This window comes from Dyella jiangningensis (genome assembly GCF_003264855.1).
Lineage (GTDB): Bacteria > Pseudomonadota > Gammaproteobacteria > Xanthomonadales > Rhodanobacteraceae > Dyella > Dyella jiangningensis_C.
This window is the reverse complement of the sequence record NZ_NFZS01000001.1, coordinates 1661945-1777287: the sequence shown is the minus strand read 5'-3', so window position 1 is coordinate 1777287 and position 115343 is coordinate 1661945. Positions and strand designations below refer to the sequence as shown.

The window sequence follows — 115343 nt, the reverse complement described above, 5'->3', positions numbered from 1 at the left end:
GTGGTGATGGTCGGTGCCATCCTGGTGTCCAGCGTGGCCACCGTGTGGGACGGCCTGGTGATTCCGCCCTATGCCTCCTCGATCCGTCGCAAGTCGTTCTCGGGACAGAACATCACGCTGGAGCGCTTCGCCGAGATGGCCCGCTTCAATATGGGCTCCACGGTGATCCTGCTGTTCCCCGAAGGGGCGGCCGAACTCGATGCGCTGCCTTCCCAGCAGGCAGTGAAGGTGGGGCAGCGCATGGGCATGCAACCCAGGAGCTGAAGCACGCAGCGTCAAATTATTGACGACACGAGTGACGCGTTTTGTCGTTTTGTGACGATTTTGGCGCAACGCCTCCTGAGGGACGGCTAAGCTCGCTGCCGGCACCGCAGCGAGCGGATGTCCGGCCAGCCCGAGGAGCCTCCATGCGCATCGTCACCCGCCTCATCGCCATGAACCGCGCTCGCCAGCTGGCGCGCCAGTTCCGCGAGATCGATCGCAGCGTCCATGCCCTGCCCAAGCGCACCCGCGCCCGGCTCGGCACCATGGCCCTGCGTGAAATCGGGCAGGCCTCGCGCTCGGAATTTCCCCACCTTTATGGCACCGCCCCGGAAGAGCGTTACCTGCCCTGGGGTCAGGGCACCGACATCGGCTTTGCCCGCGCGCGCTCGGACAACCCCGAAATCGCCATGCGCGGCATCGCCTTGTGGCTGGCCGTGGCCTACCACGAAACCAAGGACACCCCGCACGCCAACCTGCGCCCGCAGCATCGCGACCTGATGCGCCTGCTGCGCGAGCTGAAGGAAGCGCACCGTACCGATTCGCCGCAAAGCTGGATGCAGGCCACCGCTGCCGCCTGATCAAACCGCCCGTGGAAGGAGGAACGCCACCCTTCGGGGTGGCGTTTCTTTTTCCGGAACCGGCCGGGCTACCCTCAGCGGCAGGCCGGTACTTTCAACGACTGCCCCGGCTTGATGTGCTGGTGGTTGAGGCCATTCATCTCGGCCACTTCCTGCACCGAAGTGCAGCCCAACTTGTTGACGATGCTGGTGAGGGTATCGCCGCGGCGCACCACGTAGCTGCGGGTCTTGCCGCTGTTGGACGAGCGCGACGGCGAGGATGCCGGCGGCGGGGGCGAAGGGGGAACGACCGGCAGCACCGCGGTATGCAGGTCGTTGGCGAGGATCGGCCACGGCCCGTCGGTGCAGCGTGCCTCGTAGGGCTTCTCCAGCACCTTCGGCACCATCACGCGCACGCCGGCGGGCTGGCTGACCTGGGGATCGAGTCGCGGGTTGAGATTGCGCAAGGTACGGAACCAGCCGTCGCTCATGCCGGCGGCCGAGCCCAGGCACACGGTCAGCTCGGTCAGCGATGCGGGACGCTTGAGCGCGATGCTGCCCGGCGCGCCATCCACCCGCGGGAAGCGCAGGTTGTAACTCTCCGGGTGCAGGAACAACCATGCCGCCGCCAGCACGGAGGGTACGTAGTCGCGGGTTTCCTGCGAGAGCTGGTTGTAGATGGTCGGGTCGTACAGGCTCACCGAGGTGTTGTCGCCCACCATGCGGCGCATGCGCCCTTCACCGCCGTTGTAGGCCGCCAGGGTCAGCTCGAGGTTGTTGTTGAAGGCGCGCAGCTGTTCGTCCATGTACTCCGCATTCGCGCGCGCGGATGCCGCGGGATCGAAGCGCGAATCGAAGCCGTCTTCGGTGGTGAGGCCGAAGCGCAGGCCGGTGGCGTACATGAACTGCAGCGGGCCCGCCGCGCCCGAGCGCGACACGGCATGCACCTTGCCGCCCGACTCCTTGGCCAGGATGCCGAACAGCAGCGCCTCCGGCAGATCGGCCTTCTGGTATTCGGGCCACATCTGGTAACGCAGGAACTGGTAGTTGATGTAGGCATCCATGAGGTTGCCGCGCCATTGCGTCAGCCACATCTCCAGCGCCGCCTTCACCGGGCCATTCATCGCGATCAGCTGCGAGAGCTGCTGGCCGCGCAGCAGGGTCACGCTGCGCTGCGCTTCGGGCAGGCTGGCTGCGCCGGTCTTGCCGCTCTCGCTGCCTTCCGGCACCTCATCGCCCATCGCGCCCAGGTCATCGCCCAGCGAGAAATTGCCATCCTTCAGCCGCAGCAGGCGATCGAACGCGGAGAAGAAGCGCTGCGAATCGCAGCCCGGCGTGCTCGGGCAATGCGCGGCAGCGCTCTTCAACTGGTCCAGCGATGCATTGAGTGTCTGTTGCGCGGCCTGCGTGTTGCCGGCGCGCGCCTGGCTCACGGCATTCTCGTAGCCGCGACTGGCCTGGTCGAGTTGCGCATAGAGCTGGTTGGCCTCGGCCGACGGCTTGGTGCCGCCGCCACTGCTCGCACATGCGGCAAGCAGCAAGGTTGCGCCGGCGAGGGGAGCCAGGCGCAGGGAGCGACGAAATGCGGGGAAAACCATGGACGACTTCGCTGTCGGATCGATGGACGGACCTTACTGCGCATCACCCCGGCGACTCAACCGATCCGACCCACTTCACCATGAAGGCGCATGCCTCGGCGCGCGCGTGTCCAGGTGTTGTTCGCATGGATACAATCGAGCAGACACCTGAGGACGGAACCCATGACTGACATCCTGATCGGCCGCAACGACAGCACCAGCGTGTGCCTGGATCCGCACTACGGCAATCGTCACGGCATGATCGCGGGCGCCACCGGCACCGGCAAATCGGTGTCGCTGATGGTGCTGGCCGAAGGCTTTTCCAGGCTCGGCGTGCCCTGCTTCCTGGCCGATGCCAAGGGCGACCTCGCCGGCCTGTCGATGCCTGCGGGCGAACCGGGCGACAAGCTGAAGACGCGACTGGCCCAGCTGCAGCTCACCGACTGGAAGCCACAGGCCAATCCGGTGATCTTCTGGGACATCTACGGCAAGCTCGGTCATCCCGTGCGCGCCACCATCAGCGAGATGGGTCCCACGCTGCTGGGTCGCGTGCTCGAACTCAACGACACGCAGGAAGGCGTGCTCGAAGTGATCTTCAAGGTGGCCGACGACCAGGGCTGGCTGTTGCTGGATCTGGCCGACCTGCGCGCCCTGCTCGGCTTCGCCAGTGAGAACGCGAAGGACATCTCCAGCCATTACGGCCTGATCAGCACGCAGAGCATCGCGGCGATCCAGCGCGCCGTGCTCAAGCTGGAGCAGGACGGCGCCGACCAGTTTTTCGGCGAGCCGGCGCTGGAGCTTGCCGACCTGATGCGCCAGGACATGAGCGGGCGCGGCGTGATCAACATCCTCGCGGCCGACCAGCTGATCCTCAAGCCGCGGCTGTACTCCACCTTCCTGCTGTGGCTGTTGTCGGAATTGTTCGAACAGTTGCCCGAGGTGGGCGATCTCGACCAGCCGAAACTCGTGTTCTTCTTTGACGAAGCGCACCTGTTGTTCGACGACGCGCCGCCTGCGCTGCTGCAGCGCGTGGAACAGGTGGTGCGCCTGATCCGCTCCAAGGGCGTCGGCGTGTATTTCTGCTCGCAGAATCCCGACGACGTGCCGGGCAACATCCTCGGCCAGCTCGGCAATCGCGTGCAGCATGCACTGCGTGCGTTCACGCCGCGCGACCAGAAGGCCGTGAAGGCCGCCGCCGAAACCTTCGTGGCCAATCCAAAGATCGATGTCGCGGAGGCGATCACGCAGCTGGCGGTCGGCGAAGCGCTGGCATCCACGTTGCGCGACGGGGGCGTGCCTTCCCCTGTCGAACGCGTACTGGTGACTTCACCCACCGCGCGCATCGGCGCGATCACCGATGCCGAGCGCGGCACCGTGCGTCAGCGCTCACCCGTAGGCGGCAAATACGACACGGCGGTCAATCGCGAATCCGCTGCGGAGATGCTCGCCAGGCGAGCCAGCGACAAGGCCGCCGATCCGCAGGTCACCGCCAGGCAAGGCGCGACCGATGCGCCCGCCACGAAGCAGGGTCCGGACTGGACCGACGCCGTGAAGGACGCACTGCTTGGCACGAGCCGTCGCCAGGGCATGATCGAGGCGATGGCGAAATCCGCGAGCCGCGCGGTCGGCTCGAAGCTCGGGCAGCAGATCGTGCGCGGCGTGCTGGGTGGCATCTTTGGTGGCAAGCGTTGAAGCATCGCAACGCTTCGCGCTGATTCGACGACACGCGGACACTGGGGATCCACGATGCCTCGCATCGCCACCGTTTCGGCCGATACGCCCTTCAGCGAGCGCTTCACTACGGGCTTGAGCTATCCGCTGCGCGGAGGCGGCCTTGCCACCTGCGTCGTGCTCGCCTTCGCCCATTACCTGGCGATCCTCCCGAGCTATATCGGCGTCTTTGCCGCGTTCGCGCTGTGGGGCGCCACCTGGCGCTACGCAGCCACCTGCCTGCTGCACACCGCCAACGGATTTGCCGATCCGCCGGACATCGGCATCGACGAGAACCCAGCCGCCGGCAATGGCCTGACCGCCATCCATCTGTTCGCCGTGGCGCTCTGCTTCGTGAGCAGCGTGTTCTATCCGCCGGCGATGTGGCCGCTCGTGCTGCTGTTTGCGCTCACCCTGCCCGCCATCGACATGTCCCTCGCCTTCGACGGCAGCATGGAGCTGGCCATGAGTCCGGTGAACTGGTGGGAGGTCATGCGCCGTTTCGGCTGGGCCTACCTGATTCCGGTGGGGCTCAATCTCGCCACCGGTGTACTGATCGTGCTCGCCTCGGTGGCGACCGCGTTCCTGCCCAGGCTGATCTCCCTGCCGCTGTTTGCCTTCGCCTATACCTACCTGATCATCCTCAACCTGCATCTGATGGGCGCGATGATCCACCAGCGCCACGAGAGCTTCGACATCGAGCCCGAGGCAGAAAAGCTGGTGCGCGAAGCCGGCTATGACGATGACGCGCATCTGCTGGAACAGGTGAAAGCCGTCGCCACCACCGACCGCCGCGCCGCCATCGGCATGCTGGTGACACGCATGCAGGGTCGCAGCGCGCCCGCGCCGCTGCATCAGGCCTATCGCGATCTGCTGAGGCAGGAAGGCCTGCGCGAGGGGTTGCTCGAGCACGGGCAGATCTGGATCGCGATGCTGCTGGCGAACAACGAATCGCGACGCACGCTGGGCCTGGTGCAGGAATGCATGGAGATCGAACCGGCCTTCATGCCCGATGCGCCCGAGCACGCGAGCACGCTCGCCGAACTCGCCGCGCGCTCGGGCATGACGCGACTGGCCCTCAAGCTTGGTCGTGGCTACCTCTCGCATTGGCCACGCTCGCCGGACGCGCCGCGCATGGGCCTGCTGGCCGCACGCCTGCTCGGCGAGGAGCTGGACCAACGCGCGGAAGCGGTCGTGCTGCTGGGCAAGCTCGCCGCCGCGTGGCCGGACCATCCACTGCGCAAGGACATCGACACGCTCGCGCAGCGCCTGCAGGAATCGCAACCCCGGCCAGCCTGACGCTGCCCTCATGACGGACGGCGGTGCCACGACCCGCCGTCCATGCGGCTTGCGCCGGGCTCGCCAGCGCGCGGTACGCCTTGCACCCGGCTGCCGATAGAATCGACTTCGAACACGCACGACGGATGCAACACGATGAGCCGCTGGCGACCGCCTGCCCCCCATTCCACCGCCATCATCACCCGCGAGGGTTTCGAGAAGCTCAAGGCCGAACTCGACCATCTCTGGCACACCTTGCGACCGGAAGTGGTGAAGGCACTGGCCGCCGCGGCGGCCGAGGGCGACCGCTCGGAAAACGCGGAATACACCTATCGCAAGAAGCAGCTCGGCGAGATCGACCGGCGCGTCCGTTACCTGAGCAAGCGCATTCCTTCGCTGAAAGTGGCCGAGGGAGCGCCCGCGGATCGCGAGGTGGTGTTCTTCGGCGCCACCATCGAGCTGGAGAACGTCGAGTCCGGCGAGAGCGTCGTCTACCGCATCGTCGGGCCCGACGAAACAGACGCACGCCTGGGATGGATCAGCGTCGACTCACCGCTCGCGCGGGCCGTGCTGAAGAAGCGCCTCGACGACGAATTCGAGGCGGAACTGCCCGGCGGACAGGTGCGCTTCGCGATCGTGGCCGTGAACTACTGAGGCAGCACGACGCTCACTGGCCCTGCAGCAGCGCGGAGATCTGCGCGCGATGCGAATCGACGAAGCGCAGGTTGTCCGGGTTGACCCATACCTGGTTGAGGTTGTTCGCCAAGGCAGGATCGTTGCGTGCCTGCACCGCCATCACGGCATTCATCAACGCGATGTTGGCCACCATGAACTCGCGTGGCGTGAAGCCGTGCTTCTTCACCAGCGCGGGGATGCGCTGGTCGCTGGCCATCGCCTGCGCCGCCAGGTCGTCGAGACTGTGCACCCTGGTGGCATCGGGCGCCGCCTGCGGCGGGATCCCGGCGGCGTGCGCCTCGCGCGTGGCCGCGGCCAGGCGATTGAATACGTCGTCGTTGAGCGTGTAGTTCTTGATCTGCTGCTTGTCGGCGTCCGGCAAGCCCGAAGGCACGAGCTGCGCATGCGCCAGCGGCGCGATGGCAAACAGCAAGGTCAGCACGCCCACGCGGCACAGCTGCAGGACACGGTTAAAGGCAGGCATGGAGATCTCCGTCGAAGCCACCGGCGACGCCGGCGAAAACACTACCCTAGCATCCGGCGCTTGAACGATCGCTCAGTGCCGAAGCAGCTGGCGCATCGCCACCTGGTAGTCCGCATCGATCTGCTTCAGGCGCGCGTTGCGGGCCTGCTCGCTGACCCAGCGGCCATGTCGCGCCTGCTCCCTGATCAGCTGGAACTCCATGTCGACGAAGGGCCGCAGCACGCTTTCGTCGGCCGCGTCGAAACCGGCGAGGTCCGGGATGCGCGCGAGGTTGGCCCGCTCGCGCTCCCCGGCCGCGCCAGGAGCGTGGCCGTAGTCGCGCATGAAGGCGATCAGCTGCGTGCGCAACGGTTCGGCCATACCCTCGCGCACTACCAGCACGCCCGAAGGGATCAGGCTCGATCGCCAGATCACGCGGATCTGCGATGCCTCGTTGGGAAAATTCTGGCGGAACAGGTCGAGATCGGGATTGTTGCAGGTGGCGACGTCGACTTCGCCATTGGCCACGGCCAACGCATTGTTCTGGTGGTTGGCGACGCGCACGCTGGCGAAGAACGTATCCGAATTGAGCCCGCGCGACGCGAACACCTGGGCCTCCGGCGCGACATAGCCGGTCACCGACAGCGGTTCGCCGCGTCCGTAACGCCAATGACCGGGCTTGGAGAACAAGTCCTTCAGGTCATGGATGGGGCTGTCGGCACGCACGATCAGCATGGCCACGTTGCCCTTGGCGCCATCGCTGCGCACGAACTGCGCGACCACCCGCATGTGCTGGCGCTGCACGGCTTCGGTGGCGAGACGTCCCGACAGGAAGGCGATGTCCACGCGTTTGTCGGCAATGGCGCCCGACAGGCCGGCGTAGCTGCTGACGGACACGATATCCACCGAATGCCCCAGCTTCTTTTCCAGGTCGTCCAGCAACGGCTGCCATTGCTCTCGCGATTCCGAGGCGCTGCCGATCGGCAGGATGCCGAAATGGATCGCGGCTGCGGGCTGCTTCATCCCGACCGCATCGTCGGCCCGGGAAGGATGGGCGCAAACCGCCAGACAGAGCAGCATGACGGCGGCAAACAGCTGCCGCAGTCTCTCCCCAAAGCGCGTCTGACCGGCCTTTTCCATGCTCGTTTCCCAGCGCCCTGCTACCTAGCCTTTTAGCGCGATTGCGGGACTACCGCAATTTGAAAATAGGAAAGGCGTACGCGTGGATCAGATCGCCAGGGGCATGGGATAGCGCCGCCCTTCGCGGCGCGGCTGATAGCAGGGCGCATTTCGATGGAAGTTCTCCTGGCCGTTTTCCGGGCGCCAGCCAGGGATACCCGATAGCGGCAGCGGCCTCAGGTCGAGTGGATCGCGCAATAACCGGCCGTGCCTAACGCCTTCCGCACATGCGCTGACAGCGCTGTCCTGCATGTCGTCCGCGAAGAACACGAGTGCCTTGCCCACCAACAGCTTGCCGGGCGTCAGCGCGTGCTCCAGCAAGGCATGGCCGAAGAGATCGATGGTGATGCGGCCATCCTGCCAGGCCGAACGCTCACGCCAGAACAATTCGTGCCAGTCGTGCGCGTCCCATGCATCCAGCAGGCGATGGTCGCGCAACGCGACGATGACGCCCGCCTCGTCGAAATGCGTCATCGCATATTGCGCGCGCGAACGCTGCTTGCTGCCCATGCGCCCGATGTCGATCACCTGCTGCAGGTTGAGCGCACGCTTGATGTCCGGGTAGCGCAACCAGACCATCGCATTGAACAGGTCGTGCCAGTTGGCATCACGCGTGGCGATGTCGCCGTGTTCGGCGATGCGCTGTTCGTAGTGCAGGCCGTCATGGAGCAAGGCCGGCGTCTGCGCGACGAAACGCTCGCGCATCGTCGCTGGTCGCGCCGCATTCAAGGCATCGATGCCCGGCCACGCGTCTCCGCGCAACCACGATGCATGCGCCTGCCATTCGCTCAACGGCGGGCGAAGGAATACCTCGGGAACGATCGTGCCGCGGGCGGGCGCCAGATAACGCATGGCGCCACCCCGCCGCGATCAGCCCGCGAGACGAGCGTGCAGATCGTGTTCGTCGGCGTCCTCCACCACGACATCGACGAACTGGCCCGGCTTCAGCAGCTGCCCGTTGGCGATATGCACGACGCCATCGATTTCCGGCGCATCGGACGCGGAACGCGCAACGGCACCGTTCGCGCCCGCCTCATCGACCAGCACCTTCAGCGTGCGGCCGATCTTGCGCTGCAGCTTGGCGGCGGAGATTTCCGCCTGCACGGCCATGAACTGTTCGAGGCGATCTTCCTTCAGCTCTTCGGACACCGCACCCGGCAGCTCGTTGGCCTTGGCGCCGTCCACCGGCGAGTAGGCGAACGCACCGACGCGATCGAGCTCCGCCTCGCGCAGGAAATCGAGCAGCTCTTCGAACTCCGCATCCGTCTCGCCGGGGAAGCCGACGATGAAGGTGCTGCGGATGGTGAGGTCGGGCACCACCTTGCGCCAGTTGCGGATGCGCTCCAGCGTCTTGTCGATGTTGCCGGGGCGCTTCATCAGCTTGAGGATGCGCGGGCTGGCGTGCTGGAACGGGATGTCGAGGTACGGAAGGATCTTGCCCTCCGCCATCAATGGCATCACTTCGTCCACGTGCGGATACGGGTAGACGTAATGCAGGCGCGTCCACACGCCGAGTTCGGAGAGGCCTTCGCACAGCTCGGTCATGCGCGTGCGGTAGCTCTTCTCGCGCCACTGGCGCTCGGCGTACTTCACATCCACGCCGTAGGCGCTGGTGTCCTGCGAGATCACCAGCAGTTCCTTTACGCCGCCCTTCACCAGGCGCTCGGCTTCCACCAGCACTTCATCGACCGGACGCGAGACGAGGTCGCCGCGCATCGACGGGATGATGCAGAAGCTGCAGCGGTGGTTGCAGCCTTCGGAAATCTTGAGATACGCGTAATGCTTCGGCGTCAGCTTGATGCCGGTGTCCGGGATGATGTCCAGCAGCGGATTGCGCTGCGGTGGCAGCGCCGAATGCACGGCGGTCATCACGCTGGCGTAGTCCTGCGGACCGGTGATCGCGAGCACATCGGGATACGCCTCGCGGATCAGCTCCGAGCGCTTGCCCAGGCAGCCGGTGACGATCACCTTGCCGTTCTCGTGCAGCGCTTCGCCGATCGCATCCAGCGATTCCTGCACGGCCGCATCGATGAAGCCGCAGGTGTTGACGACCACGGCGTCGGCCGCGCCGTAGCTGGGCACGATCTCGTAACCCTCGACCTTCAGCTGGGTGAGGATACGTTCGGAATCGACCAGCGCCTTGGGGCAACCGAGGCTGACGAAACCGACTTTGGGCGAGGCCTGCGACATGGAAGAGCAACCGTAACTATGCGGAAAACGGACCATTATAGCCCAGGTCGGTGCGTTTCCATGAACGACTACAATGCCTGCCTTGCCATCGAGGGAGCGTCGCCATGGGCCAGAACATCAACCTCAACACCACCCGCATGCAGTGCATCGGCGCCTACCTCGCCAAACCGCCGGGCAAGTCCAAGGGCGGCATCGTGGTGATCCAGGAGATCTTCGGCGTCAACGAACACATCCGCCACGTGGCCGATAGGTTCGCCCAGGAAGGCTATACGGCCATCGCGCCCTGCTTCTTCGATCACCTGGAGAGCGGCGTGGAACTGGGCTACAGCGAGGAAGGCTATGCGCGCGGCAAGGCGCTGGTGACCGAACTCGGCCTGGACCGCGCCGTGGAAGACGTTGCAAGCGCCGCCGAAGCCATCTCATCCGCAGGACGCATCGGCACGGTCGGCTACTGCTGGGGCGGCACGGTGGCGATGCTCGCGGCCATGCGCCTGGGTCTGCCATCGGTGAGCTACTACGGCGCGCGCAATGTGCCGTTCCTCGGCGAAAAGCCCAGGGCGCCGGTGATGTTCCACTTCGGCGAGAAGGACAAGAGCATTCCGGCGGAGATGGTGCAGAAGCACCGCGACATGCTTCCGCAGATGGAAGTATTCACCTACCCCGCCGACCACGCCTTCAATCGCAACGTGGGACCGCAATACGACGAAGCCAGCGCAAAGCTGGCCTATGCGCGCACGCTCGGCTTCTTCGACAAGCATCTGGCGCAAGGCGCATGAGCGAATTCGCGCTGGATCCGCGCCTGGCCAACGACACGCGGCCCGTCGCATCGCTCGCCCTGTGCGACGTGCTGCTGATGAACGACGCACGCTTTCCCTGGCTGGTGCTCGTGCCTCGCCAGAGCGGCCTTGTCGAAATCTGCGATCTTCCTCCCGCGGCACAGGTCGCGTTGTGGCAGGAAGTGAATCTCGCCGCGCAGGCGCTGCGCACGCTGTCGCCCTTCGACAAGCTCAACCTCGGTGCGCTCGGCAACGTCGTGCGGCAGCTGCATGTGCATGTCGTCGGCCGCCGCGAAGGCGATGCCGCATGGCCGGGACCGGTATGGGGCAGCGGACGAGCGGAGCCGTACGAGCAAAATGCGCTGGCAGCGGTGACGGAAAAGCTGCGCGCGGCGTTGGCGCGCTGAGCGTTAGTCGCGCAAAAGGGCAGGCAATCCCGCGCTTCTGTAGGAGCTCACCCAGTGCGCGACCGCCCTTCGCGACACCCCACAAAAAAGCCCGCGAAACGTCGCGGGCTCTTTTTTCTTCAACCGACCACTGGATCAATGCTGCTGCGGCGGCGGTTCCGCGGCCTTCACCGGTGCCTTGTAGTCTTCGAGGTCGCGTGCCTTGGTGTCGACCACGCTGATCTTCTTCAGCGTGCCACCATCGTCGTAGTACACGGTGAAACCATAGTCGAGCTGCAGGCGCGCCATGTACTGCAGGTGCTGCTTGCGGACCTTGGAGTCGTCGCTGGGTTCGACCAGCACCGTCTTGGGCAGCTTGCCCTGGTCCTTGAGGTAGGCGAAATGGCTGCCGGTATCCAGCGCCGACAGCACGGCGCCGTCCACGATGAACTGGCCGTTCTTATAGGCCTGGATCGTTGCGTCGAACTGGCTCTTCATGTCCGCCGTACGCACTTCGTCCTTGGTGCCGCCACGATGGCAGCCGGCCAGCACCAGCATGCTGCCCAGCAGGATGGCTGCGGCCGCGCGGGTCAGCAGCGTGGGAAAACGGGTCATGCGGAATCTCCTGCAATGCATCGGTGTGAACGTCGAAAGTGTAGCGCCGCACCGGGCCGCCGCACCGGACTGGCCCGGCAGCCGTTCAGGTGCGCCTCGGGCCCGTCTCAGGTGCGCGGCAGGGTCACGCCCTGCTGGCCCTGGTACTTGCCGCCGCGGTCCTTGTAGCTGGTCTCGCATTCCTCATCGGATTCGAGGAACAGCATCTGTGCGACACCCTCGTTGGCGTAGATCTTGGCGGGCAGCGGCGTGGTGTTGGAGAACTCCAGCGTCACGTGGCCTTCCCACTCGGGCTCGAGCGGGGTCACGTTGACGATGATGCCGCAGCGCGCGTAGGTGCTCTTGCCCAGGCAGATGGTCAGCACGTTGCGCGGAATGCGGAAGTACTCGACCGTGCGCGCCAGCGCAAAGGAATTGGGCGGGATGATGCACACGTCCGCTTCGACATCGACGAAGCTGGTCGGATCGAACGCCTTCGGATCGACAATGGTCGAGTTGATGTTGGTGAAGATCTTGAACTCGCGTGCGCAGCGCACGTCGTAGCCGTAGCTCGACGTGCCGTACGACACCAGCCTGGCGTTGTCGCGCGTCTTGATCTGGCCCGGCTCGAACGGCTCGATCATGCCGTGCTGTTCGGCCATGCGGCGGATCCACTTGTCGGATTTGATGCTCACTCGGACTCCCGAAGGGGTTGTCGGTCGCGCCATCGGGCGCAAAGACCGGGAAAATAGCGGAAACCCGGGTTCACCCGCCAGTCGCCCGCGCCAGTTCGCAGGCCAGCGCGTCGAGGGAACCGCGTACCAGCGCGACCTGCGACGGGTCGGCGAGCACGTCGCCCTCCTCGCAGCCCGCGCCCGGCAAGGGAATCGTCACCGATGGCGACGCCAGCAGGCGGGCGGACATGGTGCGCAGGATTTCACGCAGGGCGTCCTGCGCATGGTGCGAACCGCGCGCCGAGGCGTTCCAGAGCACCACCGGCTTGCCTGGAAACTCCAGGCTGCCTACCAGCCAGTCCAGCAGGTTCTTGAAGGGACCGGGGACGCCGTGAGCGTATTCCGGGCAGGCGATCAGCAGGGCATCGCTGTCGCCGACGAGCTGTCGCAGGGCGGCGGCGCCGGCTGGCAGCGCCTCCATTTCATCGTCGGGGTTGAACAGCGGCAGGCTCGCCAGTCCGTCGTAGACGCTCAGGTGAAGTCCCGCAGGCGCGAGTCGCGCTGCGGCATGCAGCAACGCCGTGTTGCCGGAGCGGCGACGCAGGCTGCCGGACAGGCACAGCACACGCAACGGGGTCTCCCGTCCGGCATCCGGGCTCACGGCGTGCCTTGCACCATGATCTTGCCCAGGCCCAGCGACTTGTTGCGCGGCTGGCGCGAAAGCCGGCCGGCGGCGTTGCGGGCGATCTCGCGGTAGCGAGCGGCGAGATCCGAATCCGGCATCGCCACCACGGTCGGCGTACCGCCGTCAGCCTGTTCGCGGATGCGGATATCCAGCGGTAGCGAGCCGAGATAGGCCACGCCGTACTGGTCGGCCATGCGCTGGCCGCCACCTTCGCCGAAGATGTGTTCCTCGTGGCCGCAGTTCGAGCACACGTGCGTGGCCATGTTCTCGATCACGCCCAGCACCGGCACCTCGACCTTCTCGAACATCTTCAGCGCCTTGCGTGCGTCCAGCAGCGCGATGTCCTGCGGCGTGGTGACGATCACCGCGCCGGAAACGGGCACCTTCTGCGCCAGCGTGAGCTGGATGTCGCCGGTACCCGGCGGCAGGTCGATGATGAGGTAATCGAGCTGCTCCCAGCGGCTGTCGTTGAGCAGTTGCATCATGGCCTGGGTGACCATCGGGCCGCGCCAGATCATCGGCGTCTCTTCATCGATCAGGAAACCGATCGACATCGCCTGCAGGCCATGGGCCTCCATCGGGATGATGGTCTTGCCGTCCGGCGATTGCGGTTTGCCGCTGATGCCCAGCATGCGCGGCTGGCTGGGGCCGTAGATGTCGGCGTCGAGCACGCCCACCTTGGCGCCTTCCGCCTGCAACGCGAGCGCCAGGTTGGCCGACACCGTGGACTTGCCCACGCCGCCCTTGCCCGAGGCCACCACGATGACGTTCTTCACGCCCGGCTGCGGGGCCAGCGTGCCCTGCACCTTGTGCGAATGGATGCGCGTGCCGATCGAGACGGCGGCCGAGGCGATTGCCGGATCGGCCTCCAGGGCCTCTTTGACGCGAGCCGTCAGCGCGGCGATGGCCCCGTTGGCGGGATAACCCAGTTGGATATCCACGGAAACACGATCGCCGTCCACGCCGACCGCGCGTACGGCGTCCGCCAGCGGCGCACCGGTGTGGGGGTCGACCAGCTCGCCGAGAAGTTGGCGTACCAGGGCTTCGCTTGCCTGCGTCATATCAATCGTGGACTGTCATGGGGATTGCCCATTATGCCAGCCGCGGCCCCTGCCCGGCCGGCCGCGACGCTTTCGCAATGCAACTTGACGCTCCCGCCTGACCTCGGTCAGGCTCCAAACATACGCTTTCGTACGGGAGGATCACCCATGAAGTCATTGCTTCGCGCTGCCGTCGTTGCCGCCTTGCTGTTAGGCGCCGGGTCGGTGTTTGCGGCCGAGTCGACCCCGGTCGGTACCTGGAAGACCATCGACGATGAGACCGGCAAGCCCAAGTCCATCGTGAAAATCACGGACGACGCCGGCGAGCTCAAGGCGACCGTGGTGGAAGTGCTGCAGTCCGACGACGGCCCGCACCCCATCTGCAAGAACTGCGATGGCGAGCGCAAGGACAAGCCGATCGAAGGCATGAACATCATGTGGGGCGTCCATAAGGACGGCGACGTGTGGGACGGCGGCAAGATCCTCGACCCCAAGACCGGCAAGGTCTACAAGGTGAAGCTGCAGCCCAGCGCCGACGGCAGCAAGCTCACCGTGCGCGGCTATATCGGCTTCTCGCTGCTGGGCCGCAGCCAGGAGTGGCAGCGGCAGGAGTAACCCGCTTTGACTCCCTCTCCCCTCCGGGGAGAGGGCTGGGGTGAGGGGCCGATCTTGCGATCCCCTTTTGTAGGAGCGCACCCAGTGCGCGAAAAGCCTACGGAGCGGAAACGCCAAACGCCGCGGTCGCGCACTGGGTGCGCTCCTACAACAGGCTTCGCTCAGGCCGAATCCGCCCGGTGCACCGCCACGCCACGCGCCGTAAACGCCGTGCGCGCCGCCCGATCCGCCGAATGCTCCACCACCAGATGCTGCACGCGTGACAGCTCCGCCACCTGATGCGTAGCGACGGCGCCGAGCTTGTCATCGGTGGCGACCACCACGGTCTCGTCGCTGGCTTCGATCATCGCGCGCTTGAACAGCGCTTCTTCGCTGTCGAAACCCCACAGGCCATGCGCCGCATCGATCGCGCACGCGCCCGGAAAACACAGGTCCGCACGCACGCGACGCACCTGCTCCACTGCCTGCGCGCCGATGGTGCCGCCGATGCTGGCATCGACGCGACCACCGATCAGCAGCACGTCGAAGCCTTCCCGGTCCAGCAGCAACTGCGCGATATGCGGCGCATTGGTGATGACGGTGAGCCGCGCCCCGGTGGGCAACACCGAGGCAATCGCGACGTTGGTGGTGCCGGTATCGATCAGCAGGGTCTGGCCGGGTCGCACCAGCTCCGCCGCCTTGCGCGCCAATGCCTGCTTGCGCGCCGAATGCTCGCTTCGACGCTGCTTGAGCGGCGACGGCGTGGCCGTGGGCAGCAGCGCGCCGCCATAGACACGCTTGCATAAACCCATCGCCGCCAGTTCGCGCAGGTCGCGTCGAATGGAATCTTCCGACACGTCGAAGATGGCAGCGAGTTCCGCCGCCACCACGCGCCCGTCGTTACGCAGTTTCGCCAGGATGCGCTGCTGCCGCTCCTGGGGCAGCGCGCCGCTGTCCGGTGCGGGCTTAGCCATGGCGCACTTCTTCGCCGACGAGCAGGCCAAGTTCGATGAGTCGCGTACGCAAGCCATCGGGCTCACTGAACCACCAGCCCTGCATGCCCAGCGCCTCGGCGGCGTCCACGTTGCGCCGGGAGTCGTCGATGTAGAGCGCGCGTGCCGGATCCACCGCGTAGCGATCGAGCAGACACTGGTAGATGCGCGGATCGGGCTTGATCAGTCGCTCTTCACCCGACACCACGATGCCTTCGAACCACTGCAGGAACGGATAGCGCTGCCGGGCGATGGGAAACGTCTCCTGTGACCAGTTGGTGAGCGCCAGGAGACGCACACCGCGTGCCTTGAGTTCGGCCAGCAATGCCACGGTTCCGTCGATGGGTCCGACCAGGGTTTCTTCCCAGCGCCGGTGATAAGCGTCGATCAGCTCCGCATGCTCGGGATAGCGACCGCGCAGCAAGGCCGTCGCCTCGGACCATGGGCGACCCGCGTCCTGCTGCTCGTTCCATGCGCTGTTGCAGACTTCGCGCAGGAACCATTCCATGCGTTCCTCATCATCGATCAATTGTCGATAGAGGCGGCGCGGGTCCCAGGCAATCAACACGTTGCCGAGATCGAAAATAACAGTGTCGACAGGCTTGCTCATCGCTGCACGATCCTTGCCGAAAGTCCTACCAGCACCAACAACCCGGCCACCGCAGCAAACGCCGCCGGCAGGCTGCTCGCATGCGCTACAAAACCGATCAAGGCCGGACCGCTCAGCAACCCCGCGTAACCCAGCGTGGTGGCCGTGGCGATCGCGATCGCGGGTGGCGTGCCCGGCAGGCGGCCAGCCGCGCTGAACATCACCGGCACGATGTTGGAAGCGCCCAGGCCGATCAGCACGAAGCCCCCGAGCGCAGCGAATGCGCCGGGCGCCAACGCCACCATCAGGAATCCTGCAACCGCCAGCGCGGCGCCGGTGCGCACGGCCCAGACGGGCCCGAAGCGCGCGATCAGGCGATCACCGGTGAGGCGGCCCAGCGCCATCGCCACCGAGAAACACGCATAGCCGAAGCCGGCGGAAGCCGCCGCGAACCCACGGAAATCGCGCAGGAATACCGCGCTCCAGTCGAGCATCGCGCCTTCGGCGAGAAAACTGGCGAAGCACATCAGGCCAAGCAGCCACGCCAGCGCGTGCGGCATGCCGAACGTGCTCTTTTCCGTTTCCGTCGCCACCGGCGCATCGTCGAGCAGGTCACGGCGCAGCCATAGCACCAGCGACAGCAACACCACGGCAACGGCCGTCGCCGCGATCGGCAGCGACAACCCCATGGCCAGCAGGCCACTCACCACGGCAGCGCCCGTGAGGCCACCGACGCTGAAAAGACCATGGAAACCCGACATCAGACGACCGCCGTCCAGCCGTTCCACATCGACGGCATGCGCGTTCATCGCCACGTCGACCGCGCCGAGCATCACGCCGAAATAGAACAGCGCCGCGACCAGCATCGCGATGCTCGACGCCATGGCCAGCGCAGGCAGCGCGAGGCACATCAACAGGCCCGAAACGACGATGAGCGCGCGGTTGCCCAGCTTGTGCGCGAGCCAGCCCACGAACGGCATCGACAACATCGAGCCGCCGCCGAATACCAGCAACGCCAGACCCAATTGCGCATCATCCAGGCCGAGCCGAGCCTTGGCGTAGGGAACCATGGGCGCCCACGCCGACATGCCGATCCCGGACACAAGGAAGATCACGCGCGTGGCTCGCCGCGCGGCGCCCAGCGAACGGGCCTCGGGAAGGCCTTGGACAGGATCGGGAATCGCTTTCACTGCGGACTCTTGGAGGGAGAGAACGCGAGCAACAGTACACAATCGTGCAAAAACGTGCAATACCGTGACAATCATGCACCGACTGCTGCCCGTTTCATGCCTTGCCGCTGCCCGATCTGGCAACCATGCTCGCGGTCAGGCCAAGCAAGGAGCGCGGAATGCCCACCATCTTCACCCATGCCGTTGTCCCGTTGATGATCGGCGGCGCAGCAGGTCGTCGCGTCATCAGTCGCCGATTGATGGCCGCCGGCGCCATCGCGGCGATGCTGCCTGATGCCGATGTCCTCGCGTTCAAGCTGCATGTCGCCTACGCCGACAGCTTCGGCCATCGTGGCGCGACACATTCGATCGCCTTTGCAGGCCTGCTTGGGCTCGCTGCCTTCATCGGGCACCGGCGATGGGAGAGCACGCCATGGCGTAGCGCCGCTTTCGTAGGACTGGCCGCACTCTCGCATCCGTTGCTCGATGCCTGCACCGATGGCGGCCTCGGCGTGGCGCTCTGGTGGCCCTTCAGCGATACGCGCTGGTTTGCGCCGTTTCACCCTATCGCGGTGTCGCCGATCGGTGCTCGCTTCTTCAGCGAGCGGGGCTGGCATGTGATGGCGTCGGAGTTCGGTTGGGTGTGGCTGCCGACGGCCATCGTCGCGGCGTGCATCGTGGCGTGGCGGCGGACGTCCAAACGGGCGTGATCGGCTCCGCAGCGCCGATCGCGCGGTTTCCCGGGGACGCCATGCCATAATGCACAACCCCTTCTTAGCCGCTTCCATCCATGAGCCGTCGCCTACTCGTCACCAACGCCCTGCCCTATGCCAATGGTCCGCTGCATCTGGGCCATCTGCTGGGCTACATTCAGGCCGATATCTGGGTGCGGGCGCAACGGATGCAGGGCAACGAGGCGGTCTACGTCTGTGCCGATGACGCGCACGGCACGCCGATCATGCTGGCCGCCGAGAAGGCGGGCCTGTCGCCAGAGACATACATCGAAGGCATCCGCGTCGGCCACGAGGCGGATTTCGCCGCCTTCAACGTGGCGTTCGACCACTATCACACGACCCATTCGGAAGAGAACCGCGCGCTGGCCTCGCTGATCTACACGCGGCTGCGCGAAGGCGGCTACATCGCACGCCGCGACATCCAGCAGTTGTTCGACCCCGAAAAGCAGATGTTCCTGCCGGACCGTTACATCAAGGGCACCTGCCCCAATTGCGGCACGGCCGACCAGTACGGCGACAACTGCGAGAACTGCGGCGCGACCTACGCGCCCACCGACCTGCTCAACCCGTATTCGGTGATGTCGGGCGCCACGCCGGTGCTGCGCGATTCGGAGCATTACTTCTTCGAACTGGGCAAGTTCGAGCCGCTGCTGCGCGACTGGTTCGGGGGCAAGCTCACCGATGGACAACCCGTCGCCAACAGCGGCGTGGTGGCGAAGCTGCGCGAATGGCTCGATAGTGGCCTCAAGGATTGGGACATCTCGCGCGATGCGCCTTATTTCGGCTTCCCGATCCCCGATGCGCCCGGCAAGTTCTTCTACGTGTGGCTGGACGCGCCGGTGGGTTACCTCGCCAGCTTCAAGGCGCTGTGTGACCGCACCGACCTGAAGTTCGAAGACTTCCTCGCGTCCGACAGCCATGCCGAACTGCACCACTTCATCGGCAAGGACATCATCAATTTCCACGGCCTGTTCTGGCCGGCGATGCTGCACGGCGCGAACTTCCGCACGCCGACCGCATTGCACGTCAACGGCTACCTGACGGTGAACGGCGCAAAGATGTCCAAGTCGCGCGGCACCTTCATCCAGGCGCGTACCTATCTCGATGCGGGGCTGCATCCGGAATTCCTGCGCTACTACTTCGCCAGCATGCTGAGCGATACGCCGGTGGACGTGGACCTGGACCTCAAGGCCTTCGAGGAGCGCGTCAATTCGCATCTCGTCGGCAAGTGGGTGAACATCGCCAGCCGCACCGCAGGCTTCGTACAGAAGTATTTCGAGGGTCGCCTCGCGCCGGCCTTCAGCCATGAAGAACAGGAGCTGTGGCGAGAGCTGCTGTCGCTCTACGGCGACGTGCCCACGCTGTACAACGGCGGCGAGTTCGCCGAAGTGACGCGCCGCTTCGTCACCATGGCCGACATGGTCAACGGCTACATCGCCGCCAAGGCGCCATGGGCGATCGCCAAGGACGAATCGCGCCGCGACGAACTGCACCAGGTGTGCTCGTTCGCGCTGGCCGCGTTCCGCCTGCTGGCCGGCCTGCTCAAGCCCGTGTTGCCGGGCACCGTCGAGGCGGCCGAGCGTTTCCTCGCCGCGCCGATCAACGATTTCGACGATGCGCGCGCCGAGCTGCACAACCACACCGTGAACGTGTTCGAGCCGCTGCTCGGACGTATCGACCCCAAGCACGTCGTGGCGATGGTGGAGATGTCCAAGGACTCCCTCGCGCCCGCCGACAAGCCGAAGCCCACGCCGAAGAAAGCCAAGGACACCAGCAAGCCCATGAGCGAAGCCAGCACCACTCCGACCGCCACCACCGACGGCCCCGCCGTGATCGGTATCGACGACTTCGCCAAGCTCGACCTGCGCGTGGGCAAGGTCACCGCGTGCGAATTCGTGGACGGCTCGGACAAGCTGCTGCGTTTCGAACTCGATGCCGGCCCGCTGGGTACGCGCCAGATCTTCTCCGGCATCCGCGCCGCCTATGGCGAGCCGGAAAAGCTGGTCGGCCGCAACGTGGTGTTCATCGCCAACCTGGCACCCCGCAAGATGCGTTTCGGCCTCTCCGAAGGCATGATCCTCTCCGCCGGTGATGGCGGCAGCGATCTGTTCCTGCTGGACGCCGACCAGGGAGCGAAGCCGGGCGCGACCGTCCGCTGACCCCATGATGCTCGCCGATCGCATCGACGCCCTGCTGCCACAGACGCAGTGCGAACAATGCGGCTTCCATGGCTGCCGCCCCTACGCGGAGGCGATGGCGCGGGGCGAAGCGCCCATCAATCGATGTCCGCCGGGTGGCGCCGCGGGTATCGCGCGTCTCGCCGAGCTGCTGGGCACGCCCGTATTGCCGCTCGATCCGGAACACGGCGTCGAGAAGCCGCGCGCGCTGGCGCGCATCGTGGAGGCGGACTGCATCGGCTGCACGAAGTGCATCCAGGCCTGCCCGGTCGATGCGATCGTCGGCGCGGCGAAGTTGATGCATACGGTGATCGCCGACGACTGCACCGGCTGCGAGTTGTGCGTTCCCGCCTGTCCGGTGGATTGCATCGTGCTCGAGCCGATGCCGCTCACGCAGGTGGAGGATCCCATCCACGCCGATAACGCGCGCGCCCACTTCCAGCGCCGCGAGGCACGGCTTGCGCGCGAGCAGTCTCGGCGCGAGGCCGAACTGGCGGCGCGCAAGGCCGAGGTGGGTACCGCCACGCAAACCAACCCGGTACTCGCCGCGCTTGCGCGTGCCCGCGCGAAACAAGGAAAGCCCTCGTGAAGAAAGCCGACGTCGTCGAGCTGTTTACCCGCCTGCGCGAACTCGATCCGCATCCCACCACGGAACTCAACTACACCACGCCGTTCGAGCTGCTGGTGGCGGTGGTGCTGTCGGCGCAGGCCACCGACGTGGGCGTGAACAAGGCGACAAAAAAACTTTACCCGGTTGCTAACACCGCGCAGGCCATCCTCGATCTCGGCGAGGAGAAGCTCAAGCCGTACATCAGCACCATCGGCCTGTTCAACGCCAAGGCCAAGAACGTGATCGCGCTGTGTCGCATCCTGGTCGAGCAATATGGCGGCGAAGTGCCCGACACGCGCGAGGCGCTGGAGGCTCTGCCGGGCGTGGGACGCAAGACCGCCAACGTCGTGCTCAACACCGCGTTTGGCCACCCGACCATCGCGGTGGACACGCATATCTTCCGTGTCGCCAACCGCACTGGTCTCGCGCCGGGCAAAGACGTGCGAGCGGTGGAAGACAAGCTCGAGAAGGTCGTGCCTCCGCAGTTCAAGCAAGACGCTCACCACTGGCTGATCCTGCACGGCCGTTACGTATGCAAGGCGCGCAAGCCCGACTGTCCGCGCTGTGTCATTCGCGACCTGTGTCGTTACAAGCACAAGACCGTCGACGCCGAAAAAGCATGACGAGTGGCATATAGCACGCGTTTTGCGCGCCCAAGCCTCATGTTTTCATCAGCGTTTCGCGCAACTCCATCAAGCTTGCCGAGCGGCGCGAGCCTATGTTGAAGCCTCCCCCGGAACCTCGAATCCCGTCAGGAGGCCATCATGAAGCGCTTGATTCTCCCCGCCGTCATCGCGCTAGGACTTGTCTTCACTGGTACCGCCAGCGCCGCCGTTGAAACCTACACCGTCGACCTCAATGGCTATGCCGTCATTGGTTTCGTCGGACACAGTCCCGAAGATTTCGCTCGGGCCCAGCAGCAAGCCCAGGGTTGGGAGCGCGAACGCCACCTGATGCTCAAGCCCCAGACCATCAAGGCCGTGGCCATCGACCAGTCCGAAGGCGCCGCCCTGAGCGAGGCGCAACTCAAGCAGGCCATCGTCGCCGCAGCGCTGGCGAAGAGGCCCTGAACCGCGGTTCTCCGGCGCCCCTTGGACGCCATCGCAGGGAACCTGACGGCGGGCGAAGGCCCGCCGTCAGGCACTATGAACACCCGAATCGATTGACGGCGCGCATCCCAGCGGCCAACGTGTCGACTGCCGGCGGCAAAAGATCCACAAAAGGAAGTCTGGGGATCATGACGGCGGACGGTGGCATGGGCCACGTTTTCCCGATGCCGATACGGGTGCCTGCGCATGCATATTCTGTTGGTCGAGGACGATGCCGAGCTGGGCGGCGCCATCAAGCATGCGCTGGAGCACCAGTCGTACGCCATCACCTGGCTGCGTGACGGCCGCGAAGCCAGCGAGGCACTGCGCGGCACGCCGGTCGACCTGGTGCTGCTGGACCTTGGGCTGCCCGGCAAGGATGGCCTGGAGGTGCTCGCGCAGGCGCGACGCGCGGGCGTGAAGACGCCGGTGCTGGTGATGACCGCGCGCGATGCGCTGGAAACGCGCATCCGCGGCCTGGACCTGGGCGCCGACGACTACCTGGTCAAGCCCTTCCACCTGGGCGAACTGTCCGCGCGCATCCGCTCGCTGACCCGTCGCACGCAGGGTCTGGCCGACAACCTGGTCGAGGTCGGCGGACTGCGCCTCAACCTCGCCACCGCCGAGGTGGAATTTCGCGGCGAGCTGGTAAGCCTCACCCGCCGCGAGTTCGCCCTGCTCCGCGTGTTGATGGAACGCGCCGGCCGCATCGTGCGCCGCGAGACGCTGGAAAACTCCGTCTACGGCCTGGACACCGTGGTCGAGCGCAACGCCATCGAAGTGCAGGTGCACTGGCTGCGCCGCAAGCTCAGCACCGAGGTGATCCATACGGTGCGCGGCATCGGCTACATGATTCCGCGCGAGCCAAAATGAGGACGGACGCCCATCCCGCCAGTCTTCGCACGCGCCTCACGTGGCTGATCATCGCGGTGATGGTCGCCGTGCTGATCCCACTCGGCTGGATCAGCTACCGCCGCGAGCTGCGCGAGATGAACGAGTTGCTGGACGGCCGCCTCGCGCAAGCCGGTCGCACGCTGGGCACGCTCATCGCCCATGGCGAACTGCCGCAACGCGATGCCGAGCTGCCGGGTATCAAGCAGGATGGCGAAACGCGGCATCACGGCGTGGTGGTGTCGGTGCATCCGCGCAACTACGAACCGGAAGTAGGCTTCCAGGCCTACGATCCGAGCGGCGAGTTGATCGCCGCGACGTCGAACCTTTCCGACCTGCCCCCGCCCTCGGCCGACGAACGCGGCTTCCGCGACATCCGCCACGAAGGACGCCTGTGGCGCACCTTCACCCTGCAGAACCGCGCCAACCTCGTGATCCGCATCGGCGAGCGTTCGGACAATCGCCAGGACATCGCGCGCGGCCTGGTGATCGAACACACCCTGCCGCTGCTGATCGGCCTGCCCTTGCTGGCACTGCTGGTGAGCCTGGCGGTGAAGCGCGGCCTGCGTCCTGTCGCGGTGCTTACCGAGATGCTGGACCGGCGCACGCCGGGCAGCCGCAAGCCGATGCCCGCCAACGTCGCGCCGCAGGAGATCAAGCCGCTGATCGTCGCGCTCAACCAGCAGCTGGAACGATTGGAAGACGCGCTGGAACGCGAGCACCGCTTCGCCACCGACGTGGCGCACGAGCTGCGCACACCGCTGGCCGCGACCATGATCCATCTGGAAAGCGCGATGATCTCGGACGACCCCACCGAGGTCGAGTTCACAGTGCGCAACGCGCAGCAGAGCATGGCGCGACTCGGCCGCCGCGTGGAACAGATCCTGGCGATGGCGCGCCTCGAAGCCGGCGCCGCCTCCCAGCAACGCACGGCGCTGGACCTGGCGCGCATCGCCACCGAGGTCATCGAGGAACTGGCGCCGATGATCGTCGAGAAGGACATCACCGCCAGCCTCAGCAATGACGACGAACCGGTCGTCGTGCGCGGCCACGAGGTGGCACTCACCGCCATGTTCCGCAACCTGATCGAGAACGCCCTGCGCTACACCGAAGCCGGCGGGCAGGTCGAGGTGGCCATCCATCGCGACGGCACCATGGCCATCATCGACATCTACGACAACGGCCCCGGCATTCCGGAGGGACGTCGCCAGGCGGTGTTCCAGCGCTTCCATCGCGAGGAGGAAAGCGCCACGCGTGGCTACGGGCTGGGGTTGAACATCGTGCAGCGAGCGATCGAGCTGCATGAGGCCTCGGTCGAGTTGCTGGAGTCGCCGCTGGGGAGGGGATTGCTGGTGAGGATTCGGATGGTGTCGGAGGCAGCGTAGGCGGCGTTCCGGCGACACCTCCATCCGCTGCGACGGAAAAGAGTCCCTGTGCGAGCGGCAGCTTTTCCTCGGAGCGAGAAGGATTCTTCGCAGCAAGCTTGCGCTATAGCCCTCTCCCATTGGGAGAGGGGTTGGGGTGAGGGTGCGGGACTTGCCGAACCTTCAGCCTTTCGCTCCGCCCGCACCCTCATCCGCCTGCGACCGAAGAGAGTCCCTGTGGGACCGGCACCTTCTCTCCCACGGGGACGACCTTCGGGTCGCCGAGGGGAGAAAGATTACTCCGTCGCGGGCTTACGATAGAGCCCCTCTCCCCTCGGGAGAGGGGTTGGGGTGAGGGTACGGACTAGCCTCAAGTCACTGCTTCGACCGAACCCTCATCCGCCTGCCGGCACCTTCTCCCGGAGGGAGAAGGGCTCCTGCGTTCGAGCTCTGAGGCACGGCAACCCAGTCTCATCATCGCCAGGCACCGCCAAGCCCTCTTCAGCCACCCAAAAGGTTTCCACAAGATTGCGTTGCGATCATGGACTCATCGGGCCCTGCGCCTGCACCGAGCCATGACATGCCCTTGCTTTCGCGCTCCCCCGCATCCGGACCACCCTGCCTCCAGCCGCCCTCGCCGTGACCCCACCGTAACGGCACCGCCTTCCCGGCGCCGTCTGCGCGCCACGTTCCGCTGGAATCTCCATGGTTGGTCTAGTCCGCATCGCCCTGTCGCGACCGCTCACCTTCATCGTGCTGGCGATCGTCATTCTCATCGCCGGCCCGCTGGCGGCCTTTCGCACGCCCACCGACATCTTCCCGAACATCGGCATCCCGGTGATCAGCGTCGTGTGGTCCTACAACGGCCTGCCGCCCGACCAGATGTCCGGCCGCGTCATCTACTACTACGAGCGCCAGATCACCACCTCGGTGAACGACATCGAGCACATGGAGTCGCAGTCGCTGCCGGGCGTGGGCATCGTGAAGATCTTCTTCCAGCCTGGCGTGGACATCCGCACCGCCACCGCGCAGGTCACCTCGATCTCGCAGACGGTGGTGAAACAGATGCCGCCGGGCATCACGCCGCCGCTGATCCTCAACTACAACGCCTCGACCGTGCCGGTGCTGCAGATGGCGTTGTCGAGCAACGAACTTTCCGAATCCAAGATCCGCGACATCGGCCAGAACTTCATGCGTCCGACGCTGATCTCCGTGCCTGGCGTCGCGATCCCCACGCCATATGGCGGCAAGCAGCGCCAGATCACGCTGGATCTCGATCCGCAGGCGCTCGCCGCGAAGGGACTGTCCGCGCAGGACGTGGGCAATGCGCTTTCCGCGCAGAACCAGATCATCCCCGTCGGCACGGCGAAGATCGGCACCTACGAATACCACGTGCAGCTCAACAACAGCCCGACGGCGATCGACGAGATCAATGCACTCCCGGTGAAGACCGTCAATGGCGCCACCATCACCATCGGCGACGTGGCGCACGTGCGCGACGGCGCGCCGCCGCAGAACAACGTGGTGCGCGTGGACGGCAAGCGCGCCGTGCTGATGCCCGCGCTGAAGACCGGCAGCGCGTCGACGCTGGACGTGGTCGCCGGCATCAAGAAGCTGCTCCCGCTGATCAAGGAGACCCAGCCGTCCTCGTTGAAGATCTCGCTGCTGGCCGATCAATCGGTGTTCGTGAAGTCCGCCATCAGCTCGGTGGCGCGCGAAGGCATCATCGCCGCCCTGCTCACCTCGGTGATGATCCTGGTATTTCTGGGCAGCTGGCGCTCCACGGTGATCATCGCCGTGTCGATTCCACTGTCGATTCTTTCCGCCATTGCCCTGCTGTCCGCGTCCGGGCAAACACTCAACGTGATGACCCTGGGCGGCCTCGCGCTCGCGGTCGGCATCCTGGTGGACGACGCCACGGTGACCATCGAGAACATCAACTGGCACCTTGAGCAAGGCAAGGACGTGCATACCGCCATCATGGATGGCGCGAAACAGATCGTGACGCCGGCGTTCGTCTCGCTGCTGTGCATCTGCATCGTGTTCGTGCCGATGTTCATGCTCAACGGCATCGCGGGCTTCCTGTTCCGCCCGATGGCGCTGGCGGTGATCTTCGCCATGGCGTCCTCGTTCCTGCTCTCGCGCACGCTGGTGCCGACGCTGGCGATGTACCTGCTCAAGCCACACCACACCGAGCATGGCAAGGGCGACCATCCGGAAGACCCCTACATCAACCATCACGAAGGCGACCAGCCGGCGCAGCGCCGTCGCTCCTACCTGATGGTGCGGCTGGTGTCGATGCAGCAACGCTTCGAGCATCACTTCACGCGCGTGCGCGACCTGTACTACGCGACGCTGGCTATCGCCCTGGCCCACCGGCGCAAGTTCGTCATCGGCTTCCTCGGCTTCGTGCTGGTCTCGTTCGCGCTGGTGCCGTTCCTCGGTCGCGACTTCTTCCCCGAAGTCGATGCGGGCTCCATCGCCATCCATGTGCGGGCCCCGATGGGCACGCGCGTGGAAGAGACGGCGGCGGAGTTCGACCACATCGAGGCGGCCATTCGCAAGGTGATTCCGCCCGACCAGCTTGAAACGGTGATCGACAATATCGGCCTGCCGCTCAGCGGCACCAACCTGGTCTACAACGCCAGCGGCACCATCGGCCCGCAGGACGGCGACATCCAGATCGTGCTGAAGGATGGCCACGGCCCCAGCGCCGACTTCGTGCGCGATCTGCGCGCCAAGCTGCCACGCGAATTCCCCGGCACGCAGTTCGCGTTCCTGCCGTCGGACATGAGCACGCAGATCCTCAACTTCGGTGCGCCCGCGCCGCTGGACATCAACATCACCGGCCGCGATCGCGAAGCGAACGAGGCCTACGCGATGGCGATGATGAAGGAGCTGCGCAAGGTGCCGGGCATCGCCGACGTGCGCCTGCAGCAGAGTTCCAGCTATCCGCAGCTCAACGTGAAGGTGAACCGCACGCGCGCCGATCAGCTCGGCGTGACCGAGCGCGACGTCACCAACAGCATGGTGGCCTCGCTCGCCGGCAGTTCGCAGGTGGCGCCGGCGTTCTGGCTGAATCCCAAGAGCGGCGTGTCCTACGCGATCGTGGCATCGACGCCGCAATACCGCATGGACAGCATGGCCGACCTCGCGAGCCTTCCCGTGACGGCCGGCGGCAAGAGCGCGAGCCAGATCCTCGGTGGCCTCGCCACCTTCACGCGCGAACCCAGTGCCGCGGTGGTCTCGCACTACAACATCATGCCGGCCTACGACATCTACGCCACCGTGCAGGATCGCGATCTCGGTGCGGTGGCTGCCGGCGTGCAGAAGGTGCTCGACCATTTCGCCGCATCGCGTCCCAAGGGCACCGTCGTGGCGTTGCATGGGCAGGTCGGCACGATGAACGAAGCGTTCGGCGGCCTGGTCTTCGGCCTGGTCGGCGCGATCGTGCTGATCTACCTGCTGATCGTGGTGAACTTCCAGTCGTGGCTCGATCCGTTCGTGATCATCACCGCCCTGCCCGCGGCGCTCGCCGGCATCGTGTGGATGCTGTTCATCACGCACACCACGCTGTCGGTGCCTGCGCTAACCGGCGCCATCATGTGCATGGGCGTCGCGACCGCCAACTCGATCCTCGTGGTGAGCTTCTGCCGCGAACGCCTGGCCGAACATGGCGATGCCATGAAGGCCGCGCTCGAAGCCGGCTTCACCCGCTTCCGTCCGGTCTGCATGACCGCGCTGGCGATGATCATCGGCATGTTGCCAATGGCATTGAGCGCGGAACAGAACTCGCCGCTGGGCCGCGCCGTCATCGGCGGCCTGCTGTTCGCCACTTTCGCCACCCTGCTGTTCGTGCCGGTGATCTTCAGCATCGTGCATGGCAGCGAGCAGGCGCAGCCGTCACCCGATTCCCTGATTGGAGATACCGTTCATGCCGCATGATGCCCATGCCGCCACGACGCCGCGGCAACCGCCCAATGTGTCCAAGGCATTGCGCGCAGGCATTGCCCTGGCCGTGCTGGCCACCATCGCGGGCATTTCCGTGCGCGCGTACGACTACCACCGCGTGGTGAAGTGGACCGACGCGCAGGTGCTGCCAAGCGTGCAGGTGATCGCGCCCGACGTCGGCGGCGCTGCCGAAGGCATGACGCTGCCTGGCCATCTGGACGCCTGGATCAGCGCGCCGATCCATGCGCGCGTGGGCGGCTACCTCAAGAGCTGGGATCACGACATCGGCAGCCAGGTCACCGCCAACCAGACGCTGGCTACCATCGACACGCCGGAACTGGACCAGCAGTTCGAGCAGGCCAAGGCTAATCTCGCACGTGCGAAAGCCAATGCCCGTCTCGCTGCATTGACCGACAAGCGCTGGAAGAACCTGCTCGCCTCCAACTCGGTGTCGCGCCAGGAAGCCGACGAGAAAGCCGGCGAAGCCGAAGCGGCGCAAGCCAACGTGCAGGCCGCGCAGGCCGACATGGACCGCATCGCGGCGCTGGAAGCGTTCAAGCATGTCACCGCGCCGTTCGCCGGCACGGTCACCGCGCGCCATACCGACATCGGCGACCTGATCAGCGCGAACGACAGCGGCCCGGCCCTGTTCACCGTTTCCGACACCAGCCGCATGCGCCTCTATGTGGATGTGCCGCAGGGCTATGCGGGCGCGATCAAGCCGGGCATGAGCGTGCAGCTCGATGTGCCGGATCATCCGGGTGAGCAGTTCACCGGCCATCTCATCGGCAATGCCGGCGCGGTGAACCAGGCATCCGGTACCGTGCTCGCGCAGTTCGAAGTGGACAACACGAAGAACGCGTTGATGCCGGGCGCGTATGCCGAAGTGCATCTACCGACCGGCAACGGCAGCCACGTCATCACCGTGCCGGCCACCGTACTGCTGTTCCGCGCGCAGGGCCCGCAGGTGGCCGTGCTGGGTGCTGGCAACAAGGCGGAGCTGCGCAAGGTGCACATCGCGCTCGACCTCGGTGATCACCTGCAGATCGACCAGGGCTTGAAGCCCGGCGACCGCATCATCGACCATCCGCCCGATTCGCTGATGCAGGGCGACCAGGTGATGGTGGCAACCGCGGCGTCCAGCGCGAAGAAGGGGTAACGACCATGCGCCGTGCTTTGCTGTTGCGTCTGTGCTGCCTTGCGGCGATCGCGGCGTTGCCCGCGTGCTCGCTCGCACCGGCCTACCAGAAGCCTGATGTCGGCAAGTTGCCGGAAGCGTTCGCCGGCCAGACCCGGGATGGACTGTGGTCGCCCGCGCATCCGGCGGACACGGCGTCGCGCGGCCCCTGGTGGTCGGTGTACGACAACCCCGAACTGGATCGGCTGGAACAGCAGCTCGATGCCGCCAATCCCTCGCTCTCCGTGGCGTTGGCGCGCTATGACGCGGCGCGGGCCGTGGTCGGCGAAGTTCGTTCGGATCTGTATCCGCACCTGGGCGTCAGTGCCAGCGACCTGCGCAATCGCCAGTCCGACAACCGCCCGTTGCGCGGCAGCAACCAGCCCAACGAGTACAGCGCGGACACGGTCGGCTTCTCCGCCGGCTACGAGCTGGACCTGTGGGGCCGCGTGCGCAACGAGGTCGCCGCCGGCAAGGCGGATGCCACGGCGGCGGCCGCGGATCTGGCGTCCGCGAAGCTCAGCCTGGAAGCGCAGCTGGCCAATCTCTACATCCGCCTGCGCGGCTATGACGTGCAGGACCGCATCCTCAAGGACACGCTGGACGCCTATCGCCAGGGGCTCGACATGACCCAGCGCCGCTTCGAAGGCGGCATTGCTTCGGGCCTGGACGTGAGCCGCGCGAAGACGCAGCTGTCCGATGCGATGGCCCAGGTGTCCGAGGTGGAAGCGCAACGCGGACTCACCGAGCACGCGATCGCCACGCTGGTCGGCGAGACGGCGTCCACCTTCAGGCTCTCCACCACCGACGCACCGATGCCGGTACCGGCGATTCCGCTGGGCGTACCGTCGACCTTGCTGCAAAGACGCCCCGACATCGCCGCCGCCGAGCGCCGCGTGTTTGCCGCGAATGCGGAGATCGGCGTGGCGCGTGCCGCGTTCTTCCCTCGCATCGGCCTGTCCGCCGTATTCGGCTGGCAGAACACCGGAGGCGAGCTGCTGACGGCGGGCAATCGCTATTGGGCGTTGGGGCCGGAACTCGCCATGAGCCTGTTCGACGGCGGTTTGCGCCATTCGCGCGTGCAGGCGGCGCAGGCGAATCTCGACGCCGCGGCGGGCCAGTACCGACAGGTGGTGTTGAACGCATTCCAGCAGGTGGAAGACAACCTCACCCTGCTGCAGCAGCTGGGCAAGGAAGCGCACGAACAGGACGATGCCGCCAGCTCGGCGCGCGACTCGCAGACCATCGCCACCAATCGCTATCGCGAAGGCGCGGTGAACTACCTCGACGTCGTCAGCGCGCAGACGGCCGCGCTGCAGGCCGAGCGCAGCGCCGAACAGGTGCGCACGCGTCGCCTGCAGGCCAGCGTCGATTTGATCCGCGCACTCGGAGGTGGTTGGGATACGTCGCAACTGGCCAGCGAAGACAAGGCGCTTTCCGAAGCCACACCCCGGGCCCGCTGACGTATCGGACCTACACCGATACGCCCGCCCGGGGACGTGGAACCCGTTCACATGCGGAGGGAGGGGGAAGCCGCGAACAGGTTCATGACACCCCGGGCCCACTGACGCGCCGAACCTACATCGACGCGCCCGCCCGGGGATGCTGGAACCTGTTCGCGCGCGGAGAGGGGGAGGCCGCGAACAGGTTCCCTTGCCAAGCCGCGTCCTATGCGGCCCTTCTCACGCCTTCCACGCGCTGGTCGAGCTGCTGCCAGTCCACCACCAGCTCGCAGCCGCGCGACGACGCATTGCGGCCCCATTCGCGCAGCAGTTCCAGACAGGCCTGGTCGACGTGATGAAGACGATCCACCACCAGTTGCAATCGCGTGTTCGGCGGCACGCGCTCCAGCGTGCGCGCCACTGACGGCACGCGCAGGAAGGTGGCCGAACCTTCGAGGCGCAGCGAGGCATTGCCGGGCTCGTCATGCTGGTGCAGGTTCACCTTGAGCCGCGACGAATGCAGCGCGAGACGGAACAGCGAGAGCGCGAAACCCACCAGCACGCCCGCCAGAAGATCCGTCGCCACGATGGCGAGCGTGGTCGCGACGTAGATCCACGCCGTGCCCTTGCCATATTGCGCCAGCACCTTCACCTGCTTGAAGTTCACCATCTTGATGCCGGTGTAGACGAGGATGCCCGCGAGGCACGCCACCGGCGTCATGCGCATCAGCCACGGCAACAACGCCGCGAACACCAGCAACCATGCGCCGTGCATGATGGTCGCCATGCGCGTGGCCGAACCCGCCTGCACATTGGCGGCGCTGCGCACGATCACGCCTGTCATGGGCAAGGCGCCCAGCAGACCGCATAGCATGTTGCCGACGCCTTGCGCCGTGAGTTCACGGTCATAGCGCGTACGCGCGCCGTCATGCATGCGATCGACGGCCGCCGCCGACAGCAGGGTCTCTGCGCTCGCGATGAAGGCGAACGTGAGTGCCGCGATCAACAACGACGGCTCGAGCAAGCCGGCCAGACCACTCCAGCTCGGGACAGCCACCGCCGCCATGAGATTGGACGGCACGTCCACCGTCTTCACCGACAGCTTCATCACCTGCACCGCGACGGTCAGTGTCACCACCGCCAGCAAGGCACCGGGCAGGAAGCGCAGCTTCGCCGGACGCAGCTTGTCCCAAGCAAGCATGATGGCGATGGTGCCGACGCCGACACCCAATGCGGCCACGCTGCCGTTCTCGCCTTGCAGCGCATCGACCAGCGCCCCCGGCCAGGCGGCGAAGTTCTCCAGTCCGCGCGCCTTGGGCACCGCATCCATCAACACATGCATCTGCGAAGCCACGATAAGCACGCCGATGCCCGACAACATGCCGGCCACGACCGCGGGCGAGCACATGCGAAACCACACGCCGGCGCGGCACACGCCTGCCGCGATCTGGATCAGGCCCGCCAGCAACACCACGGGACCCAGTGCAGCCACGCCGTGCTCACGCACCAGTTCGAACACCAGTACCGCCAGGCCCGCCGCAGGGCCACTGACCTGCAAGGGTGAGCCGGCGATGGCGCCGACCATCACGCCGCCCACGATGCCGGTGATCAAACCGGCGGCGGGCGGCATGCCCGAGGCGATGGCGATGCCCATGCACAGCGGCAACGCCACCAGGAACACCACGACCGAACCGAGCAGATCACGCCCGAACAGTCCTTGCGAAAAATAGCGCTGCATCACGACGGCATTCCTCAAGCAGCCGATGCCGTGGGCATCGAGAAGCGCGCATGCGGCGTGGCCTCGGGCACCCTGCCCTCGCCGGGCTCGATCGCGACGAAACAGCCTCGTTGCGCATCGAATGCTTTCAGCTCCGCATGCGCGATGTCGTACACCCAGCCATGGATGCTCAGCTGACCGCTCGCCAGCGCGGCCGCCACGGCCGGCAAGGTACGCAGGTGCTCGAGCTGTCCCACCACGTTTTCCTCGGTGAGGCAGCGCAGGCCTTCAGGCCCCTGCAGATCGGGACCGTTCTGTTCGACGACGTAGCGCGCCACGTCCGCATGCTTCATCCACGCCGCCACCGATGGCATGTCCTGCACCAGCTCGGGGTATTGCAGCGCCTTCATCGCGCCGCAATCGGAATGCCCGCAGATCACGATATGGCTGACCTTGAGCACCTTCACCGCGTACTCGATCGCCGCGACCACGCCGCTCACGTGCTGAGCATACGGCGGCACGATGTTGCCGATGTTGCGATAGACGAACAGCTCGCCGGGCTGCGTGGAAAACATCATCTCGGGCATCACGCGCGAATCGGCGCAGGTGATGAACATCATGCTGGGATTCTGACCGCCAGCCAGCTTGCGGAACACCTCGCGCTGGGCGGGGAAAACATCGTTGCGGAACTGTTCGAAACCTTCGATCAAACGCTTCATGCGAAAACTCCAGGCAAAAACCGGTGGCGATGCCCACGGCGCGGCATGCGCCGACGCGGCACCGAAAGACTTGGATGGTTGGAATGGCCGTGACGAGCCGCAGGCGCACGCGGCGCGCAGCAATCAACGACTCAGGAAAGAAGACGCCGATGTGTCATGCACGAAGAAGATCCGTGCAGGTCCGTCACAGGAACGGCAGCGTCGGTCAGGCCACTTCAGGCGGGCGCAGCAGCCGGGATGGAGCGTGCGGCCCCACGTCGTGGGCACCGGCCAGCGGAGGACCGACCGGCATGGGAGCCCAAAGATGCGCGGTATCGAACGGATGGAGAATATCGTCCATCCCACCGCTGGTGTTGTCGTCGAGCGAGCACGGCCCGGACGAATCGGCATCGTCGTGCACGTCATCGGCCATCGCGACGACGAGCGCACTCTTCTCGCCCGCCTGCATCGGCGTCGACGCGGGCAGCGGACGCACGGGCACGCCGATCAGCAGCAAAACGCTGAACACGTAGGCCAGCCATGCGGCAAAAGGGGACGAGAGGCGACGCGAGGTCATGCGTCCAAACTATCGGAAAGCAGTCATGCATCGCAAGTGTTTGCGATGACGTGATGACAAATCTCGTGCGCGAACTCAGGAAACGTTTAGCCATCCATCGCATGCGCGGAAGAAAAAGAAACGGCGGGCAAGGCCCGCCGTTTCTCCATCCTTGGGTCGAACTCCCTTGCGATAGTCGTAGCGCTTAGAACGGGTAGTAGCGGAAGGAGGTGAAGAACATGTCTTCCTTGGCCTTCGGCGAAGCGGCACCGTTGGTCAGCACGCCGTTGACGAAACCCTGGCCGGCGAACGCTTCCTTCTCGGTATGCGAGTACTGCGCACCGAACTGCATCTTGCCGAACTTGCCCTGGTAGAACTTCCACCAGAAGCCGGCGGTGCCCTGCCAGATGTCCTTGGCATTGCCCACGCAGGTGGCAGCAGCGGCACCGGTGGTGTCGCAACCGCTGTTGTTGTAGGCCGGGTTGCCGTAACCGAGCTGCACGAGGGCGCCCTTGTTCGAAGCAATGAAGTCCTTCTTGCTGGTCGACTCGCGGCCGCCGAACAGGTAGACGTCGATGTCCGGGTTGGCGTGCCAGGTCAGACCGGTGAGGATCATGTTCTCCTTGATCGGAGCCAGGTTGCCGCTGGGCGAGAAGGTCACGTCGGGCAGCTGGGTGCTGCCGTAGCGGCCGATGCCCTTGCCAGACATGCCCGAGATCTGCCAATCCAGGGTCTTGTCGATGAGCGGCAGGATCGCGCCGATGCCCCAGCCACCGCCGTAGGTGTCATGATTCTTGTACGAACCGTTGACGGCGTAGCGGTTGTAGAAGGCGCGGCCCAGGCCGAACACTTCGTAATGGCCGTAACCCGGATCGGCGGCAAACTTCACGATCACGTCGGGGATATGGTTCAGCGACAGCGTGTTGGCCGAGTCGAAGCCCGAGCCCGCACCGATGTTGTAAGCCGTCTGCTGCACCGGCGAGTTGGCCTGGTTCGGGCTGGAGTAGAACGTGGTCTGCGGGTTCTCGATCGAGACGCCCAGCCAGTACTTCTTGTCCCAATCCTTGACCAGGCGGATCTGCGCCTGACGCGCCCAGGTGAAGCCCGGGAGGTACTGTGCGTCGATCTGCGGCGGGGTCAGCTCGGTGCGCGGGGTGATGCCCTTGGCGTTGAGCGTCAGCAGCGACCAGTTCTGACCGGCCAGCAGGTGCAGGCCTTCGTTGTCCCAGTCGGCCGTCATGTAGACGTTGCGCATGCGCGGATTGAACGAGTTGGACTCGTTCGAGTTCGCGGTCTGGGCGCCGCCCAGGAAATCCATTTCGATGTAGCCGGCCAGATGCGTGTTCGGGTTCACGTCACCCTGCGCGAGGGCCGACAGGCGGCTCTGGCGAGCGCTCATGCGGAACTCGGACATGTGCTGGGTCTGCACGTTCTTGTACGGAATCGCACTGTAGTTGGAAGCGATGTCCGCGCCTTCCTGGGCCGAACGGTAGATCGTTTCAGCCGCCAGGAAGCCACCGAGCGTGATGTTCACGCCCTTGTAGGCGATCTTGTCGGCCGACTTCTTCATCTGCGTGTCGGTCGCGGCAACCTGCTTCTGCACCTGCTCCACGGCCTGGCCGGTGGACACGTTGATGTCAGACTGGGCGTCCGTACGCTGCTCCAGCTCGACCACCTTCGCCTGCAGGGCCTGCAACTGGGCCTTCAGCGCTTCGATTTCAGCGGACTGCGAGGACTGCGTGGTCTTCGAGGTCGACTTCGCCTGGGCCGGATCGGCCATGACGTGGAAGCTGGTAACGCCCAAACCGGCAGCAACAGCTACCGCGAGCAACTTGGAACGCATGGATATTCTCCGCATGTAGGTAGGAACCACCTGGACCGCCCCCTTTTCGATCTCCGGCCGTCCAAGCACGATCGGAGCGCAGGATGCGGCTGCGTCTTTACCGTTACATGCACGTTATGTGACAGAACCAAGACACCGGTCCGGCCGAGACCGCCAACGGCGGCCTAACGAGCGCCGTACGGGCGGCCCGCAGCGACGTCCACCCGGCCGTGGCTGCTATGCTTTGGCGATGGAAAACCTCTGCAACAGCATGGCCGGCCGCATGGCCGAGCGGTTCCGCGGCTTTCTGCCGGTAATCGTGGATGTGGAAACCGGCGGGTTCGACGCCGAGCGCGACGCGCTGCTGGAGATCGCCGCCGTGGTGCTGCGCATGACACCAGAGGGCTACCTGCAACCCACGCCGGCGGTATCCGCGCACGTCCAGCCTTTCCCGGGCGCCAATATCGATCCGCGCTCGCTGGAAATCACCGGCATCGATCCGGACAACCCGCTGCGCGGCGCGCTCGACGAGCGGCTGGCGCTCGATCACGTGTTCAAGCCCATCCGCGACGCCATGCGCGACATGGACTGCCAGCGCGCCATCCTGGTGGGACACAACGCGGCCTTCGACCTGGGCTTTCTCAATGCTGCCGTGCGCCGCGTCGGCCACAAGCGCAATCCGTTCCATCCTTTCAGCTGCTTCGACACGGTCACCCTGAGCGGCCTGGCGTTCGGCCAGACGGTGCTCAGCAAGGCCGTGCAGGCCGCCGGTATTCCTTTTGATACGCGCGAGGCGCATTCGGCCATTTATGACGCCGAGCGCACGGCCGAGCTGTTCTGCACCATCATCAACCGCTGGCGCCGGCTCGAGGTGTTCGAGCGGGAGCAGATCGGCGTTGAGTCCCTGTAAAGATCGGGACGGCGGACCCGCCCGTTGCGGACGGCCGGTTTAATCCCTTTTTTATCAGCGCCATATGACAAGACCTGCGCATTGTCATATCGCTGAAACATTGAACTCATTTCATTGCAACACGGCACGCATGAAATAGCGGCGGGCGGGAATCCCCCGGAACCCTTATCGCTCAAAGGAGCCACCGTGTTGACCTCAACCAAATACCTCACCACCGCCGTGTTCGCCGCGGCCTCGATGTTCGGCATGGCGGCGCAGGCCACCGACATCACGGGCGCTGGCTCGAGCTTCGTCTACCCGGTGCTCTCGAAGTGGTCCGCCGGCTATGCCGAAAAGACCGGCAACAAGCTCAACTACCAGTCCGTCGGCTCGGGCGCCGGCGTAGCGCAGATCAAGGAAGGCACCATCGACTTCGGCGCGACCGACGCGCCGGTCAAGGCTGAAGACCTCGCGCAGTTCGGCCTGGGCCAGTTCCCGGTCGTGGTCGGCGGCATCGTGCCGGTGGTCAACATCAACGGCATCGAAGCCGGCCAGATCAAGCTGGACGGCGCCACGCTCGCCGACATCTTCCTAGGCAAGATCACCCAGTGGAACGACCCCAAGATCGCCGCGCTGAACGCCGGTCTGGCCCTGCCGGCCGGCAAGATCACCGTCGTGCACCGTTCGGACGGTTCGGGCACTTCGTTCAACTTCACCAACTACCTCTCGAAGGTGAGCCCGGAATGGGCGAGCAAGGTGAAGTTCGGCACCGCGGTTGACTGGCCGACCGGCGTGGGCGGCAAGGGCAACGAAGGCGTGTCGCAGTACGTCAAGCAGATCAAGGGTTCGATCGGCTACGTCGAATACGCCTATGCCGTGAAGAACAAGATCAGCTGGGTGAACCTGAAGAACGCCGCCGGCCAGGTCATCGCGCCGAGCGCCGACGCCTTCGCCGCCGCCGCGGCCACCGCCGACTGGACCAGCGCCAAGGACTTCAACCTGATCATGACCAACGCCCCGGGTGCACAGGCGTGGCCGATCACCGCGACCACCTGGGTGGTGATGTACAAGAAGCCGAAGAACGCCGAGCACACCAAGGTGGCCTTCGAGTTCTTCAAGTGGGCGCTCGAGAACGGCCAGAAGGACGCCGCTTCGCTCGACTACGTCGCGCTGCCGGACAGCCTGGTCAAGAAGATCGAGGCTTACTGGAGCACCGAGTACAAGCACTGAGGCGTCACGTCTCGCCGGTCATGCTACGGCAACGGGCGAGACCTACCCTCAGGCTTGAAGCAAGGCACGGCCGCCCGACTCACCTCGGGCGGCCTGTTGTTGAAAGGCGCCCCGTAACGGCGCATCGTCAATGATCGGCTGGGCCTGCATCGCCCGGCCGACAGCCACGAGAGGGATCGCAATCACATGCAAGCGAATGTAGGCGCCGTCGCCTCGACCATGGTCCAGGAGGAACGCGCGCATCGCGATGCGCGACATGACCGCCTGTTCTCCTGGCTGCTCAAGGGTTGCGCCCTGCTCGTGCTGGCGAGCCTGCTCGGCGCCGCCGGCGCCACGCTGTGGGGCGGCCGTCATGCGTTCGGCACCTTCGGCTGGCATTTCCTGTTCAGTTCGGCGTGGGATCCGGGTTCGGATACCTACGGCGCGCTCGTTCCCGTCTACGGCACCATCGCCACTTCGGTGATCGCCCTGATCATCGCCGTGCCGATCAGCTTCGGCGTGGCGCTCTATCTCTCCGAAGTGGCGCCGACCTGGCTGCGCACGCCGGTGGCCTCGGCCATCGAACTGCTCGCCGGCATTCCTTCGATCATCTACGGCATGTGGGGCCTCTTCATCTTCGCGCCCTTCTTCGCCGACCACATCAAGCCCTGGCTCACCAACTACCTGGGCAACAAGCCCGACGATGGCAAGCTGTCGTGGGTGGCCGCGCACGTGCCCTTCATCGGCAAGCTGTTCGGCAGCGATTATCCGTTCGGCGCCAGCGTGCTCACCGCGGGCATCGTGCTGGCGGTGATGATCATCCCGTTCATTTCCTCGGTGATGCGCGAAGTGTTCCAGACCGTGCCCACGCGCCTGAAGGAGTCGGCGTATGCGCTGGGTTCCAGCACCTGGGAAGTCTCCTGGGACATCGTGCTGCCCTACACGCGTTCGGCGGTGATCGGCGGCATCTTCCTCGGCCTCGGCCGCGCGCTGGGCGAGACGATGGCGGTGACCTTCGTACTCGGCAACGCCATGCAGTTCTCCGCGTCCATCCTTGATCCGGGCGCGTCGATCGCCTCGACCATCGCCAACCAGTTCAGCGAAGCCGCGGGCCTGCAGAAGTCCACGCTGATGGCGCTGGCCTTCCTGCTGTTCGTGGTGACCTTCATCGTGCTGCTGATCGCGCGCTGGATGCTGCGCCAGCTCGCCCACAAGGAGGGTCGCTGATGGCCGGCAACTCCAGCCTTTACCTGCGCCGCCGTTTCACCAACGCGTTGGCGCTGACGCTGAGCACGGCGGCTACCGTGCTTGGCCTGATCTTCCTGGCGTGGATCCTGTGGGAAACGCTGCGCCAGGGCATCGGCGCGCTGACGCCGAAGCTGTTCACCAAGATCACCGCCTATGGAGAGGACGGCGGCCTGGCCAACGCCATGGTCGGCAGCCTGATCGTCAACTTCATCGGCATCGCCATCGCCACGCCGATCGGCGTGCTGGCCGGCGCGTGGCTGGCCGAGTACGCCAACCGCACGCGCCTGGGCGAATCGATCCGCTTCCTCAACGACATCCTGCTGTCGGCGCCGTCGATCGTGCTGGGCCTGTTCGTCTACACCATCATCGTGCTGCCGACCACGGCGCTCACTTCCGGCAACACCACCTTCTCCGGCCTGGCCGGCGGCGTGGCGCTGGCGCTGATCGCCCTGCCGGTGATCGTGCGCACCACCGATGAAATGCTGCGTCTGGTGCCTTCCACGCTGCGCGAAGCCTCGTTGTCGCTGGGCATTCCGCAATGGAAGCTCACCACGCAGATCCTGATGCGCTCGGCGCGCTCGGGCATCATCACCGGCGTGCTGCTCGCACTCGCGCGCATCAGCGGCGAAACCGCACCGCTGCTGTTCACTGCGTTCGGCAACAACTACATGACCTTCAACCCGATGGACAAGATGTCCAGCCTGCCCCAGGTGATCTATCAGTACGCCAACGACCCGGGCGAAGCGATGCACGCCATTGCCTGGGCCGGCGCGTTCGTGCTCACCATGTTCGTGCTGCTGCTGAGCCTTGCTTCCCGTCTGGTCCTTTCACGCTCCAAGGTGTCCCATGACTGAGTCCGCCGCCGCCGGCATCCACCCGCAGTCCGCGGCCACGCCTGCCCCCATCGCGCCCACCAAGATCAAGGTGCGCGACCTGCACTTCTACTACAACGGCTTCCATGCGCTGAAAGGCATCAGCATGGACATCCCGGAGAAGAAGGTGACGGCCATCATCGGCCCGTCCGGCTGCGGCAAGTCCACCCTGCTGCGCATCTTCAACCGCATCTATGCGATCTACCCCAAGCTGGAAGCCAAGGGCGAGATCGTGCTGGACGGCGAGAACATCCTCGACACCAGCTATTCCATGAATCGCCTGCGCAGCAAGGTCGGCATGGTGTTCCAGAAGCCGACGCCGTTCCCGATGACCATCTTCGAGAACGTGGCCTACGGCATCCGCCATCACGAAAAGCTCTCGCGCGCCGACATGGATATCCGCGTCGAGCAGGCGCTGCGCAGTGCCGCGCTGTGGGACGAGGTGAAGGACAAGCTCAAGCAGAGCGCGCTCGGCCTCTCCGGCGGCCAGCAGCAGCGCCTGTGTATCGCCCGCGGCATCGCACTGAAACCCGAAGTGCTGCTGCTGGACGAGCCGACCTCGGCGCTGGACCCGATCGCCACCGGCCGCATCGAGCAACTGGTGGAAGAGCTCAAGAACGAGTACACCATCGTCATCGTCACCCACAACATGCAGCAGGCGGCCCGCTGTTCGGACCTCACCGCCTTCATGTACCTGGGCGAGCTGATCGAATTCGACCGCACCGAACAGATCTTCACCAAGCCGGGCAAGAAGCAGACGGAAGACTACATTACCGGCCGCTTCGGCTAACCAGAACGCCACTCCCTCTCCCGTCCGGGGAGAGGGTTGGGGTGAGGGGCCACGCCGCCTCACCCTCCACTGATAGGGAATACCCCATGAGCGGCAGCAGCAAAGAACACATCATCAAGAGCTACGACGACGAGCTGACCCGCCTCACCGGCGAAATCGTTCGCATGGGCGAGCTTGCGGTGAGCCAGCTGGAAGCGGCCATCGACGTGATCGACCGCCGCGACGAGCGCGCCGCCCAGCACGTGGTCAACAACGACGACGCCATCGACCTGCTGGAGCAGGAAATCAGCCACGACGTGGTCCGCCTGCTGGCGCTGCGCGCGCCGATCGCCGGCGACCTGCGCAACGTGTTCGCGGCCCTGCGCATCGCGGCCGATATCGAGCGTATCGGCGACTACGCCGCCAACGTGGCCAAGCGTTCCATTCCGCTGTCGATGGTGGCGCCGGTGAGCCCGACCAGCGGCCTGGGCTATCTCGCCGAACTAGCCGCGCAGGAAGTGCGCGACGTGCTGGTCGCCTACCGCGACCGCGACGCCGAGCACGCCTACCAGGTATGGAAGGACGACGCCGAGCTGGACGAAGCCTATACCGGCTACTTCCGCCAGCTGCTCACCTACATGATGGAAGACCCGCGCAACATCACGCCGTGCACACATTTGCTGTTCATGGCCAAGAACATCGAGCGCATCGGCGACCACGCGACCAACATCGCCGAGAGCATCTGGTACCAGGTGAATGGCGAACCGCTCACCGCACAGCGTGCCAAGCGCGACTTCACTTCGAACCCCGAGCTGACCAAGCTGGGCAACAAGGATTGAACCTTTAGCCCCTCTCCCTGCGGGAGAGGGGTTGGGGTGAGGGTGCGGGGCCTGCGTAGCCCTTCACCTTTCGCTCCGCTCGTACCCTCATCCGCCTGCGACCGAAGAGAGTCCCCGTGGGACCGGCACCTTCTCCCGTCGGGAGAAGGGCTCCTTCGTTCAAGACTAGGGCAATGCTGAGCCCCTCTCCCGTCGGGAGAGGGGTCGGGGAGAGGGTGCGGGGCTTGCGCAGCCTTTCATCTCTCGCTCCGCCCGTACCCTCATCCGCCTGCGACCGAAGAGAGTCCCCGTGGGACCGGCACCTTCTCCCGTCGGGAGAAGGGCTCCTTCGTTCAAGACTAGGGCAATGCTGAGCCCCTCTCCCGTCGGGAGAGGGGTCGGGGAGAGGGTGCGGGGCTTGCGCAGCCTTTCATCTCTCGCTCCGCCCGTACCCTCATCCGCCTGCGACCGAAGAGAGTCCCCGTGGGACCGGCACCTTCTCTCCCACGCGACTCCCTTCGGGTCGCCGAAGGGAGAAAGACCTCTCCACATGGATAACGCGATAGCCCCTCCCTCCACGGGAGAAGGGTTGGCAGAAGCTACGGACTTGCCGCAGTCGTCACTGCACGCCACTCGTTAGCTTCAACCCCACCATCCCCACCACCACCAGCCCAACGCACACCAACCGCAACGGCGACGCCGAATCGCCAAACAGCACGATGCCGAGCAACACCGCGCCCACCGCGCCGATGCCGGTCCAGATCGCATAAGCCGTACCGATCGGCAGCGTCTTCACCGCCATCGCCAGCAGGATGATGCTGGCCGTCATTGCGGATACCGTGACCACGCTGGGCCATAACCGGCTGAAACCTTCGGTGTACTTGAGCCCCACGGCCCAGACCACTTCCAGCAGTCCGGCAAGGGCAAGATAGATCCAGGGCATGAGACCGCTCCTCTGGAAAGAGCAGGGTCGTCCCCGCGATAAAGCATGCATGCGGGGTCGTCCCCGCAGACTGGCCCCATGGCAGGGCCAGTCACGTCATTCTACATGAGCCGCCTGAATGCCTTTTCAGGACGTGATCTTGCTGCCCAGCTCACGCGCCTCGCGACGTGCGCGCGCCGAATGCACGATGCCGTAGACGCCGATGACGATCCACGCGACCTGCATGAGAAATGCGGGCCAGTTCATCGCCACGCCGAATACCAGCGACAGGATCACGCCCAGCGCGCCCAGGACGTTCATCAGCTGATAGACCAGCCCGTTGCCGTGCAGCTTGTGGGCCTGCAGCAACAGGAACGCCAGCAGCACCAGCACCACGCCGATATATCCCGCCCAGTCGTGCCACAGGAAGGTCATCGCTTATCACTCCTTTGACGCAAGGCCTCGAACAGGACGACGCCCGCCGCGACGGAGACATTGAGGCTCTCCATCACGCCCGGCATCGGGATTTTCGCCACGAAATCGCAGGTTTCGCGCGTAAGCCGGCGCATGCCCTCGCCTTCGCTGCCCAGCACCAGCGCTACCGGCCCCTTCATGTCGATGCTGTAGATCGACGTATCCGTGTCGCCGGCAAGCCCGGTGATCCACACGCCCGCGTCCTTCAGCGTGCGCAACGCACGCGCCAGATTGGTGGCCGCGATCAACGGCACGCGATCGGCGCCACCGGCCGACGCGCGGCGCACCACGGGCGTGAGGCCCACGGCGCGGTCCTTCGGCACGATCACCATGGTGGCCTTCGCCGCTGCCGCACTGCGCAGGCAGGCGCCGAGGTTGTGCGGATCGGTGACGCCATCCAGCACCAGCACCAGTGCTTCGGTGCCGGCGGCTTCGAGCAGGCCGGCGATATCGTTCTCGCCGCCCATCGGCGGTGCTTCGTAACGCGCCACGATGCCCTGGTGGCGTGCTTCGCCCGCCAGCTTGTCCAACTGCTCGCGCGGGCGATGATGCACCGGGATGTTCAGCGTCTTGGCGCGCGCGGCCAACTCCTGCACACGTGCGTTGCGCTGCCCCTGCTCCACCAGCAGCTCGCGCACGCGCGAGGCGTCGTTGCTCAGCGCGCCTTCGACCGGGTTGATCCCGACGATCCAACTCTCACTCATTATTTGCCTTTCTTTTTGCCGGCCTTGCGGGCCTTCGAGGTTGCCTTGGACGCCGCGGCCTTCGCGGCCTGGAGCTTGCCCTTCGCCGCGGACTTCACCTTGGCGAACATGCCCTTGCCTTCGGTCGGCTTGCCGGTCGCCTTGGACGCGGGCTTGCGCTCCAGCGGCGGCAACGGTGGCAGCGTCGATGCGGGGACGGCATTATCGCGCGTCGCGGCCCGCTCCGTCGCCTTGCGTCCACGCTGCGGCAACGAATACCGCTCGCCTGCACCGGCGTAGTCGTAACGGCGTTCGCCGCGCGGCGCTTCAGCGGCCTTCTCCTTGCGCGGCGAGACCAGCCGGAAGTCGATCTTGCGATCCTCCAGCGAGGCGCGCAGAACTTGTATGCGCACGTGATCGCCGAGGCGGAACTGCGCGCCCGAACGTTCGCCCTTGAGCAAATGGCGCACCGGGTCGAAGTGGTAGTAGTCGTTGGAAAGCTGGCTGATGTGCACCAGGCCCGACACCTTCGAGTCGTCCAGCTCGACGAACAGGCCGAACGAGGTGACGCCGGTTACCGTGCCGTCGAACTCGCTGCCCACATGCTTGGACATCCATGCGCACTTGAAGCGCTCGTCCACATCGCGCTCGGCCTCTTCGGCCCGGCGTTCGCGTTGCGAGCAATGCACCGCCATCGCCGCCATCTCGGTGGGCGTATAGCTGTAGCCCGAAGGCTTGCCGCCGGCGATGGCGTAACGGATCGCGCGATGAACCAGCAGGTCCGGATAGCGGCGAATCGGCGAGGTGAAGTGCGCGTACGCCTCCAGGGCGAGGCCAAAGTGGCCACGATTGTCCGGCTGGTAGGCCGCCATGCTCTGCGCGCGCAGCAGCACCGACTGGATCAACTCGCGCTCGGGGCGATCATGCACCAGGCGCAGCACGTCGGCGAAATCGCCAGGCGTCACTTCCTCCACCGGCGGCATGCGCAGCTTGAACTCGCGCAGGAACTGCTGGAGATCTTCGTACTTCTCCGCCGGCGGCGGCTCGTGCGCGCGGAACAAGGCGGGGATCTTCTTCTTCTCAAGGAACAATGCCGCCTGCACGTTCGCGGCGATCATGCATTCCTCGATCAGCTTGTGCGCGTCGTTGCGCTCGGCGGCGCCCATGGCCTCCACCTCACCTCGCTGGTCGAGGCGGAATTTCACCTCGGGCGTCTCGAAATCGATCGCGCCGCGGCGCTTGCGCTGCGCCGCCATCAATTTGTACAGCCCATGCAGATGCTCCAGCTGGGGCATCACATCGGCCAGCTCGTGGCGCGCATCGGCATCGTTGAGGCCGATGGCCTGCCACACGCGGTCGTAGGTGCAGCGCGCATGCGAGCGCATCACGGCGTTGTAGAACTTCGACTTGGTCACCTCGCCTTCCGCATCGACCACCATGTCGCACACCATGCACAGGCGCTCCACCTTCGGATTGAGCGAGCAGATGCCGTTGGAGAGCGTCTCCGGCAGCATCGGCACCACGAAGCCCGGGAAGTAGGTCGACGTGCTGCGCTCGTAGGCTTCCTTGTCGAGCGCAGATCCCACCTTGACGTAGTGCGACACGTCGGCGATCGCGACGACCAGGCGATAACCACCACCGCGCCGCGGTTCGGCATACACCGCATCGTCGAAGTCCCGCGCATCGGCGCCGTCGATGGTTACCAGCGGCAGCGAGCGGAGGTCGATCCGGCCTTCGCGTTCGGCGGCCGTCACCTGCGGCTCGACCTGCGACGCGTCGCGCGTCACCGCGTCCGGCCATTCGTGGGGCAAGTCGTGGCTGGCAATCGCCATCTCCACCAGCAGCGACGGCTGCAGGCGTTCGCCGAGCACCGCGCGGATGGCACCGAGCGGTCCGCGATGAGCGGACGGCGGCTGGGTGATTTCGGCGACGACGATCTGGCCGGAACGTGCGCCCATGTCCTGACCCGGCAGGATCATCACGTCCTGGTGCAGGCGCCTGTCGTCGGGCGCGACCAGCATCACGCCGTTTTCCAGCACGACGCGTCCCACGAGGCGCGGCGAGCGCCGCTGCAGTACTTCAACGATGGCGCCCTGCTTGCGACCGCGCCGATCGATGCCGACCACGCTGGCGAGCACGCGATCGCCGTGCAGGACCACCCGCATCTGCTGTGGCGAGAGGTAAAGATCGTCGCCGCCATCATCCGGGCGCAGGAAGCCATAACCCTCGGCGTTCGCCAGCACCACGCCAGGAATCAGGTCCAGCTTGTTCGCCGGCGCGTAGCCGCCGCGTCGGCCCAGCAGCAGCTGGCCATCGCGCACCATCGCGCCCAGGCGCTTGCGCAGGGCGCTGAGTTCGTACTCGTCGAAGAGGGAAAGCGCCTCGGCAATGCGCGCCTCGGTCAGCAACTCGCCGCGCGATTCCAGCAGCGAGAGGATCGCTTCGCGGCTGGGAATGGGCCGCTCATAACGCTGTGCCTCGCGTTCGGCATGCGGATCGTCCATCACGCCCACTCGTCCCTTCGATGGGTCGAGGGCCGTGCGCCGTGCGCCCTTCTTGGGCGATACCGGGCTGCTTTGGGCGTCCTGCTTGCGATTGCGTGGTTCTTTTTTTCGGGTCACATCCATGCCTTTTCTTAGGGCCGGGCCGCGAACGCCGCGGTCCGATCAAAAATCAGTGAAAGAATAGTTGACAACTCACCGTCACATGCCTAATCTACGCGGCTCACGCAGCTGACAAAGCACAGCGTGACACGTGCCCAGGTGGCGGAATTGGTAGACGCACTAGGTTCAGGTCCTAGCGGGGCAACACCGTGGAGGTTCGAGTCCTCTCCTGGGCACCAATTATAGAAGAAGCCCGCAGCGATGCGGGCTTTTTCGTTTCCGGCGTTCGGATGGATGCAGTGCTGTACGCGGATCGCGAACGCCGCCCATCCCCTGAAGCGCCGCGATCCATGCACCGCCGACGTCGCCATGCATGCCGCAATGCGGGTCAGCACGCATCCCTTATACCGAACAGCAACCATGCGGCCTCCGACCAGGCGACCAGCTTCTGGCGGCGCATGACATCCAGATACAGGAACGGGATGCTTTCGGGGTCATAGCCGGTTGCGAACACGAACGGAATTCGTCGTCTGCGCAGGGCATCGGCCACGGGATAAACCAGTTCGCCGCCGAGATGGATATCCAGCACCGCGCCATTCACTCGTTCGCGGCTCATCACCTCCAGCGCATGGCCTACTCGGCCGACCGGACCGATCACCGTTGCACCCACCCGATTCCGCTTCCGTCCGCAGCCGTTCCGACGCGATCACCCAGACGAGCCGAACCGCCAAACGGTTTGCCGTGCTCGCGGTGTTCGTGGCGTGAATTTGCTGGCGGTCGTTCGGTCGAGCAGACGGATGAAGCTACTGACGGCAACGCTGCCGGGCGCGACCATACGTCGCCCGGCACACGTTCCATCGGCGGATGCGGGACCTTGCTACCCGTTTGCGTGGAACCGGTGCCGCTATCGCACCGGGCTACCCGGCCACGCGCAACGCCATGATGCCGCCTTCCAGCGAATGGACATGGCGCAAACCGCTGGCGCGCAGCAAGCGGGCCGCGTGGCTGCTGCGACGTCCGCTCGCACACACCAGCAAGCTTGGCGCTTCACCCAGCTCAGCGGCCCGCGCCACGATCTGCGACGACGGCACCTGCAACGAAGGCAACCCGTCGATGGGATCGCGCGCGATCTCCTCGGCCTCACGCACGTCGACCAGCCGGTAGCCAGCCGCAATGGCCTGCTCCAGGCGATCGAATGCAAGGTCGATGTCCTGCTCATCCACGGCGCGTGCGAGGGAGTCGTGCGCTACCGCCATGCATCCGCCATGGCTGGCACATCCGGTCGCCACGTCGATGGGCAGCCGCGTCAGCGCGTGATCAAGCAGGTTGAACAGCAGCAACGAGCTTTCGCGTGGCCGCGGAAGATCGAGCAGGATCTTGAGCGCTTCCATCGCCTGCATGGTGCCGAACACGCCGGGAACCGGGCCCAGCACGCCCGACAGCACGCAGCTGCCGACGGCCTCCGGCGCCGGCTCCTGCGGCCACAGGCAGCGCAGGCAGGGATCGCCGGCGCGCGTGGTCACCACCTGCAGTTGCCCCTCGTACTGGTACACGCTGGCCAGGATGAGCGGCGTGCCGCTGAGTACGGCGGCGTCGCTGCTCAGGTAGCGGCTGCGCATGTCGTCGGTGCATTCCAGCACCAGATCGAACTGGCGGAACAGCTCGACGGCGTTGCCGGCATGCAGCGGCTCGGCCCACGCCTGCACCGACACGGTGGGGTTCAACGCAGCCACGCGTCGCGCGGCCAGCACAGCCTTGAACTCGCCGATGTCCCGCGCGTCGTAGAGCGTCTGGCGATGCAGGTTGCTCGCTTCCAGGCAATCGCCGTCCACGATGCCCAGTGTGCCGACACCCGCACCCGCCAGATAGCCGATGGCAGGACAGCCCAGGCCACCCGCGCCGATCACCAGTACGCGCGCCGCGGACAGCTTCGCCTGCCCCGTGACGCCGACCTCGCGCAGCACCTGCTGGCGAGAGTAATCCGGGGTGAAAGGCTGCGCGGCCGCGTGTTGGTGATGATGTTCGTGGGCGTGCCCGGTTTCGTGCTCGTGCGCGCGATATACGTGGGTGCAAGCCACCCACTCCGTGTCGCCGGTGAGGTAATGCTCCTTCTTCCAGATCGGCAGGCGATGCTTGATCTCGTCGATGATGTAGCGGCACGCGCGAAACGCTTCATCGCGATGCGCGGCGGATGCACCGACCCATACGGCGAGGTCGCCCACCTTGAGGCTGCCGGTGCGATGCACGCAAAGCGCGTCGGTCACGCCGTAGCGCTCGATGGCTTCGGCCACGATGCGCTCGCCTTCCGTTTCAGCCAGTTCGGCGTAGGCCTCGTATTCCAGGCCATCGACGTCACGACCCTCGTTGCTGTCGCGCACCCAGCCTTCGAACGAGCAGAAACCGCCGCTGCCGGGATGCTTCAGGCCGTCGCGCGACTGCGCGGTATCGATCGGCCCGCTGGAAAGACGAAAGCGCATCAGCCACCCGCTACCGGCGGAATGAAGACGATGGTGTCGCCATCGCGCAAAGGGCGGTCCCACGCGCTGAACTGCGCGTTGACCGCCACCTTCAGGGCTTCCGCGGCCAGCGAGAAGCCATGCCTGGTTCGCAGTTCTTCGTAGAGTTCCTGCAACGACGTGGCCGCCGTATGCAACTGCTCACTGGAAGCGCCGGCCTGTTCGCGCAGCTGCGCGTAGTACTGCAGGTTCACCACGGTCATGCCGGATACTCCAGGCGATGTTGCATCTCTGCACGCTCTTCGGGCGTGTTGACGTTGTCCAGCGCATCGCCCGGCGCAGGCAGCAGCACGAGACGCGACTGCATCAACGCCTTGCGCGGGCAATAGCTGCCGGCGTCGTGGCGCTGCTTGAGCAATGCATGGCTCGATGGCTCCCAGATCGCACAGAGCGGTTCGGGCAGCCCATCGTGGCGACTGGCGAAGGCCGTGGCGTCGGCGGCGGCATCGCGTGCATCGACCAGCTGCTGCAACGTGCGTTCATCGAGCAAGGGGAGATCGCAGGCCACGACCAGCCAGGCCGCGTCGGGAAAACGGTCCTGCGCGGAAAGTATGCCCGCCGCCGGCCCGATCGCCTCGTAGCCGTCGACGATCTGCGGCAGTCCCGCGCGCATGGGATCGCCGCGCTGGTGATCGCGCACCGACAGGAAGTGGCGTTCGGTGAAGCGCTCGAGCAACCGCCACGCGCGCAGCAATTGCGGTTCGCCGCGATAGGACAAAGCGGCCTTGTCCTGCCGCATGCGTTGGCTCGCGCCACCACTGAGCAGCAGGCCGTACAGGGGCGAAGGACGATCGCTCATGCGGACTCCCTGGCGACGACATCGTGCTTGCCGCCCGTCTTCGCCACCAGGCGGATCTCGCCGATCACGATGTCGTGCGAGAGCGCCTTGCACATGTCGTAGATGGTCAGTGCCGCCACGCTGGCGCCGGTCAACGCCTCCATCTCCACCCCGGTGCTGCCGCGGCACGACACGGTGCAGTCGATCAGCGCGTCATCGCCCTCCATGCGGATGACGACGTCGCAACGATCGATGGCCAGCGGATGGCACAGCGGAATGAGCTGCGGCGTCGCCTTGGCGCCCATCACGCCGGCGATCTGCGCCACCGTGATCACCGCGCCCTTGCGTGTGACGTGGCCTGCCTCGCGCAGCGCCTGCGCGACGTCGGGCGGAAACGTCACGCGCGCCCGGGCCTGCGCTACGCGATGGGTCACCGGCTTGGCGCCCACGTCCACCATGCGCGGCTGCTGCGATTCGTCGACGTGGGACAGTTTGGCAGTGGAAGAACTCACGATGGATTCCGGCTCTGGCATGGCGTGATTATCGGCCTCGCAAGCGGCGTCGGCATTAAGAAACCGTCTACGCCGGCTACCCGCCGATGTAGTGCATCTCGATCTTGTGCTTGCGCCGCCCATGGCGCTCGGCGCGCTCCTCGCTGTAACGGTCGCTGCGGCGCAGCCAGACCTCGCGCAGGCAGTCGACGATCGTCTCGTCGCTGGCGCCGTCGCGCAGCAGGCCGCGCAGGTCGGTGCCGCCGGTGGCGAACAGGCAGGTGTACAGCCGCCCCTCCGAGGACAGGCGCGCACGCGAACAGCCTCCGCAGAAAGGCTGGCTGATCGAAGAGATCATGCCGATCTCCCCTGCGCCGTCGACGAAACGGTAGCGGGTGGCGACCTCGCCCGGATACTTGGGCGGTATGGCCTGCAGCGGCCACCGCGCGTGGATGCGCTCGATCAACACCTGCGACGGCACCACGTCGTCGGCCCGCCATGCGTTGTGGTTGCCCACGTCCATGTATTCGATGAAGCGCACCACGATACCGGTGCCGCGGAAGCGCTCCACCAGGTCCGTTACCGTGTGCTCGTTGACGTCCCGCTGCACTACCGTGTTGAGTTTCACGCCATGCGGGAAGCCGGCCTCCCGGGCCGCCTCGATGCCGGCCATGACGTCGTCCAGCGCGCCGCGCCCGCCGCTCATGCGGTGGAACAGCGCGGGATCCAGCGTGTCCAGGCTGACCGTGATGCGATCGAGGCCGGCCTCGCGCAGTTCCCGCGCATGCCGCGCGAGCAGGACGCCGTTGGTGGTCATCGCCAGGTCGGTGATGCCGTCGAGCCGGCGCAATCTCGTCACCAACTCCGCCAGTTGCGGACGCAACAGCGGTTCGCCGCCCGTCAATCGCAGCTTGCTTACGCCCAGTGTCGCGGCCAGCCGGCACAGGCGCTCGATCTCGTCGAAATTCAGGCGCTCGTCGTTGCGCAGAAACGTGAAATGCTCGCCGTAGGTCGACTCGGGCATGCAGTACGGGCAACGGAAATTGCAGCGATCCATCACCGAGATGCGCAGGTCGTGCATCGGACGACCATGCCGATCCAGCGGCCATGCCGTCGATGCTTCGGGCTGGGCGTTCAGAAGAGTCATGTCACCACCGATAGAACGCGGCGACGGCGCCGGCCGGCAATGGGCCCAGGCCAGGGGCCAGCTGCAGCACGCCATGCGTGCGCGGCAACGATGAGAAGTCGCCCGACGTCCGCGAAGGCACGGGGTGCGCCATGGTGAGTCCCAGCGCATCGGTATGCACGTGCGCGGGAACGAAGCTGGTCAACATGGCGTGCGTATCCATCGAAGCATCGAGACAAACCGTCTCCACGGATGTCGCCGTGGTGCCCATGGCGGCGAGCAGCGCGGGACGAACATAGCGCACCGCACAGACCAGGGCGGACACCGGGTTGCCGGGCAAGGCGAACACGCATTGCTGCTGCGGCCCGATACCGAACCACATGGGCTTGCCCGGCTTCTGCGCGATGCGATGAAACACGCGCCGCACATCGAGCGCTTGCAGCGCCGAGGGCACGTAGTCGCGCTGCCCCATCGACACGCCGCCCGACAGGATCAACACGTCGTGCGTGGCCAGCAGCCTCGCCAGGGTGTGGCGCGTAGCCTGCTCATCGTCGATGACATGCTCGATGGCAATGCGTTCGAACCCGTGCAGCCGCAGCGCGGTCGCCACTGCGATGTCGTTGGACCGGCGGATCTGCCCTTCACCCAATGGCGCACCCACGTCCACCAGTTCATCGCCGGTGGAAACGATGGCGATGGAGGGCATCGCGGCCACTTCGATCTGCGCAAAGCCATTGGCGGCGAGCAAGGCCATTTCCGGCGCGCCGATGCGCGTACCCACATCCAGCAGCTGTTCCCCGACCACGCAGTCCGATCCGCGCGAGTGGATGAACTGTCCGCGCGCGGGCTGATAGCCGTCGACCAGCCGATAGGAGTCTCCGTCGCGCTGAGCCTGCTCCACCGGGATGACACAGTCGCATCCGGCCGGCAGCATCGCGCCCGTGGTCACCTCGATGCACGTGTCGGTGGCGACCAGCGCCTGCATCGCCATGCCGGCCAGCTGGACACCGGTCAGGGTGAAAGCGCGTGGCAGGTTTTCATGCCAGTGGATGGCGATGCCGTCCATCATGACGCGGTCAAACGGCGGATGATCGTGCTCGGCATACACCGGCTGGCGCAGGATGCGACCGGCCGCCTGGTGCAGCGGCACCCGTTCGCTGCCGAACGAGGGCATGTGCTCGGCAATGAGCGATTCCGCCTGCGCGACGCTGATCAGCTCGGTCATGGACATGGCACCGTGGCAACCCCATCGAGATGCTGGCAACGATTATGGGATCGGCGACCGCGTTGCACAATCAAACGCGCGATATCCATCATGCCCCCAGCGCCACGGCTTTGACCTGCGCCCACACCTCGTCCCCCGCGGACAGCCCCAGCGCATGCCAGGAGCGGCGCGTGATACGGGCAAGCAAGGCCGCACCGGAAGCGTCGAGTTGCACCAGGCATTGCGAAGACACGCCGGCATCCGCCATCGCAACGATGCGACAGGCGACCTGGTTCAATGCGCTGGTGGACACTTGTCTCTCCCGGGTCAACACGACGTCGCGCGCCGCGATGCGGCAGCGCATCGACTGCCCTATCGTTTCGCCGTGATAGGGAAGCGAAAGCGTTCCCCCGGCAAATGCCAGCTCGATCAGCTGGTCGTGCGTGTCGATGCCGGAGACCGCGCCTTCGACGACCGATCCGAGCGCTTCGCCCAAGGCAGGCGGGAGGTCAAGACGCGTCAGCGTGTCCTGCGGACTGCCCTGCGCGACCACGTGGCCGTCGTCGAGCAGCACGATGTGATCCGCCAGTCGCACCACCTCGTCGATGTTATGGCTGACGTAAATCATCGGGACCCGCAGCGTACCGTGCAGCCGTTCGAGGCAACCCAGCAGGTCGGCGCGCGCAGTGGTGTCGAGTGCGGACAGCGGCTCGTCGAACAGCAGCAAGGCAGGATCGGACAACAGCGCACGCACCATGGAAACCCGCTGGCGTTCTCCGCCGGACAGCGTACCGACGCGGCGATCGAGCAAGGCGCGCAGGCCGAAGCGATCGATCATGCCCTCCCGGTCCAGGTGCGCCGGTCGCCTGGCGCGCCGGTAGCCGTAATCGAGGTTGCCCGCCACGGAGTGATGGATGAACAGGCTCGGTTCCTGGAACACATAACCGAGTCGCCGCCGGTGAGGCGGCACGAAGATGCGCCGCGACGAGTCCTGCCACACGTCGTGGCCGAATGACACGCGGCCGACGCCGTCTCGTTCGAGGCCGGCGATCGCACGCAGGCAAGTCGACTTGCCCGCACCGGACGGCCCGAACAACGCGGTGATGCCGCGCGCGGGCAAGGCGATATCGACGTCCAGCACCAGGGCGCCTCGACGCAGCGCGAGTTTTGCATCGAGCCCGTGCGCCGCTTCAGTCACGCACGTACCCGCGCGGGCGAAGCAGGGACATGGCAAGCAGCGCGGCGAACGAAACCACCAGCAGGCACAGGGACAGCACGTTGGCCTGGTGGTATTCGCCCGCCTGCACATGGTCGTAGATGCGCATGGACAGCACGCGGGTCTGGCCGGGGATGTTGCCGCCGATCATGAGCACGACGCCGAACTCGCCCACGGTGTGTGCGAAGCCAAGCACCACCGCCGTGACGACGCCCGGCCATGCGAGCGGCAAAGCCACCGTGACGAAGCGATCCACGGGCCCGGCGCCAAGGCAGGCGGCGACCTCCAGTGGCCGATGGCCGATCGCTTCGAAGGCATTGTGCAGCGGCTGCACCACGAAGGGCAGCGAGTAGAGCATCGAGGCCACCACCAGGCCCCGGAAGCTGAAGGGAAGCGCCTCCAGGCCGAGCGCCGCAACGGCGCGCCCGACCACGCCATCCGGCCCCAGCAGCATCAGGAGATAAAAGCCCAGGACCGTGGGCGGCAATACCAGGGGCAACGCCACCACGGCCGCGATCGGCCGCCGCCAGCGCGAATCCGTATGGGTCAGCCACCACGCCAGCGGCATCCCCAGCAGCAGGAGCAACAGGGTGACGACACCCGCGAGCCGGAGCGTCAGCCCAAGCGCTTGCAGGTCCTGGTCGGAAAGCAACGTCACGGCTGCGGCCCAGTGCCGGCGCCGTCAGGCAGGCTGAAGCCGTACCGGGCCAGGATGGCGCGCGCAGGCGGCTGCTGTACGTAGCGGGCGAAGTCCTCCGCCAGCGCGTTGCCGGCGCCACGCTTGGTCAGCACAAAACTTTGCCGCAGTGGCTCGTGCAGCGATGAAGGCACGGCGGCGTAACTGCCCTTGCCCGGCGACGCCAATACCAGCGATTCGGCAACCAGCCCCACCTGCGCGTTGCCACTCTGGGCGAACTGCACGGTCTGCGCGATGTTTTCGCCGAACACCAGCCGGGGTTGCACCTGGTCCCAAATGCCCGCGGCGCGCAGTGCCTGCTCGGCGCGCTTGCCATAGGGCGCGTGTTGCGGGTTGGCGATCGCAATGCGGCCGAAGCGTGGTTGCGCCAGATCGGCGACCTGCACGCCACGCATATCGATGCTCGCGCTCCACATCACCAGATGCCCCAGCGCATACGGCACCGGTGTACCGCCCGCCTTGCCGTGGTCGACAAGTCGCTGTGGATATTGGCTGTCCGCAGAGAAGAACAGTTCGAACGGCGCACCCTGCTCGATCTGCGTCAGCAACGTGCCTGAGGCACCGAAGACCACGTCAAGCACGGCGTCCGGATGATCATGGCGATATGCCTCGACCAGCTTGCCCATGGCGTCATGCAGGTCGGCCGCCGCGGCAATGGTGATGTGCCGTGTCTCCGCCGCAGATGTAGCCCATGGCGCCAGCAGCGCCACCAGCAGGAGCAAACAAGAGGCAAGCTGGCGTTTCATTCGTCGCGTCTCCTTACATCTGCGCGCGGGCCCATGAAGCGGGCGTGGTACCGGAACAAATCTCAGGACGAACGGCGCTGCCTCACGCTGTCGCGCACGTCCACGTCGAACAGCAGTTCGAGCGCGTCGTCGCCATCCCCCGTGGGCAGCACGAACGTCAGCCCTTCGCGCGTGGGAAGCCGCGCCGCGTGTTCGCGCACCGCATTCCCGGGCAACTCGATCAGCCATGCATCGGCGCGCCCCGACAGTCGTGCTTCATCGTCTTCCACAAGACGCAGCGCGCACTCCATGGTGAAGGCGGAAGCGAGGCGAGTCTGCGATTGAACGGCGCCCCCCGCGAGCAGCTGCGCCAGCTCGGCTTCGCCAATGCGCACGCGCAGGCTTTGTCCTTCGATCTGCAGCTTCATGCCATGGCTCCTGATGCGTGCATGCGTGTCAGTGGGAAAGCCGGAGTGGCTTGCATGCTGACGATCTGTACCAGCGTGCCGGCGGGGCAATCGCCGGCGGTCTCGGGAAGAACGACCCAGGCGTCCGCTTCGGCAAAGGGCCGGATGCGGAACGGATGCTGCGGGCCCTGCACCACCGCATGCAGGCGTCCTTCCCCATCCTGGAATAGCGTCGCACGCAGGAAATGCCGCAGACCCTGCTTCGGCTGCTGGGCCGTATCGAGGCATGCATGCAAGATCGGCTCGCTGCCCAGTCGCTGCATGGCCCGCAGCACCGGGACGGTGAAGAACCTCAAACCCACGGCGACGGCCATCGGCGTGCCCGGCAGCGCCAGGACCAAAGCGCCACCACGCATGCGCGCCGCCAGCAGGGGTTTGCCTGGCCGCATCGCGACCTTGTGGAACAGCACCTCGGCGCCGAGCCCGCGCAAGGTCTCCGGCACGAAATCGTAGCGCCCCATCGACACGGCGCCGGTGCTGACGATGAGATCGACGCCCGCTGTACATGCCGCCTGCACGGCGCGCGCGTAGTTGTCCGACGTGTCGTCCACGGTTTCGCACGACACGACCTGCACGCCCATGGCTGCCAATGCGGCGCGCAGATAGGGGCCATTGGAATTGTGGATCTGGCCCGCTGCCAGCGGCTGCGTCGGATCGGGCTGGAGCTCCTTGCCAGTGCAGACGATGGCCACGCGCGGCGTACGCACCACTTCGACATGCGTGATGCCAAGGGCCGCCAGCAACATGACGTGGGCGGGCTCGATGCGAATGCCTGCAGGCAACACGTGCGCGCGTCTTGCGACGTCACTCCCGGCGAGGCGCACATTGGCGCCCGGTTCGACCGGCTCCAGCAGGCGGATACGCGCCGGCATGCCGTCATCGTCCTGGCTGAGCAGCTGCGTGCGTTCAACCGGAACCACCGTATCCAGCCCATCGGGCAGCGGGGCTCCCGTCATGATTTCCCAGGCACCGCAATGCGCGCCGGTCGTCGCATCACCGGCGGCCTGCGAACCGCCGACGTCGTGCTCGGCCCCGGCTTCCAGGGCGCCCTTCGCCGACAAGGCATAGCCGTCCATGGCCGCGTGGTCGAACGAAGGCAGATCCATGGGGCTGGCCACGTCGCGGGCAAGCACGCGACCGGATGCCGCAGACAGCGGGCAAGCCTCGCCGGCCAACGGCCGGACATCCGCGCAAAGCCGTTCCAGTGCCTGGGCGTAACTGATCATGTGACGTGAACGCTATGGGGGTCGTAGTGAAGGTCCAGTGGATGCATATCCACGCACACCGATGGCTTCCGGGCAAGCATATGTCGACGGCTCACCGCCGCCCATGGGCCGGTTGAACCCATCACCGTGGCCGCTCGACGCGCGTCTTCGCCTTTCCACCGGCAAGGGGGCGGCGCTCCCCTCATCCTTGCCTCCCCCAGACCACCAGGGCTTCGCACTCTCCCAGCGAAAGGCGCGCAGCCGGAACCTCGCGTGCGGCCATCCGCCACTGGGCCGGCACGCCTGTTCACCGCTTTTTAGGCATGTTCGCTTACCCCGCCTGCTTTGCCGCCTGGATGACATTCGCCGTCCTCCGCCAGACTTGGGGGCCCACTCTGCGCCGCGGATGCCGGGATCGCCTCACCGGACGAGAATGATCGACGGTCCGCGTCATCCCGCATGGCGAGAGCAGCAGAGACCGGCACGAGGGATCAATATCATCGCCGTGAGCACAGTCAACGCTGAGCCGCAGGACATGCTCAATAAACCCAACCTCGGCAGTTCAGTGCAAATGGCCGTCTATACGGTTGAACGCGTCTACCGCTACAAGGCATGACTTGCACGCAAAGGGTTCGGAGTCGTACGGAAGAGCTCGCCGCCCGGATACGGCCATTCCTTTGAACATGGCGGCATCCGGCACTGCCGCGGCACATGCTGCAAGCGTGTCATCCGCCGTCCAAGCATGCCCCACTTCCGGACGCATAGCCGCAAACATGCGGCCCGCAACCGCCTGGCAGCTCGTACGCGCACCCATCGCAACGCAGCAAAGATGGCGACGTCCCATACCGCCGCGACATCTTGCGGCGAACGCATTCGACTTAAGTCGGGTGGCAACGCCGACGGTGGCCGCTTGAAGATCGCGCCTGATGCCAGGCCCCCTGGCCTGGCGACAACGGGGAGTTGCTTATGGTGAGCGTGCCCGAAGCAGATGTCCTTACCACGGCGAAGGGAGGGTCGCCGGGGTTACTCGCCAGGGAACGCACGATTGCAGGACCACGCTTCAATCGATGGCTGGTGCCACCCGCGGCGCTGGCCATTCACCTCAGCATCGGCATGGCGTACGGGTTCTCCGTGTTCTGGCTGCCGATGACCAAGCTGATCACCGAGGCCGATCCGGCCGCTTGCGCGAAGCTCGGCTTCCTGGCCCAGCTCTTCGCCACCGACTGCAACTGGACGGTGCCTGCGGTCAATCACATTTTCGAAACCTTCATCGCGATGCTTGGCATCTCCGCGGCGATCTGGGGCGCATGGCTGGAACATGCCGGCCCTCGCAAGGCGGGCTTCATCGCCGCGCTGTGCTGGGGCGGCGGCCTGGTGATCGGTGGCATCGGCGTGTCGATGCATCAGCTGTGGCTGGTCTATCTCGGTGCTGGCGTGCTGGGCGGCATAGGCCAGGGCCTGGGTTACATATCGCCGGTATCGACCTTGATCAAATGGTTTCCCGATCGACGAGGGCTGGCCACGGGCTTTGCCATCATGGGCTATGGCGGTGGCGCGATGATCGGTGCACCGATCGCCGTGGCGCTGATGCAGAAATTCACCACGAATGGCGTGCCGGGCGTGTCGTCCACGCTGATCTGCATGGGCCTGCTCTATGTCGTCGCGATGTCCGCGGGCGCGTTCGGTTTCCGTGTGCCGCCCTCGGGTTGGCGACCGCTGGGCTGGACGCCGCCGGCGGAATCGGCCAACAAGCTCATCACGCATCGCCACGTGCATCTGCGCAACGCATGGAAGACGCCGCAGTTCTGGCTGATCTGGACGGTGCTGTGCGTGAACGTCACCGCCGGCATCGGTGTGTTGTCGATGGCGAGCCCCATGTTCCAGGACGTATTCGGCGGCAAGCTGCTCGGCCTCGATAGCGCCGTCGAACTCAGCGCGGCGCAAAAAGCTGCGATCGCAGCGTCGGCGGCGGGGCTGGTCGGCCTGATCAGCCTGTTCAACAGCCTGGGGCGCATCTTCTGGGCCTCGACCTCCGACTTCATCGGCCGCAAGACCACCTACTTCATCTTCTTTGCCCTCGGCATCGCGCTGTATTGCTCGCTGCCCACGCTGGGCCACATGGGTCTGGCCGGCGCGTTCGTGATCGCGGTCTGCATCATCCTGTCGATGTACGGCGGTGGCTTCTCCACCGTGCCGGCTTATCTGTCGGACATCTTCGGTACGCAGATGGTGGGTGCGATCCACGGCCGCCTGCTCACGGCATGGTCGGTGGCGGGCATCGTCGGGCCGTTTCTCATTGCCGCGGTACGCGAAGCGCAACTCAACGCCGGTGTCGCCAAGAACCTCGTGTACGACCGCACGCTCTACATCCTCGCCGTGCTCCTGCTGGTCGGCATGATCTGCAACCTGCTGGTCAAGCCGGTGAAAGAAAGCGCCTTGATGACGGACGAGGATCTGGACCGCGAGCGTTCGCTGCAGCATGAAGCGTCGAACGTCTCGACCCATGCCCAGGACGCGGCGCGCGGTGGCTTCGGCGTGGTGGGCATGATCGCCTGGGCGGCGGTTGGCATTCCCTTCCTGATCGGTGTATGGATAGCCATTACGAAGGCTGCCGCACTGTTCTGAAAGGATCCGCCAAAACATGAAACGAGCGATCGATATCGCCGTGCTGCCGGCCATTCCCGAGCACATCCGCGTCGCGGTGCTCGAAGTGACCGGCCGGCTGAAGGACATGCCCGGCGCCCTGCTCCCCATCCTCCATGGGGTGCAGGATGCGCTGGGCTATGTGCCGGAAGAGGCTGTTCCCCTCATCGCGCGCGAGATGAACCTCTCGCGCGCCGATGTGCATGGCGTGATCACTTTCTACCACCACTTCCGTCAGCGGCCCGCGGGCCGACGGGTGATCCACCTGTGCCGCGCGGAATCCTGCCAGGCGATGGGCGCTGTCACGCTGGAGCAGCATGTCAAGCGTCGACTGGACATCGATTTCCATCAGACCACGGCCGATGGCGCCTACACGCTGGAGCCGGTCTATTGCCTCGGCAACTGCGCATGTTCACCGGCGATGATGATGGATGGCGAGCTCAAGGGTCGGATGACGCCTGAACGTTTCGATGCATGGCTGGAGGCGGAGGCACCATGAGCGTCACCGTCTACGTGCCGCGCGATGCCGGCGCGCTTTCGCTCGGTGCGGAAGCCGTGGCCCGCGCCATCGCCAGCGAGGCCCGCCGGCGCCATGTCGACGTGCGCGTGGTGCGCAACGGTTCGCGTGGCCTGTACTGGCTGGAGCCGCTGGTCGAAGTGGAGACATCCATCGGCCGCGTCGCCTATGGCCCCGTGCAGCCGGAAGACGTCCCGGCGCTGTTCGATGCGGATTTCCTCCATGGCGGCAAGCACGTGCTAGGCCACGGCCCGACCGCCGACATCGACTACCTGAAGCGCCAGCAACGCCTCACCTTTGAACGCGTGGGCGTGGTCGACCCGCGAAGCCTGGAAGACTATCGCGCGCATGGTGGCTATCGGGGCCTTGCGGCCGCCCTGCACATGAGCGGCGAGGAGATCGTGCAGACCGTGCTGGATTCCGGCTTGCGTGGACGCGGCGGCGCCGCGTTCCCCGCCGGCATCAAGTGGAAGACCTGTCTCGAGGCGCCATCGCAGCGCAAGTACGTGGTTTGCAACGCCGACGAAGGCGACTCCGGCACGTTCGCCGATCGCATGATCATGGAAGGCGACCCCTTCGTGCTGATCGAAGGCATGACCATCGCCGGCCTCGCCGTGGGCGCCACGCAGGGGTACATCTACCTGCGCGTCGAATACCCGCATGCCCAGCGCGCCTTGGAAGAGGCCATTGCCATTGCCGAGGCAGCAGGCCTGCTCGGCGACGATGTCGGCGGCAGCGGCAAAGCCTTCCACCTCGAAGTGCGCATGGGCGGCGGCGCGTATATCTGTGGCGAGGAAACCTCGTTGCTGGAATCGCTGGAGGGCAAGCGCGGGCAGGTGCGCTTCAAACCGCCACTGCCGGCGATCGAAGGACTGTTCGGCAAACCCACGGTGATCAACAACGTGGTCACGCTCGCTTCCGTACCGATCATCCTCGACCGGGGCGCCGGCTATTACCGCGACTACGGTTCCGGCAAGTCGCGTGGCACCCTGCCCATCCAGCTTGCCGGCAACGTCAAGCGGCCTGGGCTGGTCGAACATGCATTCGGACTCAGCTTGCGCGAACTGGCCGAAGGCTACGGCGGCGGCACGGCCAGCGGGCGCCCGATCCGCGCCGTGCAGGTCGGTGGTCCGCTCGGCGCATACATTCCCGCATCCCAGCTGGACACGCCCATCGACTATGAAGCCTTCATCGCCATGGGCGGCATGATCGGCCACGGCGGCGTGGTGGTGTTCGACGATACGGTCGACATGGCGGCGCAGGCGCGCTATGCGATGGAATTCTGCGCCATCGAATCGTGCGGCAAATGCACGCCGTGCCGGATCGGCTCCACGCGTGGCGTCGAGGTCATCGACCGCATCGTCGCCGGCGATGCGCGCGAACGCAACGAAGTGCTGTTGCGCGACCTGTGCCAAACGATGATCGCCGGTTCGCTGTGCGCACTCGGCGGCATGGCCCCGTTCCCGGTGCTCAGCGCGCTCGATCATTTCCCCGAAGATTTCACAGGCGCGGCCGACAAGGCCAACGCCTGAGGAGATAGAACCCCATGCTGTCCATCGTCGAAATCGACTACGGCACGCCCCAATCCAAATCCGAAAGCCTGGTCGAACTGCATATCGACGGTCGCAGCATCCGCGTGCCCGAAGGCACGTCGGTGATGCGCGCCGCGGCGCAGGCCGGCATCGCCATTCCCAAGCTGTGCGCCACCGACATGCTCGAGGCGTTCGGCTCGTGCCGGCTGTGCCTGGTGGAAATCGAAGGACGCAAGGGTTATCCCGCCTCGTGCACTACGCCCGTTGCGGCGGGCATGCACGTGCACACGCAGACACCGAAGCTGGCCGAGATCCGTCGCGGCGTGATGGAGCTGTATATCTCGGACCATCCGCTCGACTGCCTCACCTGCCCCGCCAACGGGCATTGCGAACTGCAGAACATGGCAGGCGTGGTCGGCCTGCGCGAGGTTCGCTACGGATACGATGGCGCCAATCATGTTTTTGCGAACACCCCTGCTCGCGACGATCGAACCGCGGCCATCCATGGCCGTACTTCTCAACCACAGCCCAATCCCTATTTCGCCCCCAAAGACGAATCCAACCCGTACTTCGCCTTCGATCCCTCCAAGTGCATCGTCTGCTCGCGCTGCGTACGCGCATGCGAGGAAGTGCAAGGCACTTTTGCACTGACCATCCAGGGTCGCGGCTTCGACTCGAAGGTATCGGCCAGCCAGGACAACCGCTTCCTCGATTCCGAATGCGTTTCCTGCGGCGCCTGCGTGCAGGCCTGCCCCACGGCCACGCTTTCGGAAAAGTCGCTGATCGACAAGGGCCAGGCCGAACACAGCGTGGTGACCACCTGCGCCTACTGCGGCGTCGGCTGCAGCTTCCGCGCGGAGATGAAAGGCCAGGACATCGTGCGCATGGTGCCGAACAAGGACGGCCATGCGAACCACGGGCATTCCTGCGTGAAGGGGCGCTTTGCGATCGGCTATGCGTCGCACTCGGACCGCATCACCACCCCGATGATCCGCGCGAAGATCTCCGATCCCTGGCGCGTGGTGAGCTGGGAGGAAGCCATCACCCACGTCGCCAGCGAATTCAAGCGGCTGCAGTCGACCCATGGCAAACACGCCATCGGCGGCATTACGTCATCGCGCTGCACCAACGAGGAAACCTATCTCGTGCAGAAGCTGGTGCGCGCCGGCTTCGGCAACAACAACGTGGATACCTGCGCGCGCGTGTGCCACTCGCCGACCGGTTACGGGCTCAAGTCCACCATCGGCGAATCGGCAGGCACACAGGATTTCGATTCGATCGAATCCACCGACGTGGTGCTGGTGATCGGCGCAAATCCCACGGACGCACATCCCGTGTTCGGTTCGCAGATGAAGCGCCGGCTGCGCGAGGGCGCGCGATTGATCGTGATCGATCCGCGTCGTATCGACCTCGTGCGTACACCGCATGTCGCGGCGGACTTCCATCTCAAGCTGCGCCCCGGCACCAACGTCGCCATGCTCAACAGCCTCGCTCACGTCATCGTGACCGAGGGTCTGGTCGACGAGGAATTCGTGGCTCGCCGCTGCGAGCCGGAAGCCTTTGCCAAGTGGCGCGCCTTCGTCTCCCAGGAAAAATACAGCCCTGAGGCGATGGAGGAAGTCACCGGCGTATCGGCGGAACGGGTGCGCGGCGCGGCGCGCCTGTATGCACGCGGCGGTAACGCCGCGATCTACTACGGCCTTGGCGTCACCGAGCACGCGCAAGGCTCGACGACGGTGATGGGCATCGCCAACCTCGCGATGGCCACCGGCAACATCGGCCGCGAAGGCGTGGGCGTGAATCCGCTGCGCGGCCAGAACAACGTGCAGGGTTCGTGCGACATGGGTTCGTTCCCGCATGAATTCACCGCGTATCGCCACGTGAGCGATGATGCGGTGCGCCACAGCTTCGAGGAAGCCTGGGGCGTCACCCTGCTCGCCGAGCCGGGCCTGCGCATTCCCAACATGTTCGAAGCCGCACTCGACGGCACGTTCAAGGGGCTCTACATCGAAGGCGAGGACATCGCGCAATCCGACCCGGATACGCAGCACGTCACTGCTGCGCTCACCTCGATGGAGTGCATCGTGGTGCAGGACCTGTTCCTCAACGAGACGGCCAAATTCGCGCACGTGTTCCTGCCGGGCAGCTCGTTCCTGGAGAAGGACGGTACCTTCACCAACGCGGAGCGGCGCGTGTCGCGCGTGCGCAAGGTGATGGAACCCAAGGGCGGCTACGCGGACTGGGAGGTCACCCAGTTGCTGGCGCAGGCCATGGGTTACCCTATGCAGTACACGCATGCCTCCGAAATCATGGACGAGATCGCGCGGCTCACCCCGACCTTCCATGGCATCAGCTTCGCCAAGCTCGACGAGCTCGGCTCGGTACAGTGGCCTTGCAACGACGAGCATCCATTCGGCACGCCGGTCATGCACGTCGACGCATTCGTGCGCGGCAAGGGCCGCTTCGTGATCACCGAGTACGTGCCGACCTCCGAGAAGGTCAATGCCGAACATCCGCTGATCCTCACCACGGGCCGCATCCTCAGCCAGTACAACGTGGGCGCGCAGACGCGGCGCACCGCCAACGTGATGTGGCATGACGAGGATCGCCTGGAGATCCATCCGCACGACGCGGAAGAACGCGGCGTCGAGGACGGCGACTGGGTCGGCATCACCAGCCGCTCGGGTGAGACCGTGCTGCGCGCGCTGATTTCCGAGCGCATGCAGCCGGGCGTGGTCTACACCACCTTCCACTTCCCGGGCTCCGGCGCCAACGTCATCACTACCGACAACTCGGACTGGGCCACCAACTGCCCCGAGTACAAGGTGACCGCCGTGCAGGTCACTCGTGTCACGCAGCCGTCCGACTGGCAACGGCGCCATCGCGCCTTTACCGAAGCGCAGGAGGCGTTGCTCGAACAGTCGGTGAAGCCCGCTTGACCGCGCCCGAGCCAGAGGAATCCTCGAAAGGCTACGTGACCCGGCCGGTCGATCGGTGGCGGCATGGGCAGTCCGCGCATGAGAGCGATTTCATCGCCGAAGAAGTGCCGGTCGCGATGGTCTACAACGGCGCCACCTTCGCCGTGATGATGGCGACGCCGCACGACCTGGACGACTTCGCGCTGGGCTTCTCGCTCAGCGAGGGGCTGATCAACGATCCCTCGCAGCTTCTGCAGATGGAAAGCCATGCGCTCATCGAGGGCATCGAGCTGGCCATCCGCGTCACTGACAACGCACCGGGTGCTCACCTCGACAAGGAACGGCAACGCCTGCTGCCGGGCCGAAGCGGCTGCGGCATCTGCGGCACGCGCGATCTCGAGCAGGCCATACGCCACGGCCATGCCGTCGGCGAAGGACATCCCGTGGCGCGCGTCGCGCTGGAGCAGGCGCTTGAGCAACTGCAGTCGCGCCAGCCGATGAACGCCGCGACCGGCGCCGTGCACGCGGCCGCCTGGGCCGACAGCGAGGGGCAGATCCTGCTGGTACGCGAAGACGTCGGTCGCCACAACGCGCTGGACAAGCTGATCGGCGCCATGCGCCGTGCCGGCATCGACGCCGGCGACGGCATGGCGCTGGTCACCAGCCGCGCCAGCTATGAAATGGTGACCAAGGCGACCAGCGCCGGCATCACGGTGTTGGCGGCGATTTCCGCGCCCACGGCGCTGGCCATCGAGCTGGCGCGCAGCGCCGGCATCACCCTGGTCGGCTTCACGCGCCCGGGCACCCATAATGTCTACACCCATCCCGACCGCCTGCAGCCGCCGGCACCGCCGGAGACGCCATGAGAATCGAACGCCTGGTCACCATGGCCAACGACATCGCGACCTATTTCACCAGCGAGCCCGATCACGCGGCCGCCGTGGTCAGCGTGCGCGATCATCTCAAGCGGTTCTGGGACCCCACGATGCGCCGCCAGATCAAGGCGCACCTCGCCGAAGGCGGCGAGGGTCTGATGCCGCTGGCCAAGGAGGCGATCGTCGACCTGTACGTACCACCCGTCGACGCCGCCTGAGCACGCCTCAAGGACGCATCGACGTCGCTCCGTCGACCACTTCGATGACGGTGACATTGCGAACCCAGCGAGCCGGCCGCTTGTCCCCCGGAACCAGCAGCCGATAGGGGCCATCCTTGTCCAACGGCTTGCCGTTGCGCTGGTCCACCAACAGCACCTGGTTGTGGCCCAGTGTCGGGTCCAGGTCAGACAGGGCAAATACGACCTGATAGCGGTCCGCCGCGGTGACGCGAACAAACGAAGCCAGATCCCGGCCCCGCAACGGCTTGTTCAGGGCAATCCCCGCTCGTACCAGCAGATCAGTCAACGGCACGCCTCGCCATGCGCTGGGCACTTCGTCATGCGCCGCCGCCGTGACATCGACATGGGGCATGCCCGCCAGCACGGATGCGCTCAGTGGCGTGGCCTTCCCCGCCACGCTGATCTGCACGCTCGGCGTCGGGTCCACCGCTCCGTCCCCCGCGTAAACAGGCAGGACTGGAAACGCGACGAGACACATCAGCAGGCAACGGCGGAACGTTCCGATTCGAGTCAACATGCGTCACTCCCTGGTTGATTTCACGCACCCTTCACTGCATGGCTCAGCCTGCTGCGTAAACTTGGCGCTGTTTACGCGAGCCGTCCAGTGTAGGCATACGCCCTTTGTGATGTTCACCTGACATGAGTCAGAAAATAGTGGCCGTGATGCGCTTAGCTTAAGTGCCTGGAGTAGTGAGGAACCTTTCTGCTCGAGAGGTGTGCATGGAAACGTCACCGCAAACGGGGCTGAAGCGCCAGGAGAGGAACACCTTCCTCCTGCTTGCCGTTGTCCTTTTTCCCGTACTGGCCGTGATGTTCGTCGCGAGCTACGGGTTCATCGTCTGGTTTTGGCAGATGTTCGTCAGCGGCCCGCCCGGGCACTGACGCGACGGCGTTGCGTGCGTTGCCTGGCTGCGAAAGGGGATCACCGTGAAAGACGAGCAGCACATCTCAAGCCTTGTCGTGCTTCACCGCCCGGACGGCGCGGCGGTGGTGCGCAAATTCACCGCGATGCATGACGCGCTGGCAATCGCCGCCGAAGGTGATTGCCGCTGCGTGCTTCTGTGCGAGACCGACAACCAGCGCGCCATCGTCGACCACATCGATGCGCTGTCCCTGCTCCCCGGCGTGATCAACGTGTCGCTGGTCTATCACCATGTCGAGCCCGCCGACGAACTCGACCAACCCGCCATGACCATGGAATCGCATCAGGGAGCCGACGCATGACCGCCCACATGACGCGACGCGAATTCATCCGCAACACGGCCGTCACCATTGCCGCCAACGTTGCCGGCATCGCGCTTCCCGCCAGCGCCACCAACGTGTTGCTCGAAGGCGACCTCACTCAGCTCAAGTGGAGCAAGGCACCTTGCCGGTTCTGCGGCACCGGTTGCGGCGTGAATGTCGCCGTCAAGAACGGCCGCGTGGTGGCCACGCATGGTGATGTACATGCCGAGGTCAATCGCGGCCTCAACTGCATCAAGGGCTATTTCCTTTCCAAGATCATGTACGGCAGCGATCGCCTGACACAGCCGCTGCTGCGCAAGAAAGACGGCGCCTATGCGAAGGACGGCGAATTCACGCCGGTGTCCTGGGACGAAGCCTTCGACGTGATGGCCGCGCAGTTCAAGCGCGTGCTCAAGGAAAAAGGCCCGGGATCGGTCGGCATGTTCGGCTCCGGCCAATGGACCGTATGGGAAGGCTACGCCGCGAACAAGCTGTTCAAGGCCGGCTTCCGCAGCAACAACCTCGACCCCAATGCGCGCCACTGCATGGCGTCGGCCGTGATGGGTTTCATGCGCACGTTCGGCATGGACGAGCCGATGGGTTGCTACGACGACATCGAGGCCGCGGACGCGTTCGTGCTGTGGGGCTCGAACATGGCCGAGATGCATCCGATCCTGTGGACGCGCGTCACCGATCGGCGCCTGTCCAATCCGCAGGTGAAGGTGGCCGTGCTGTCGACGTTCGAGCATCGCAGCTTCGAATTGGCCGACATACCGATCGTGTTCACGCCGCAGACCGACCTGGTGATCCTCAACTACATCGCCAACCACATCATCAAGAGCGGCAAGGTCAACAAGGATTTCGTCAACCAGCACACCACCTTCAAGCGCGGCGTCACGGACATCGGCTACGGCCTGCGTCCCGACAATCCGTTGGAGGTGAATGCCAAGAACGCAAAGGACCCGACCGCAAGCGATCCCATCGACTTCGAGCAGTTCGCCGCATTTGTCGCGCCGTACACGCTGGAAAAAGCCGTGGCAATGACCGGCGTTGAAAAAGGCTGGCTGGAGCAGCTCGCCGAACTCTATGCCGCCCCGAAGACCAAGGTCGTTTCCTTCTGGACCATGGGCTTCAACCAGCACACGCGCGGCGTGTGGGCCAACAACATGGTCTACAACCTGCACCTGCTGACCGGCAAGATCTCCACGCCAGGCAACAGCCCGTTCTCGCTCACCGGCCAACCGTCCGCCTGCGGCACGGCGCGCGAAGTGGGCACGTTCAGCCATCGCCTTCCGGCGGACATGCTCGTGGCCAATCCGGAGCATCGCAAGCACGCCGAGGACATCTGGAACATCCCGCACGGCATCATCCAGCCCAAGCCGGGCTTTCACGCGGTGGAACAGAACCGCAAGCTGCGCGATGGCGTGCTCAACGCCTACTGGGTGCAGGTGAACAACAACATGCAGGCCGGCGCGAACCTGATGCAGGAGACGTATCCGGGTTATCGCGATCCGCGCAATTTCATCGTGGTCTCCGACGCCTACCCCACCGTCACCGCACAGTCCGCCGATTTGATCCTGCCGGCCGCGATGTGGGTGGAAAAGGAAGGCGCCTACGGCAATGCCGAGCGACGCACGCAGTTCTGGCATCAGCTGGTGAAGGCGCCGGGCGAGGCAAGGTCAGACCTGTGGCAGCTGATGGAATTTTCCAAGCGCTTCACCACCGACGAGTGCTGGCCGGCGGACATCCTCGCGGCGAATCCGCAATACAAGGGCAAGACCTTGTTCGAGGTGCTGTACAAGAACGGCAAGGTGGACAAGTTTCCCACCTCGCAGATCGAAGCGGGTTACGACAACGACGAATCGGCCGCCTTCGGCTTTTACGTGCAGAAGGGCCTGTTCGAGGAGTACGCCGAGTTTGGCCGCGGCCACGGTCATGACCTGGCGCCTTTCGACACGTATCACCAGGAACGCGGCCTGCGCTGGCCAGTGGTGGATGGCCACGAAACGCGGTGGCGCTATCGCGAAGGCAGCGACCCTTACGTCAAGGCCGGTACCGGCTTCCAGTTCTATGGCAACAAGGATGGACGCGCGGTGATCTGGGCCTTGCCCTATGAGCCGCCCGCCGAAAGCCCCGACAAGGAATTCGATCTGTGGCTGGTGACCGGCCGGGTGCTGGAACACTGGCACTCCGGTTCGATGACGATGCGCGTGCCGGAGCTCTATCGCGCGTTTCCGCAGGCCGTGGTGTTCATGAATCCCGACGATGCGAAGGCGCGTGGTTTCAAGCGTGGTGACGAGGTGCGCGTGGTGTCGCGGCGTGGCGACATGCGATCGCGCATCGAAACGCGCGGGCGCAACCACATGCCGCCCGGCGTGGTGTTCGTGCCGTGGTTCGATGCGGGCCAGCTGATCAACAAGGTGACGCTGGACGCGACCGATCCGATTTCGAAGCAGACCGACTACAAGAAGTGCGCGGTCAAGGTCGTGGCCGTCTAAAGGGGACATCGATATGCGCGACAAACCTCTCATCGCCATCGGCCTGCTGGCTGTCATCGTCGTGGCCGCCGTGGCCTTTGTGGCGGGCCGCAAGGCCGGCAGTGCACCACCGCCCGTGGTCGCCACCGCGGCGACATCGGCCAACCTGCCGCCATCGGGCGCCAAACCCTCGGGTGAGGAAGCGCCTCAAGGCAAGCAGATCGACGCCATCCGCCGCGGCGTGCCGGTCAACCAGGAAGGCATGGCGCCGGCACTGGCGCACGTGGAGAACGCGGACATCAAGCGCAACCGCGCCTACCCGATGCAGCCACCGACCATCCCGCACTCCATCGACAACTACCAGGTCGACAAGAATTCCAACCGCTGCCTGCTGTGCCATGCACGTGCGAACGCGGACAAGTTCCAGGCGCCGCCGGTGAGCGTGACGCACTACATGGATCGCGACGATCAGTTCCTGGCAACCATTTCGCCGCGACGCTATTTCTGCAACCAGTGCCATGTCGTGCAGACCGACGCGCAGCCATTGGTCGCCAACAACTTCAAGGATATCGACGCCATCCTGTCCGAGCAGTCCGAACAGCAAGCGCACAAGGCGAACTGACCATGTGGACACGGATCAAGTCGTGGGCCCTCGTCTTCTGGCGAACCATGCGCCGGCCCAGCGTGCACTACAGCCTGGGTTTTCTCACGCTCGGTGGATTCATTGCCGGCGTGATCTTCTGGGGCGCGTTCAACACCGCACTCGAGGCGACCAACACCGAAGCGTTCTGCACCGGTTGCCACGAAATGCGCGACAACGTGTTCCAGGAACTGAAGACCACGATCCACTACACCAATCGCTCGGGCGTGCGCGCCACCTGCCCCGACTGCCATGTGCCGCATGACTGGACCGACAAGATCGCGCGCAAGATGCAGGCCTCCAAGGAGGTCTGGGGCAAGATCTTCGGTACCATCGATACGCGGGAGAAGTTCCTCGACCATCGCCTGGAGCTGGCCGAGCACGAGTGGACGCGATTGAAAGCCAACGATTCGCTCGAATGCCGCAACTGCCACAACTACACGTCGATGGACCTGACGCGGCAGTCGAGCCGTGCCGCCGAGATCCACAAGCGTTGGCTGGGCTCGGGTGAGAAGACCTGCATCGATTGCCACAAGGGCATCGCGCATCACCTGCCGGACATGGCGGGGATCCCGCAGGGCTGATCACCGTTGTACCGTGAGAGGGCCAAACCCAATGTGGTTTGGCCCTCCTCATTGGCGTCCTATCCCATCTTGCCCAGCACGGCCTGCATCTCCTACCCGGAGAATGCCCGCAAGGTTTCCGAGCGCGTGTTTCCGGCCGACGCGATGGTCAAGCCGAACGCCGTGGCGGATACCTCATCGGGCGCCTTGATGACGGTCACCAGGTCGTATTGACCCAGCGTCCAATAGATGTCCTTCACCGTGGCTCCGAATTTCGCCGCAGCCGCTTCACGGCTTCCGCACGCTTGGTCGTGCCCTTGATCGCCCGCATGCCCTGGTCGGTCATGTGCGTGAGCGAGATATATGTCGCCATGCTGGTTCTCCTGTCTGGATCCAACGTGAGTGCGAAACGGTGGGTGGCATCAGACATAGCGCTTGTCCCGTGGCGCGAACGACGGCTTGCCTGGAACGGGGCACCACCGGCGGGGTGGCTCGCGCGCCACCGGGACCAACGGTGGGGGACTATAAGGCGGCGATCTCGGCCGCCATGTGAAGACGACCGCTGGCTGCGATCAGGCGTGCGGCGGGCCTTTCAGCTCCACCATGTTGCCCTGCGGATCGTACAGGTAGATCGACGGGCCCTCGCCCTTGGCGCCGTAGCGCGAGCCGATCTCGCCGATGCGTACGCCATGCGCCTTGAGGTGGCCGGTGATGGCGGCTTCGTCATAGTTCTCCACCTGCAGGCACAGGTGATCCATGTTGTGCCCTTGCGTGCCCGGCCCGGCACCACCCAGCCTGCCGAGCTTGCCGTCCAGCGCCACCAGGTCGATCAGCGAGTCGCCGGCGCGCAGCTGGACCAGGCCGATTTCGTCCTGCCGGCGCTCCTCGCGGCAACCGAGCACATCGCAATAGAACCGCTGCATGGCGGGCAGATCGTGCACGCGCAGCACCACATGGTCGATCCGGGCCAGCTGGAAGGGAGGCGTCATGGCGCTTACCGGGGTTGGGGGCGTTCATCTTACGCGGGGTGAGACTCGTGCCACACCGCGACTGAAGCGCGAGCCAAGGAGGGAGGCAAAGCCCGCCCGGGCACCTTATAATCGACGTTTAGCGTGTGGTGGGAGAAGCGGTGCGAACCGCTGCCGAAGGCGCAATGCCCGTAATCGCTCAGGCCCCATACCATCACCCGTACCAACACTCTGGAGAGACCGGTTGAATCCGGCGCCGAAGGGGCACGAAGCGCAAGCTTCCAAACTCTCAGGCAAAAGGACAGAGGGGCGCTTCACGTGCAGCTTGCACGTCCGGCCGTTATCGGTCATTTCCGGATGCCCCTTGCCATGAGTCAGAACGCCCATCCTTCGCTGCGCGACCTCGAGCACCACGACGCCTTCATCGAGCGTCATATCGGCCCCAACGACGCGGAAATCGCCACCATGCTCGCCGCGGTCGGCTACGACTCGCTGGAAGCGATGACCGACGCCATCGTGCCGGGCAAGATCAAGTCGCCGGCCCCGCTGGCCCTGCCCGCGCCGATCACCGAAGTCGAAGCGATCGCCAAGATCCGCGCCATCGCCGACAAGAACCAGGTGTTCAAGAGCTTCATCGGCCAGGGCTACTACGGCACGCTGACCCCGAACGTCATCCTGCGCAACATCCTGGAAAACCCGGCGTGGTACACGGCCTATACGCCGTACCAGGCGGAAATCTCGCAAGGCCGCATGGAAGCGCTGATCAACTTCCAGACCATGTGCGCCGACCTCACCGGCATGGAGATCGCCAACGCGTCCCTGCTCGATGAAGGCACCGCCGCCGCCGAGGCGATGACCCTGGCCAAGCGTTCGGCCAAGTCCAAGTCCAACGTGTTCTTCGTTTCCAACGCCGTGCATCCGCAGACGCTGGAAGTGATCAAGACCCGCGCCGAGGCGATGGGCATCGACCTGCACATCGGCGACGACAGCGAAGCCACCTCGGTCGAGAGCTATGGCGTGCTGCTGCAGTACCCCAACACCTTCGGCCGCATCAACGACTACAAGGCCCTGGCCGACGCGGTGCACGCGCGCCACGGCGTGGTCTGCGTGGCCACCGACCTGCTCGCCCTCACCCTGATCGCCGCACCCGGCGAATGGGGCGCCGACATCGTGGTGGGCAACACCCAGCGCTTTGGCGTGCCGTTCGGCTTCGGCGGTCCGCATGCCGCCTTCATGGCCTGCCGCGACAGCTACAAGCGCTCGATGCCGGGCCGCCTGATCGGCGTGTCCATCGACGCCGAAGGCAAGCCGGCCTACCGCCTCACCCTGCAGACGCGCGAACAGCACATCCGCCGCGAGAAGGCCACCTCCAACATCTGTACCGCGCAGGTGCTGCTGGCCGTGATGGCCAGCATGTACGCCGTGTACCACGGTCCGGAAGGCCTCACCCGCATCGCCCGCCGCGTGCATCGCCTGGCCTCGATCCTGTTCGTGGCGCTGCGCCAGGCTGGTATCACTGCCGGTGCCGACTTCTTCGACACGCTGCACGTGACCGGCGTGGATGCCGCTGCGCTGCATGCCAAGGCACGCGCCGCCGGCATCAACCTGCGCGCAATCGATGCCAACAGCGTCGGCGTCAGCCTGGACGAAACCACCACGCGCGCCGACGTCGTTGCGCTGGCCGCCGTGTTCGGCGCCACCATCGCCGACATCGATGCGCTCGATGCCGACGTGCACGATGCACTGCCGCGCGATCTGCTCCGCAAGACCAAGTTCCTCACCCACCCGGCCTTCAACACGCACCACAGCGAGCACGAGCTGCTGCGCTACATGCGCTCGCTGGCCGACAAGGACCTGGCGATGGATCGCACCATGATCCCGCTGGGCAGTTGCACCATGAAGCTCAACGCCACCGCCGAAATGATCCCGGTGACGTGGCCCGAGTTCGCCAACATCCATCCGCTGGCCCCGGCCGACCAGGCCACCGGCTACAAGCAGCTCATCGACGAGCTGGAAGCGATGCTGGTGGAGTGCACCGGCTACGACGCGGTGAGCCTGCAGCCGAACTCCGGCGCGCAGGGCGAATACGCCGGCCTGCTCGCCATCCGCGCCTACCACCGCTCGCGCGGCCAGGGCCATCGCGACATCTGCCTGATCCCCGAGTCCGCCCACGGCACCAACCCGGCCTCCGCGCAGATGTGCGGCATGCAGGTGGTGGTGACCAAGTGCGACGCGAACGGCAACGTCGACGTGGAAGACATCAAGCGTGCCGCCGAGAAGTACAGCGACCGCCTCGCCGCGCTGATGATCACCTACCCGTCCACGCACGGCGTGTTCGAGGAAGACGTCGTCAAGATCTGCGAGATCGTGCACGCGCACGGCGGCCAGGTGTACGTCGACGGCGCCAACATGAACGCGCTGGTCGGCGTCGCCAAGCCCGGCAAGTGGGGCTCGGACGTCTCGCACCTCAACCTGCACAAGACCTTCTGCATCCCGCACGGCGGCGGCGGCCCGGGCGTCGGCCCGTGCGCGGTGAAGTCGCATCTCGCCCCGTTCCTGCCAGGGGCCTACGGTGCTGAAAGCACCGTAGGCATGGTCAGCGCCGCGAGCTTCGGCTCGGCCTCCATCCTGCCGATCAGCTGGATGTACATCACCATGATGGGCGCCGCCGGCCTGCGCCGCGCGACGCAGGTGGCGCTGCTCAACGCCAACTACATCGCCAAGCGCCTGGCGCCGCACTACGAGACGCTCTACACCGGCCGCAACGGTCTGGTGGCGCATGAGTGCATCCTCGACCTGCGCCCGCTCAAGGACGCTACCGGCATCGGTGCCGAAGACGTGGCCAAGCGCCTGATCGACTTCGGCTTCCACGCGCCGACGCTGAGCTTCCCGGTCGCGGGAACGCTGATGGTCGAGCCGACCGAATCCGAATCGAAGGACGAGCTGGATCGCTTCATCGACGCGATGATCCAGATCCGCGACGAAATCCGCGCCATCGAAAGCGGCAAGCTCGATCGCGAGGACAACCCGCTCAAGCATGCGCCGCACACCGCCGTGATGGTGTCGGCCTCGGAGTGGACGCACGCGTATACCCGCGAACTGGCCGCCTTCCCGCTGCCCAGTCTGAAGTTCCAGAAGTACTGGAGCCCGGTGGCCCGTGTGGACAACGTCTACGGCGACAAGAACGTGTTCTGCAGCTGCGTGCCGGTGGAAGCGTTCAAGGGCGAGATCGAGGCGTTCAGCGAGCCGAACGTCGCGTAACGCATCGCACATCGTCGTCATCGAGAAGGGCTCCGTTCGCGGAGCCCTTTTTTTACGGCCGTCGATAGCGACCGCTTCCTACTTCTGTAGGAGCGCACCCAGTGCGCGAAAAGCCTACGGGGCGAAAACACCGACCTCCGCGGTCGCGCACTGGGTGCGCTCCTACGGAAGAAGAGCCAGGGAGGACAACGTTGTCACCGAGAGGAAATGCGACCTTCCCGGCAACGCGCATCGCCGATCGCAACGCACCATCGACGACGCAGGCGTTTATCAGTTTTTCGCCAAGAAGATCGCTGCAAAGCAACAGATTCCTGCTGCATCGCGGGACATAACCAGACATCCATAAGCTCCAGCAACTTCGCTCGATTTCACGGCGCGCGTCACAGTTTCGTCGAGTCATTGAGGACAACGTTGTCATTCCGGGGACACAAGACGACATCGCTCCAGGCATGGCGCGCGCCATGACGGGTACGGACAGCGGAACGATCGGACCCGGTTGGCCGGTGGGAACCGGCCAGTCGCCGCAACAGCTCCATCCTGACATTGCACTTTTCACCCAAGGAGAAACCCTTATGCGTGTAAAGCAATCGGTGATGTGGTTTCGCACGGCCCTGCACGCGCTCGGCAGCACTGCCGGTGGCGTGATGGCCATGAGCCTGATGACGATGGCGCCCGTGCAGACGGTACAGGCGCAGAGCACGCCCGCCTGCGCGGCGGCGTGGAGCGCCAGCACCGCCTACAACGGCGGCGCCGTGGTCAGCGAGAACGGCACCAATTACGTCGCCAACTGGTGGACGCAGGGCAACGACCCGGCGACCAGCAACGGCGCCAGCGGCTCGGGCCAGCCATGGACCTCGCAAGGGGCTTGCGGCGGCTCGGGTTCCGGCGGAGGCACGGGCGGTGGCGGCGGTACGGGCTCCGGTGGAACGTGTGCGGCCGCGTGGGTGTCGAGCCAGGTGTATACCGGCGGCCAGGTCGCCAGCGAGAACGGCATCAACTACGTCGCCAACTGGTGGACCCAGGGCAACGATCCTGCAACGAACAATGGCCCTGCCGGTTCCGCGCAGCCATGGACATCACAAGGCTCATGCACCGGAAGCAGTGGCGGAGGCGGCACGGGCGGTGGCGGTACCGGAGGCGGCGGCACGGGCGGCGGCGGCACCACCAATCCGCCAGGCACGGGTGCCAACCTGCTGTTCAGTCCCTACAAGGACATCACGATCAATCTCAACTGGAACACCAACGTGATGCAGACGGCGACGGCTACGGGATCGTCGATTCCGGTCGTCGGCAGTGGCAGCCTGAAGTCGAACTACGTCACCAACCTCAGCGCGATCACCCTCGCCTTCGCCACCGGCGAATGCGGCAGCGAGAACTGGGGCGGCGTGCCGGGCGCGAGTTTCGCCAGCGCCAACATCAGCGCGCTTTCCAGCGCCGGCCTGCCCTACGTGGTCTCCACCGGCGGCCAGGCGGGCACGTTTACCTGCGGCAGCACTGCGAACTTCGCCACCTTCCTCTCGCGCTACATGTCGCCGCAAATGGTGGGCGTGGATTTCGACATCGAAGGCGGCCAGTCGCAACAAGGCATCAACAACCTCGTGGCCGCTGCGGTGTATGGCCAATCGCTGTATCCCAACCTGCGCTTCTCCTTCACGCTCGCCACGCTGGGCGCATCGGATGGCAGCTACGGCGGTGTGAACAGCCTGGGTGACATGGTGGTGAAGGCCATCAAGGCCTCCTCGCTCACCAACTACACGATCAACCTGATGGTCATGGATTACGGCGGACCAAGCGCCGGCGTGTGCGTGGTGTCGGGCGGCGTGTGCGACATGGGCCAGTCGGCCATCCAGGCCGTGACCAACCTGCAGCACACCTATGGCATTCCCGCCAGCAAGATCGAGCTCACCCCGATGATCGGCGTGAACGATGTATCCAACGAGAACTTCTCGGTGGCCAACGTGGATGCCGTCACCAGCTATGCCGTCAGCAATGGGCTCGCCGGCCTGCACTTCTGGTCGCTCGATCGCGACAACCCGTGCAACCAGACCACCGCGTCGCCGACCTGCAACTCGGTGCCATCCAGCACGAACCTGCAGTTCACCAAGCGATTCCTGAGTGACCTCGGGAGATAAGGCAAAACGCGTCGCGGGCCGGCACCGATGCCGGCCCGCGGATGCCGCCCTTCGCACCTCAACGACTGCGATCCTTGCCGAGCGGCGTCCGCGGCGACGGGTCGCGGCCACCGGCCTCGTTTCTCGGCGACGCCGCCGTACCTTCCTGGGCCTTGCGCTCGGCGATCTTTTGCGCGCGATCAACGGCCGTGCCACCACTCTGATAGCTCGAACCTTGCCCGGCACCAGCACCGCCCGAACGCTCGATCGTTTCGTTTTCCGCTTCGCGGCCATGATGGGGTCGCGCGTTACCCGTGCCACTCACGCTGCCTTGCCCGCCTTCGGTCGACGTGGGCGCGGCGTAGGTGCCGATGTCGTCCGTGGGCGGTCGATCGGTCATGTCACGGCTGCCGATGTTGAGGTCGGTGCCCTGTCCGTTGTCGGGTAGCGTGTTGGCGGCTTGCCAGGGTTCGAGATCACCAGGTTCGGACACCGTGTTCGCGGCCACATGCGCACCGTCGTCGCCGGTGAAGCCGGTGTTCAACTCGTCACCGCCTTCATCCAGCGACTGTCCCGGCACCTGCGTGGCGAGATGCCCGCCCTGCCCGCCTGATGCGGGATCGAAGTTGCTGCGCGCTTCTTCCACTTCGTCACGGCGGATACCGCCCTGGCTCTGCACGTTCTCGCCCGCGGTCTTGCTCGAAGGTGGCTGCTTGGCTTGCTTCATGATGCTTCTCCGAAGTTCGCCTGCAGTCTCGACCGCCGCCGGTTGCCTTGCCGTTGGCGCACTGTCGATGAGTTGGCTCACGCGCACAGCAGGAAAAAGGCCCCGACGTGCGGGGCCTTGAGGACGTGTTGCGATGGGTGGGCAAACGACTGACGGAAGACAAGCTATGTCATAACGAAGCCCCCTTCTCCCCTCGGCGACCCGTAGGTAGTCCCGTGGGAGAGAAGGTGCCGGCCCCGCAGGGACTTCCTCCGGTCGCAGGCGGATGAGCGTGCGGGCGGAGTGAGGCACTCAACGACGCGGCGAGCGCGAACCCTCACCCCACGCAGGGAGAGGGACTTCTCGCTTCACACGTGCGGCAGATCAGCCGCCGTTCTTCCCCAACCACGCATCCACCGACGGCAGGCGTTCGTTGCGTACCATCATGCGGTACTTGATGTTGGCCACGGCGGTTTCGGCATCGCGACGCGAGCTTGGCGCCAGGTACTTGGTCGCGTAGGCATTGATCTTGTCGATCATGGCCTGGTCGAACGCACTGCTGCCCAGCGCCGGGTAGTAACGGCTGCGTGAGCTGCCATCCACCACCTTGTCCACCTGTTCGCGATGCGCCATCGCGAAGTCGAACGCGAGCTCCGGATGCAGGCGCGACACGATGCGGATCATGCCGGCGCTGTTGGTGGCACCGGGTTCATCCGTCAGCGCAAGGTCGAGCGCTCGCTTGGCGAGCGCCTCGTCCTCCACCGAAGCGAGCTGCGCATACAGGCGATCCTTCACCAGCGGCGTCTTCTCGGCCTTGGCGGCGGCGTGCATCTTGTCCCAGGTGGCCGCGTCGGCGTGGCTGGCCACGATCGCCAGGATGGTCTTGCGCAGCTCGGCCGGCACCGCCTTCGGATCGGTGGCCTGGGCCGCATAGCGACGACGTGCTTCATCGATGACCGTGCTGTCACCCAGGTTGGACAACGTGCTGATCAGGTGGCTGCGCAGGATCGTGGTCGGCACGCTCTCGTTCGGGTTGGCTTCCCAGCCCACGCGGGCGAACACCGGCGACAGGCGTTTGACGGCATACGTGCGGAACGTCGCCTGGCGCTTGGCATCGCCGCGATAGTAGTCGTTGAGCGCGGAGAAACTGCCGGCCACTTCGTCCCAGATCTGCGGATCGGCGCCGACCGGCGTGGCTTTCGCCAGATCCAGGAAATCCGCCACCGGCTGCAGGCCGGCCATGCTCAGCGCCCAGGTATCGCTCATCACGCCGAGCTGGTCGATCGGTTCGAGCTTGGTGAAGCCTTCCTTGATCGCCGAGACCTGCGCCGGCGCGTACAGCGTGCGGTAGTACCCGCTCTGCCCTGCGTTCACCTGCACCGGACCGCAACCCGGCACCGCCAGCGTGGCTTCGCCATCGACCAGCGTATGCACCGGCTTGCCACCGATGCTCTGCGCCGTCACCGGCACGTGCCAGCGCAACGGCTTCTTGTCCGGCCGATCCTTGGTGAACTCGCCCTGCGTGAGCTTGAGCGTCACCGCGTTGTTGGCGCACGCACCTGCCTCCACGCGGATCAGCGGGATGCCCGGCTGCAGCGTGAATTCATGCGCGATGGTGGTGACCTGCTTGCCCGGCACGACGGCATCCATGGCATGCCACAGATCGTCGGATACCGTGTTGCCGTAGGCATGCGCCTTGATGTAGTTGCGCACGCCGGTGCGCCAGTTGTCGGCGCCCACGTAGTTTTCCAGCATGCGGATCACCGACTCGCCCTTGGAATAGGTGATCGAGTCGAAGGCCTGGCTGGCCTGTTCCACCGTGTCGATGCGCTGCACGACCGGATGGGTGGTGACCACCGCATCACGCGACATCGCGCCTTCGCGGATACCCACCGCGTCGAGCTTGGTGTTCCATTCCGGATGCAGGCGATCGGTGGTGCGCGAGGCCATCCACGAGGCGAAACCTTCGTTGAGCCACAGGTCGTCCCACCAGCGCATGGTCACCAGGTCGCCGAACCACTGGTGCGCCATTTCGTGCGCGGCGGTGCCGAACACGTTCTGCTTGTCCTGCAACGTCGAGAAGGACGGGTCAAGCAACAAGGCGTATTCGAACGTGTAGATCGCGCCCCAGTTCTCCATCGCCGAGAAGAACTGACTGCTGCCCGGCGAAGCGACGTTGTCGAGCTTGGGCAGCGGATACGGCACGCCGAAGTAATCGTTGTATTCCTTCAGTACTGCCTTGCCCGATTCCAGGGTGAAGGCACCCTGCGCGCTCAGGCCCTTCTGCGTGACCACGCCGATTTCCACGCCTTCGGACTGGGTCGTGATGCGATCGAACTCGCCCGTGCCGAAGAACAGCAGGTAGGTCGACATCTTCGGCGAGGTCTTGAACGTGATGTGCGAGAGACCGTTGCCGGCATCGGTCTTCGACGCCACCGGCATGTTGCTCACCGCCATGTCGCCCGACGGCACCGTCACATCGAGATCGAACGTGGCCTTGTAGTTCGGCTCATCCCACGACGGGATGAAGCGGCGCGCATCGGAGTTCTCGAACTGCGTGTACAACGCACGCTTCTTGCCGGCCTTGCTGTCGTAATCGATGGCGAACAGGCCGTTGGCCTGCGTGCCGATCTTGCCGGCGTAGCTCATCGACAGCTGGTACTTGCCCTTGGCGATGGGCTTGTCGAAGGTGAAAGTGGCAGTCTGCGCATCGTTGTCGGTGCTCACCTTCGGCGTCAGCGCCGAGGCACCCTTGCCGGCCGTGAGTTCCACCTTGCTGAAGCTCATGTCGATGGCGTTGAGCGTGATGACGTTGGTCGGCGCGAGCACCTCGACGTCCACCGTGACCTTGCCGTCGAACGTCAGCGTGGATGCATGCGGCGTGATCGACACCGCGTAGTGCGAAGGACGCACGGCGCGCGGCAGCTGGGTGGTGGTCTGTGCCGTGGGCGCGGCCTCGGCGGCCAGTGCGGCGCCGGTGAAAGTCACGCCGGCCAATGCGAGCGCAATGGCGGAAACCAGGCGAGTACGCATGTTTATCCCCTTGTTGGTGGACCAAACGGGTGGCCCGGAAATGGTGCAAAACAGGTCGATGGTGCTGCATGCGAGCGCGAGCCAACATGGCCGGAAGTCATGGTGGGTTGAGACGCGCCTCTTCTTCTGTAGGAGCGCACCCCGTGCGCGACCGCAGAGTCACGACATCACCGCTCCGTAGGCTTTTCGCGCACAGGGTGCGCTCCTACGAAAAAAGCGCGTGCGCCGCGCAGCAAAAAGCCCCGCAATGCGGGGCTTTTTGAGGTCTGGAACTGACGCCTCCCGATCAGGCGAACGGATCGTCCAGTACGATGGTGTCATCGCGGTCGGCGCCGGTGGCGACGAGCGAGAGCTTGCAACCGGAGAGTTCTTCCACGGCGCGCAGATAGGCGCGAGCGGCCGGCGGCAGCTTGTCCCATTCACGGATGCCGGCGGTGGACTCTTCCCAACCCGGGAACTCCAGGTACACGGGCTTGCACTCGGCCCAGCCATCGGCGTCCAGCGGCGCCAGCTCGCGGCGCTTGCCGCGGTATTCGTAGGCGATGCAGACCTTGATGCTGGGCAGGCCGTCGAGCACGTCGAGCTTGGTGATCGCCAGGCCGTTGATGCCGTTGATCTGCACGGCGCGCTTGAGCGCCACCAGGTCGATCCAGCCGCAGCGACGCGGACGGCCCGTGCTTGCGCCGAACTCGTTGCCGACCTTGCGCAGGCGCTCGCCCATATCGTCGTTGAGCTCGGTCGGGAACGGACCGCCGCCGACGCGCGTCGCGTAGGCCTTGCAGATACCCAGCACGTAGTCGATGTCGCCCGCGCCCACGCCGGTGCCGGCCAGTGCACCACCGACAGTGGTGTTGGACGAGGTCACGTACGGATAGGTGCCATGGTCGATGTCGAGCAATGCGCCCTGCGCACCTTCGTACAGGATGTGGCCGCCTTCCTTGCGCACGTCGTGCAGGATGGTGGCGACGTCGTCGACCATCGGGCGGATGAACTCGCCGTAGGCCAGCGCATCGTCCAGCACCTGCTGGAAGTCGACCGGCTCGGCCTTCAGCCACTGGGTAAGGATGAAGTTGTGGTACTCCACCGCCGCCTTGATCTTCTCCGGCAGCTCGTGCGGGTACATGAGGTCGGCAACGCGCACGCTGCGGCGGGCGACCTTGTCTTCGTATGCCGGGCCGATGCCGCGGCCGGTGGTGCCGATCGCCGACTTGCCGGCAGCGGCTTCGCGCGCCTTATCCACGGCAATGTGGTACGGCATGATCAGCGGCGTGGCCGGGCTGATCTTCAGGCGCGAGCGCACTTCCACGCCCTGCGCTTCCAGCTCTTCGATTTCCTGCTTGAGCGCCTGCGGCGACAGCACCACGCCGTTGCCGATCAGGCACAGCGCGTCGTCACGCAGGATGCCCGAGGGGATCAGGTGCAGCACCGTCTTCTTGCCCTTGATCACCAGCGTGTGGCCGGCGTTGTGGCCACCCTGGAAACGCGCCACGGCTTTGACCTGCTCGGTCAGCAGGTCGACGATCTTGCCCTTGCCTTCGTCGCCCCACTGCGCGCCGAGGATGACTACTGACTTGCCCATGATGTTGCTCTCGTCAATTTGAAAAGTCGGGTGCCCGCGAGGGCGAGTCTCTTTCGGAGCGTGGCTGTCCCGCCGGCAGTCACGTCGCCGGAGCGACCACGCTCGCGTCAATTCCCGATGGTTTTGAACGGCCCATCCGCCGCATCAACTCAATGCATCAACTGCAACGCGACCAGCCCGATGCCGATGGCCACCGCGCCGAACACACGCAGCGTGCGCGGGTTCAATTTCACCGCCTCGCGCATGGTGGCCTGCCAGCTGCGCGGCGCGGCGAACAACACCAGTCCTTCGATCACCAGCACCAGGCACAGCGCCGCCAACAGTTCACGCGACATCGTCGGCCGCCACTCAGTGCTTGGCCGACGCGCCGTCGTGGAAATACTTCAGGAACTCCGAATCCGGCTTCAGCACCAGCACGCCCTTGCCGTCCTGGAACGACTTACGGTACGCCGCCAGGCTTCGATAAAACGCGAAGAACTCCGGGTCCTGCCCGTAGGCCTGCGCATAGATCGCCGCGGCCTGGGCATCGCCTTCGCCGCGTACCTTGGCGGCATCGCGCTCGGCCTCGGCCTTGATGACCTGGGCCTGGCGATCGGCATCGGCCTTGATCGTTTCGGCCGCCTGCTGGCCGGTGTAGCGCAGCTCGTTGGCCAGCTGGGCGCGTTCGGCGCGCATGCGCTTGTACACCGACTCGCTCACTTCGTCCGGCAGGTCGATGCGCTTGATGCGCACGTCGACCACGGCGATGCCGAGGTTCTTGCGCGCCGCGATATCGGTCTGCTTGCGCACGCGCTCGGTGACATCCTTGCGGCCAGCCGAGACCAGTTCCTGCAGGGTGCGGCCATTGAACTCGAAGCGCAGCGCATCCTTCACGATGGGCGTGAGGCGGTTGGCGGCCTGCAGTTCGTCGCCGGCGGTGGCGCGGTAATACGCGGCGTTGTCGGCAATGCGCCACTTCACGTAGAAGTCGACGTTGACGCTCTTCTTCTCGGAGGTGAAGTAGCGCTCGGGCTGCGCCTCCAGGGTGAGGATGCGGTTGTCGAAGGTCATCACCTGTTGCACGAACGGCATCTTCACGTGCAGGCCGGGCGTGTCGCCGGTGCGCACGATGCGGCCAAATTGCAGCACCAGGGCGGTCTGTCCTTCGTGCACGACGAACAGGCTGTTGAAGCCGATCAGCACAAGCAGCACGGCAACGATGGCGGAGGCGAATTTCACTGCTGCTTCTCCTTGCCAGCCATCGCGTCGTTGCCCGCGGACTGCATCACCGCGCCCACGCCGGGCACGTCCTTGCCGGTGGCCCTGTCGAGCGGCAGGTAGATCATGTTGCGACCGCCGGAACCGTCCAGCACCTTGGGATTGTTGGACATCACGTCCTCGACGGTTTCCAGCCACAGGCGGCGGCGGGTCACGTCGGGCGCGGCCTTGTATTCCTTGAGGATCAGGTTGAAGCGTGCGGCGTCACCGGTGGCGATGGCCACGCGCTGCGCGTTGTAGCCCTGGGCCTCGGCGAGGATGCGCGAGGCATCACCGCGCGCCACCGGCACCACCTGGCTGGCGTAGGCACGTGCGTTGTTCTCGGTGCCCTGCTTGTCTTCGCGCGCCGCGTTGACGTCGTCGAAGGCGTCCTTCACTTCCTGCGGCGGCGCCACGTTCTGGAAGCTCACATCGGTGACCATTAGGCCCGAGTCGTATTCGTTCAAGGTGGCCTGCAGGATCTCGCGGGTCTGCTGTTGCAGCGTGTCGCGTACCGCCGCGGCCGGCGTTGCCGGCACCACGGGCGTGGGAACGGTCGGCGCCGTGCTGGCCGTGGCCGGCGTGGCGGCCGTGCCCTGCTCGTTGCCCTGGCTGGTCAGGATGTTGTCCATGATGTTCGCGCCGACCACCGTGCGCACGGCGGCCTCGGCGGCCTGGCGCAGCGTGTCTTCCGGCGGGCCGCTCAGCGAGAACAGGTATTTGCGGGCATCCGACACCTGGTACTGCACGTTGAAGTCGACCGAGATGATGTTCTCGTCGCTGGTAAGCATGCGCACCTTGTCCGACACCGAACGGATCTCGGTGGTGCCGACCTTGGTCACGGTTTCCAGCGGGCGCGGAAACTTCAGGTGGAAGCCCGGCTGCAACGTGCGCGAATACTTGCCGAAACGCAGCACCACGCCGGCCTGGCGCGCATCGACGATGGTGTAGCTGCTCATCACCACCCACACGATGACGAAGGCCAGCAGGATGACGAAGATGCCGCCGGCACCGCCGCCGAGCTTGCCGAAGCGGTCGCGCAGCTGCTTGAGGATGTCGTCCAGCCCCGGCTTGTTGCCGGTCTGCCGGTTCTTGCCCCAGGGATCACGTTGCCCGTTACCGGGTTCGTTCCAGGCCATGGTCAGTCTCCTTGAGGCCGCTGGGAGGCCGGCTGCATTGGCCGGAAAACGCGTTGAACGGGTTTGGACATGGTCTCGGGTGCTTGTCGTGACAAGTGTGCCGCCCGGGCCCGGATGGCCGCACAAACACTGGGCATTCTACCAGAGCCGGGCGGGGATTCCTCCCCCTGCGCGCCAAACCTGCCGCGCGGGACCGCACCCCGAGCGACGGCCGCGTGGCGGACGGGCCACGCGCCGGCATGTCGCGCAGGGCGCGCTGCTACAGGAAGGGTTGTTCTTCCGGGGTGCCGAGCAGATCGCGCAACAGTGCAGCCTCGGCCGCACTGCCGCCGCTCAAGGGGGCGATGACGCTGCGCGGTGCGTCGATGCTCAGTCGCCAGCCCTGCTCGTCCACTTCCTCGCCGGCGATGGCGCCGGCTGCCTTCAGGCGGGCATGCAGCCGTCCGGCGGAATGCGGCAGGCGCAATTCCGACTGCACGCGGTCGCCGCCCAGCAGTTCGCCCAGCGCCTGCTTCAGCAGGTCCACGCCCTCGCCGGTAGCCGCCGACAGCCATACGGTGGTCGGTCGGCCCTCCGCGTCGCGGTCGATGCGCGGTTCGAGACCCGCGAGGTCGATCTTGTTCATCACCCGAAGCTGCGGCAGGTCACCCGCATCGATTTCCTCGAGCACGCTGTCGACGACCTTGGCCAGCCGCTCGCGCTCATCGTCGGCGGCATCGCTGACGTGCAGCAGCAGGTCGGCATCACGCGCCTCGGCCAGGGTGCCGCGGAACGCAGCCACCAGGTCGTGGGGCAGCTCGCGCACGAAGCCGACCGTGTCGGCGAGCACCGCCGGCCCGCAGGACAGGCCATCGAGCTTGCGCACGGTCGGGTCCAGCGTGGCGAACAGCAGGTTGGCGGCGAACACCTCGCCTTCGGTCAGCACATTGAACAAGGTGGACTTGCCGGCGTTGGTGTAGCCCACCAGCGCCACGCGCGGCACCGTGTTGCGCAGGCGCGCACGACGCTGCTGCACACGCTGGGTCTGCACTTTCTCCAGGCGCTTGCTGAGCATCTTCACGCGCTCGGCGAGCAGGCGGCGGTCGGTTTCCAGCTGGGTTTCGCCGGGACCGCGGTTGCCGATGGCACCGCCGCGCTGGGCGTCCAGATGGGTCCAGCCACGCACGAGGCGCGTGGCGAGGTGCTTGAGCTGCGCCAACTCCACTTCCAGCTTGCCTTCGTGCGAACGGGCACGCTGGGCGAAGATGTCCAGGATCAGGCCGGCGCGATCGACCACGCGCACGCTCAGATGCTTTTCGAGGTTGCGCTCCTGCACCGGCGAGAGCAGGTGGTCGACCAGCACCAGGTCCGCGCCCAGGGCGCGCGCGGCCTCGGCGATCTCGTCGGCCTTGCCGCTGCCGATGTAGTAGCGCGGATTGGGCACGTCGACGCGGGCGCTGAGGGTGCCGAGGATGTCGGCACCGGCGGATTTGGCGAGCTCGGCGAATTCTTCGGCGCGCCGCACCGCATCCCCTTCCCCGCGCGAATGCGGAAGAACCAGGAGGGCGCGTTCGCCTTTCTTTTGACGATCAAACACGGATAGGGACGGACCTGTAGGAAGACGCAGCGCCGCGGGCTAGGCCCACGGCGCGGGCGGGAGTGGAAGTGTATGCCGGCGCGGCGCCAGATCCCAATGCGGCCCCGGCCTGACGCCCTCTCACTCACATGGGTCGGCAGGTCCGCCGAATCAACCTTCGGTATCGGCCGTGGCCGTCGCGGCCTCGTGCCCCTCATGGCCATTGCCGACGCGCACGTTGCGGCTCGGCACGACGGTGGAAATGGCGTGCTTGTAGACCATCTGGCTGACCTGGTTGCGCAGCAGCACGACGAACTGGTCGAAGGATTCGATGGTGCCCTGCAGCTTGATGCCATTGACCAGGTAGATCGCTACCGGGACGCGCTCCCGGCGCAGTGCGTTCAGAAACGGATCTTGCAGTGATTGCCCTTTGGACATTTCTTGTTCTCCCCTCGCAACGGACGGGCCGGAGAAAAAGACGCACGCCGCGTCCCGGCCCAAGATTGAGGAATATTAACCACTTTTAAATCGTTGATGAAAGACCAGAAGTGGGACGATTTGATGTGTGAAGAAGACGTTTAGAAAACACGGCGCAAGATGTGTCGCGCGTCTCAGAGAAACAGCTCCAAGGCGTCCTCCGCACGCGCCTGCAGGCCTGGGTTGTCGGGGTCGAGCACGCGCGCGTCGAGCTCGCTGCGCAGCCAGGTGATTTGCCGCTTGGCGAGCTGGCGGGTGGCGAAGATGCCCTTGTCGCGAAATTCGGCGGCGCTCGTTTGGCCGTCCAGATGCTCCCAGGCCTGGCGGTAGCCCACGGCGCGAATGGCGGGCAGGTCGGCATGCAGGTCCTTGCGCTCGCGCAGCACGCGCACTTCGTCCAGGAAGCCGCAGGCGAGCATGGCATCGAAGCGTTCGGCGATGCGTGCATGCAGCGGCGCGCGATCGGCCGGCAGCAGCGCGAGCTTCAATACCCGCCACGGAAACCGCTCGCCACTGCCGCCCTGCTGCTGCTCGGACAACGTCCGGCCGGTGAGCTCGATCACCTCCAGCGCGCGCTGGATACGCTGCGCATCATTGGGGCCGATGCGTGCTGCCGCGGTGTGGTCGAGGCGCTGCAGTCGTGCGTGCAACGCCGGCCATCCCTCATCGGCAGCCTCGGCAGCAAGGCGTTCGCGGATCGCAGGATCGGCCTCAGGCAGTTGGGACAACCCCTGCTGCAGCGCGCGGAAGTAAAGCCCCGTGCCGCCAACCAGCAAAGGCACCCTGCCCGTGGCGGTGATGTCCTGCATGGCCGCCATCGCGTCACCGCGGAAGTCGGCAGCCGAATAGGGTTCGGCCGGATCGCGGATGTCGATGAGCCGATGGGGATACGTTCCCAGTGTCGCCGCATCAGGCTTGGCAGTGCCGATATCCATGCCGCGATACACCAGCGCCGAATCGACGCTCACCAGCTCCACCGGAAATCGTTCGCTCAGCGCGCAGGCAAGCGCCGTCTTGCCCGACGCAGTCGGGCCCATCAGGAACACGGCAAGCGGGCGCTGATCGATCGGCATCCGGCCATTGTACGGTGCCGCGCCCGCGCGCTTACAGGGCAACGCCGCTCAGGCGTAGAACTCCAGCTTGCCACCCACCAGCTGATACATCGAGCCGACGATCTTGATCTTGCCGTCCTTCTCGAGGCCGGCCAGCACATCGCTGCGGCGACGGATCTCATCGATGGTGTGGCGCACGTTGGTCGCCGCCACCGCATCGACAAATGCGTCGTTCTTGCTGCTGCGCTCGCCGTCGAACCTGGTCGCCTCCACGGCAGGCTTGATCTTGTCCAGCAAGCCGGTGAGGTTGCCGAGCTTCGCGCCGTCAATGGCGCCCTTGATGGCCCCGCACGCGGTGTGCCCCATGACCAGCACCAGCTTGGCGCCCGCCACGGCGCAGGCGAATTCCATGCTGCCCAGCAGATCGTCGTTGGCGATGTTGCCGGCAACGCGCGCGTTGAACGTATCGCCGATGCCGGTATCGCAGATGATCTCGGCCGGTGCGCGCGAGTCGATGCAGCTGAGGATCACCGCCGCCGGATATTGCCCTGCTGCACTAGCGCGTTTTTGCGCGAGGTAATCGTGAGTGTCGAGCTTGCCCGCGCGGAAGCGCTCATTGCCTTGCTTGAGCAAGGCAATCACCTGGTCGGGCGTCATCGCATCGCGTTGCGCCTTCGTCAGGGCGGCTGCCTCGGCAAAACCGGGCAGCAACAACGGCGTGACACCCATGGCGCCGAGCGCCACCAGGCCAAGTGTCGACTTGAGCATCGCGCGCCGACCGTGGTGGAAGCCGCTACAGCAACCCTCTTCATGCAAGTCCATGACACCCTCCTCCCCGAGGGAATGAAGGCTTACTGCACGCCCAAGGCAATGAAACCGGCGTGAACCGGGCCGGAGCACGACAGGGGAAGGCCGTGCCACGATGTTGGCGCGCCCGCAAAGGCACGCCAACAGGACCGATCAGGGCGCGGCGTGGGCCGGTATGCCCAGCTCCTTCAACAACTGCGGCGCCGGATAAACCTTGTCCATCAGCCAGCGCATGTAGCGCAGGTCCACGTGGATGGCGCGCTTGTAACGCGGATCGAACATCCAGCTCGCGCTCACCGCTTCCCAGTTGCTGTCGAAGTTGAGGCCGACCAGTTCACCCTTGGCGTTGAGCACGGGCGAACCGGAGTTGCCGCCGGTGGTGTCGAGGTTGCTGAGGAAGTCCACCGGCATGGCGCCGGTCCTGGCATCGGCGTACCCGGCATAGTCGCCACGCGCGATCGCATCGAGCAACGGCTTGGGCGCATCGAACGGTTCGACGCCCGTGTTCTTCTCCACGATGCCCGCGGTGGTGGTGAGCGGGTGATAGACCACCGCATCGCGCGCCTCCAGCGGCGTGACCTTGCCGTAGCTCACGCGCAGCGTGGAATTGGCATCCGGGTACACCGCGCGCCCCTGCTTCTCGCGATAGGCGATCAGCGCGTCCATGTACGCCGGTCGCAGGCGCAGCAGATCGCCCTCACGTGCCTTGCGCTCTTCCTCGATGCGCAACAGCGCCGGTTGCAGCTTGCCGACCAGCATGAGCAATGCGTCGTTGGACTTGGCAAGTTCCGCCGGTTCGGCCTTCAGCCAGTGCAGACGCTGCGCCTCGTCGCCGAGTTGGGTGGCCGCATAGACCTTGTCCAGCGTGCCCGACAGCTCGGCCGGGCTGCGGCCGAAAGCGGCGTCGAATTCCGGCAGGCGCTGGGCGTCAGGCAGCTTCTGGTAGCGCGTGAGCAACGATGCCAGCAGTTGCTTCTCCACCTTGGGATCGTAACGACGCTGCACCTGCCGCAGCATGCCGGCGGTGAGATCCTCGTCGCGCTGCTGGTAGCCGCTCTCGCGTTGCGCGTCAGGCTTGGCGCGCTCATGGGCGAGGCGCTGCAGCGTCAGCGCCGAGCGCATCAGCTGGGTCTGCGTCTGCATCACGGCAAGCAGCAGGTCGCGCTCGCGCGTGGCATTACCTGCGGCGATCAGCTGCGCCACTTCATCGATCTGCGGTCGCAGCGTGGCGGCCGATGGCTGTGCCGCCAGCCAGGAAAGCATCGCGTCCTCGTCCTTGCGGCGAATGGCGACGGCATCGCTGCGCTTGAGGCCATCCAGCTCGCCGCTGAACCGCTTGATGTTGTTCTTCAGCGATTGCAGCTGCGAGGCATAGCGGATGGTCGCCTGGCGATCGGTGTGGCCGACTTCCTCGATCACGTCCTGCAACTGGCGCAATACGTCCACCGTGGCCGGCAGCCGCCACTGCACCTGATCGGCGAACTCGGCAGCCGTGCGATGGCGATAGGTGACACCCGGGTAGCCCGCCAGCATCACGAAGTCGCCCTCGCGCACGCCCTGCGAAGCGATCTGCAGATGCGCAGGCGGGTGGTACGGCACGTTGTCCTTGGCGTAGTCCGCCGGTTTGCCATCCGGCCCCACATAGGCGCGCAGGATGGTGAAGTCGCCCGAATGGCGCGGCCATACGAAGTTGTCCACCTCGTCGCCGTAGTTGCCGATCGCACGAGGCGGTGCGTATACCAATCGCACGTCGCGCAGCTCCAGTTGCTTCACCAAGTAGAAATCGCGGCCGTAGAACATGTTGACCACGCTGCAGCGCATGCCCGGCTCGCGTTCGCATTCGGTCACCAGCGCCTTGCTCGCGGCATCGACGGCGTCGTAGTACGCACGGCCGGTCTTGCCCTTGGCCGCGCCCAGCACCTTGTCGGTGACCTTGTCGAAACCGGTGGTGACGCGCAGGCGGAAATCCGGGTTGGCCGGCAGTTCTTCCGCGCGGTCGTGCGAGACGAAGCCATTCTGGATGAGGTCGCGCTGCGCGTTGCTGTTGTACTGGATGACGCCGAAGGCCACGTGGTGGTTGGTCAGCACCAGGCCATCGCTGCTGACGAAGGAGCCGGTGGCGCCGCCCACCTTCACCACGGCGCTCAACGGTGCCTGGGTGAGGTCGGCGAGGTCGGCGGGATTGCCCTGGAATCCCGCAGCCCGCAGCTGCCTGGCGATGCTCGGCAACTGCGAGGGCATCCACATGCCTTCATCGGCATGTGCCGTCGTCGCAAGCACCATGGCCATGACCCACCCCATCTTTCTCAAACGCATGCCTGTTCCTCGGGCGATTTCGCAATAACTTGCGACCATAGAACGAAACGCCCGCGCGGGTAACGCTGCATTGCACACCGGCTCGCCGCAGCAACATCGACGCCCGCCGCAAGGAGCGGGCGTCGGAATCGATCAATGGCAGGCCAGTCCGGCCGGCGGCGGCAGCGCGAGGAATACCGTGCTCCACAGCTGCGCGGCGTTGGATTCGTCCTCGTGCGCGCCTTCCGCACCGAACGGCTCGATGCGGTAGTGGCCGTTGGCGTACGACCACGACCACAGCTCCGACGTACGCACTGCATTCGCTGCGCAGATCGCACGCCACAGCCCGGCCTGCGCCGCCTCCAGATGCTGGCGGGTCGCTGTCGACAGATCGCCGCGGGCCAGCTGTCGCTTCAGGCCGGCGGCCATGATCGCCTGCTGCCACGCCCAGACCACGGTGCCGTGGTAGGCGTTGTTGCCGAAGCGCGACCACACATCATGATCGGCATAGGCGGGATTGGCGACCACCATGCCCACGTCGGTCATCAGGCCAGCCGGGAACGGCCGCATCAGGTTGCCGATGTCGCGATCCAGCGCGGCGGCGTCCGGCTTGCCAAACAGCAGTTGGAACCCCTCATCGGAATTCAGCACCGGGATCGGCTTGCCCTGCGCGTCCAGTGCGATGGCAGGAAAGTCGACCTGGCCGCCATCCACGGCTTTCAGCGCGGACGTGTCCGACACGCCGATCTGCTTGGCGTATTCACGCACCTGCGCGACGGCACGGTCATTCGGAACATGCACCGCGAACAGCGCACTGGCGTGCTGCTCCCAATCGTTGGCGCTGGCCGCGGCCACACGCAGCCGTTCGCGCTGCGCGGGCGTGGTGTAGTCGTCCAGCAGGCCAGCGTCGAGGAACTGACCGATCGCGCGCAATGCGGCCGGCATCCAGACCGCGTTGACGTCGTAGGGATAGCGGCCGCGGCCGATGCCCTCGTTGCTGTCGCGCCACTGTCCCACTTTGGCATTGGGCTTGAGCGCCACCAGGTTCGAATACACCGGCTGGCGGGCGAAGGCTTCGCTGCTCGCGGCGACGAACAGCAGGTTGCGCACCAGCGCGTCGCCTCGCCGCCCCGCCCCCAGCTTGCCGGCGAGGAAGGCTCGGGCACCATCGCGACCGCGCGGATCCTCCAGCAACCACGCAGCGGCCACCGGCGGCAGCATCACGTTGCTGTCGACCATCACGTAGTCATAGATCGGCTCGGCGGATGGCTTGCCTTGCTCCTTGAGATGCTGAAGCACCGCGAACTCGCCGATGCCTTCCTCATGCGCGACCTGTCCGTCAGGCGAAAGGCGCGCCAGCACCGAAGCGATGCCGGCATCGATCGCCGCCGGCTGCAACACCGGCATCAGCAGGCGCAGCGACATCATCGTGTCGCGGCCGAAATAGGTGTCGAAGCGCCAGGACCCGGCGAGGAATTTCTCGCGGTAGCTGAGGAACTGCAGCGCCTCGCGGCTGCGCTTGTCAGGTTGTGCACGGTCATTGAGCAGGTTCGTGAACGGCGTCAGCGGGGTTTCGCCCGTGCTGGCCTCGATGTGCAGGTGCAGCGCCTCGCCCGCGTGATCTGGACGCAGCACGAGGTGACCGTCCTCCTGCGTGAAGCGGCCATTGTCCGTGCTCAGTGCGATGGCATAGCCCGGCGCGCCATCCAGTCGCTGGCGCTGCCAGCTCGCCGAGCGCTCGGTGAGCCGCGGCGTGGCAGCGACCTTTGGCGTGGCGGCGAGCTGTGCCGTGTAACCCTGGCCCTGCTGGTAATCGCGCAGCATGCGGATACTGCCTAGCACGGCATCCTTCAGCACCAGACGGTCAGCGGTGACGCTGGCGTCGGCGGCAATGCCATTCCAGCCATGACCGTCCACGGAACGGTGCTGGCCGGTTACCTTGCCCAGCGACCACTGCACCGGCTTGTCGGTCGGTTCGAACCACAAGCCTGCGCCGCTGTTGCCGGCCGGGAAGGCCACCAGCATGCGCGGCTTCTCGCCGGAGCTGAGCAACAGATGGGCCGCGATGCTGCCGTCCTGGAAGAACGCATTCTCGATGTTCCCCTCGGTGATGCGGAACTGCAGGGGCGCCTTGGCGCCCTCCTGCGCCGCCCAGGCCGGCGGCGCCAGCGCCAGGCCCGCGGACAGCATCAAGGCGGCCACCAAGGGTCTGCGCCCCATCTGCCAAACCGCCAGGACCGAACTTCCCACCCTGCTCAAACGCATTCGCCCGCTCCGTTCAGTGACGCACAGTCTTGCGACAGTAAAAGCTGGAGCCCGGGACCACAACGTTGCAGTGCAGGAAGCCGGCGCCCCGCCCGCCTTCTATAATGTCGGTTTTCCCGCCCTTCCCCACGGAAATCCCATGCCTCAGATGATGAAAGCCCTGGTCAAGCGCAAGCCCGAGCAGGGCATCTGGATGGAAGAAGTGCCCGTCCCCGAGGTCGGCCCCAATGAGGTGCTGATCAAGATGGAAAAGACCGCGATCTGCGGTACGGACCTGCACATCTACAAGTGGGACGACTGGTCCCAGCGCACCATCAAGCCGGGCCTGACCATCGGCCATGAATTCGTCGGCCGCATCGTGGAGATCGGCCCGGGCGTCACCGGCTACAAGATCGGCGACCGCGTCTCGGCCGAAGGCCACATCGTATGCGGCCATTGCCGCAACTGCCGCGCCGGCCGCCAGCACCTGTGCCCGAACACCATCGGCATCGGCGTGAACCGCAACGGCGCGTTCGCCGAATACATGACCATGCCGGCCTCGAACCTGTGGCCGATCCCGGACCAGATCCCGTCCGAGCTGGCCGCCTTCTTCGATCCCTACGGCAACGCCGCGCACTGCGCGCTGGAGTTCGACCTGATCGGCGAGGACGTGCTGATCACCGGCGCCGGCCCGATCGGCATCATCGCCGCCGGCATCGCCAAGCACGTGGGCGCACGCAACGTGGTGGTCACCGACATCAACGACTACCGCCTGAAGCTGGCGGCGGACATGGGCGCCACCCGCGTGGTGAACGTCGCCAACCAGTCGCTGAAGGACGTGATGAAGGACCTGCACATGGAAGGCTTCGACGTGGGCCTGGAAATGAGCGGCAATCCGCGCGCCTTCAACGACATGCTTGAATGCATGTACCACGGCGGGAAGGTCGCCATGCTCGGCATCATGCCGCGCGGCGCGGGCATCGACTGGGACAAGGTGATCTTCAAGGGCCTCACCCTGCAGGGCATCTACGGCCGTCGCATGTACGAGACCTGGTACAAGATGACCCAGATGGTGCTCACCGGCTTCCCGCTGCAGAAGGTGCTCACGCACCAGATCCACATCGACGACTTCCAGAAAGGTTTCGACCTGATGGATGCGGGCAAGTGCGGCAAGGTCGTGTGCTCCTGGAGCTGAGCTTCCACTAAACCGTCACATAATCGAATGTTCCGCCGGGTCGTCCGGCGGAAAAACCGATGCTTCCGTCTGGGCCGCCCTAGTACACTCCTGCCCTAGGGCGCGCCGACAGCATGACCGGATAATGACGTTGCCGGGTCGTACAGACCTCGCACGGTCGGCTCGCGATGACATCGGAGCATCGTCGGCATGGCTGATCTTTTCAGCAACCCCCGTCTGGCCGCAGGACGCGACCGCGCCCTCGCCGTCTACCATTCGCATCGCGTGCGCAAATGGACCCTGATCACCGTCATCGCGATCGTGGTCTTCGGGCTGCTCGGCTTCTTCGCCGCGCCCTACCTCATCCGCAGCCAGATCGAGAAGCGTGCCAGCGTCGCGCTGCAGCGCCAGGTCACCCTGGGCGCCGCCCATCTCAATCCCTATACCTTGCGGCTGCAGCTGGACCACCTGCATATCGCCGACCGCGACGGCAAGTCGCCGTTCGTCGACATCGACCAGGCGGTGATCAATGCCTCGTGGGGCTCGCTGTTCCGCCTCAAGCCGGTGCTGGACGAGCTGTCCCTGCAAGGCCCGCGCATCCATATCGTGCGCACGGGCGACCAGCGCTTCAATTTCAGCGACATCATCGATCGCTTCAACGCCACGCCGTCGGACCCGAACGCGCCGCCCACGCGCTTCGCGCTGTCCAACATCAGCGTGCATGGCGGCGATATCCAGTTCCAGGATGACGCACTGAAAGCCAGCCACCATGTCGAGAACCTCGAGCTGGGCATCCCCTTCATCGCCAACCTGCCCAGCGACACCGACATCTTCGTGCAGCCGCTGCTCTCGATGAAGGTCGACGGCAGCCCGTTGCGCATGGATGGCCATACCAAACCCTTCGCTGACAACCGCGAATCGACCATCGATTTCCATCTCGATCGGCTCGACCTGGCTCGCTACATCGGCTATGCGCCGACAACGCTGCCGATCGCCATTCCCAAGGGCCTGCTGAGCGGCGATCTCACCCTGCATTTCGTGCAGGCCAAGCCCGAGCCCCAGCTGCAGCTCACCGGCAAGCTGCAGTTGGATGACTTCACGCTCAACAGCAGCGACGCCCAGGCGATCCTGAGCCTTGGCAAGGGCACCGCCGATCTTGCCGACGTGCAGCCACTGCAATCGCGCTACGTGATCGGTGCACTCGCGCTCGAGCAGGCTCAGCTCTACTACACGTCGACGGCGGAAGGTCGCAGCAATTTCGATACCCTGACGGCAGCTCCCGCAAGGCCCGCCAGCGATGCGAAAACCCAGCCGATGGACCTTCGCATCGCCTCGGTGACGCTCGCCAACAGCGCCATCCACTACGCCAACGCCACCGGCAAGATCGACATCAACAATCTCCACGGCGGCGTCCAGGGACTGAGCATGCAGGCCGCTCCGGCGGCGAAGCTGGACGTAACGGCGCAGTTCTTCGGCGGCGAGCTTTCGATGAAGGGCACGGTGGACCTTGCCAAGAGCAGGTTCATTGCCGCGCTGAACGCGAGGCAGGTCGACATGGCGCCGCTGCAGGCAGCCACCTACCAGGGCCTGGCGGCGCGGCTGACCAACGGCAAGCTCGATGCCACCGGCCAGTTGCAGGTCGACTGGAGCAAGCCCTTCAACATCCACCTGTCCAACGCCCACACCACCGTTACCGACTTCGCGATGGAGCCGCAATACAAGGGCCATGATTCGCCGGTGGCGTGGAAGGTGCTGGAATCGGAGATCAACCAGGTCGACCTCGCCACGCAGCAGGCGCAGCTGGGCACTGTCAAGGCGACGGGCCTCAGCCTGGACGTGCAGCGCAACAGCAACAAATACATCAGCCTCGTCGATCTGTTCGCCGCCAAGGGTGCACCGGCAAAGAAGACTGAAGTCAACAGCACGCCATGGCACTGGAGCATCGCGCACCTCGTGTTCGACAACGCCGCCGTCGCCTTCACCGACCTGGCGGCCGGCAGCGACAAGCCGGTAAAGATCAAGATCAGCTCGCTTAGCGGCGGCATGGACAACCTGAGCGACAAGCTCAACGAACCGCGCGAGATGAAGCTGTCGGGCAACATCGACAAGGGGAGCTTCACCGCCAGCGGCAAAGTGCAGCCGATGCCGACGCTCGCCGACATCCAACTGGACACCAAGCGCCTGGATATCTCCAGCTTCCAGCCGTACATCAGCGTGCCGCTGAACGTGACGATTTCCAGCGCGCGCATCACCAGCAACGGCAAGCTGCATTACGACGGGCGCAACGCCGAGCCCAGGATGACCTACAAGGGCAATGCCGCGCTGGAGCAGGTGCGCATCCAGGACAAGCTTACGGGCGATGACTTCCTGCGCTGGCGCACGCTGAGCAGCAACCAGCTCGACGTGTCCTACGGCATCGGCGCACCGCGCATGCACGTGGCGAGCCTGGTGCTCAGCTCGTTCTATGCGCGCATGATCGTCAACTCCAACGGCACGCTTAACCTGTCCGAGGTGGTGGCGAATCCCGAGTCGGCTCCGGTGTCGCTGACGCGTGGCGAGAACGAGCAACCGTTGCCTGGAAAGCCGGCACCTGCGGCTTCCGCACCGGCGCCAGCGCCCGCCCCCGCCACGACCTCGGCCACGAAAAAGGAAGTGGCCGCCGCGCCGGCACCCTCCTCCAATGTGCCCGCGGCGCCGCCAGCCGATATCCGCATTGGCGGCATCACGCTGGTCAACGGCCAGCTGAACTACACCGACAATTTCATCAAGCCCAACTACACCGCCAACATGACCAAGGTGACCGGCAAGATCGGCGCCTTTGGTACTACGCCAGGCGATCCGCCGGCCGACCTGTCGGTGCAGGCGGCGCTGAACGACAACTCGCCGATCGACATCGACGGCACCATCAATCCGCTGCAGCCCGTGGCCTTCCTCGACATCAAGGGCAAGGCAAACGAGGTGGAGCTGACTGGGCTGAGCGCGTACTCGACCAAGTACACCGGCTATCCCATCACGGCTGGCAAGCTGACGATGGACGTCCATTACATGCTGGACCAGCGCAAGCTCAACGCCGACAACCACATCTTCATCACCCAGCTGACCTTTGGTGACCGCGACGAAAGCCCTGGCATCCAGCATCTGCCGGTGAAGCTGGCGGTGGCGCTGCTGAAGGACACGCAGGGCAACATCGACGTGAACGTACCGGTGTCCGGTTCGCTGGACGATCCGCAATTCAGCATGGGCGGCCTGATCTGGCGCGCCGTCGGCAACCTTATCGCCAAGGCGGTGACCGCGCCGTTCCGCCTGCTGGGCGCCGCATTTGCCGGCGGCAATCACGAAGACCTGGGCTATGTCGAGTTCGACGCCGGCTCGGCCGTGCTGGACAAGAACGCGCAGGAGCGATTGGGCAAGGTCGTCGCCATGCTCAACCAGAAGACCTCGTTGAATCTCGACATCACCGGCCGCGTCGATCCTTCCAAGGACCAGGATGGCCTGCGCAAGGTCACCGTGGACACCTTGGTTCGCCGTCAGAAGGCGCTGGACCGGGACGGCAAGAACGCCGATACCTCCGACGCTGCGCTTGCCGCCGTCAACGTCACGCCCGACGAGTACGAGAAGTACCTTCGACGCGCATACAAGGACGACGACTTCAAGGGCAAGCCGAAGAATTTCATCGGCCTGAAGAAATCGCTGGATCCCGACGAGATGCGCAGCCTGATGGAAACCAATGTCGCCGTCGACGAATCCGCAATGCGCGACCTGGCCCAACGCCGCGCCGCCGCCGTGCAGGCGTGGCTGAAGGGCAAGCTTGACGACAAGCGCATGTCGCTCAAGCCCGCCGTGCTGGACACCAAGGGCATTGATGACAAGGGCAAGACCACGCGCGTGGAATTTGGCTTGCACCAGGGGTGAGGTAGCTGCAGCGCCTCTCCCACCCCGTCATTCCGGCGCAGGCCGGAGGCGCTTTTCAACAGCCGAAGGCTGGTAATCCAGCGGCGAGGCGGCCCGATAATGCCTTGTTGCCTGTCGCGAAAACCTGACGTTTCGACACTGGATTCCGGCCTACGCCGGAATGACGGTTAGGAAAGATGACGGCATCGAGCCGTGCACTGTTCCTTCCCGTCCTCCGAGGGGTCAAAATAGCGTTTTGATCCCAGCGGGAACGTCCCATGAGCTACCCCGGCCAGTCGCGCTTCGCCGCCGAACTCGAATCCATCCGCGAGCAGGGCCTGTTCAAGGCCGAGCGCATCATCGTCTCGCCCCAATCGGCGAAAATCCGCCTCGACAGCGGCAAGGAAGTGCTCAACTTCTGCGCCAACAACTACCTGGGCCTGGCCGATCACCCCGACGTGATCCAGGCCGCCAAGGAAGCGCTGGACACCCACGGCTTCGGCATGGCCTCCGTGCGCTTCATCTGCGGCACGCAGGATCTGCACAAGGAACTGGAGAAGAAGATCGCCGACTTCTTCGGTACCGAGGACACCATCCTCTATGCCGCCTGCTTCGATGCGAACGGCGGCCTGTTCGAGCCGTTGCTCGGCGAAGAAGACGCCATCATCTCCGATGCGCTGAACCACGCGTCGATCATCGACGGCATCCGCCTTTGCAAGGCCAAGCGTTTCCGCTACGCCAACTGCGATATGGCCGATCTCGAAAAGCAGCTGGAGGCTGCCGACGCCGCCGGTGCACGCACCAAGCTGATCACTACCGACGGCGCGTTCTCGATGGACGGCTTCATCGCGCCGCTGGACCAGATCACTGCGCTCGCCGAGAAGTACAACGCGCTGGTGCACATCGACGAATGCCATTGCACCGGTTTCCTCGGCGACACCGGCCGCGGCTCGGCCGAGGTGAACGGCGTACTCGACAAGATCGACATCATCACCGGCACGCTGGGCAAGGCACTCGGCGGCGCGCTGGGCGGCTTCACCACGGGACACAAGGAGGTGATCGAGATGCTGCGCCAGCGCTCGCGCCCCTACCTGTTCTCCAACTCGCTTCCGCCGCACGTCGTCGCCGCCGGCATCAAGGTGTTCGACATGCTGTCCGCCGCCGGTGATCTGCGCGAACAGGTCAAGGCCAACACCGTCTATTTCCGCGAACAGATGGCCAAGGCCGGCTTCGACATCAAGCCAGGCGTGCACCCGATCGTCCCGGTGATGATCTACGACGCCAAGAAAGCGCAAGCCATGGCCACCGATCTGCTGGAAGAAGGGATCTACGTCACCGGCTTCTTCTACCCGGTGGTGCCGCAAGGCCAGGCGCGCATCCGCACGCAAATGAGTGCGGCGCATACGCGTGAACATCTGGATCAGGCGATTGCGGCGTTCATCAAGGTGGGCAAGAAGCTGGGTGTGATCTAAGCCTGCGCCAGCATGAAGAGGGCTTCGCCAAGCCCTCTTCGCAATTCATGTAGCCATGCCCTATGAGGTAGAACGTCGCTGATTAGGCTTGCACCAGTCCTCCGACGCTTCTATCCCGCACAACGCTAAGAGCTCTGGCTCTAAAGGCCATTTTCTTTGGGCATTGCCACCTTTATGGTGGTTACTTTTCTTTTGGGCCAGCAAAAGAAAAGTGACTCGAGCTCCGGCAGGAGATCGAAACGCCCGCCGCGTAGGCGGCACCTTTGCAATAGTGCATCAAGCAAAAGCCGAAACTCCGAGTGACCGGCTCTTGGCTCCCGTATAGCTCTACTGGCCCGCGCACTGATGACGGACAGGGGCGAGAACCGCACCCTCTCCCCAACCCTCTCCCGGAGGGAGAGGGAGTCACGGCTCGCACAGCGCAAGGAGAGGGAGTGACGGCTCACACGGCTATAGGTGGGGCCGGCACCTATCGCGCACTGGGTGCGCTCCTACATTCGGCAGCAGCGGACAAGGGACCGCTGGGTACCCGAAACCTCACCAGAGAAGGCTTACGGCTGGACCAGTGCCCGTACCTCAGCCTCGGTGAGGTGCCGCCACTGCCCCTTGGCCAACTCACCCAGCACCAGCGACCCGATCGCCACCCGGATCAACCGCAACACCGACACGTCATGCGCCCCCAGCAATCTTCGGATATGCCGGTTGCGCCCCTCGTCCAGCACGATCTCCAGCCACGCATTCTTCTCGCCCTGTCGCAACAGCACGGCGCGACGTGCGGCGAGGCGCTCACCTTGCTCCACGACACCTTCGACCAGAGCATCGAGTAATGCCTGGTCGGGGATACTGTCGACCTGCACGTGATAGGTCTTGTCGACATGATGCTTTGGCTCGGTGAGCCCCGCAGCCCACACGCTGTCGTTGCTCAACAGCAGCAGGCCCTCGCTTGCCTTGTCCAGGCGCCCGGCCGGCCCAAGCCACGGCAATCCGGCCTGCTTCAGCAGGTCATAGACGGTATCGCGTCCGCGCTCGTCCGCGGCGCTCACCACGATGCCACGCGGCTTGTTGAGCGCTATGTAGATGCGCTCACTCGCTGCCACGGCCTCGCCATCGAGCGTAATGCGTTGCCGCTGTGCATCCGCGGGACGTTCGGGATCGAGCACGACCCTGCCGTCCACCCGCACCCTGCCCTCTCGCACGGCCTTCTCGGCCTGGCTGCGCGAACACACGCCCAGCTTGCTGAGCACGCGCGCCAGGCCATGACGTGGCGCAGAAGGCGCGGAAGGGCGCGGCCCAGGACGGGATGGACGCATGGAGGGACTCGACTGCCGACGGATGAGCATGGCGATGGTAGGCGATTCGCGCGCCGGGCGTGATCTTTCCGGGAGCACACCGGCGACAAGCGCACCCGCGATGCGATGGAACTTCGCGGTCGCACACTGGGTGCGCTCCTACAGCGGGACAATCGCCAGAAAAGAAAAGCCCGGCTTGCGCCGGGCTTTTCGGTACTGCGTTTTACAAGTCCGATTACTGCTGGACCTGCAGCTCCGTACGACGGTTCTGGGCGCGGCCAGCATCCGTGTCGTTGCTGCCAATCGGATCGTTCTTGCCGTGGCCGACCGGGCCTTCCAGACGGCTGGCGGCGATGCCGTGAGCGGTCAGGTAGTCGTACACGATCTGAGCGCGACGCTCGGACAGATCCTGGTTGTAGGCGTCCTTACCGACCGAGTCGGTGTAGCCGGCAACGTTGACCTTGACCTGCGGGTAGCGCTGCAGGGTGTCCACAGCCTGGTCGAGGATGGCGATCGAGTCGGTGGTCGGCTCAGCCAGCGCCTTCTTGATGTCCTTCTCGCCCTTCTTCGGACGGTCGAACTTGAAGTTGACGCCGCGCAGGTCGATCACGACCTTCTGCGGGCAGCCGTCCGGACCGACGATGGTGCCTGCCGGGGTGTTCGGGCACTTGTCGTCGCAATCGTTGACGCCGTCACCGTCGCTGTCGAGCTTCGAGCAGTCCGGAGCGGCCGGCGGCGGGGTGGCAGCGACCGGAGCAGCAGCCGGCTCGCCGAAGCGGGACACGATGCTGAAGCCCAGGAACCAGTCGCCGTAGCCGTTCTTCGCCGGCTGGGTCTTGTCGTCCCAGTCATAGCGGTAGCCAGCCTCGATGCGGATGTCGGTGCTGTCGGTGACGGTCTTGGACACACCAGCGCCGAGCTCGGCGGCCGGCGACCAGCCCTTGTCGACGGCATTCTGGTGGTAGCTGCCCATCACGCCGGCGAGCAGGTACGGACGCCATGCATTCCAGTCGCCGTAGTAGAAGCGAGCGGCCACGCCGTAGTTGTTGTTCGCCCAGCGACCGCCGGCATCGGCGTCACGCTTGGTGCGGTCGATGAACAGGTCGATCGAGGTGTTCGGTGCAATGAAGCGACCAAAGCCCAGGCCGTAGTAGACCTGACGGCTGTTGGTGTTGCGATCGGTGTCGTTGTAGTAGCCGCCCACGGTCGGAGCGATGTACCAACGGCCGTCATAGCTCGGCGTGGTCGCACCGGCAGTGTTGTCTTGCGCGTGAACGGCACCTACGCCGCCCAGGGCCAGGGCAATCAGGAAATACAAGCCCTTACGATTCATCAGGTGTCTCCTTGTTTATTGGTATTCGCGTCCGCTCCACCCCAGACGGAAAACGCGCGTCACTGACTTCTACATCCAGGGACTTACTTCCGTCCCTTGCTTTGCGTCCCGATCAAATTGGTGTCAAAGATCAAAGCGCGGCGGAGTGTAGCAAAATCGTTAAGTGCATCGCACGCCCATGGAGACGTCGTTGGTGAAGCGCTGTTCAGACAACGCACATTTGCTGCGCGCGAGAGTGCGAAGCATGCGACAAGATGTCGCGCTTCGAGGGGCCGCCGATACCGCCTGTCGATGTCGCCGCATGGCGCAAAAGAAAAGCCCGGCTTGCGCCGGGCTTTTCGATACTGCGTTTACCAGCCCGATTACTGCTGGACCTGCAGCTCCGTGCGGCGGTTGCGCGCACGACCGGCATCCGTGTCGTTGGTGTCGATCGGATCGTTCTTGCCGTGGCCGATCGGACCTTCGAGACGACTTGCGTCGACGCCATGCGCCAGCAGGTAGTCGTACACGATCTTCGCACGACGCTCCGACAGACCCTGGTTGTACTGGTCGGTACCCACGCTGTCGGTGTAACCGGCGACCGTGACCTTGACCTGCGGATAACGCTGCAGGGTGTCGACGGCCTGGTCGAGAACCGCGATCGAATCCTTGCTCGGTTCGGCCAGCGACTTGCTGATGTCCTTCTCGCCCTTCTTCGGACGGTCGAACTTGAAGTTGACGCCGCGCAGGTCGATCACGACCTTCTGCGGGCAACCATCCGGACCGACGATCGTGCCGGCCGGCGTGTTCGGGCACTTGTCGTCGCAATCGTTGACGCCATCGCCGTCGCTGTCGAGCTTCGAGCAATCCGGCGGCGGCGGCGGCGGTGCGACCACCGGGGCGGCAGCGGGCTCGCCGAAGCGGGACACGATGCTGAAGCCCAGGAACCAGTCGCCGTAACCGCTCTTGTTCGGCTGGGTCTTGTCGTCCCAGTCATAGCGATAGCCCGCTTCGATGCGGATATCCGAACTGTCGGTGACGGTCTTCGATACGCCGAGGCCGGCTTCGACTGCAGGATCCCAACCATTGTCGTTGCTGTTCTGGTGGTAGCTGCCGATCACGCCACCCAACAGGTACGGACGCCAGGCAGTCCATTCGCCAAAGTAGTAACGCGCGGCGACGCCCCAGTTGTTGTTCGCCCACTTGCCGCCATTGGTGGTGAGCCCATTGACGTAAGTGTCGCGATCACGCTTGGTGCGATCGAAGAAGAAATCCAACGAGAAGTTCGGCGAGAAGAACCGGCCGATACCCAGGCCATAGTAGAACTGGCGGCTGTTGGTATTGCGGTCGGTGTCGTTGTAGTACCCGCCAACGGTCGGGGCGATGTACCAACGGCCGTCATAGCTGGGCGTTGTGGTCGGAGCCGGAGCGGAGCTGGAAGTGTTGTCCTGCGCGTGAACGGCGCCTGCGCCGCCCAAGGCGAGGGCAATGAGCATGTACAAGCCCTTACGTTTCATCAGGTGTCTCCTCGTTTATTGGTGTACGCGTCCGTTCACCCCAGACGGGAATAACATCAGTCGTGGATTCGCATTCCTATGAAGCCAGCGACTTACCTCAGAACTTTGATGCTTGGTTTACCCGAAACGGGCGCGGAGTAGCTTAGCAAAAGTTAAACAATTGCAAATCGACCCCAAACGCCCGTTCATTTTCTGCTAACGCCGTCTTTACAGCGTGAAGAGACCCAGGAATTCCTGGATCGGCATCGCATCCAGCCTGGTCGCGTCCGCCGTAGCCTCCAGAATGGCCTCCGCCCGGTGGGCTGGCAAGTGGCCCCGGATGGCCGACTCGAACTTTTTCAGCAGTTCCGGGATGCCCTCCGCCCGGCGCCTGCGGTGGCCAATGGGGTAGTCGACGGACACCTTATCCGTATGGGTGCCGTCCGTGAAGAAGACCTGGACCGAATTGCCGATGTAACGCTTCTCGGGGTCGTAATAGTCCCTGGTAAATCGCGGGTCCTCGCGAACCACCGTCTTGGCACGCAGGGCGTCGATGCGCGGATCGGCCGCCACGCCGTCGCCATAGTCGTCGGCGGTAAGCCGCCCGAAGATCAGCGGCACAGCCACCATGTACTGGATGCAATGGTCGCGGTCGGCATAGTTGGCCAGCGGGCCGGTCTTGTCGATGATGCGGGTTGCCGCCTCCTGGGTCTCGATCACCACCTTCTCGATCTGGTCCACCCTGCCCGCCACGGCGTCGTGCAGTCTCATGGCGCACTCGACCGCGGTCTGGGCATGGAATTCAGCCGGGAAGCTGATCTTGAACAGCACGTTTTCCATCACATAGCTGCCGAACGGGCGCTCGAACTGGAAGGCGTTGCCCTTGAAGGCCACGTCGTAATAACCCCAGACCGGCGCGGTCAGCGCCGAGGGATAGCCCACCACGCCTCGGTACACGGCGTTGATGGCATGGGTGACGGCGCGTCGGCAGGCGTCGCCCGCGGCCCAGCTCTTGCGCGGGCCCGTATTGGGCGCGTGGCGATAGGTGCGCAGCGAGCCGTTGTCGATCCAGCTATGGGAGACGGCGGTGACGATCTGGTCCTTGTTACCCCCCAGCATGGCGGTCGCGACCGCCGTGGACGCCAGGCGCACCAGCACCACATGGTCCTGTCCGACCCGGTTGAAGCTGTTTCTGAGCGCATAGCAACCCTGTATCTCGTGCGCCTTGATGGCGTAGCCGAGCACATCGCGCACCGTGAGCGGGTTGCCACCCTCGCGCCCGGCCTTGCGGCTGAGATAGTCGGCCACGGCCAGGATGGCGCCCAGATTGTCCGAGGGATGTCCCCATTCGGCGGCCAGCCAGGTGTCATTGAAGTCCAGCCAACGGATCTGCGTGCCGATGGCGAACGCGGCCTGCGCCGGGTCCAGTTCATGGCTGGTGCCCGGTACACGTGCGCCGCCCGGCAGCGTGGCGCCCGGCACCAGGGGGCCGAGGTGCTTGACGCATTCGGGAAACCTCATGGCGAGCATCGACGTGCCCAGCGAATCGAGCAGCATGTAGCGCGCGGTGTCGTAGGCCTCGGCGGAATCGATCCGGTAGTCGATGACATAGTCGGCGACATCGACCATCGGCTGGTCGGGATCCGGTCGCTTGGCGGAACGAAGGTCGGTCTCGCTCATCAGGCCATTCCCACGGCGAAAGGAAAACCGTGATCGTAGCCCGGCCACGTGTGTGGCTTAAGTGTTCTCGCTTGACCGCCCAGCGTTTCCGCAAGGACAATGCAAGGACACTTATCCCAAAAGGGAGTAGTTCCGGACACCGATTTCTTGTGTGTCCTTGCGGTCGTCGTCACCACGGGCAGCGCACTGCCCCGGTTACCGCAGCGGCTTTGCCGTGAACGAGACTTTTGCGGTAACGACGGGCTGCGCGTGTCCGTTGTTGCTGCATTGGTCCTACGCGCAGAGACACCTGCATGGAACTGACTGGTACCGACTTCCTCTCCGGCCTGCTGGCCATCGTGCTGCTGGACCTGGTGCTCGCGGGCGACAACGCCATCGTGATCGCACTGGCAGCGCGCAATCTTCCGCGCCAGATCCAGAAGAAGGCCGTGCTGTGGGGCACCGTGGGCGCCATCGTGGTGCGCCTGGTGATGACGGCCGTCGTGGTCTACCTGCTGAAGCTGCCCGGCCTGATGCTGGCTGGCGGCCTGCTGCTGTTGCCGATCGCCTGGAAGCTGCTGCAGCCGGAAACCCCATCGGCACATGAAGTCGACGCCGCATCCGGCTTCTGGTCGGCGATGCGCACCATCATCGTCGCCGACGCACTGATGGGCCTGGACAATGTGCTTGCGATCGCCGGCGCCTCCAAGGGACACATGTTGCTGGTCGTCATCGGCCTGGCGATCAGCGTGCCATTGGTGGTGTGGGGTTCCACGCTGATCCTGCGTCTTATCGAGCGATTCCCGATCGTGGTCTACATCGGCGCGGCCGCCATCGCCTGGACATCGGCGCGCATGATCGCCCACGACCATTGGCTGTCGCCGTGGTTCGATGCGCATGCGTGGTCGCGCTATGCGCTCGATGCCCTGCTCGTGGTGGGCGTCTGCCTGAGTGGCTGGCTGATGCAGCGTCGACGCCGGCAGCTTGACGCGAAGGCTTGAGGCGATGGCGCCGCGCAAGCGACACTGCGTGGTTTTCGCTGACCGAGGATCGACCGCATGAAGCTGTACTACCTGCCCGGCGCCTGTTCGCTGGCCGACCACATCGTTCTCGAATGGATCGGTCGTCCCTACGAGACGTACCGGGTCGCCCGCGAAGAACTCGGCACGCCGGCGTACCTGCGGATCAACCCTTCGGGCGCGGTGCCGGCACTGCAGGAGGACGACGGCTGGGTGCTTACCGAAAACGCCGCCATCCTCAACTATCTTGCCGATCTGAATCCGCAGGCGGGACTGGGTGGCGACGGCTCGGCGCGCAGCCGCGCCGAGGTGAACCGCTGGCTGGCCTTCATCAATTCCGACCTGCATCCGCTGTTCCGCCCGGTGTTCCGTCCGGAGCGCTTTATCGACGACGAAGCCGCCCAGGAAGCGTTGCGCACGAAATCGATCGCACGACTGCGCAACTATTACGAGCGTCTGGACGCGCAGCTGGAAGGCAGGGACTGGCTCACGGGGTCGCGCTCGTTCGCCGATCCCTATCTCTTCGTGGTGTTGCGCTGGGCGATGGCCAAGGGCGTGGACCTCAGCGGACTGGACAACCTCCCGCGTTTCCTCCAGCGCATGCTGGACGATGCGGGCGTGAAGACGGCCATGCAGCAGGAAGGCCTGTAAGACACGCATGCGCGTGCGCTAGTACATCATCGGCACGCGTACGGTCACCGTCGCGTCCGGCGTATCGCGCGTCACGCCCACGCCGACCGTGAAGTTGAGCGTGCGCTTCTCGTTGAAGCGCCACGAGCCGCCGATCAGCAGCGTGCCGAGCACGATCTTGGTCGAGCCCGGCACGCGCTGGCCGTTCTGCTTGGTGGGTCCGACGAAGGCCTGCTCATAGCCGATACTCATCGACGCCTTCTCATTGAGCGAAAGGCCCATGCCCAGGCTGAGGTCGACGATGTCGCCAGGCTTCACCTTGCCGAGCTGCTCGGTGCCGCCCAGCAGGATGTGCCGTTCGACGTTGTCGCGCGGCACGTTGTAGAGATAGCTGACGTTGCCGAACAGCACGATGGGATCCGTCGGATAGAGCCAGGTGACGCCCGGCTGCAACGACCAGAAGCCGGTGCCCGAAGGCTGGTGCAACGGCAGCCCCGTGCCGGTGACCGAAAGCGGAACTTCCGAAAGTGGATTCTGCACGCAACGCTGGATGCAGTCGGTGGTGACCTCGAACGGGTCCTTGCCCGAGTTGGATTTCACGCGGAACCAGCCGACGTAGAACGCCTTGTCCGGGCCGCCGATGTTGAGCTGGTAGCGGATGGTCGCCTCGATGTCGCCCAGGCCGTTGCCGCTGGAGCCAAAAGCGTTGTCGGTGGCGGTGCCGGTGAAGATCTCGCGGCTGACGGTGTCCTGGTGCGTCCACACGTAAGGCACGCGCAGTTCCACTTCCATGCGATCGGTGATGCCATAGCGGCCGGTGAGCCAGCCGATCTGCGTGGTGGTCTTCACCTGCCGCGCATCGATCAGACCGATCAGGATCGCGGGAATCACCGTATAGCCCACCAGCGCCACGCGATCCACCGATGAATAGCCGAACTGGTAGGCCGGCTCGATGACGAACCTGCCCTTGGGCGTGAGCACGCCAGGCTGCTGGAAGATCGGCGCCACTTCCGGCGGACGCGTGTCGGGTTTCGGCGCCTCGCCGACCGGTTGCTGCTGCGGTGCTGGCGCAACCGCCGCCACCGAATCGGCCGCGGGCATCGGCAACGCCGAGGCACCCGCTCCACCCGCCGCGATGTTGCCGGCACGCTGCTTGTCCAGCACGTCGATGCCTACCGCGTGGCGCAGCGATTGATAGTCGGCTTCCTGCTCCGCCAGGGCGCGCTTCATCGCATCCAGCTGCGCCATCTGCGCACTGATCTGGCTGCGCATGGCCTCGATGCGCTCGCCCTGCTCGGCCACCTTCTTGCGGATCTCATTCGAATCCGCGGGTGCCGGTGCTGCCGAAGGGGCGGATGGGATGGCATGGGGTGCCACGGGCGGCGACGCGCCAGCCGCCTCACCCGCCGGTGCGCCAGCCTGCTGGGCCGCAACGGGCAGGCCCAGCATCACCAGGCCCGCGCATCCTGCCGACCATACATATCGCCACGTTGAGTGTCGCATCATGCTTCCTCATGAGCCGGGTTCAAGAGCTGCACGCGAATGCATCGCGACGATCGAACGCGACGGTTCCGCGGTGGATACGACGGTGGCGTGGCGCATCGCATGTCAGTGCCCGATGGCCTGCAGCTGCGCCTGTTGCAACGCATCCTGGAAGTTCGCCTGGCGGAATGCGTTGAGCGTATTGACCGATGTGTTGATGGTGGTGATGCTTTGGATGTGCTGGCCGTTCAGCGTGTTCTGGATGACCGTCGCGCCTGCGTTCTGGCCGATCGATGACGGATCGAACGTGTTGTTCGGTCCGACCTGCGTCACCGTGACCGTGTTGAGCGCGGTCTGCATGGCGGTCGCCTGCGCCGGCGTCATGTGCGCGATGTCCGGCACGTTGAAGCTGGTCGAGGTGACGAGGTTGCCATTGACGTAGACCGCGCGGTCGATACCGAACGACGCCATCAATCCATTGCCCAGGTCGTAGCCGCCACGGGCCTCATCCAGTGTTTCCGAACTCACCGGCGTCCAGCCGGCCACGTCGTCCGAGGCAGGAATACCGCTCACGACGTGCGCGAGCGCAGCGGGTTCGGCCGCGGCGGGTGACGACAACGGCGCGGTCCCGTCCTGTGCCTGCGCACCGACGATCCACGGGCCGCACGCGAGCAACAGCGTGCCGAGACCTACGATGCGTGCGGTGGATTTCATCATCGCTCCCTAGAGATCGTCCGGCCCTTTCTTGGGCATCACCAGGTTGTAGAGGCCATTGCGATCGATGACGTCGCTGACAGGTGCGCCAGGCGCCACTTTCCAATCGTTCGCACTGTTGAATACCGCCAGGTTCCGGCGGTTGTGGATGACGAAGACGAGGCCGTTCTTCCACATCGACATGAACCTGGTCTCGGACAGCACGCGCGTGCCGCGCGCGGGATCACCCACCAGCACGCGACCGCTGCGCATGCCCTTCACCACCACGAAATGGTGGTAGCCCTTTTCGTCGATCAGCACGATGGCGGGCAGTTTCTCCTGGGCAAGCTTGTCCAGCGGCACCTTGTAGCCATCCGCCTGGAACCCGTTCGCCTCGAGAAAACGCTTGATGTCCAGCAGCGAGAAACCCTCGCGGTTGATCTTGGCCTGGTCGCCGTGCGTGTACATCTGCTCGAACGCGACCTGTTCGTCCACCGGGTAGCCGTACTGGTAGGTCAGCAGCGTCGCCACGGCGGCCGAGCCGCAGCTGAAGTCGTATTTCTGGTGGATGGTGGCCTTGTAGCGCGCTTCCTTCACGCTGGTCAGATGCACGGTGTACATGCCCGTGCCACCGGCCACCGCGACCGGCGTCGTGGCGCGCCCTTCCAGCGGCAGCGCCGCGATCAGGATGCACAGCGCCGCCCATTTGTTCATGGCTGGAACTGGACGTTGAGTACAGTGGCGTTCTGGATCAGCACACTGTTGCCCGAGTTCTGGATCACCGTCGGAAAACCGGTGGCGCCGCTGAAGGAATTGCCGGTGATCACGTTGTCGCCGGTCAACACATGATCGACATTATTGTTGGACACCGTGCCGCTCAAGTTGGTGTCCTGCCAGATCAAGGTGCCGCCGCTGAGATCGGCCAGGGTAGCGTTGTCCACGCTCGCACCAAGGTCTTGCGGCGCACTCTGCTCGTCGACCCGGGCCGCGGCGATATAGACGGCTATCGGCGAGTCCGAGCCGTCGGCGAGGTACGCCGGAGGAATCTGCGCATCGCTCGCGCAAAGCACCGTGGGTGCCGCCAGGGCACAACATACGGCGAGTCCAAGCATCCAGTTGAAGGATCGCACGGCACAATCTCCCAGGGCGCGCAGGCACCCATTCGATCGAAGCTCGTATCCATCAGTCGTCCCTGAAGACGGCCGCCTTGCAGCACCGCGCACGGTGGGGCCGATGCCCCACCGTGCACGGACTCCTCACACTTAGTGACTGAAGTTCAGGTTGGCCTGAACGTTCACGCTCTGCTGTACCAACGAGGCTGCGCCGCTGTTCTGGGCAAGAATCGACACGCCCGCCGCAGCAGACGCCGAACCGTTCATCTGGTTCGACATGTCGAACGCACCCGTGGTGGCGTAAGCCGTGCCGCCTGCACCCGCTGCGCCGCCCGCACCGCCTGCGCCGCCCGTGCCCGCGCCACCGGTTCCGCCGGTGCCCGCACCGCCTGCGCCACCGGCACCCGCCATGCTCGACGAGCTGCCACTGGTGCCGCCGGTTGCCGAAGCACTGCCGCTGGTTCCGGTGCCAGCACCTGCCGTGCCGGAACCACCAGCCCATGAGCCGGTGCCACCGGTCGACGTGCTGGTATTGGTGCCAGCACCGCGAGCGCGTGCATGAGCGCTGGCGTAGTTGTCACCATCACTGCTGCCGCCGCCCGCAAGGGACGCACCGCCGGCATCGCCGCTCGATGCACCGCTGCCGCCTGCGCGACCGCTCGCCGAGAGGGCGTCACCGCCCGATCCGCCACGTCCGCCATTGCCGCCGACGGCCTTGCCACCGTCGCCGCTTCCGCCACGTCCGCCACTTCCGCCACGTCCGCCATTGGCGTTGCCGTTGTTGGTGGCGTAGTTGCCGATGTTGCTCACCGATACGTCACTGACGGTGCCGCTCAGATCGCTGCTGGCAACAGCAGTGCTGCTGTTGAACGCATCAGAGAATGACGCGGTTGCCATGCCGCCGTTGTTGGCAGCCGCAGTGCCCGCACCGGCAGAAGCTGCGTCGCCCGAGTTGAACGCATCCGTGAAGGTCTTGGTATGCGTGCTCGAGTTGGTGTTGGAATGAGTACTTGAGTTGGTACTGGTACTGGTGATTGCGCCTGAATTGCCTGAGTTGTCCGTGTCATCCGCGAAGGCGGGAAGTGCCAATCCCAATCCCAGCACGATCGCGGTCGCAATTAGAGTCTTACGCATGGTCATTACTCCTGGAACGATGCGGTGACCCCCTGTATTGCTGGTGTTGCAGAATCCAGCATGTGTTGAACGCAACATGCGTGCCACCGGGCCCTTGTGCTTGTTCATGCACGGGCGCCCAGCGAAATCAGTCGTTTGAAGAGACTCCTTGGCTCTGAGCCGCGCTGTCAGTCAGCTTTCAGGAGACGAAGCTGATTCACCGCCGTTACAGCCGATAAGAAGCCGGGTATAGAGCGCGCGAGGCGGGCATTCCGGGATCGACTGGAGAATCAGCAGCTTGCGCCGCGTTTCGCTGCAAAAGCCGCGCTGCGATAAAGGTGTAGCAAATGCTTTACACCCATGCATACAAAACGATAGCAATGTCGTACAGGCTCCTGAACCGCAACGAAAGTTAAGGAAAAAAGAAGGAAGCCGCGTGGCTCCCTTCTTTCGTGACAAGCGAGTGACTGATCAGCGCTTTTCGATCGGCACGTAGGCCTGGTCTTCCGGACCGGTGTAGTTCGCGCTCGGACGGATGATCTTTCCGTCGATGCGCTGCTCGATCACGTGCGCGCTCCAGCCTGAGGTGCGGGCGATCACGAACAGCGGCGTGAACATGGCCGTCGGCACGCCCATCATGTGATACGCGCTGGCGCTGAACCAGTCGAGGTTCGGGAACATCTTCTTCTGTTCCCACATCAGCTTTTCGATCTTCTCCGACACGTCGAACAGGGTCGGGTTGCCGCCCTCGGTGCAGAGCTTGCGCGACACTTCCTTGATGATCTCGTTGCGCGGATCGGACACGGTGTACACCGGGTGGCCGAAACCGATGATGATCTCCTTGCGCTCGACGCGGGCGCGGATATCGGCTTCCGCCTCGGCCGCATTGCGGTAGCGCGCGATGATCTCCATCGCCACTTCATTGGCGCCGCCATGCTTGGGACCACGCAGCGCGCCGATGGCGCCGGTGATGGCCGAGTACATGTCCGAACCGGTACCGGCGATGACGCGGGCGGTGAAGGTCGATGCGTTGAACTCGTGCTCGGCGTAGAGGATCAGCGACTTGTCCAGCGAATGCGCATGCAGGTCGCTCGGCTTCTTGCCGTGCAGGAGATGCAGGAAATGGCCGGCGATCGACTCGTCGTCGGTTTCCGTCTCTATGCGCTTGCCGTTGTGGCTGAAATGGAACCAGTACAGCAGGATCGAACCGAAGCTGGCCATCAGGCGGTCGGCGATGTCGCGCGCACCAGTGATGTTGTGGTCGTCCTTCTCCGGCAGCACCGTGCCCAGCACCGAGCAACCCGTGCGCATCACGTCCATCGGATGCGTGGCGGCCGGCAGCAGCTCCAGCGCGCTCTTCACCGGCGCGGGCAGGCCACGCAGGCGCTTGAGCTTGGCGCGGTAGGCATTCAACTCCGCCCAGTTCGGCAGCACGCCGTGCACCAGCAGGTAGGCCACTTCCTCGAAGCAGCCCTTGGCGGCCAGATCATGGATGTCGTAGCCGCGGTAATGCAGATCGTTGCCGCTGCGGCCCACCGTGCACAGCGCGGTGTTGCCTGCAGCCACACCCGACAGCGCGACGGATTTCTTGGGCTTGGGAAGGGTTTGCTCGCTCATCGGATACGTCTCCTCAATGCATTCGAACTGGCCGGTCGCGTTTCATCGCGGCCCGGCGAATGGGGTTGGCCGGTCAGGACTTCTTCTGGTTCGCGAACAGGCTGTCGAGCTTGTCCTCATAGGCGTGATAGCCGAGGAAGTCGTAAAGGTCAGCGCGCGTCTGCAGCGTGTCGATGATGTTCTTCTGCGTGCCTTCGCGGCGCACCGTCTCGTAGAAGTTCAGCGCAGCCTTGTTCATCGCGCGATAGGCGCCGCAGCAGTACAGCGCGATGTCCACGTTGGCGGTGCGCAGCTCATCGGTGGTGAAGAACGGCGTGGAGCCGAACTCGGTGAGGTTGGCGAGGATCGGCACCTTCACCGCGGCGCGAAAGCGGCGGTAGTCGTCGAGCGTCTTCATCGCTTCGGGGAAGATCATGTCCGCGCCGGCTTCGACATAGGCGCAGGCGCGATCGATCGCGGCATCGATGCCTTCCACCGCCGCCGCGTCGGTGCGCGCCATGATCACGAACTGGTCGTCGGTGCGCGCGTCCACGGCGGCCTTCACGCGGTCGACCATCTCGTCGGTGGGCACGACTTCCTTGCCCGGGCGATGGCCGCAGCGCTTCTGGCCGACCTGGTCCTCGATATGCACGGCCGCCACGCCCGCGTTGATGAACGAGCGGATGGTGCGACCGATGTTGAACGCGCCACCCCAGCCGGTGTCGATGTCGACCAGCAACGGCATGTGCGTCGCATCGACGATGCGGCGTGCATCGGTGAGCACGTCTTCCATGGTGGAGATGCCAAGGTCCGGCATGCCCAGCGAGTTGGCGGCAACGCCACCACCGGAGAGGTACAGCGCCTTGTAGCCCACACGCTTGGCCATCAGGCCGGCGTAGGCGGTGATGGCACCCATCACCTGGAGGGGACTTTCGGCGGCAACGGCGGCGCGGAAGCGCGCGCCGGCAGATTCGGGATGGGACATGGTGATTCTCCGAAACCTCGTATTCTAGGTGATGCGATGACTACGCCATGTAGCGGCGCAGCAGGCGCCAGGGCGCGGCAGACACTCTGTCATTGGGCGATGTATTGATCAATCTTGATCCATAGGATCAATATGTCGGCATGCGAGCCGATTATCTTTCCGCCCAGGAAGCCGCCACGCGCCTTGGCGTGAGCGCCGCCACCCTCTATGCCTATGTGAGCCGGGGCAAGATCGATTCGCGGCCCGGCGCCGACGGACGCAGCCGCGAGTACCTCGCCGACGACATCGAGCGGCTGATCGAACGGCGCCAGGCGGGTCGCGGCGCGGCGAAGGCCGCCGCGCGCAGCCTTACCTGGGGCCTGCCGGTACTGGAGACGCGCATCTCGCTGATCCGGCCCAACGGCCACTATTACCGCGGCGAATCGGCCATCGCGCTGGCCACCCAAGGCGCCAGCCTGGAAGACGTGGCGCGCCTGCTATGGGGCGGCGAAGGCGACCCGTTCGCCACCATGCCGCCGCGCAATTGGCCGGGCGCGGTGGCCCTGCTCATGCGGCGGGACGATGTGCCGCCACAGGAACGCACGGCGGCCGCGCTGCCGCTGATCGCGCTCACCTCGCCCTACACCCACAGCCTGGAGCCGCAGCAGCGACGCGAGTGCGCGGCACGGCTGCTACGCGAGACGGCGGCCCTGCTGTGCGGCACGCGTCCCAGCCATCACCCCATCCATCGCGTGATGGCGGAAAGCTGGCATGCCGGCGACGAAGGCCTCGCCGAGATCGTGCGCAGCACGCTGGTGTTGTGCGCCGACCACGAACTCAACGCTTCCGCCTTCGCCACGCGCGTGGCTGCCTCCACCGGCGCCAGCCTGCACTCGGCCGTGAGTGCGGGATTGGCGGCGTTGTCGGGACCGCAACACGGTGGTGCCGCCGCCCGTGCCTATGCGCTGATCCAGGAAGCGCAGCGCGATCGTCGCCCCGCCGACCACGTGCGTGAGCGCCTGCGTCGCGGCGACGAATTGCCCGCCTTCGGGCACCCGCTCTATCCCGATGGCGATCCGCGCGCCGCACTGCTGTTGCGCGTGCTCGACGATAGGCGTCCGCGCCTGGGCGGACTGGCGCGCATCCGACAATTGGTCGATGCGGTGCACGACAGCGTCGGCCGCCAGCCCAGCCTCGATTTCGCGCTCGCCGCCATCGCCACGCTGTACGGACTCGGGCCGCATGCGGCCCTGTCGCTGTTCGCGGCGGGACGCATGGCCGGATGGCTGGCGCATGCACTGGAGCAGCAGGATTACGGCGGATTGATCCGCCCGCGCGCCAACTACGCCGGGACCCTGCCCGGCCGGCGCGACTGACGCACGACGCGCGGTGCGTCAGACGTCGGAGCCCCGCTCCAGCGCGCGCCGCACTTCTTCCAGCGCATTGGGATCATCCAGCGTCGAAAGGTCGCCGGGATCGGTGTGTTGCACCAGCGCCTGCAGCGAGCGGCGCAGCAGTTTGCCCGAACGCGTCTTGGGCAAGGCGTTGACCACATATACGCGCGCGGGCTTGGCCACGCCACCCAGCTGCGATACGACGCGTTGCTGCATCCCTCGCGCCACCTCGGCCGATGGCTCGGAAACGCCCTGCTTGAGCGTGGCGAACACCACGGGCACCTGCCCTTTCAATTCGTCCTGCACGCCGACCACGGCCGCTTCCGCACAGGCCGGATGGGTCGACACCGACTCCTCGATCTCACGCGTGCCCAGGCGATGCCCGGCCACGTTGATCACATCGTCGGTGCGCCCGAGGATCGTGG

The 115343-nt window shown here is 65.3% G+C and carries 103 protein-coding genes, 1 tRNA gene, 1 pseudogene and 1 riboswitch (2 of these 106 running past the window's edge); of the genes and pseudogenes, 45 read left to right on the top strand and 60 right to left on the bottom strand.

Going from position 1 to position 115343, the window contains the following annotated elements:
- On the top strand, positions 1-264 hold the 3' end of the coding sequence (gene asd / locus CA260_RS07965; RefSeq protein ID WP_111982207.1) for an archaetidylserine decarboxylase. The gene continues 582 nt to the left of window position 1, outside the view; 264 of the gene's 846 nt are visible here — the last part of the coding sequence; the start codon falls outside the window, past its left edge; its stop codon occupies positions 262-264.
- Between the two features lie 143 nt (positions 265-407).
- Positions 408-842 (top strand): hypothetical protein, encoded by a 435-nt coding sequence (locus CA260_RS07960; RefSeq protein ID WP_111982205.1) that lies wholly within the window; start codon positions 408-410, stop codon positions 840-842.
- A 74-nt stretch (positions 843-916) separates the two neighbouring features.
- On the opposite strand, the gene CA260_RS07955 is transcribed toward CA260_RS07960, so the two are convergent.
- Complete coding sequence (locus CA260_RS07955) at positions 917-2419, bottom strand: transglycosylase SLT domain-containing protein (protein ID WP_111982203.1); 1503 nt, start codon at positions 2417-2419, stop codon at positions 917-919.
- Between the two features lie 162 nt (positions 2420-2581).
- Between CA260_RS07955 and CA260_RS07950 the strand changes: the two genes are divergently transcribed.
- The 3 genes from CA260_RS07950 (at position 2582) to greB (ending at position 6040) form a co-directional block, all read left to right on the top strand.
- Positions 2582-4090, top strand: coding sequence for a helicase HerA-like domain-containing protein (locus CA260_RS07950; RefSeq protein ID WP_111982201.1), 1509 nt, complete (start codon positions 2582-2584; stop codon positions 4088-4090).
- A gap of 54 nt (positions 4091-4144) precedes the next feature.
- On the top strand, positions 4145-5407 hold the full coding sequence (locus tag CA260_RS07945; protein WP_111982199.1) for a tetratricopeptide repeat protein: 1263 nt from the start codon (positions 4145-4147) through the stop codon (positions 5405-5407).
- A 135-nt stretch (positions 5408-5542) separates the two neighbouring features.
- The gene (gene greB / locus CA260_RS07940) at positions 5543-6040 is read left to right on the top strand and encodes a transcription elongation factor GreB (RefSeq protein ID WP_111982197.1); all 498 of its coding nucleotides are present in this window, start codon (positions 5543-5545) and stop codon (positions 6038-6040) included.
- Positions 6041-6053: 13 nt separating this feature from the next.
- Here the strand turns inward: greB and CA260_RS07935 are convergent, their stop codons facing one another.
- The 4 genes from CA260_RS07935 to rimO all read right to left on the bottom strand — a co-directional run bounded on the left by CA260_RS07935 (position 6054) and on the right by rimO (position 9893).
- Positions 6054-6545 (bottom strand): hypothetical protein, encoded by a 492-nt coding sequence (locus tag CA260_RS07935; RefSeq protein WP_146745298.1) that lies wholly within the window; start codon positions 6543-6545, stop codon positions 6054-6056.
- A gap of 72 nt (positions 6546-6617) precedes the next feature.
- Complete coding sequence (gene phnD / locus CA260_RS07930) at positions 6618-7664, bottom strand: phosphate/phosphite/phosphonate ABC transporter substrate-binding protein (protein ID WP_111982193.1); 1047 nt, start codon at positions 7662-7664, stop codon at positions 6618-6620.
- 87 nt (positions 7665-7751) lie between these two features.
- Positions 7752-8555: a DUF3025 domain-containing protein gene (locus CA260_RS07925; protein ID WP_111982191.1), complete on the bottom strand. Its 804-nt coding sequence runs from the start codon at positions 8553-8555 to the stop codon at positions 7752-7754.
- A gap of 18 nt (positions 8556-8573) precedes the next feature.
- Positions 8574-9893 (bottom strand): 30S ribosomal protein S12 methylthiotransferase RimO, encoded by a 1320-nt coding sequence (gene rimO / locus CA260_RS07920; protein WP_111982189.1) that lies wholly within the window; start codon positions 9891-9893, stop codon positions 8574-8576.
- Between the two features lie 104 nt (positions 9894-9997).
- Between rimO and CA260_RS07915 the strand changes: the two genes are divergently transcribed.
- Together CA260_RS07915 and CA260_RS07910 are read left to right on the top strand one after the other, a co-directional pair.
- Positions 9998-10669: a dienelactone hydrolase family protein gene (locus CA260_RS07915; protein WP_111982187.1), complete on the top strand. Its 672-nt coding sequence runs from the start codon at positions 9998-10000 to the stop codon at positions 10667-10669.
- Positions 10666-11076, top strand: coding sequence for an HIT domain-containing protein (locus CA260_RS07910; RefSeq protein ID WP_111982185.1), 411 nt, complete (start codon positions 10666-10668; stop codon positions 11074-11076). The genes CA260_RS07915 and CA260_RS07910 overlap by 4 nt, the downstream gene beginning before the upstream one ends.
- 135 nt (positions 11077-11211) lie before the next feature.
- Here CA260_RS07910 and CA260_RS07905 read toward each other — a convergent pair whose 3' ends face one another.
- From CA260_RS07905 to apbC, 4 genes are all read right to left on the bottom strand, one after another.
- Positions 11212-11670 (bottom strand): hypothetical protein, encoded by a 459-nt coding sequence (locus CA260_RS07905; RefSeq protein ID WP_111982183.1) that lies wholly within the window; start codon positions 11668-11670, stop codon positions 11212-11214.
- Positions 11671-11777: 107 nt separating this feature from the next.
- On the bottom strand, positions 11778-12344 hold the full coding sequence (gene dcd, locus CA260_RS07900) for a dCTP deaminase (protein ID WP_111982181.1): 567 nt from the start codon (positions 12342-12344) through the stop codon (positions 11778-11780).
- Between the two features lie 70 nt (positions 12345-12414).
- Positions 12415-12948 (bottom strand): NADPH-dependent FMN reductase, encoded by a 534-nt coding sequence (locus CA260_RS07895; protein WP_238149708.1) that lies wholly within the window; start codon positions 12946-12948, stop codon positions 12415-12417.
- A gap of 32 nt (positions 12949-12980) precedes the next feature.
- Positions 12981-14069 (bottom strand): iron-sulfur cluster carrier protein ApbC, encoded by a 1089-nt coding sequence (gene apbC / locus CA260_RS07890; protein WP_111982177.1) that lies wholly within the window; start codon positions 14067-14069, stop codon positions 12981-12983.
- Positions 14070-14216: 147 nt separating this feature from the next.
- On the opposite strand from apbC, the gene CA260_RS07885 reads away from it, so the two are divergent.
- Positions 14217-14663, top strand: coding sequence for a DUF2147 domain-containing protein (locus tag CA260_RS07885; RefSeq protein ID WP_111982175.1), 447 nt, complete (start codon positions 14217-14219; stop codon positions 14661-14663).
- A 161-nt stretch (positions 14664-14824) separates the two neighbouring features.
- Here the strand turns inward: CA260_RS07885 and CA260_RS07880 are convergent, their stop codons facing one another.
- From CA260_RS07880 to CA260_RS07870, 3 genes are read right to left on the bottom strand one after another with little or no spacing between them, the layout of a single operon-like run.
- Entirely contained in the window at positions 14825-15616 is a 792-nt protein-coding gene (locus tag CA260_RS07880; RefSeq protein ID WP_111982173.1) for a DeoR/GlpR family DNA-binding transcription regulator, read from the bottom strand.
- Positions 15609-16244, bottom strand: coding sequence for an HAD family hydrolase (locus CA260_RS07875; RefSeq protein ID WP_111982171.1), 636 nt, complete (start codon positions 16242-16244; stop codon positions 15609-15611). The genes CA260_RS07880 and CA260_RS07875 overlap by 8 nt, the downstream gene beginning before the upstream one ends.
- Complete coding sequence (locus CA260_RS07870; protein WP_238149648.1) at positions 16241-17413, bottom strand: MFS transporter; 1173 nt, start codon at positions 17411-17413, stop codon at positions 16241-16243. The genes CA260_RS07875 and CA260_RS07870 overlap by 4 nt, the downstream gene beginning before the upstream one ends.
- A gap of 158 nt (positions 17414-17571) precedes the next feature.
- Here CA260_RS07870 and CA260_RS07865 point away from each other — a divergent pair, with 158 nt between their 5' ends.
- The 10 genes from CA260_RS07865 to CA260_RS07820 all read left to right on the top strand — a co-directional run bounded on the left by CA260_RS07865 (position 17572) and on the right by CA260_RS07820 (position 30847).
- On the top strand, positions 17572-18102 hold the full coding sequence (locus tag CA260_RS07865) for a metal-dependent hydrolase (protein ID WP_172461746.1): 531 nt from the start codon (positions 17572-17574) through the stop codon (positions 18100-18102).
- An 80-nt stretch (positions 18103-18182) separates the two neighbouring features.
- The gene (gene metG / locus CA260_RS07860) at positions 18183-20285 is read left to right on the top strand and encodes a methionine--tRNA ligase (protein ID WP_111982165.1); all 2103 of its coding nucleotides are present in this window, start codon (positions 18183-18185) and stop codon (positions 20283-20285) included.
- 4 nt (positions 20286-20289) lie between these two features.
- Positions 20290-20892, top strand: coding sequence for an RnfABCDGE type electron transport complex subunit B (locus CA260_RS07855; RefSeq protein ID WP_111982163.1), 603 nt, complete (start codon positions 20290-20292; stop codon positions 20890-20892).
- Positions 20889-21536: an endonuclease III gene (gene nth, locus CA260_RS07850; RefSeq protein WP_111982161.1), complete on the top strand. Its 648-nt coding sequence runs from the start codon at positions 20889-20891 to the stop codon at positions 21534-21536. Before CA260_RS07855 ends, nth begins: the two co-directional genes overlap by 4 nt.
- 141 nt (positions 21537-21677) lie before the next feature.
- Positions 21678-21983, top strand: a complete 306-nt coding sequence (locus CA260_RS07845; protein WP_111982159.1) for a hypothetical protein — start codon at positions 21678-21680, stop codon at positions 21981-21983.
- A 225-nt stretch (positions 21984-22208) separates the two neighbouring features.
- A complete protein-coding gene (locus CA260_RS07840) occupies positions 22209-22874 on the top strand; it encodes a response regulator (protein ID WP_111982157.1) in 666 nt (221 codons plus the stop codon).
- Positions 22871-24277, top strand: coding sequence for a sensor histidine kinase (locus CA260_RS07835; RefSeq protein WP_111982155.1), 1407 nt, complete (start codon positions 22871-22873; stop codon positions 24275-24277). Before CA260_RS07840 ends, CA260_RS07835 begins: the two co-directional genes overlap by 4 nt.
- A gap of 684 nt (positions 24278-24961) precedes the next feature.
- The gene (locus CA260_RS07830) at positions 24962-28201 is read left to right on the top strand and encodes an efflux RND transporter permease subunit (RefSeq protein WP_111982153.1); all 3240 of its coding nucleotides are present in this window, start codon (positions 24962-24964) and stop codon (positions 28199-28201) included.
- Entirely contained in the window at positions 28191-29366 is a 1176-nt protein-coding gene (locus CA260_RS07825; protein WP_111982151.1) for an efflux RND transporter periplasmic adaptor subunit, read from the top strand. The genes CA260_RS07830 and CA260_RS07825 overlap by 11 nt, the downstream gene beginning before the upstream one ends.
- A gap of 5 nt (positions 29367-29371) precedes the next feature.
- The gene (locus CA260_RS07820; RefSeq protein ID WP_111982149.1) at positions 29372-30847 is read left to right on the top strand and encodes an efflux transporter outer membrane subunit; all 1476 of its coding nucleotides are present in this window, start codon (positions 29372-29374) and stop codon (positions 30845-30847) included.
- Between the two features lie 205 nt (positions 30848-31052).
- On the opposite strand, the gene CA260_RS07815 is transcribed toward CA260_RS07820, so the two are convergent.
- The 4 genes from CA260_RS07815 to CA260_RS21325 form a co-directional block, all read right to left on the bottom strand.
- Positions 31053-32564 carry a SulP family inorganic anion transporter gene (locus tag CA260_RS07815; RefSeq protein WP_111982147.1) on the bottom strand — a complete coding sequence of 504 codons (1512 nt, stop codon included), beginning with the start codon at positions 32562-32564 and terminating at the stop codon, positions 31053-31055.
- Positions 32565-32578: 14 nt separating this feature from the next.
- Positions 32579-33262 carry a carbonic anhydrase gene (locus tag CA260_RS07810; protein ID WP_111982145.1) on the bottom strand — a complete coding sequence of 228 codons (684 nt, stop codon included), beginning with the start codon at positions 33260-33262 and terminating at the stop codon, positions 32579-32581.
- A gap of 205 nt (positions 33263-33467) precedes the next feature.
- The gene (locus CA260_RS07805; RefSeq protein WP_111982143.1) at positions 33468-33818 is read right to left on the bottom strand and encodes a hypothetical protein; all 351 of its coding nucleotides are present in this window, start codon (positions 33816-33818) and stop codon (positions 33468-33470) included.
- Between the two features lie 184 nt (positions 33819-34002).
- The gene (locus tag CA260_RS21325) at positions 34003-35640 is read right to left on the bottom strand and encodes a hypothetical protein (protein WP_111982141.1); all 1638 of its coding nucleotides are present in this window, start codon (positions 35638-35640) and stop codon (positions 34003-34005) included.
- 229 nt (positions 35641-35869) lie between these two features.
- Here CA260_RS21325 and rnt point away from each other — a divergent pair, with 229 nt between their 5' ends.
- The 6 genes from rnt (at position 35870) to phoU (ending at position 41445) form a co-directional block, all read left to right on the top strand.
- On the top strand, positions 35870-36529 hold the full coding sequence (gene rnt / locus CA260_RS07795) for a ribonuclease T (protein ID WP_111982140.1): 660 nt from the start codon (positions 35870-35872) through the stop codon (positions 36527-36529).
- Between the two features lie 186 nt (positions 36530-36715).
- The gene (gene pstS / locus CA260_RS07790) at positions 36716-37738 is read left to right on the top strand and encodes a phosphate ABC transporter substrate-binding protein PstS (protein WP_425479704.1); all 1023 of its coding nucleotides are present in this window, start codon (positions 36716-36718) and stop codon (positions 37736-37738) included.
- Positions 37739-37924: 186 nt separating this feature from the next.
- Entirely contained in the window at positions 37925-38944 is a 1020-nt protein-coding gene (gene pstC / locus CA260_RS07785; RefSeq protein WP_111982139.1) for a phosphate ABC transporter permease subunit PstC, read from the top strand.
- Positions 38944-39819 (top strand): phosphate ABC transporter permease PstA, encoded by an 876-nt coding sequence (gene pstA, locus CA260_RS07780; protein WP_111982138.1) that lies wholly within the window; start codon positions 38944-38946, stop codon positions 39817-39819. Before pstC ends, pstA begins: the two co-directional genes overlap by 1 nt.
- On the top strand, positions 39812-40627 hold the full coding sequence (pstB, locus tag CA260_RS07775) for a phosphate ABC transporter ATP-binding protein PstB (RefSeq protein WP_111982137.1): 816 nt from the start codon (positions 39812-39814) through the stop codon (positions 40625-40627). The genes pstA and pstB overlap by 8 nt, the downstream gene beginning before the upstream one ends.
- 86 nt (positions 40628-40713) lie before the next feature.
- A complete protein-coding gene (gene phoU / locus CA260_RS07770; protein WP_111982135.1) occupies positions 40714-41445 on the top strand; it encodes a phosphate signaling complex protein PhoU in 732 nt (243 codons plus the stop codon).
- 598 nt (positions 41446-42043) lie between these two features.
- Here phoU and sugE read toward each other — a convergent pair.
- The 4 genes from sugE to rnr all read right to left on the bottom strand — a co-directional run bounded on the left by sugE (position 42044) and on the right by rnr (position 46124).
- On the bottom strand, positions 42044-42367 hold the full coding sequence (sugE, locus tag CA260_RS07765; protein ID WP_111982133.1) for a quaternary ammonium compound efflux SMR transporter SugE: 324 nt from the start codon (positions 42365-42367) through the stop codon (positions 42044-42046).
- Positions 42368-42493: 126 nt separating this feature from the next.
- Positions 42494-42781, bottom strand: a complete 288-nt coding sequence (locus CA260_RS07760) for a CBU_0592 family membrane protein (protein ID WP_111982131.1) — start codon at positions 42779-42781, stop codon at positions 42494-42496.
- Positions 42778-43524, bottom strand: coding sequence for a 23S rRNA (guanosine(2251)-2'-O)-methyltransferase RlmB (gene rlmB / locus CA260_RS07755; protein ID WP_111982129.1), 747 nt, complete (start codon positions 43522-43524; stop codon positions 42778-42780). Before rlmB ends, CA260_RS07760 begins: the two co-directional genes overlap by 4 nt.
- Positions 43524-46124, bottom strand: coding sequence for a ribonuclease R (rnr, locus tag CA260_RS07750; protein ID WP_425479727.1), 2601 nt, complete (start codon positions 46122-46124; stop codon positions 43524-43526). Before rnr ends, rlmB begins: the two co-directional genes overlap by 1 nt.
- Before the next feature lie 135 nt (positions 46125-46259).
- Between rnr and CA260_RS07745 the strand changes: the two genes are divergently transcribed.
- Positions 46260-46345, top strand: a tRNA-Leu gene (locus CA260_RS07745).
- A gap of 149 nt (positions 46346-46494) precedes the next feature.
- Here the strand turns inward: CA260_RS07745 and CA260_RS07740 are convergent.
- The 13 genes and pseudogenes from CA260_RS07740 to glp form a co-directional block, all read right to left on the bottom strand.
- A complete protein-coding gene (locus tag CA260_RS07740) occupies positions 46495-46764 on the bottom strand; it encodes a response regulator (protein WP_146745296.1) in 270 nt (89 codons plus the stop codon).
- 259 nt (positions 46765-47023) lie between these two features.
- Entirely contained in the window at positions 47024-48184 is a 1161-nt protein-coding gene (locus CA260_RS07735; protein ID WP_272946565.1) for a HesA/MoeB/ThiF family protein, read from the bottom strand.
- Positions 48182-48583 (bottom strand): annotated as a pseudogene (locus CA260_RS21320) (molybdenum cofactor biosynthesis protein MoaE); the annotation flags it as partial. The gene CA260_RS07735 and the pseudogene CA260_RS21320, both read right to left, overlap by 3 nt.
- Complete coding sequence (locus CA260_RS07730; RefSeq protein ID WP_111982123.1) at positions 48583-48825, bottom strand: MoaD/ThiS family protein; 243 nt, start codon at positions 48823-48825, stop codon at positions 48583-48585. The pseudogene CA260_RS21320 and the gene CA260_RS07730, both read right to left, overlap by 1 nt.
- Positions 48822-49421, bottom strand: a complete 600-nt coding sequence (locus tag CA260_RS07725) for an NTP transferase domain-containing protein (RefSeq protein ID WP_111982121.1) — start codon at positions 49419-49421, stop codon at positions 48822-48824. The genes CA260_RS07730 and CA260_RS07725 overlap by 4 nt, the downstream gene beginning before the upstream one ends.
- Entirely contained in the window at positions 49418-49933 is a 516-nt protein-coding gene (gene moaC / locus CA260_RS07720) for a cyclic pyranopterin monophosphate synthase MoaC (protein WP_111982119.1), read from the bottom strand. The genes CA260_RS07725 and moaC overlap by 4 nt, the downstream gene beginning before the upstream one ends.
- A 55-nt stretch (positions 49934-49988) precedes the next feature.
- Positions 49989-51038 carry a GTP 3',8-cyclase MoaA gene (moaA, locus tag CA260_RS07715; RefSeq protein ID WP_111982117.1) on the bottom strand — a complete coding sequence of 350 codons (1050 nt, stop codon included), beginning with the start codon at positions 51036-51038 and terminating at the stop codon, positions 49989-49991.
- Position 51039: 1 nt separating this feature from the next.
- The gene (locus CA260_RS07710; protein WP_111983059.1) at positions 51040-52242 is read right to left on the bottom strand and encodes a molybdopterin molybdotransferase MoeA; all 1203 of its coding nucleotides are present in this window, start codon (positions 52240-52242) and stop codon (positions 51040-51042) included.
- An 88-nt stretch (positions 52243-52330) separates the two neighbouring features.
- Positions 52331-53419 (bottom strand): molybdenum ABC transporter ATP-binding protein, encoded by a 1089-nt coding sequence (gene modC, locus CA260_RS07705; RefSeq protein WP_202864043.1) that lies wholly within the window; start codon positions 53417-53419, stop codon positions 52331-52333.
- Positions 53412-54095 carry a molybdate ABC transporter permease subunit gene (gene modB, locus CA260_RS07700; RefSeq protein WP_111982115.1) on the bottom strand — a complete coding sequence of 228 codons (684 nt, stop codon included), beginning with the start codon at positions 54093-54095 and terminating at the stop codon, positions 53412-53414. The genes modC and modB overlap by 8 nt, the downstream gene beginning before the upstream one ends.
- The gene (gene modA, locus CA260_RS07695) at positions 54092-54880 is read right to left on the bottom strand and encodes a molybdate ABC transporter substrate-binding protein (RefSeq protein WP_111982113.1); all 789 of its coding nucleotides are present in this window, start codon (positions 54878-54880) and stop codon (positions 54092-54094) included. Before modA ends, modB begins: the two co-directional genes overlap by 4 nt.
- A 62-nt stretch (positions 54881-54942) precedes the next feature.
- The gene (locus CA260_RS07690; RefSeq protein WP_111982111.1) at positions 54943-55287 is read right to left on the bottom strand and encodes a DUF7009 family protein; all 345 of its coding nucleotides are present in this window, start codon (positions 55285-55287) and stop codon (positions 54943-54945) included.
- The gene (glp, locus tag CA260_RS07685) at positions 55284-56552 is read right to left on the bottom strand and encodes a molybdopterin molybdotransferase MoeA (RefSeq protein WP_111982109.1); all 1269 of its coding nucleotides are present in this window, start codon (positions 56550-56552) and stop codon (positions 55284-55286) included. The genes CA260_RS07690 and glp overlap by 4 nt, the downstream gene beginning before the upstream one ends.
- A gap of 412 nt (positions 56553-56964) precedes the next feature.
- On the opposite strand from glp, the gene CA260_RS21110 reads away from it, so the two are divergent.
- The 7 genes from CA260_RS21110 to CA260_RS07655 all read left to right on the top strand — a co-directional run bounded on the left by CA260_RS21110 (position 56965) and on the right by CA260_RS07655 (position 65234).
- Positions 56965-57147, top strand: coding sequence for a hypothetical protein (locus CA260_RS21110; RefSeq protein ID WP_172461745.1), 183 nt, complete (start codon positions 56965-56967; stop codon positions 57145-57147).
- Positions 57148-57506: 359 nt separating this feature from the next.
- Positions 57507-59156, top strand: a complete 1650-nt coding sequence (locus CA260_RS07680) for an OFA family MFS transporter (protein WP_425479726.1) — start codon at positions 57507-57509, stop codon at positions 59154-59156.
- 16 nt (positions 59157-59172) lie between these two features.
- Positions 59173-59673, top strand: coding sequence for a formate dehydrogenase subunit gamma (locus tag CA260_RS07675; protein ID WP_111982102.1), 501 nt, complete (start codon positions 59173-59175; stop codon positions 59671-59673).
- On the top strand, positions 59670-61223 hold the full coding sequence (locus CA260_RS07670; RefSeq protein WP_111982096.1) for a formate dehydrogenase beta subunit: 1554 nt from the start codon (positions 59670-59672) through the stop codon (positions 61221-61223). Before CA260_RS07675 ends, CA260_RS07670 begins: the two co-directional genes overlap by 4 nt.
- A 14-nt stretch (positions 61224-61237) precedes the next feature.
- Positions 61238-64162 (top strand): formate dehydrogenase subunit alpha, encoded by a 2925-nt coding sequence (fdhF, locus tag CA260_RS07665; RefSeq protein ID WP_111982090.1) that lies wholly within the window; start codon positions 61238-61240, stop codon positions 64160-64162.
- A 35-nt stretch (positions 64163-64197) separates the two neighbouring features.
- Positions 64198-65007 carry a formate dehydrogenase accessory sulfurtransferase FdhD gene (gene fdhD, locus CA260_RS07660; RefSeq protein ID WP_238149647.1) on the top strand — a complete coding sequence of 270 codons (810 nt, stop codon included), beginning with the start codon at positions 64198-64200 and terminating at the stop codon, positions 65005-65007.
- On the top strand, positions 65004-65234 hold the full coding sequence (locus tag CA260_RS07655) for a formate dehydrogenase subunit delta (protein WP_111982078.1): 231 nt from the start codon (positions 65004-65006) through the stop codon (positions 65232-65234). The genes fdhD and CA260_RS07655 overlap by 4 nt, the downstream gene beginning before the upstream one ends.
- Positions 65235-65241: 7 nt before the next feature.
- On the opposite strand, the gene CA260_RS07650 is transcribed toward CA260_RS07655, so the two are convergent.
- Positions 65242-65772, bottom strand: coding sequence for a molybdopterin-dependent oxidoreductase (locus tag CA260_RS07650; protein WP_111982072.1), 531 nt, complete (start codon positions 65770-65772; stop codon positions 65242-65244).
- Positions 65773-65975: 203 nt separating this feature from the next.
- On the opposite strand from CA260_RS07650, the gene napE reads away from it, so the two are divergent.
- The 5 genes from napE to CA260_RS07625 are packed head-to-tail and all read left to right on the top strand — an operon-like array spanning position 65976 to position 70180.
- Positions 65976-66137, top strand: a complete 162-nt coding sequence (gene napE, locus CA260_RS07645; protein ID WP_111982066.1) for a periplasmic nitrate reductase, NapE protein — start codon at positions 65976-65978, stop codon at positions 66135-66137.
- Between the two features lie 45 nt (positions 66138-66182).
- A complete protein-coding gene (locus CA260_RS07640) occupies positions 66183-66479 on the top strand; it encodes a chaperone NapD (protein WP_238149646.1) in 297 nt (98 codons plus the stop codon).
- On the top strand, positions 66476-68977 hold the full coding sequence (gene napA / locus CA260_RS07635; protein WP_111982061.1) for a periplasmic nitrate reductase subunit alpha: 2502 nt from the start codon (positions 66476-66478) through the stop codon (positions 68975-68977). Before CA260_RS07640 ends, napA begins: the two co-directional genes overlap by 4 nt.
- 13 nt (positions 68978-68990) lie before the next feature.
- Positions 68991-69578 (top strand): nitrate reductase cytochrome c-type subunit, encoded by a 588-nt coding sequence (locus tag CA260_RS07630; protein WP_111982058.1) that lies wholly within the window; start codon positions 68991-68993, stop codon positions 69576-69578.
- A gap of 2 nt (positions 69579-69580) precedes the next feature.
- Positions 69581-70180: a cytochrome c3 family protein gene (locus CA260_RS07625; protein WP_111982056.1), complete on the top strand. Its 600-nt coding sequence runs from the start codon at positions 69581-69583 to the stop codon at positions 70178-70180.
- Positions 70181-70272: 92 nt separating this feature from the next.
- Here the strand turns inward: CA260_RS07625 and CA260_RS21315 are convergent, their stop codons facing one another.
- Both CA260_RS21315 and CA260_RS07615 read right to left on the bottom strand, forming a co-directional pair.
- Complete coding sequence (locus CA260_RS21315; RefSeq protein WP_238149645.1) at positions 70273-70419, bottom strand: GYD domain-containing protein; 147 nt, start codon at positions 70417-70419, stop codon at positions 70273-70275.
- A 312-nt stretch (positions 70420-70731) separates the two neighbouring features.
- Entirely contained in the window at positions 70732-71148 is a 417-nt protein-coding gene (locus tag CA260_RS07615) for a VOC family protein (RefSeq protein ID WP_111982054.1), read from the bottom strand.
- 200 nt (positions 71149-71348) lie between these two features.
- A riboswitch (glycine riboswitch) is annotated at positions 71349-71442 on the top strand.
- Positions 71443-71496: 54 nt separating this feature from the next.
- Here CA260_RS07615 and gcvP point away from each other — a divergent pair.
- Both gcvP and CA260_RS07605 read left to right on the top strand, forming a co-directional pair.
- On the top strand, positions 71497-74388 hold the full coding sequence (gcvP, locus tag CA260_RS07610; protein WP_111982050.1) for an aminomethyl-transferring glycine dehydrogenase: 2892 nt from the start codon (positions 71497-71499) through the stop codon (positions 74386-74388).
- A gap of 572 nt (positions 74389-74960) precedes the next feature.
- A complete protein-coding gene (locus tag CA260_RS07605) occupies positions 74961-76520 on the top strand; it encodes a carbohydrate-binding protein (RefSeq protein WP_111982048.1) in 1560 nt (519 codons plus the stop codon).
- A 58-nt stretch (positions 76521-76578) separates the two neighbouring features.
- Here CA260_RS07605 and CA260_RS07600 read toward each other — a convergent pair whose 3' ends face one another.
- The 12 genes from CA260_RS07600 to CA260_RS07540 form a co-directional block, all read right to left on the bottom strand.
- Entirely contained in the window at positions 76579-77226 is a 648-nt protein-coding gene (locus CA260_RS07600) for a hypothetical protein (protein ID WP_111982046.1), read from the bottom strand.
- Between the two features lie 363 nt (positions 77227-77589).
- Positions 77590-80238: a M1 family metallopeptidase gene (locus tag CA260_RS07595; RefSeq protein ID WP_111982044.1), complete on the bottom strand. Its 2649-nt coding sequence runs from the start codon at positions 80236-80238 to the stop codon at positions 77590-77592.
- A 286-nt stretch (positions 80239-80524) separates the two neighbouring features.
- On the bottom strand, positions 80525-81817 hold the full coding sequence (locus tag CA260_RS07585; RefSeq protein ID WP_111982038.1) for an adenylosuccinate synthase: 1293 nt from the start codon (positions 81815-81817) through the stop codon (positions 80525-80527).
- 149 nt (positions 81818-81966) lie between these two features.
- Positions 81967-82152, bottom strand: coding sequence for a DUF2065 domain-containing protein (locus CA260_RS07580; RefSeq protein ID WP_111982035.1), 186 nt, complete (start codon positions 82150-82152; stop codon positions 81967-81969).
- A 13-nt stretch (positions 82153-82165) separates the two neighbouring features.
- The gene (hflC, locus tag CA260_RS07575) at positions 82166-83035 is read right to left on the bottom strand and encodes a protease modulator HflC (RefSeq protein ID WP_111982032.1); all 870 of its coding nucleotides are present in this window, start codon (positions 83033-83035) and stop codon (positions 82166-82168) included.
- Positions 83032-84192, bottom strand: a complete 1161-nt coding sequence (hflK, locus tag CA260_RS07570) for an FtsH protease activity modulator HflK (RefSeq protein ID WP_111982026.1) — start codon at positions 84190-84192, stop codon at positions 83032-83034. The genes hflC and hflK overlap by 4 nt, the downstream gene beginning before the upstream one ends.
- Positions 84193-84451: 259 nt before the next feature.
- A complete protein-coding gene (hflX, locus tag CA260_RS07565) occupies positions 84452-85768 on the bottom strand; it encodes a ribosome rescue GTPase HflX (protein ID WP_111982022.1) in 1317 nt (438 codons plus the stop codon).
- 150 nt (positions 85769-85918) lie between these two features.
- A complete protein-coding gene (gene hfq / locus CA260_RS07560) occupies positions 85919-86185 on the bottom strand; it encodes an RNA chaperone Hfq (protein ID WP_038619551.1) in 267 nt (88 codons plus the stop codon).
- A 173-nt stretch (positions 86186-86358) separates the two neighbouring features.
- The gene (gene miaA, locus CA260_RS07555; protein WP_111982021.1) at positions 86359-87297 is read right to left on the bottom strand and encodes a tRNA (adenosine(37)-N6)-dimethylallyltransferase MiaA; all 939 of its coding nucleotides are present in this window, start codon (positions 87295-87297) and stop codon (positions 86359-86361) included.
- Positions 87298-87345: 48 nt separating this feature from the next.
- Complete coding sequence (locus tag CA260_RS07550) at positions 87346-88098, bottom strand: carbonic anhydrase (protein WP_111982019.1); 753 nt, start codon at positions 88096-88098, stop codon at positions 87346-87348.
- Between the two features lie 138 nt (positions 88099-88236).
- Positions 88237-90372, bottom strand: coding sequence for a S46 family peptidase (locus CA260_RS07545; RefSeq protein WP_238149644.1), 2136 nt, complete (start codon positions 90370-90372; stop codon positions 88237-88239).
- Between the two features lie 159 nt (positions 90373-90531).
- Positions 90532-92598 carry a hypothetical protein gene (locus tag CA260_RS07540; RefSeq protein ID WP_238149643.1) on the bottom strand — a complete coding sequence of 689 codons (2067 nt, stop codon included), beginning with the start codon at positions 92596-92598 and terminating at the stop codon, positions 90532-90534.
- Positions 92599-92782: 184 nt separating this feature from the next.
- Between CA260_RS07540 and tdh the strand changes: the two genes are divergently transcribed.
- The 3 genes from tdh (at position 92783) to kbl (ending at position 99159) form a co-directional block, all read left to right on the top strand.
- A complete protein-coding gene (gene tdh / locus CA260_RS07535) occupies positions 92783-93817 on the top strand; it encodes an L-threonine 3-dehydrogenase (protein ID WP_172461743.1) in 1035 nt (344 codons plus the stop codon).
- Between the two features lie 189 nt (positions 93818-94006).
- Complete coding sequence (locus CA260_RS07530) at positions 94007-97708, top strand: DUF748 domain-containing protein (protein WP_111982009.1); 3702 nt, start codon at positions 94007-94009, stop codon at positions 97706-97708.
- 257 nt (positions 97709-97965) lie between these two features.
- Positions 97966-99159, top strand: coding sequence for a glycine C-acetyltransferase (gene kbl / locus CA260_RS07525; protein WP_111982007.1), 1194 nt, complete (start codon positions 97966-97968; stop codon positions 99157-99159).
- Between the two features lie 551 nt (positions 99160-99710).
- Here the strand turns inward: kbl and CA260_RS07520 are convergent.
- The 4 genes from CA260_RS07520 to CA260_RS07505 all read right to left on the bottom strand — a co-directional run bounded on the left by CA260_RS07520 (position 99711) and on the right by CA260_RS07505 (position 104936).
- On the bottom strand, positions 99711-100469 hold the full coding sequence (locus tag CA260_RS07520; protein ID WP_238149642.1) for a pseudouridine synthase: 759 nt from the start codon (positions 100467-100469) through the stop codon (positions 99711-99713).
- A gap of 214 nt (positions 100470-100683) precedes the next feature.
- On the bottom strand, positions 100684-101781 hold the full coding sequence (locus CA260_RS07515) for an OmpA family protein (protein ID WP_111981999.1): 1098 nt from the start codon (positions 101779-101781) through the stop codon (positions 100684-100686).
- Between the two features lie 362 nt (positions 101782-102143).
- Positions 102144-103277, bottom strand: coding sequence for an OmpA family protein (locus tag CA260_RS07510; protein WP_111981997.1), 1134 nt, complete (start codon positions 103275-103277; stop codon positions 102144-102146).
- Between the two features lie 207 nt (positions 103278-103484).
- Entirely contained in the window at positions 103485-104936 is a 1452-nt protein-coding gene (locus tag CA260_RS07505; protein ID WP_111981995.1) for a bifunctional 2-methylcitrate dehydratase/aconitate hydratase, read from the bottom strand.
- 293 nt (positions 104937-105229) lie between these two features.
- On the opposite strand from CA260_RS07505, the gene CA260_RS07500 reads away from it, so the two are divergent.
- Entirely contained in the window at positions 105230-105916 is a 687-nt protein-coding gene (locus tag CA260_RS07500) for a TerC family protein (RefSeq protein WP_111981993.1), read from the top strand.
- 57 nt (positions 105917-105973) lie between these two features.
- Complete coding sequence (locus CA260_RS07495) at positions 105974-106585, top strand: glutathione S-transferase N-terminal domain-containing protein (protein ID WP_111981991.1); 612 nt, start codon at positions 105974-105976, stop codon at positions 106583-106585.
- An 18-nt stretch (positions 106586-106603) separates the two neighbouring features.
- On the opposite strand, the gene CA260_RS07490 is transcribed toward CA260_RS07495, so the two are convergent.
- The 7 genes from CA260_RS07490 to prpB all read right to left on the bottom strand — a co-directional run bounded on the left by CA260_RS07490 (position 106604) and on the right by prpB (position 113545).
- Positions 106604-108070, bottom strand: coding sequence for an acetate kinase (locus tag CA260_RS07490; protein ID WP_238149641.1), 1467 nt, complete (start codon positions 108068-108070; stop codon positions 106604-106606).
- A 102-nt stretch (positions 108071-108172) separates the two neighbouring features.
- Complete coding sequence (locus CA260_RS07485) at positions 108173-108760, bottom strand: hypothetical protein (RefSeq protein ID WP_191983770.1); 588 nt, start codon at positions 108758-108760, stop codon at positions 108173-108175.
- 9 nt (positions 108761-108769) lie between these two features.
- On the bottom strand, positions 108770-109453 hold the full coding sequence (locus tag CA260_RS07480; protein WP_111981981.1) for a C39 family peptidase: 684 nt from the start codon (positions 109451-109453) through the stop codon (positions 108770-108772).
- Positions 109450-109869, bottom strand: a complete 420-nt coding sequence (locus CA260_RS21310) for a hypothetical protein (protein WP_238149640.1) — start codon at positions 109867-109869, stop codon at positions 109450-109452. The genes CA260_RS07480 and CA260_RS21310 overlap by 4 nt, the downstream gene beginning before the upstream one ends.
- Positions 109870-110001: 132 nt before the next feature.
- Positions 110002-110985, bottom strand: a complete 984-nt coding sequence (locus CA260_RS07470; RefSeq protein WP_111983054.1) for a hypothetical protein — start codon at positions 110983-110985, stop codon at positions 110002-110004.
- A gap of 450 nt (positions 110986-111435) precedes the next feature.
- Positions 111436-112581 (bottom strand): bifunctional 2-methylcitrate synthase/citrate synthase, encoded by a 1146-nt coding sequence (gene prpC / locus CA260_RS07465; protein WP_111981976.1) that lies wholly within the window; start codon positions 112579-112581, stop codon positions 111436-111438.
- Positions 112582-112654: 73 nt separating this feature from the next.
- Positions 112655-113545, bottom strand: a complete 891-nt coding sequence (gene prpB / locus CA260_RS07460; protein WP_202864042.1) for a methylisocitrate lyase — start codon at positions 113543-113545, stop codon at positions 112655-112657.
- A 140-nt stretch (positions 113546-113685) separates the two neighbouring features.
- On the opposite strand from prpB, the gene CA260_RS07455 reads away from it, so the two are divergent.
- Complete coding sequence (locus CA260_RS07455) at positions 113686-114900, top strand: citrate synthase family protein (RefSeq protein WP_111981966.1); 1215 nt, start codon at positions 113686-113688, stop codon at positions 114898-114900.
- Between the two features lie 18 nt (positions 114901-114918).
- Here the strand turns inward: CA260_RS07455 and prpE are convergent, their stop codons facing one another.
- Positions 114919-115343, bottom strand: the final stretch of a protein-coding gene (gene prpE, locus CA260_RS07450) for a propionate--CoA ligase (protein ID WP_111981960.1). The gene runs 1465 nt beyond the window's last position; the window shows 425 of its 1890 coding nt (coding positions 1466-1890); its start codon lies beyond the right edge, outside the window — the gene reads right to left on this strand; its stop codon occupies positions 114919-114921.

Coding starts and splice junctions, on each gene's coding strand:
- hflK (WP_111982026.1), bottom strand. CDS start 84,192: ATGGCCTGGAACGAACCCGGTAACGGGCAACGTGATCCCTGGGGCAAG.
- hfq (WP_038619551.1), bottom strand. CDS start 86,185: ATGTCCAAAGGGCAATCACTGCAAGATCCGTTTCTGAACGCACTGCGC.
- CA260_RS07585 (WP_111982038.1), bottom strand. CDS start 81,817: ATGGGCAAGTCAGTAGTCATCCTCGGCGCGCAGTGGGGCGACGAAGGC.
- sugE (WP_111982133.1), bottom strand. CDS start 42,367: ATGCCCTGGATCTATCTTGCCCTTGCCGGACTGCTGGAAGTGGTCTGG.
- napA (WP_111982061.1), top strand. CDS start 66,476: ATGACCGCCCACATGACGCGACGCGAATTCATCCGCAACACGGCCGTC.
- CA260_RS07485 (WP_191983770.1), bottom strand. CDS start 108,760: ATGAAATCCACCGCACGCATCGTAGGTCTCGGCACGCTGTTGCTCGCG.
- CA260_RS07675 (WP_111982102.1), top strand. CDS start 59,173: ATGAAACGAGCGATCGATATCGCCGTGCTGCCGGCCATTCCCGAGCAC.
- prpB (WP_202864042.1), bottom strand. CDS start 113,545: ATGTCCCATCCCGAATCTGCCGGCGCGCGCTTCCGCGCCGCCGTTGCC.
- CA260_RS07455 (WP_111981966.1), top strand. CDS start 113,686: ATGCGAGCCGATTATCTTTCCGCCCAGGAAGCCGCCACGCGCCTTGGC.
- CA260_RS07960 (WP_111982205.1), top strand. CDS start 408: ATGCGCATCGTCACCCGCCTCATCGCCATGAACCGCGCTCGCCAGCTG.
- CA260_RS07580 (WP_111982035.1), bottom strand. CDS start 82,152: ATGTCGCGTGAACTGTTGGCGGCGCTGTGCCTGGTGCTGGTGATCGAA.
- CA260_RS07925 (WP_111982191.1), bottom strand. CDS start 8,555: ATGCGTTATCTGGCGCCCGCCCGCGGCACGATCGTTCCCGAGGTATTC.
- rimO (WP_111982189.1), bottom strand. CDS start 9,893: ATGTCGCAGGCCTCGCCCAAAGTCGGTTTCGTCAGCCTCGGTTGCCCC.
- metG (WP_111982165.1), top strand. CDS start 18,183: ATGAGCCGTCGCCTACTCGTCACCAACGCCCTGCCCTATGCCAATGGT.
- CA260_RS07830 (WP_111982153.1), top strand. CDS start 24,962: ATGGTTGGTCTAGTCCGCATCGCCCTGTCGCGACCGCTCACCTTCATC.
- phnD (WP_111982193.1), bottom strand. CDS start 7,664: ATGGAAAAGGCCGGTCAGACGCGCTTTGGGGAGAGACTGCGGCAGCTG.
- CA260_RS07935 (WP_146745298.1), bottom strand. CDS start 6,545: ATGCCTGCCTTTAACCGTGTCCTGCAGCTGTGCCGCGTGGGCGTGCTG.
- CA260_RS07950 (WP_111982201.1), top strand. CDS start 2,582: ATGACTGACATCCTGATCGGCCGCAACGACAGCACCAGCGTGTGCCTG.
- fdhF (WP_111982090.1), top strand. CDS start 61,238: ATGCTGTCCATCGTCGAAATCGACTACGGCACGCCCCAATCCAAATCC.
- CA260_RS07595 (WP_111982044.1), bottom strand. CDS start 80,238: ATGCGTACTCGCCTGGTTTCCGCCATTGCGCTCGCATTGGCCGGCGTG.
- moaA (WP_111982117.1), bottom strand. CDS start 51,038: ATGACTCTTCTGAACGCCCAGCCCGAAGCATCGACGGCATGGCCGCTG.
- pstC (WP_111982139.1), top strand. CDS start 37,925: ATGCAAGCGAATGTAGGCGCCGTCGCCTCGACCATGGTCCAGGAGGAA.
- pstB (WP_111982137.1), top strand. CDS start 39,812: ATGACTGAGTCCGCCGCCGCCGGCATCCACCCGCAGTCCGCGGCCACG.
- CA260_RS07910 (WP_111982185.1), top strand. CDS start 10,666: ATGAGCGAATTCGCGCTGGATCCGCGCCTGGCCAACGACACGCGGCCC.
- glp (WP_111982109.1), bottom strand. CDS start 56,552: ATGATCAGTTACGCCCAGGCACTGGAACGGCTTTGCGCGGATGTCCGG.
- greB (WP_111982197.1), top strand. CDS start 5,543: ATGAGCCGCTGGCGACCGCCTGCCCCCCATTCCACCGCCATCATCACC.
- CA260_RS07500 (WP_111981993.1), top strand. CDS start 105,230: ATGGAACTGACTGGTACCGACTTCCTCTCCGGCCTGCTGGCCATCGTG.
- miaA (WP_111982021.1), bottom strand. CDS start 87,297: ATGCCGATCGATCAGCGCCCGCTTGCCGTGTTCCTGATGGGCCCGACT.
- moaC (WP_111982119.1), bottom strand. CDS start 49,933: ATGCCAGAGCCGGAATCCATCGTGAGTTCTTCCACTGCCAAACTGTCC.
- CA260_RS07630 (WP_111982058.1), top strand. CDS start 68,991: ATGCGCGACAAACCTCTCATCGCCATCGGCCTGCTGGCTGTCATCGTC.
- CA260_RS07505 (WP_111981995.1), bottom strand. CDS start 104,936: ATGAGCGAGACCGACCTTCGTTCCGCCAAGCGACCGGATCCCGACCAG.
- CA260_RS07650 (WP_111982072.1), bottom strand. CDS start 65,772: ATGTTGACTCGAATCGGAACGTTCCGCCGTTGCCTGCTGATGTGTCTC.
- CA260_RS07515 (WP_111981999.1), bottom strand. CDS start 101,781: ATGAATCGTAAGGGCTTGTATTTCCTGATTGCCCTGGCCCTGGGCGGC.
- pstA (WP_111982138.1), top strand. CDS start 38,944: ATGGCCGGCAACTCCAGCCTTTACCTGCGCCGCCGTTTCACCAACGCG.
- CA260_RS07690 (WP_111982111.1), bottom strand. CDS start 55,287: ATGAAGCTGCAGATCGAAGGACAAAGCCTGCGCGTGCGCATTGGCGAA.
- rnt (WP_111982140.1), top strand. CDS start 35,870: ATGGAAAACCTCTGCAACAGCATGGCCGGCCGCATGGCCGAGCGGTTC.
- CA260_RS07865 (WP_172461746.1), top strand. CDS start 17,572: ATGCCCACCATCTTCACCCATGCCGTTGTCCCGTTGATGATCGGCGGC.
- CA260_RS21325 (WP_111982141.1), bottom strand. CDS start 35,640: ATGCGTTCCAAGTTGCTCGCGGTAGCTGTTGCTGCCGGTTTGGGCGTT.
- CA260_RS07820 (WP_111982149.1), top strand. CDS start 29,372: ATGCGCCGTGCTTTGCTGTTGCGTCTGTGCTGCCTTGCGGCGATCGCG.
- CA260_RS07625 (WP_111982056.1), top strand. CDS start 69,581: ATGTGGACACGGATCAAGTCGTGGGCCCTCGTCTTCTGGCGAACCATG.
- CA260_RS07520 (WP_238149642.1), bottom strand. CDS start 100,469: ATGCGTCCATCCCGTCCTGGGCCGCGCCCTTCCGCGCCTTCTGCGCCA.
- CA260_RS07875 (WP_111982171.1), bottom strand. CDS start 16,244: ATGAGCAAGCCTGTCGACACTGTTATTTTCGATCTCGGCAACGTGTTG.
- CA260_RS07835 (WP_111982155.1), top strand. CDS start 22,871: ATGAGGACGGACGCCCATCCCGCCAGTCTTCGCACGCGCCTCACGTGG.
- phoU (WP_111982135.1), top strand. CDS start 40,714: ATGAGCGGCAGCAGCAAAGAACACATCATCAAGAGCTACGACGACGAG.
- modA (WP_111982113.1), bottom strand. CDS start 54,880: ATGAAACGCCAGCTTGCCTCTTGTTTGCTCCTGCTGGTGGCGCTGCTG.
- CA260_RS07945 (WP_111982199.1), top strand. CDS start 4,145: ATGCCTCGCATCGCCACCGTTTCGGCCGATACGCCCTTCAGCGAGCGC.
- CA260_RS07545 (WP_238149644.1), bottom strand. CDS start 90,372: ATGGCCATGGTGCTTGCGACGACGGCACATGCCGATGAAGGCATGTGG.
- napE (WP_111982066.1), top strand. CDS start 65,976: ATGGAAACGTCACCGCAAACGGGGCTGAAGCGCCAGGAGAGGAACACC.
- CA260_RS07725 (WP_111982121.1), bottom strand. CDS start 49,421: ATGAGCGATCGTCCTTCGCCCCTGTACGGCCTGCTGCTCAGTGGTGGC.
- CA260_RS07855 (WP_111982163.1), top strand. CDS start 20,290: ATGATGCTCGCCGATCGCATCGACGCCCTGCTGCCACAGACGCAGTGC.
- CA260_RS07880 (WP_111982173.1), bottom strand. CDS start 15,616: ATGGCTAAGCCCGCACCGGACAGCGGCGCGCTGCCCCAGGAGCGGCAG.
- CA260_RS07615 (WP_111982054.1), bottom strand. CDS start 71,148: ATGACGCCTCCCTTCCAGCTGGCCCGGATCGACCATGTGGTGCTGCGC.
- CA260_RS07490 (WP_238149641.1), bottom strand. CDS start 108,070: ATGATGCGACACTCAACGTGGCGATATGTATGGTCGGCAGGATGCGCG.
- kbl (WP_111982007.1), top strand. CDS start 97,966: ATGAGCTACCCCGGCCAGTCGCGCTTCGCCGCCGAACTCGAATCCATC.
- CA260_RS07600 (WP_111982046.1), bottom strand. CDS start 77,226: ATGAAGCAAGCCAAGCAGCCACCTTCGAGCAAGACCGCGGGCGAGAAC.
- CA260_RS07810 (WP_111982145.1), bottom strand. CDS start 33,262: ATGAAGCGTTTGATCGAAGGTTTCGAACAGTTCCGCAACGATGTTTTC.
- CA260_RS07915 (WP_111982187.1), top strand. CDS start 9,998: ATGGGCCAGAACATCAACCTCAACACCACCCGCATGCAGTGCATCGGC.
- CA260_RS07845 (WP_111982159.1), top strand. CDS start 21,678: ATGAAGCGCTTGATTCTCCCCGCCGTCATCGCGCTAGGACTTGTCTTC.
- tdh (WP_172461743.1), top strand. CDS start 92,783: ATGCCTCAGATGATGAAAGCCCTGGTCAAGCGCAAGCCCGAGCAGGGC.
- CA260_RS07825 (WP_111982151.1), top strand. CDS start 28,191: ATGCCGCATGATGCCCATGCCGCCACGACGCCGCGGCAACCGCCCAAT.
- CA260_RS07710 (WP_111983059.1), bottom strand. CDS start 52,242: ATGACCGAGCTGATCAGCGTCGCGCAGGCGGAATCGCTCATTGCCGAG.
- CA260_RS07530 (WP_111982009.1), top strand. CDS start 94,007: ATGGCTGATCTTTTCAGCAACCCCCGTCTGGCCGCAGGACGCGACCGC.
- CA260_RS07760 (WP_111982131.1), bottom strand. CDS start 42,781: ATGACCTTCCTGTGGCACGACTGGGCGGGATATATCGGCGTGGTGCTG.
- CA260_RS07495 (WP_111981991.1), top strand. CDS start 105,974: ATGAAGCTGTACTACCTGCCCGGCGCCTGTTCGCTGGCCGACCACATC.
- rlmB (WP_111982129.1), bottom strand. CDS start 43,524: ATGAGTGAGAGTTGGATCGTCGGGATCAACCCGGTCGAAGGCGCGCTG.
- CA260_RS07550 (WP_111982019.1), bottom strand. CDS start 88,098: ATGGACTTGCATGAAGAGGGTTGCTGTAGCGGCTTCCACCACGGTCGG.
- CA260_RS07805 (WP_111982143.1), bottom strand. CDS start 33,818: ATGACCTCGCGTCGCCTCTCGTCCCCTTTTGCCGCATGGCTGGCCTAC.
- CA260_RS07815 (WP_111982147.1), bottom strand. CDS start 32,564: ATGCAGCGCTATTTTTCGCAAGGACTGTTCGGGCGTGATCTGCTCGGT.
- CA260_RS07840 (WP_111982157.1), top strand. CDS start 22,209: ATGCATATTCTGTTGGTCGAGGACGATGCCGAGCTGGGCGGCGCCATC.
- CA260_RS07730 (WP_111982123.1), bottom strand. CDS start 48,825: ATGACCGTGGTGAACCTGCAGTACTACGCGCAGCTGCGCGAACAGGCC.
- CA260_RS07905 (WP_111982183.1), bottom strand. CDS start 11,670: ATGACCCGTTTTCCCACGCTGCTGACCCGCGCGGCCGCAGCCATCCTG.
- CA260_RS21110 (WP_172461745.1), top strand. CDS start 56,965: ATGATCGACGGTCCGCGTCATCCCGCATGGCGAGAGCAGCAGAGACCG.
- CA260_RS07955 (WP_111982203.1), bottom strand. CDS start 2,419: ATGGTTTTCCCCGCATTTCGTCGCTCCCTGCGCCTGGCTCCCCTCGCC.
- CA260_RS07605 (WP_111982048.1), top strand. CDS start 74,961: ATGCGTGTAAAGCAATCGGTGATGTGGTTTCGCACGGCCCTGCACGCG.
- gcvP (WP_111982050.1), top strand. CDS start 71,497: ATGAGTCAGAACGCCCATCCTTCGCTGCGCGACCTCGAGCACCACGAC.
- CA260_RS07670 (WP_111982096.1), top strand. CDS start 59,670: ATGAGCGTCACCGTCTACGTGCCGCGCGATGCCGGCGCGCTTTCGCTC.
- CA260_RS07655 (WP_111982078.1), top strand. CDS start 65,004: ATGAGAATCGAACGCCTGGTCACCATGGCCAACGACATCGCGACCTAT.
- CA260_RS07540 (WP_238149643.1), bottom strand. CDS start 92,598: ATGGGGCGCAGACCCTTGGTGGCCGCCTTGATGCTGTCCGCGGGCCTG.
- CA260_RS07885 (WP_111982175.1), top strand. CDS start 14,217: ATGAAGTCATTGCTTCGCGCTGCCGTCGTTGCCGCCTTGCTGTTAGGC.
- CA260_RS07470 (WP_111983054.1), bottom strand. CDS start 110,985: ATGCGTAAGACTCTAATTGCGACCGCGATCGTGCTGGGATTGGGATTG.
- prpC (WP_111981976.1), bottom strand. CDS start 112,581: ATGAGCGAGCAAACCCTTCCCAAGCCCAAGAAATCCGTCGCGCTGTCG.
- CA260_RS07480 (WP_111981981.1), bottom strand. CDS start 109,453: ATGAACAAATGGGCGGCGCTGTGCATCCTGATCGCGGCGCTGCCGCTG.
- apbC (WP_111982177.1), bottom strand. CDS start 14,069: ATGACGCAGGCAAGCGAAGCCCTGGTACGCCAACTTCTCGGCGAGCTG.
- CA260_RS07510 (WP_111981997.1), bottom strand. CDS start 103,277: ATGAAACGTAAGGGCTTGTACATGCTCATTGCCCTCGCCTTGGGCGGC.